The organism is Microbacterium azadirachtae (assembly GCF_000956545.1).
Taxonomy (GTDB): Bacteria; Actinomycetota; Actinomycetes; order Actinomycetales; family Microbacteriaceae; genus Microbacterium; species Microbacterium azadirachtae.
Genome location: NZ_JYIT01000081.1, coordinates 57,672 through 172,213, shown reverse-complemented (window position 1 = coordinate 172,213; position 114,542 = coordinate 57,672). Strand labels below are relative to the sequence as shown.

Annotated in this window: 101 protein-coding genes and 1 tRNA gene (2 of these 102 cut by a window edge); 64 read left to right on the top strand and 38 right to left on the bottom strand. The window is 71.7% G+C overall.

Annotated elements, in window-relative coordinates:
- From RL72_RS13005 to RL72_RS12980, 6 genes are all read left to right on the top strand, one after another.
- Nucleotides 1-586, top strand: partial view of an ABC transporter ATP-binding protein gene (locus RL72_RS13005; RefSeq protein WP_045251254.1) — the 3' portion only. The gene continues 575 nt to the left of window position 1, outside the view; 586 of the gene's 1,161 nt are visible here — the last part of the coding sequence; its start codon lies beyond the left edge, outside the window; the stop codon is at nt 584-586.
- Nucleotides 586-1,779, top strand: a complete 1,194-nt coding sequence (locus tag RL72_RS13000) for a polyamine ABC transporter substrate-binding protein (protein ID WP_045251253.1) — start codon at nt 586-588, stop codon at nt 1,777-1,779. The genes RL72_RS13005 and RL72_RS13000 overlap by 1 nt, the downstream gene beginning before the upstream one ends.
- Entirely contained in the window at nt 1,772-2,662 is an 891-nt protein-coding gene (locus RL72_RS12995) for an ABC transporter permease (RefSeq protein ID WP_045251252.1), read from the top strand. The genes RL72_RS13000 and RL72_RS12995 overlap by 8 nt, the downstream gene beginning before the upstream one ends.
- Complete coding sequence (locus tag RL72_RS12990; RefSeq protein ID WP_082072378.1) at nt 2,659-3,579, top strand: ABC transporter permease; 921 nt, start codon at nt 2,659-2,661, stop codon at nt 3,577-3,579. Before RL72_RS12995 ends, RL72_RS12990 begins: the two co-directional genes overlap by 4 nt.
- Before the next feature lie 22 nt (nt 3,580-3,601).
- Nucleotides 3,602-4,534, top strand: coding sequence for an RNA polymerase subunit sigma-70 (locus RL72_RS12985; RefSeq protein ID WP_248700469.1), 933 nt, complete (start codon nt 3,602-3,604; stop codon nt 4,532-4,534).
- Nucleotides 4,535-4,641: 107 nt separating this feature from the next.
- Nucleotides 4,642-5,214, top strand: coding sequence for a dihydrofolate reductase family protein (locus RL72_RS12980; RefSeq protein ID WP_045251251.1), 573 nt, complete (start codon nt 4,642-4,644; stop codon nt 5,212-5,214).
- A gap of 74 nt (nt 5,215-5,288) precedes the next feature.
- Here RL72_RS12980 and RL72_RS12975 read toward each other — a convergent pair whose 3' ends face one another.
- Both RL72_RS12975 and RL72_RS12970 read right to left on the bottom strand, forming a co-directional pair.
- The gene (locus RL72_RS12975; RefSeq protein WP_045251250.1) at nt 5,289-6,656 is read right to left on the bottom strand and encodes an aspartate aminotransferase family protein; all 1,368 of its coding nucleotides are present in this window, start codon (nt 6,654-6,656) and stop codon (nt 5,289-5,291) included.
- Nucleotides 6,657-6,773: 117 nt separating this feature from the next.
- Nucleotides 6,774-7,937, bottom strand: a complete 1,164-nt coding sequence (locus RL72_RS12970; protein WP_045251300.1) for an MFS transporter — start codon at nt 7,935-7,937, stop codon at nt 6,774-6,776.
- A gap of 460 nt (nt 7,938-8,397) precedes the next feature.
- On the opposite strand from RL72_RS12970, the gene nrdH reads away from it, so the two are divergent.
- The 5 genes from nrdH (at nt 8,398) to RL72_RS12945 (ending at nt 13,141) form a co-directional block, all read left to right on the top strand.
- Nucleotides 8,398-8,631, top strand: coding sequence for a glutaredoxin-like protein NrdH (gene nrdH, locus RL72_RS12965; RefSeq protein ID WP_045251249.1), 234 nt, complete (start codon nt 8,398-8,400; stop codon nt 8,629-8,631).
- 34 nt (nt 8,632-8,665) lie between these two features.
- Nucleotides 8,666-9,103 (top strand): class Ib ribonucleoside-diphosphate reductase assembly flavoprotein NrdI, encoded by a 438-nt coding sequence (nrdI, locus tag RL72_RS12960; protein WP_045251248.1) that lies wholly within the window; start codon nt 8,666-8,668, stop codon nt 9,101-9,103.
- Entirely contained in the window at nt 9,085-11,244 is a 2,160-nt protein-coding gene (nrdE, locus tag RL72_RS12955; protein WP_045251247.1) for a class 1b ribonucleoside-diphosphate reductase subunit alpha, read from the top strand. The genes nrdI and nrdE overlap by 19 nt, the downstream gene beginning before the upstream one ends.
- A gap of 43 nt (nt 11,245-11,287) precedes the next feature.
- The gene (nrdF, locus tag RL72_RS12950) at nt 11,288-12,265 is read left to right on the top strand and encodes a class 1b ribonucleoside-diphosphate reductase subunit beta (protein WP_045251246.1); all 978 of its coding nucleotides are present in this window, start codon (nt 11,288-11,290) and stop codon (nt 12,263-12,265) included.
- 117 nt (nt 12,266-12,382) lie between these two features.
- The gene (locus tag RL72_RS12945) at nt 12,383-13,141 is read left to right on the top strand and encodes a patatin-like phospholipase family protein (protein WP_052674401.1); all 759 of its coding nucleotides are present in this window, start codon (nt 12,383-12,385) and stop codon (nt 13,139-13,141) included.
- 9 nt (nt 13,142-13,150) lie between these two features.
- Here the strand turns inward: RL72_RS12945 and RL72_RS12940 are convergent, their stop codons facing one another.
- Nucleotides 13,151-14,251: a serine hydrolase domain-containing protein gene (locus tag RL72_RS12940; protein WP_045251245.1), complete on the bottom strand. Its 1,101-nt coding sequence runs from the start codon at nt 14,249-14,251 to the stop codon at nt 13,151-13,153.
- 178 nt (nt 14,252-14,429) lie between these two features.
- Here RL72_RS12940 and RL72_RS12935 point away from each other — a divergent pair, with 178 nt between their 5' ends.
- On the top strand, nt 14,430-14,636 hold the full coding sequence (locus tag RL72_RS12935) for a DUF6458 family protein (protein ID WP_045251244.1): 207 nt from the start codon (nt 14,430-14,432) through the stop codon (nt 14,634-14,636).
- Nucleotides 14,637-14,690: 54 nt separating this feature from the next.
- Here RL72_RS12935 and RL72_RS12930 read toward each other — a convergent pair whose 3' ends face one another.
- From RL72_RS12930 to RL72_RS12915, 4 genes are all read right to left on the bottom strand, one after another.
- Entirely contained in the window at nt 14,691-14,975 is a 285-nt protein-coding gene (locus tag RL72_RS12930) for a hypothetical protein (RefSeq protein ID WP_045251243.1), read from the bottom strand.
- Nucleotides 14,976-14,985: 10 nt separating this feature from the next.
- Nucleotides 14,986-16,665, bottom strand: coding sequence for a glucose-6-phosphate isomerase (gene pgi / locus RL72_RS12925; protein ID WP_045251242.1), 1,680 nt, complete (start codon nt 16,663-16,665; stop codon nt 14,986-14,988).
- Between the two features lie 94 nt (nt 16,666-16,759).
- On the bottom strand, nt 16,760-17,140 hold the full coding sequence (locus tag RL72_RS12920) for a VOC family protein (protein ID WP_045251241.1): 381 nt from the start codon (nt 17,138-17,140) through the stop codon (nt 16,760-16,762).
- Between the two features lie 105 nt (nt 17,141-17,245).
- Nucleotides 17,246-18,736, bottom strand: coding sequence for an amino acid permease (locus RL72_RS12915; protein ID WP_248700474.1), 1,491 nt, complete (start codon nt 18,734-18,736; stop codon nt 17,246-17,248).
- A gap of 227 nt (nt 18,737-18,963) precedes the next feature.
- On the opposite strand from RL72_RS12915, the gene RL72_RS12910 reads away from it, so the two are divergent.
- The 4 genes from RL72_RS12910 to RL72_RS12895 are packed head-to-tail and all read left to right on the top strand — an operon-like array spanning nt 18,964 to nt 22,709.
- Nucleotides 18,964-20,382 carry a DUF2252 domain-containing protein gene (locus tag RL72_RS12910; RefSeq protein WP_082072376.1) on the top strand — a complete coding sequence of 473 codons (1,419 nt, stop codon included), beginning with the start codon at nt 18,964-18,966 and terminating at the stop codon, nt 20,380-20,382.
- Nucleotides 20,379-21,308, top strand: coding sequence for an aldo/keto reductase (locus tag RL72_RS12905; RefSeq protein ID WP_045251239.1), 930 nt, complete (start codon nt 20,379-20,381; stop codon nt 21,306-21,308). Before RL72_RS12910 ends, RL72_RS12905 begins: the two co-directional genes overlap by 4 nt.
- Before the next feature lie 43 nt (nt 21,309-21,351).
- Complete coding sequence (locus RL72_RS12900) at nt 21,352-21,723, top strand: PLD nuclease N-terminal domain-containing protein (protein ID WP_045251238.1); 372 nt, start codon at nt 21,352-21,354, stop codon at nt 21,721-21,723.
- Nucleotides 21,720-22,709, top strand: coding sequence for an epimerase (locus RL72_RS12895; RefSeq protein ID WP_045251237.1), 990 nt, complete (start codon nt 21,720-21,722; stop codon nt 22,707-22,709). The genes RL72_RS12900 and RL72_RS12895 overlap by 4 nt, the downstream gene beginning before the upstream one ends.
- A 4-nt stretch (nt 22,710-22,713) precedes the next feature.
- On the opposite strand, the gene RL72_RS12890 is transcribed toward RL72_RS12895, so the two are convergent.
- From RL72_RS12890 to RL72_RS12880, 3 genes are all read right to left on the bottom strand, one after another.
- Nucleotides 22,714-23,691 (bottom strand): epimerase, encoded by a 978-nt coding sequence (locus tag RL72_RS12890; RefSeq protein ID WP_045251236.1) that lies wholly within the window; start codon nt 23,689-23,691, stop codon nt 22,714-22,716.
- Nucleotides 23,692-23,812: 121 nt separating this feature from the next.
- The gene (locus RL72_RS12885; RefSeq protein ID WP_045251235.1) at nt 23,813-24,727 is read right to left on the bottom strand and encodes an NYN domain-containing protein; all 915 of its coding nucleotides are present in this window, start codon (nt 24,725-24,727) and stop codon (nt 23,813-23,815) included.
- 20 nt (nt 24,728-24,747) lie between these two features.
- The gene (locus RL72_RS12880; RefSeq protein ID WP_045251234.1) at nt 24,748-25,770 is read right to left on the bottom strand and encodes a Gfo/Idh/MocA family protein; all 1,023 of its coding nucleotides are present in this window, start codon (nt 25,768-25,770) and stop codon (nt 24,748-24,750) included.
- Nucleotides 25,771-25,849: 79 nt separating this feature from the next.
- Between RL72_RS12880 and RL72_RS12875 the strand changes: the two genes are divergently transcribed.
- Nucleotides 25,850-26,707, top strand: a complete 858-nt coding sequence (locus tag RL72_RS12875; RefSeq protein WP_045251233.1) for a sulfurtransferase — start codon at nt 25,850-25,852, stop codon at nt 26,705-26,707.
- Between the two features lie 193 nt (nt 26,708-26,900).
- Here the strand turns inward: RL72_RS12875 and RL72_RS12870 are convergent, their stop codons facing one another.
- The 10 genes from RL72_RS12870 to RL72_RS12825 form a co-directional block, all read right to left on the bottom strand.
- Entirely contained in the window at nt 26,901-29,369 is a 2,469-nt protein-coding gene (locus tag RL72_RS12870; RefSeq protein WP_045251297.1) for a CHAT domain-containing protein, read from the bottom strand.
- A 42-nt stretch (nt 29,370-29,411) separates the two neighbouring features.
- Complete coding sequence (locus RL72_RS12865; protein ID WP_052674400.1) at nt 29,412-31,112, bottom strand: S8 family peptidase; 1,701 nt, start codon at nt 31,110-31,112, stop codon at nt 29,412-29,414.
- Nucleotides 31,113-31,143: 31 nt separating this feature from the next.
- A complete protein-coding gene (locus RL72_RS12860; protein ID WP_045251232.1) occupies nt 31,144-31,614 on the bottom strand; it encodes a hypothetical protein in 471 nt (156 codons plus the stop codon).
- Nucleotides 31,604-32,239 carry an RNA polymerase sigma factor gene (locus RL72_RS12855; RefSeq protein WP_156156797.1) on the bottom strand — a complete coding sequence of 212 codons (636 nt, stop codon included), beginning with the start codon at nt 32,237-32,239 and terminating at the stop codon, nt 31,604-31,606. Before RL72_RS12855 ends, RL72_RS12860 begins: the two co-directional genes overlap by 11 nt.
- Nucleotides 32,240-32,329: 90 nt before the next feature.
- Nucleotides 32,330-33,853: a Mur ligase family protein gene (locus RL72_RS12850; protein ID WP_052674398.1), complete on the bottom strand. Its 1,524-nt coding sequence runs from the start codon at nt 33,851-33,853 to the stop codon at nt 32,330-32,332.
- A gap of 142 nt (nt 33,854-33,995) precedes the next feature.
- Nucleotides 33,996-34,814 (bottom strand): shikimate 5-dehydrogenase, encoded by an 819-nt coding sequence (locus RL72_RS12845; RefSeq protein WP_258955412.1) that lies wholly within the window; start codon nt 34,812-34,814, stop codon nt 33,996-33,998.
- Between the two features lie 43 nt (nt 34,815-34,857).
- Nucleotides 34,858-36,219, bottom strand: a complete 1,362-nt coding sequence (locus RL72_RS12840) for an O-acetylhomoserine aminocarboxypropyltransferase/cysteine synthase family protein (RefSeq protein ID WP_045251229.1) — start codon at nt 36,217-36,219, stop codon at nt 34,858-34,860.
- An 82-nt stretch (nt 36,220-36,301) separates the two neighbouring features.
- Nucleotides 36,302-37,249 (bottom strand): quinone oxidoreductase family protein, encoded by a 948-nt coding sequence (locus RL72_RS12835; RefSeq protein WP_052674396.1) that lies wholly within the window; start codon nt 37,247-37,249, stop codon nt 36,302-36,304.
- A 79-nt stretch (nt 37,250-37,328) separates the two neighbouring features.
- Nucleotides 37,329-41,342 carry an ATP-dependent RNA helicase HrpA gene (hrpA, locus tag RL72_RS12830; RefSeq protein ID WP_045251228.1) on the bottom strand — a complete coding sequence of 1,338 codons (4,014 nt, stop codon included), beginning with the start codon at nt 41,340-41,342 and terminating at the stop codon, nt 37,329-37,331.
- Nucleotides 41,343-41,469: 127 nt separating this feature from the next.
- The gene (locus tag RL72_RS12825; protein WP_045251227.1) at nt 41,470-42,255 is read right to left on the bottom strand and encodes an SDR family NAD(P)-dependent oxidoreductase; all 786 of its coding nucleotides are present in this window, start codon (nt 42,253-42,255) and stop codon (nt 41,470-41,472) included.
- A gap of 104 nt (nt 42,256-42,359) precedes the next feature.
- Here RL72_RS12825 and RL72_RS12820 point away from each other — a divergent pair, with 104 nt between their 5' ends.
- The 6 genes from RL72_RS12820 (at nt 42,360) to RL72_RS12795 (ending at nt 49,021) form a co-directional block, all read left to right on the top strand.
- A complete protein-coding gene (locus tag RL72_RS12820; RefSeq protein ID WP_045251226.1) occupies nt 42,360-42,989 on the top strand; it encodes a TetR/AcrR family transcriptional regulator in 630 nt (209 codons plus the stop codon).
- 83 nt (nt 42,990-43,072) lie between these two features.
- On the top strand, nt 43,073-43,912 hold the full coding sequence (locus tag RL72_RS12815) for an aldo/keto reductase (protein ID WP_045251225.1): 840 nt from the start codon (nt 43,073-43,075) through the stop codon (nt 43,910-43,912).
- A 74-nt stretch (nt 43,913-43,986) separates the two neighbouring features.
- The gene (locus RL72_RS12810; protein ID WP_045251224.1) at nt 43,987-45,756 is read left to right on the top strand and encodes a thioredoxin domain-containing protein; all 1,770 of its coding nucleotides are present in this window, start codon (nt 43,987-43,989) and stop codon (nt 45,754-45,756) included.
- A 214-nt stretch (nt 45,757-45,970) separates the two neighbouring features.
- Nucleotides 45,971-47,134, top strand: coding sequence for a histidinol-phosphate transaminase (locus tag RL72_RS12805; RefSeq protein WP_045251293.1), 1,164 nt, complete (start codon nt 45,971-45,973; stop codon nt 47,132-47,134).
- Nucleotides 47,131-48,546: an amino acid permease gene (locus RL72_RS12800; protein ID WP_045251223.1), complete on the top strand. Its 1,416-nt coding sequence runs from the start codon at nt 47,131-47,133 to the stop codon at nt 48,544-48,546. The genes RL72_RS12805 and RL72_RS12800 overlap by 4 nt, the downstream gene beginning before the upstream one ends.
- A gap of 1 nt (nt 48,547) precedes the next feature.
- Nucleotides 48,548-49,021, top strand: coding sequence for an Lrp/AsnC family transcriptional regulator (locus RL72_RS12795; protein WP_045251222.1), 474 nt, complete (start codon nt 48,548-48,550; stop codon nt 49,019-49,021).
- A gap of 24 nt (nt 49,022-49,045) precedes the next feature.
- Here the strand turns inward: RL72_RS12795 and RL72_RS12790 are convergent, their stop codons facing one another.
- Genes RL72_RS12790 through RL72_RS12780 form a run of 3 tightly spaced genes read right to left on the bottom strand, consistent with a single transcriptional unit; the run spans nt 49,046 to nt 51,807 of the window.
- Entirely contained in the window at nt 49,046-49,264 is a 219-nt protein-coding gene (locus RL72_RS12790) for a hypothetical protein (RefSeq protein WP_045251221.1), read from the bottom strand.
- A gap of 4 nt (nt 49,265-49,268) precedes the next feature.
- Complete coding sequence (gene corA, locus RL72_RS12785; protein WP_045251220.1) at nt 49,269-50,231, bottom strand: magnesium/cobalt transporter CorA; 963 nt, start codon at nt 50,229-50,231, stop codon at nt 49,269-49,271.
- Nucleotide 50,232: 1 nt separating this feature from the next.
- Nucleotides 50,233-51,807, bottom strand: a complete 1,575-nt coding sequence (locus RL72_RS12780; protein ID WP_052674394.1) for a dolichyl-phosphate-mannose--protein mannosyltransferase — start codon at nt 51,805-51,807, stop codon at nt 50,233-50,235.
- A 23-nt stretch (nt 51,808-51,830) separates the two neighbouring features.
- Between RL72_RS12780 and rsmI the strand changes: the two genes are divergently transcribed.
- From rsmI to RL72_RS12760, 4 genes are all read left to right on the top strand, one after another.
- Entirely contained in the window at nt 51,831-52,646 is an 816-nt protein-coding gene (gene rsmI / locus RL72_RS12775; RefSeq protein ID WP_045251291.1) for a 16S rRNA (cytidine(1402)-2'-O)-methyltransferase, read from the top strand.
- 141 nt (nt 52,647-52,787) lie between these two features.
- The gene (locus RL72_RS12770) at nt 52,788-53,411 is read left to right on the top strand and encodes a class I SAM-dependent methyltransferase (protein WP_045251219.1); all 624 of its coding nucleotides are present in this window, start codon (nt 52,788-52,790) and stop codon (nt 53,409-53,411) included.
- 78 nt (nt 53,412-53,489) lie between these two features.
- Nucleotides 53,490-55,067: a methionine--tRNA ligase gene (gene metG / locus RL72_RS12765; RefSeq protein WP_045251218.1), complete on the top strand. Its 1,578-nt coding sequence runs from the start codon at nt 53,490-53,492 to the stop codon at nt 55,065-55,067.
- Between the two features lie 10 nt (nt 55,068-55,077).
- Nucleotides 55,078-55,965: a TatD family hydrolase gene (locus tag RL72_RS12760; RefSeq protein WP_045251217.1), complete on the top strand. Its 888-nt coding sequence runs from the start codon at nt 55,078-55,080 to the stop codon at nt 55,963-55,965.
- Here RL72_RS12760 and RL72_RS12755 read toward each other — a convergent pair.
- A complete protein-coding gene (locus RL72_RS12755; protein WP_045251216.1) occupies nt 55,947-57,275 on the bottom strand; it encodes an MFS transporter in 1,329 nt (442 codons plus the stop codon). The genes RL72_RS12760 and RL72_RS12755 overlap by 19 nt on opposite strands.
- Before the next feature lie 36 nt (nt 57,276-57,311).
- Here RL72_RS12755 and rsmA point away from each other — a divergent pair, with 36 nt between their 5' ends.
- The gene (gene rsmA, locus RL72_RS12750; RefSeq protein ID WP_045251215.1) at nt 57,312-58,160 is read left to right on the top strand and encodes a 16S rRNA (adenine(1518)-N(6)/adenine(1519)-N(6))-dimethyltransferase RsmA; all 849 of its coding nucleotides are present in this window, start codon (nt 57,312-57,314) and stop codon (nt 58,158-58,160) included.
- Nucleotides 58,161-58,313: 153 nt separating this feature from the next.
- On the opposite strand, the gene RL72_RS12745 is transcribed toward rsmA, so the two are convergent.
- Complete coding sequence (locus RL72_RS12745; RefSeq protein WP_045251214.1) at nt 58,314-58,979, bottom strand: hypothetical protein; 666 nt, start codon at nt 58,977-58,979, stop codon at nt 58,314-58,316.
- A 228-nt stretch (nt 58,980-59,207) separates the two neighbouring features.
- Here RL72_RS12745 and mgrA point away from each other — a divergent pair, with 228 nt between their 5' ends.
- The 12 genes from mgrA (at nt 59,208) to RL72_RS12685 (ending at nt 72,335) form a co-directional block, all read left to right on the top strand.
- Nucleotides 59,208-60,275, top strand: coding sequence for an L-glyceraldehyde 3-phosphate reductase (gene mgrA, locus RL72_RS12740; protein ID WP_045251213.1), 1,068 nt, complete (start codon nt 59,208-59,210; stop codon nt 60,273-60,275).
- Nucleotides 60,276-60,279: 4 nt separating this feature from the next.
- Nucleotides 60,280-61,260: a 4-(cytidine 5'-diphospho)-2-C-methyl-D-erythritol kinase gene (locus RL72_RS12735; protein WP_045251212.1), complete on the top strand. Its 981-nt coding sequence runs from the start codon at nt 60,280-60,282 to the stop codon at nt 61,258-61,260.
- Nucleotides 61,261-61,338: 78 nt separating this feature from the next.
- Nucleotides 61,339-62,352 carry a LacI family DNA-binding transcriptional regulator gene (locus RL72_RS12730; RefSeq protein ID WP_045251211.1) on the top strand — a complete coding sequence of 338 codons (1,014 nt, stop codon included), beginning with the start codon at nt 61,339-61,341 and terminating at the stop codon, nt 62,350-62,352.
- Between the two features lie 164 nt (nt 62,353-62,516).
- On the top strand, nt 62,517-64,037 hold the full coding sequence (gene mmsA, locus RL72_RS12725; protein WP_045251290.1) for a multiple monosaccharide ABC transporter ATP-binding protein: 1,521 nt from the start codon (nt 62,517-62,519) through the stop codon (nt 64,035-64,037).
- A 5-nt stretch (nt 64,038-64,042) separates the two neighbouring features.
- Nucleotides 64,043-65,359 (top strand): multiple monosaccharide ABC transporter permease, encoded by a 1,317-nt coding sequence (gene mmsB, locus RL72_RS12720; protein WP_045251289.1) that lies wholly within the window; start codon nt 64,043-64,045, stop codon nt 65,357-65,359.
- Nucleotides 65,360-65,434: 75 nt separating this feature from the next.
- Complete coding sequence (locus RL72_RS12715; protein ID WP_045251210.1) at nt 65,435-66,550, top strand: substrate-binding domain-containing protein; 1,116 nt, start codon at nt 65,435-65,437, stop codon at nt 66,548-66,550.
- Nucleotides 66,551-66,712: 162 nt separating this feature from the next.
- Nucleotides 66,713-67,993 (top strand): phosphopyruvate hydratase, encoded by a 1,281-nt coding sequence (eno, locus tag RL72_RS12710; protein ID WP_045251209.1) that lies wholly within the window; start codon nt 66,713-66,715, stop codon nt 67,991-67,993.
- A 127-nt stretch (nt 67,994-68,120) separates the two neighbouring features.
- Entirely contained in the window at nt 68,121-68,555 is a 435-nt protein-coding gene (locus RL72_RS12705) for an FtsB family cell division protein (RefSeq protein WP_045251208.1), read from the top strand.
- Nucleotides 68,556-68,589: 34 nt separating this feature from the next.
- Entirely contained in the window at nt 68,590-69,111 is a 522-nt protein-coding gene (locus RL72_RS12700) for a DUF501 domain-containing protein (RefSeq protein WP_045251207.1), read from the top strand.
- A gap of 10 nt (nt 69,112-69,121) precedes the next feature.
- Nucleotides 69,122-70,429, top strand: coding sequence for a S8 family serine peptidase (locus RL72_RS12695; RefSeq protein ID WP_045251206.1), 1,308 nt, complete (start codon nt 69,122-69,124; stop codon nt 70,427-70,429).
- 13 nt (nt 70,430-70,442) lie between these two features.
- Entirely contained in the window at nt 70,443-71,915 is a 1,473-nt protein-coding gene (locus RL72_RS12690; RefSeq protein ID WP_248700468.1) for an NAD(P)/FAD-dependent oxidoreductase, read from the top strand.
- Nucleotides 71,916-72,041: 126 nt separating this feature from the next.
- Entirely contained in the window at nt 72,042-72,335 is a 294-nt protein-coding gene (locus tag RL72_RS12685; RefSeq protein ID WP_045251205.1) for a YciI family protein, read from the top strand.
- Between the two features lie 5 nt (nt 72,336-72,340).
- On the opposite strand, the gene RL72_RS12680 is transcribed toward RL72_RS12685, so the two are convergent.
- Nucleotides 72,341-72,413: transfer RNA gene (locus tag RL72_RS12680), tRNA-Leu, on the bottom strand.
- Between the two features lie 65 nt (nt 72,414-72,478).
- On the opposite strand from RL72_RS12680, the gene RL72_RS12675 reads away from it, so the two are divergent.
- From RL72_RS12675 to RL72_RS12665, 3 genes are all read left to right on the top strand, one after another.
- Nucleotides 72,479-73,729, top strand: a complete 1,251-nt coding sequence (locus RL72_RS12675; RefSeq protein ID WP_045251204.1) for an alanine racemase — start codon at nt 72,479-72,481, stop codon at nt 73,727-73,729.
- Nucleotides 73,726-75,039: a D-arabinono-1,4-lactone oxidase gene (locus RL72_RS12670; protein ID WP_045251203.1), complete on the top strand. Its 1,314-nt coding sequence runs from the start codon at nt 73,726-73,728 to the stop codon at nt 75,037-75,039. Before RL72_RS12675 ends, RL72_RS12670 begins: the two co-directional genes overlap by 4 nt.
- Before the next feature lie 80 nt (nt 75,040-75,119).
- The gene (locus RL72_RS12665; protein ID WP_045251202.1) at nt 75,120-75,698 is read left to right on the top strand and encodes a LemA family protein; all 579 of its coding nucleotides are present in this window, start codon (nt 75,120-75,122) and stop codon (nt 75,696-75,698) included.
- A 13-nt stretch (nt 75,699-75,711) separates the two neighbouring features.
- On the opposite strand, the gene RL72_RS12660 is transcribed toward RL72_RS12665, so the two are convergent.
- Complete coding sequence (locus RL72_RS12660; RefSeq protein ID WP_045251287.1) at nt 75,712-77,028, bottom strand: winged helix-turn-helix domain-containing protein; 1,317 nt, start codon at nt 77,026-77,028, stop codon at nt 75,712-75,714.
- A 70-nt stretch (nt 77,029-77,098) separates the two neighbouring features.
- Here RL72_RS12660 and RL72_RS12655 point away from each other — a divergent pair, with 70 nt between their 5' ends.
- From RL72_RS12655 to RL72_RS12640, 4 genes are all read left to right on the top strand, one after another.
- Nucleotides 77,099-78,295 carry an AI-2E family transporter gene (locus RL72_RS12655; RefSeq protein ID WP_045251201.1) on the top strand — a complete coding sequence of 399 codons (1,197 nt, stop codon included), beginning with the start codon at nt 77,099-77,101 and terminating at the stop codon, nt 78,293-78,295.
- On the top strand, nt 78,292-79,545 hold the full coding sequence (gene ilvA / locus RL72_RS12650) for a threonine ammonia-lyase (RefSeq protein WP_045251200.1): 1,254 nt from the start codon (nt 78,292-78,294) through the stop codon (nt 79,543-79,545). Before RL72_RS12655 ends, ilvA begins: the two co-directional genes overlap by 4 nt.
- A gap of 96 nt (nt 79,546-79,641) precedes the next feature.
- Complete coding sequence (gene mfd / locus RL72_RS12645) at nt 79,642-83,220, top strand: transcription-repair coupling factor (RefSeq protein WP_045251199.1); 3,579 nt, start codon at nt 79,642-79,644, stop codon at nt 83,218-83,220.
- Nucleotides 83,217-83,942 (top strand): NUDIX hydrolase, encoded by a 726-nt coding sequence (locus tag RL72_RS12640; RefSeq protein WP_248700467.1) that lies wholly within the window; start codon nt 83,217-83,219, stop codon nt 83,940-83,942. Before mfd ends, RL72_RS12640 begins: the two co-directional genes overlap by 4 nt.
- Before the next feature lie 68 nt (nt 83,943-84,010).
- On the opposite strand, the gene RL72_RS12635 is transcribed toward RL72_RS12640, so the two are convergent.
- Nucleotides 84,011-84,922: an SDR family oxidoreductase gene (locus RL72_RS12635; RefSeq protein ID WP_045251198.1), complete on the bottom strand. Its 912-nt coding sequence runs from the start codon at nt 84,920-84,922 to the stop codon at nt 84,011-84,013.
- Between the two features lie 209 nt (nt 84,923-85,131).
- Here RL72_RS12635 and RL72_RS20125 point away from each other — a divergent pair, with 209 nt between their 5' ends.
- Genes RL72_RS20125 through RL72_RS12620 form a run of 3 tightly spaced genes read left to right on the top strand, consistent with a single transcriptional unit; the run spans nt 85,132 to nt 88,927 of the window.
- Nucleotides 85,132-85,290, top strand: a complete 159-nt coding sequence (locus tag RL72_RS20125) for a hypothetical protein (protein WP_045251285.1) — start codon at nt 85,132-85,134, stop codon at nt 85,288-85,290.
- 23 nt (nt 85,291-85,313) lie between these two features.
- The gene (locus RL72_RS12625) at nt 85,314-85,910 is read left to right on the top strand and encodes a gamma carbonic anhydrase family protein (protein ID WP_045251197.1); all 597 of its coding nucleotides are present in this window, start codon (nt 85,314-85,316) and stop codon (nt 85,908-85,910) included.
- A 41-nt stretch (nt 85,911-85,951) separates the two neighbouring features.
- Nucleotides 85,952-88,927, top strand: coding sequence for an aminotransferase (locus RL72_RS12620; RefSeq protein ID WP_052674391.1), 2,976 nt, complete (start codon nt 85,952-85,954; stop codon nt 88,925-88,927).
- A gap of 44 nt (nt 88,928-88,971) precedes the next feature.
- Here the strand turns inward: RL72_RS12620 and RL72_RS12615 are convergent, their stop codons facing one another.
- Nucleotides 88,972-89,733, bottom strand: coding sequence for an SDR family oxidoreductase (locus RL72_RS12615; RefSeq protein WP_045251195.1), 762 nt, complete (start codon nt 89,731-89,733; stop codon nt 88,972-88,974).
- A gap of 100 nt (nt 89,734-89,833) precedes the next feature.
- On the opposite strand from RL72_RS12615, the gene RL72_RS12610 reads away from it, so the two are divergent.
- A complete protein-coding gene (locus RL72_RS12610) occupies nt 89,834-90,688 on the top strand; it encodes a helix-turn-helix transcriptional regulator (RefSeq protein ID WP_045251194.1) in 855 nt (284 codons plus the stop codon).
- 19 nt (nt 90,689-90,707) lie between these two features.
- Here RL72_RS12610 and gdhA read toward each other — a convergent pair whose 3' ends face one another.
- Both gdhA and RL72_RS12600 read right to left on the bottom strand, forming a co-directional pair.
- Nucleotides 90,708-92,090 (bottom strand): NADP-specific glutamate dehydrogenase, encoded by a 1,383-nt coding sequence (gene gdhA / locus RL72_RS12605; protein WP_045251193.1) that lies wholly within the window; start codon nt 92,088-92,090, stop codon nt 90,708-90,710.
- Nucleotides 92,091-92,246: 156 nt separating this feature from the next.
- Nucleotides 92,247-94,976 (bottom strand): phosphoenolpyruvate carboxylase, encoded by a 2,730-nt coding sequence (locus RL72_RS12600; protein ID WP_045251284.1) that lies wholly within the window; start codon nt 94,974-94,976, stop codon nt 92,247-92,249.
- Nucleotides 94,977-95,098: 122 nt separating this feature from the next.
- Between RL72_RS12600 and nhaA the strand changes: the two genes are divergently transcribed.
- From nhaA to RL72_RS12580, 4 genes are all read left to right on the top strand, one after another.
- Nucleotides 95,099-96,322, top strand: a complete 1,224-nt coding sequence (nhaA, locus tag RL72_RS12595; protein WP_045251192.1) for a Na+/H+ antiporter NhaA — start codon at nt 95,099-95,101, stop codon at nt 96,320-96,322.
- 49 nt (nt 96,323-96,371) lie between these two features.
- Entirely contained in the window at nt 96,372-97,046 is a 675-nt protein-coding gene (locus RL72_RS12590; RefSeq protein WP_248700471.1) for a MazG family protein, read from the top strand.
- Between the two features lie 118 nt (nt 97,047-97,164).
- Entirely contained in the window at nt 97,165-98,448 is a 1,284-nt protein-coding gene (locus tag RL72_RS12585) for a histidine--tRNA ligase (protein WP_045251190.1), read from the top strand.
- A gap of 70 nt (nt 98,449-98,518) precedes the next feature.
- A complete protein-coding gene (locus RL72_RS12580; protein ID WP_082072370.1) occupies nt 98,519-99,499 on the top strand; it encodes an SGNH/GDSL hydrolase family protein in 981 nt (326 codons plus the stop codon).
- Between the two features lie 2 nt (nt 99,500-99,501).
- Here RL72_RS12580 and RL72_RS12575 read toward each other — a convergent pair whose 3' ends face one another.
- Nucleotides 99,502-100,026, bottom strand: coding sequence for a VOC family protein (locus RL72_RS12575; protein ID WP_045251189.1), 525 nt, complete (start codon nt 100,024-100,026; stop codon nt 99,502-99,504).
- A gap of 110 nt (nt 100,027-100,136) precedes the next feature.
- Between RL72_RS12575 and RL72_RS12570 the strand changes: the two genes are divergently transcribed.
- Complete coding sequence (locus RL72_RS12570; RefSeq protein WP_045251188.1) at nt 100,137-100,925, top strand: helix-turn-helix domain-containing protein; 789 nt, start codon at nt 100,137-100,139, stop codon at nt 100,923-100,925.
- Here the strand turns inward: RL72_RS12570 and RL72_RS12565 are convergent.
- From RL72_RS12565 to RL72_RS12545, 5 genes are read right to left on the bottom strand one after another with little or no spacing between them, the layout of a single operon-like run.
- On the bottom strand, nt 100,879-102,144 hold the full coding sequence (locus tag RL72_RS12565; RefSeq protein WP_045251187.1) for an APC family permease: 1,266 nt from the start codon (nt 102,142-102,144) through the stop codon (nt 100,879-100,881). The genes RL72_RS12570 and RL72_RS12565 overlap by 47 nt on opposite strands.
- Before the next feature lie 4 nt (nt 102,145-102,148).
- A complete protein-coding gene (locus RL72_RS12560; protein ID WP_052674389.1) occupies nt 102,149-103,813 on the bottom strand; it encodes a CocE/NonD family hydrolase in 1,665 nt (554 codons plus the stop codon).
- Nucleotides 103,810-105,102, bottom strand: a complete 1,293-nt coding sequence (locus tag RL72_RS12555) for an MFS transporter (protein WP_045251186.1) — start codon at nt 105,100-105,102, stop codon at nt 103,810-103,812. The genes RL72_RS12560 and RL72_RS12555 overlap by 4 nt, the downstream gene beginning before the upstream one ends.
- Nucleotides 105,102-106,106 carry an alpha/beta hydrolase fold domain-containing protein gene (locus tag RL72_RS12550; RefSeq protein WP_052674388.1) on the bottom strand — a complete coding sequence of 335 codons (1,005 nt, stop codon included), beginning with the start codon at nt 106,104-106,106 and terminating at the stop codon, nt 105,102-105,104. The genes RL72_RS12555 and RL72_RS12550 overlap by 1 nt, the downstream gene beginning before the upstream one ends.
- Nucleotides 106,103-107,104: an alpha/beta hydrolase gene (locus RL72_RS12545; protein ID WP_045251185.1), complete on the bottom strand. Its 1,002-nt coding sequence runs from the start codon at nt 107,102-107,104 to the stop codon at nt 106,103-106,105. Before RL72_RS12545 ends, RL72_RS12550 begins: the two co-directional genes overlap by 4 nt.
- Before the next feature lie 73 nt (nt 107,105-107,177).
- Here RL72_RS12545 and RL72_RS12540 point away from each other — a divergent pair, with 73 nt between their 5' ends.
- Nucleotides 107,178-108,179, top strand: coding sequence for a LacI family DNA-binding transcriptional regulator (locus tag RL72_RS12540; protein ID WP_045251184.1), 1,002 nt, complete (start codon nt 107,178-107,180; stop codon nt 108,177-108,179).
- On the opposite strand, the gene RL72_RS12535 is transcribed toward RL72_RS12540, so the two are convergent.
- Nucleotides 108,160-108,630: a DUF4442 domain-containing protein gene (locus RL72_RS12535; RefSeq protein WP_045251183.1), complete on the bottom strand. Its 471-nt coding sequence runs from the start codon at nt 108,628-108,630 to the stop codon at nt 108,160-108,162. The two genes, RL72_RS12540 and RL72_RS12535, sit on opposite strands and share 20 nt — an antisense overlap.
- Before the next feature lie 155 nt (nt 108,631-108,785).
- Here RL72_RS12535 and RL72_RS12530 point away from each other — a divergent pair, with 155 nt between their 5' ends.
- The 7 genes from RL72_RS12530 to purE form a co-directional block, all read left to right on the top strand.
- Complete coding sequence (locus tag RL72_RS12530; protein ID WP_045251182.1) at nt 108,786-109,196, top strand: GntR family transcriptional regulator; 411 nt, start codon at nt 108,786-108,788, stop codon at nt 109,194-109,196.
- A gap of 4 nt (nt 109,197-109,200) precedes the next feature.
- Nucleotides 109,201-110,265, top strand: coding sequence for a DUF1648 domain-containing protein (locus tag RL72_RS12525; protein ID WP_045251181.1), 1,065 nt, complete (start codon nt 109,201-109,203; stop codon nt 110,263-110,265).
- On the top strand, nt 110,262-111,332 hold the full coding sequence (locus RL72_RS12520; protein WP_082072369.1) for a CPBP family intramembrane glutamic endopeptidase: 1,071 nt from the start codon (nt 110,262-110,264) through the stop codon (nt 111,330-111,332). Before RL72_RS12525 ends, RL72_RS12520 begins: the two co-directional genes overlap by 4 nt.
- 31 nt (nt 111,333-111,363) lie before the next feature.
- Nucleotides 111,364-112,032, top strand: a complete 669-nt coding sequence (locus RL72_RS12515) for an O-methyltransferase (RefSeq protein ID WP_045251180.1) — start codon at nt 111,364-111,366, stop codon at nt 112,030-112,032.
- A 95-nt stretch (nt 112,033-112,127) separates the two neighbouring features.
- Nucleotides 112,128-112,685, top strand: coding sequence for a PH domain-containing protein (locus tag RL72_RS12510; protein WP_052674386.1), 558 nt, complete (start codon nt 112,128-112,130; stop codon nt 112,683-112,685).
- A gap of 176 nt (nt 112,686-112,861) precedes the next feature.
- Nucleotides 112,862-113,986 carry a 5-(carboxyamino)imidazole ribonucleotide synthase gene (locus tag RL72_RS12505; RefSeq protein ID WP_045251179.1) on the top strand — a complete coding sequence of 375 codons (1,125 nt, stop codon included), beginning with the start codon at nt 112,862-112,864 and terminating at the stop codon, nt 113,984-113,986.
- A 166-nt stretch (nt 113,987-114,152) separates the two neighbouring features.
- Nucleotides 114,153-114,542 carry the 5' portion of a 5-(carboxyamino)imidazole ribonucleotide mutase gene (gene purE / locus RL72_RS12500; protein WP_045251178.1) on the top strand. 78 nt of this gene lie beyond the right edge of the window, so 390 of the gene's 468 nt are visible here — the first part of the coding sequence; the start codon lies at nt 114,153-114,155; its stop codon lies beyond the right edge, outside the window.

The following is a 114,542-nucleotide window of genomic DNA, read 5'->3' as shown; positions in this document are numbered from 1 at the left end:
GAAGCTGCTGCAGTCCCGGCTCGGCACCACGTTCGTCTTCGTCACGCACGATCAGGCCGAGGCGCTCTCGATGAGCGACCGGATCGCGGTCATGCGGGCGGGGCGGATCGAGCAGCTCGCCGCTCCCGCCGACATCTACGCCGAGCCGGCGTCGGCCTATGTGGCGTCCTTCATCGGCCAGCAGAACTTCCTGCACGGCACCGCGCTGGGCGGCGACGCCGTCGACACGTTCGCGGGCGCGCTGCGGGGACGATGGGGCGGCGAGCAGGGGCTGCCCGGATCGACCGCGGTCGCGGCCATCCGTCCGGAGTTCGTGCGGCTCGCGCCCGCCGGCACCGCCGAGGGCCCCGGCGTCGACGGCACGGTCCTGGGGGTGTCGCACCTGGGGGAGACCCTGCAGGTGGCCGTCGACGTGGGCCGCGAGCAGGCGTTCCTGGTGCGCATCCCGGCGCCCGGCGCCCCGTCCGTCGCGGTCGGCGACGCCGTGCGCTGCACCTGGGATCCCGCCGACGTGCGCATCTTCGCCGACGACGGCATCCCCGAGACCGCGACGCACGTGATCGCGCTGCCCAAGGAAGCCGCCTGATGGCGCACGGCCGCGCCCCCGAGCAGTCGCCGGTGCGCGTGCTCGCCCACGCGCCGTCCGCACGCAAGATCGGGGCGGAGCTCACCCGTCGCGGCTTCCTCGCCACGACCCTCGCCGCCTCGGGGGCGGTGCTGTTCACCGCCTGCGCCCCGCAGAAGGCGTCGGCCGCCTCCGAGGCGCACGGCGGAGCACTCGAGGACAAGCTCTCGATCTACACGTGGAGCGACTACGACAACCCGGACCTGCTCAGCGCCTTCACGAAGAAGAAGGGGCCGAGAGTCGTCGTCGACGCGTTCAACTCGAACGAGGAGCTCGTCGCGAAGCTCGTAGCCGCGCGCGGCACGTCGGGCTACGACATCGTCGTCCCGACCGGACCCTTCATCCTCCCCATGGCGGAGAACGGCCTGCTGGAGCGGCTCAACCTCGACCTGATCCCGAACTTCGCGACGATGAACCCGCACTTCGTGCACCGCGCGTTCGACCCGAAGAACGAGTACTCGATCTGCAAGGCGTGGGGCACCACGGGCTTCGCATACGACAAGACGGTGATCACCCGAGAGCTGACGGGGTGGGCGGATTTCATCGACGCGGCGCAGAACGAGGCGTCGGGCAAGACCTCCCTCCTGGACGATCCCGCGCCGCTGTGCGGCATCTACTTCTGGTCGCACGGGATCGACTGGAACACGACGGATGAGAAGCATCTCGCAGCCTGCGAGGAATTCATGACGAAGGAGATGGCCCCGCACGTGGTCTCCTTCGACTCCGCGCCAGGCGGGCAGATCATCCCGCAGGCGACGGCCGCGCTCGTGCAGGTCTACAACGGCGATGCGCGCACGGGGATCGCAGCCTCCAAGCACCCGGAGCGCTGGCAGTGGGTGCTCGGCGCGCCGGCGACGGAGATCTGGATGGACAACTGGGCGATCGCCAAGGGAGCACCGCATCCGGAGGCGGCGCACGCCTTCATCAACTACATCATCGGACCCGACGTGCAGGTCGACCAGATGGACTACATCGGCTACGACACCGGCGTCGACGGCAACCAGCAGCGGGCCGAGGAGGCGGGATTGGAGAACCTCGACATGGTCTTCTTCACGGAGGAGCAGATCGCCACGATGCACGAGGGCAAGTTCACCAAGGCCCAGGAGCGGATCGTGGCGATCTGGAACGCGACGAAGGCGGCCGCCGGTGCGTAAGGGGGGCATCCGCTTCGGTCTGGCGCTGCCCGCCTGGGTGTGGCTCCTCGTCTTCTTCGTCGTCCCGATCGGGGTCGTCGTCTGGTACAGCTTCGGCTACAAGCCGAGCATCTTCGCGACCAACGCCAACGACAAGCTCTCGTTCGACCGCTACATCGAGGCGCTCTCGCCGACGTTCTTCGCGACGTTCCAGAACACGCTCTGGGTGGGCATCGCGGGAACGGTCCTGTGTCTGCTGATCGGCGCGCCCGTGGCGTACTGGATCGCGGTGAAGTGCGCGCCGAGCCGGCGCGGGATGTTCCTCGCGCTCGTGATGGTGCCGTTCTGGACGAACTTCCTGGTGCGCACGATCGGCTGGCAAATCATCCTGGCGCCCGAGGGGTGGCTGTCGCACGCGCTGCAGTTCCTCGGCGTGATCCCGGGACCGCTGGGCATCCTCAACACCCGCGGCGCCGTGCTGCTCGGCGTCGTCTACAACTACCTGCCGCTGATGATCCTGCCCCTGTTCGTCGCCTTCGACCGGGTGAGCGGGCCGTTGCGCGAGGCCAGCAAGGATCTGGGCGCGGGCAGCTGGAAGACGTTCTTCCGGGTCACCGTGCCGCTCGCGCAGCCCGGCATCATCGCCGGCGTGCTGCTGGTGTACATCCCGCTCATGGGCGACTACATCACGGCCACGGTCCTCGGCGGGGCGAAGGGCAACATGGTGGGCCAGATCGTCGCCAGCCAGTTCCAGACCGCGCAGAACTGGGCCCTGGGTTCGGCGATGGCGGTGCTCCTCATCCTCACCATCGCACTGTCGATCGGGGTCGCGGCCCTGATCGGCTGGCTGGTCACGATCCCGATCCGCCGCAGCTACCGCCTGACCCTCGAGGAGGCACGATGACCGTCGTCGCAGAACGACCCGCCGAACAGGCGGATCCGGCTCCGGCCACGGCCGGCGGCCCCGCCGCACGCCGCAGGGCTCCGCGCAACGTCAGCCGCTGGCTCCTGCCGCTGTGGGCGACCCTTGTGTTCGTCTTCCTGTTCCTGCCGATCGCGGTCGTGATCGTCTACTCGTTCAACGTCGGACGCCTGCTCATCTCGTGGGACCACTTCGGCTTCGACTCGTTCGCGGCGATCGTCACCAAGCCCGCGGTGCGCGACGCCGTCCTCGTGTCGCTGCGCACCGGCCTGATCGCGGCCCTGCTGGCGACGGCACTGGGCACGCTCGCCGGCATCGCGATGGCGCGCACGCCCGGCAAGTGGGTGCCCTGGTTCCTCGTGCTGCTGCTGCTCATCTCGGTCACCCCCGAGATCGTGGATGCGGTGGCGCTGCTGCCGTGGGTCGTGTTCCTCGGTCAGGACCTGGGGCTCTCGATCTTCAACGATGGCACCGTGCGCCTGGTGATCGGCCAATCGCTGTTCTCGATCGCGATCGTCTCGTACATCGTGCGGGCTCGTCTGGTCGGGCTCGACGCGAAGCTCGAGGAGGCCTCGGCGGATCTGTACGCGAAGCCGCTCACGACGTTCTTCAAGGTCACCCTGCCGCTCGCGATGCTCGCGGTGCTCGCCGGCTTCCTGCTCTCCTTCACGCTCGGGCTCGACAACACGATCGTCTCCGCGTTCGTGCAGGTCTCCGGCACCACGCCGTGGCCGGTCTACGTGCTGAGCGCGCTGCGCAGCGGTCTTCGCCCGGAGATCGCGGCGGTGTCGACGATCATGCTCGTGCTCACGCTCGGTGCGCTCGCTCTCGTCGCGCTCGTGCTCAAGCGGGCCGGCGACTCCGCCGCGGACATCGCGCGGACGATGGCCGGAGGCTGAGCGGGGACGTACGCTGACGTCCGTGGACGCCACCGACCTCGCCGCCCTCCGCGGCGGCCTGCTCGCCTTCTGCTACCAGATGCTGGGCTCGCCGTTCGATGCGGAAGACGCCGTGCAGGATGCGCTCGAGCGTGCGTGGCGCAGCCGGGACGCGTACGACCCCGCCCGGGGCGCGCTGTCGACCTGGGTCTACCGGATCGCCCGCAACGTCTGCGTGGACCGGATCCGGGAGAGCCCACGGCGGCCGCTGCCGCGAGACCTGTCGGATCCCGGCATCGACGTCGGCGCGCCCCTGGTGCCTGCGCTGGACGTGCCGTGGCTGGTGCCGGCCCCGACGAGCTGGTGGGCCGACTCCGTACCGGAGCGCGCGGTCGCCGAGGCGTCGGGGGTGCGTCTCGCCGTGACGCTCGTCCTGCAGGCGCTCCCGCCCCGGCAGCGCGGGGTGTTCATCCTGCGGGAGGTGCTGGGGCACTCGGCGGCCGAGACCGCGCAGATCCTGGAGACGAGCGTGCCGTCGGTGAACTCGGCCCTGCAGCGCGCCAAGGCGGCCGTGGCCGAGAGGTCCACGCGCCCGGCACCCCTGCGTCGCGACACCGTCGAGAGGTACGCCCGCGCGATCGAGCGCGCCGACGTCGCAGCCCTCGCCGCCCTCGTGGCCGACGACGTGCTGTTCGAGATGCCGCCGGTGCCGCGCTGGTCGATCGGGCGCGAGACCTATGCGGCGTTCATGGCGCACCTGTTCGCGTGGCAGGGATCGTGGTGGCTGACCCGGCCGATCTCCGCGAACGGGCAGCACGGGATCCTGCTGCTGATCGTCACCGACGAGGGGCCGCGTCCGCACACCGTGCAACTGTTCGAGGCCGACGCGACCGGCACGAGGATCGGCCACGTGCTGGTCTACCGGGACGAGGCGCTGTTCGCCCTCTTCGAGCGCGACGGCGTCGTGGCGGTCTGAACGGCGGACGTGGATTCCGTCGGGACCGATGAGTTCCGTTCCGCGCGCACGTAGACCTTGGTGAAGCCCGACGCTCGCCGAGCACGGGACACGACAAGGAGCACGACATGGCACGCATCATCGTGGCGCAGTTCATCACCCTCGACGGAGTCGTGGAGGATCCGGACGGATCCGGCGGCACGCCGTTCGGCGGCTGGTGCTTCCGGCACGGCCCCGAGGCCATCGCGGGGGACAAGTTCCACTACGGCCCGATCCTGGAGACCGGCGTCTTCCTGTTCGGACGCCGCACCTGGGAGGCGTTCGCGGCGATGTGGCCGGCGCGGGATGAGACCGATCCCTTCGCGCATGCGCTGAACAGGGCGGACAAGGCGGTCGTGACCGCAGGAGAGGTCGATCTCGCGCGCTGGCAGAACACGCGTCAGGTCGCGACGGATCCGATCGGCTGGGCGCGGGATGCCGCCGCGGAGCGCGACGTGGTCGTGATCGGCAGCGGCTCGGTCGTCGACGCGTTCGTCCGGGCCGGAGCCGTGGACGAGTACCGGCTGCGCGTGTTCCCGACCGCCACCGGGACCGGGCGACGGCTGTTCCCCGACGGTGCCGACCTCGACCTCGTCAGCGTCGAGCAGGTCGGCCCGACGAGCCTGGTGATCGCAACGCCGTCCGTCGTCCGGGGTCGTTGAGCGAGCACCCGGAGGGAGCGAGACGAGACGCGGCGCCCTCACGGACACCGCGTCTCATCTCGCGTCCCCGGCGACTACAGGACGTTCTCCGCCTCGGTGAGCACCCCGCGCAGGATCCCGCTGATCTCCCGGAACTCGGCCGGACCGATCGTGAGCGGCGGCGCGAGCTGGATCACGGGGTCGCCGCGGTCGTCGGCGCGGCAGTACAGGCCGGACTCGAACAGCGCCCCCGAGAGGAAGCCGCGCAGCAGACGCTCCGATTCGTCGTCGTCGAAGGTCTCGCGCGTCGTCTTGTCCTTCACGAGCTCGATGCCGAAGAAGTAGCCGTCGCCGCGCACGTCTCCGACGAGGGGGAGGTCGAGCAGGGTCTCCAGCTCTGCCCGGAACAGCGGCGAGTTCTCCCGCACGCGCTCGTTGAGCTTCTCCTCCTCGAAGATGTCGAGGTTCTCCAGCGCCACGGCGGCGGAGACCGGGTGCCCGCCGAACGTGTAGCCGTGCGGGAACGACATGTCGCCGTGGGCGTACGGCTCGTAGATGCGGTCGCTCACGATCGCGGCGCCCAGGGGGGAGTATCCGCTCGTGATGCCCTTGGCGCAGGTGATGATGTCGGGCACGTAGCCGTAGGCGTCGCAGGCGAACATGTGACCGATCCGGCCGAAGGCGCAGATCACCTCGTCTGAGACGAGCAGCACGTCGTAGCGGTCGCAGATCTCCCGCACGCGCTGGAAGTATCCGGGGGGCGGGGGGAAGCAGCCGCCCGAGTTCTGCACCGGCTCGAGGAAGACCGCCGCGACCGTGTCGGGGCCCTCGAACTGGATCATCTCCTCGATGCGGTCGGCCGCCCAGACGCCGAACGCCTCCGGATCCGTCGGCGCCCCCATCTCGGCGGCGCGGTAGATGTTCGTGTTCGGCACGCGGAAACCGCCGGGGGTGACCGGCTCGAACATCGCCTTCATCGCGGGGATGCCGGTGATCGCCAGCGCACCCTGCGTCGTACCGTGATAGGCGATCGAGCGGGAGAGCACCTTGTGCTTGGTGGGCTTGCCGCGCAGCTTCCAGTAGTGCTTGGCGAGCTTGAACGCCGTCTCCACGGCTTCGCCGCCGCCCGAGGTGAAGAACACCCGGTTGAGATCGCCGGGAGCGTATCCCGCGAGGCGATCGGCGAGCTCGACGGCCGCCGGATGGGCGTACGACCACAGCGGGAAGAACGCGAGCTGCTCCGCCTGCTTCGCCGCGGCCTCGGCGAGGCGCGTGCGTCCGTGGCCCGCGTTGACGACGAACAGCCCGGAGAGGCCGTCGATGTACTTCTTGCCCGTGTCGTCCCAGATGTGGTGTCCCTCACCCCGGACGATGATCGGCACACCGCTGCGGTCCATCGTGGACTGCCGGGTGAAGTGCATCCAGAGGTGATCATGTGCTTTCTGTTGCAGATCGGCGCTCATGCCCCGATCTTGTCACTCGAAATCAAAAATGACAACAGAAATCGAAGGTTGAACTCCCCGGATCCTGCGGATTCCGAGGTTGGGCTGTGAGGGGTCAGAAGCTCGGGTGCGACCGGCTCAGGGGAGCGGGACGGCCTCCGTGTCCGGCATCGGCGCGGCGTCCCGCCCGCGCAGATCCGGGAAGTACCGCACGAAGACGGCCGAGACCACGAGGGCCGCCGCGGCGAAGCAGGTGGCTGCGAGGTAGGCGCCGGTGGGGCTGTGCATGCTGTCGATGAGGAAGCCCGCGATCGCGGATCCCGCCGCCGCACCGATCAGCTGCCCGGTGCCCGCCCAGCCGAACGCCTCCGCGGTCTCCGAGAACTTCACGCTCGCCGAGGTGATCGCGAACAGCACGGCGAGCGCGGGAGCGATGCCGATCCCGGCGGCGAGCAGCGTGCCGCCCAGCCAGAACACGTTGAGGGAGAGCATCGTGAGGGCCAGCCCGACCGTCACGATGGTCAGCCGTCGCGCCATCGACCACGGACCCATCGGCACCCGGCCCGATGCGAGCCCGCCGACGAGGCTCCCCACGGAGAACACCGCGAGGACGAGGCCCGCCTCCAGGCCTCCGTGGTCGAAGGTCTTCACCACGCCGGCCTCCACGGCCGAGCAGGCGCCGATGAGGAGGAAGCCGATGACGGTGGCCAGCAGCACCGGCGGCTTCAGCACCACCGCGCCGAAGCCGCGGCGGCTGCGCGGGATCCGCACCCGGCCGACCTCGGGGGAGAGGATGAACCACGCCCCGCCGCCGATGAGCACCGCCGCGACCAGCAGGAGGCCCTGGACGGTCCCGACCTGGGTGGACACGATCGTGATGACCACCGGCGCGACGATCCAGATGATCTCCTGCAGCGACGCGTCGAGCGAGAACAGGGGGGTCAGCTGGGAGGAGTTGACGAGCTTGGGGTAGATGGTCCGCGCCGCCGACTGGATCGGCGGGGTGGACAGGCCGGCGATCAGGCCCAGCACCACGAGGCCGGCGAGGGGGAGCGCGGAGCCGAAGGCGAGTCCGAGGATCGCGAGCACGCAGATCGACAGGGTCAGGGTGATCACCGGACGCATCCCCCAGCGCCCCATCCAGCGGCTCGTGACCGGGCCGGACACGGCCTGCCCGATCGATGACGCGGCGAGCACCAGGCCGGCCGCGCCGTACGAGCCGGTGGCGTGCTGCACGTGCAGCAGGATCGCGAGGCTCGCCATGCCGTTGGGGAACCGCGCCGTCAACTGCGCGGCGATGATGCGTCCGACTCCCGGTACGCGCAGAAGCTCCTTGTATCCCGATCCGGCCACGGATCAACGCTACAGGTCGCGCGAGGCCGGATGCAGGTCGAGGAGGGCGCTCCCGCCGCCGCGGGTGAGAGGCCGGCGACGACACGCCGACGACACGCCGAAGGGCGAATTCCACAGCCTGGGGAATGTCCGAGGCCCGAGGAAGCATCGCATCTGTGGATGGATCCGAGCGGGGCCTTCCGGACCCGCGGGAAATCGCGGCTCGCGGGTCGGCCTGCGCCCTCTCGGGCTGTGGAGACAGGCGTGGAGAACCTGTGGCCAAACGGTGGAATACGGTGGAAAACTACACAGTTGTAACTACTAGCCCTTGTGGTCGACCCGAATGTCCGCACCTATATGTAGTATTGAACTCCCGGCGGGGCCACCTGTCCGACGGCCGGGTTCTGAGGGGAAAGAAGAGGCGCAACACATGTCCATCACGGTCTACACCAAGCCCTCCTGCGTCCAGTGCAACGCGACCTACCGCGCGCTCGACGCGAAGGGCATCGAATACGAAGTCCACGACGTCTCCGAGGACGCTGCGGCGCTCGAGCACGTGAAGTCGCTCGGCTACCTGCAGGCGCCCGTCGTCGTCACCGACGAGGACCACTGGTCGGGCTTCCGTCCCGACAAGATCGACGAGCTCGCCGCTCGTCTGGCGTAACTCCGGCTCCGAGCCCGTCGAAGGGGGCGATCTCATGAACGCCGCCACTGCGACCGTCGCGCCGCTGCTGGTCTACTTCTCGAGCATCTCGGGCAACACGGCCCGGTTCATTGAGAAGCTCGGCCTTCCGGCGCGGCGGATTCCGCTGCACAGCACGGACGAGCCGCTCGTCGTCGACGAGCCGTTCGTGCTCGTCACGCCGACCTACGGCGGGGGACAGGGCCGCGGCGTCGAGAAGGGCGCCGTGCCGAAGCAGGTCATCCGGTTCCTCAACGACGAGCGAAACCGGCGACACATCCGCGGAGTGATCTCCGCAGGCAACACCAACTTCGGCGACGCGTTCTGCGCCGCCGGTGACATCATCAGCCGCAAGTGCCACGTGCCCCACTTGTACCGGCTTGAGATCTACGGCACACAGGACGACGTCGATCGCGTGAGCGACGGATTGGAACGATGGTGGACGCAGCAGTGAAGGAAGAGGCGGCCTACAAGGTCAACCAGGCGTACGAGGGGCTGGACTACCACGCCCTGAATGCGATGCTGAACCTGTACGACGCGAACGGGAAGATCCAGTTCGACGCCGACAAGCGGGCCGCGCGGGAGTACTTCCTGCAGCACGTGAACCAGAACACGGTGTTCTTCCACTCGCTCAAGGAGCGCCTGGACTACCTCGTCGAGAAGGAGTACTACGAGGGCGCCGTCCTGGAGAAGTACTCGTTCGACTTCATCCAGCAGCTCAACGAGTTCGCCTACTCGAAGAAGTTCCGCTTCGAGACGTTCCTCGGCGCGTTCAAGTACTACACCAGCTACACGCTGAAGACCTTCGACGGCAAGCGCTACCTGGAGCGCTTCGAGGACCGCGTCGTGATGACCGCCCTCGCCCTCGCCGACGGTGACGAGGCCGTCGCGAAGAACCTCGTCGAGGAGATCATCTCCGGCCGGTTCCAGCCGGCGACCCCGACCTTCCTCAACGCGGGCAAGGCCCAGCGCGGCGAGCTCGTCAGCTGCTTCCTGCTGCGCATCGAGGACAACATGGAGTCGATCGCCCGCGGCATCAACTCCGCCCTGCAGCTCTCGAAGCGCGGCGGTGGCGTGGCGCTCCTGCTGAGCAACATCCGCGAGTCCGGTGCACCGATCAAGCAGATCGAGAACCAGTCCTCCGGCATCATCCCCGTCATGAAGCTGCTCGAAGACAGCTTCAGCTACGCCAACCAGCTCGGTGCGCGTCAGGGCGCCGGTGCGGTGTACCTGAACGCCCACCACCCCGACATCATGCGGTTCCTCGACACCAAGCGCGAGAACGCCGACGAGAAGATCCGCATCAAGACGCTGTCGCTCGGCGTCGTCGTGCCGGACATCACGTTCGAGCTCGCCAAGAACGGCGAGGACATGTACCTGTTCTCCCCGTACGACGTGGAGCGCGTCTACGGCGTGCCGTTCGGCGACATCTCGGTCACCGAGAAGTACCGCGAGATGGTCGACGACCCGCGGATCAAGAAGACCAAGATCAATGCGCGCGAGTTCTTCCAGACGATCGCCGAGATCCAGTTCGAGTCGGGCTACCCGTACATCATGTTCGAGGACACGGTGAACAAGGCCAACCCGATCAAGGGCCGCATCAACATGTCCAACCTCTGCAGCGAGATCCTGCAGGTGAACACGCCGACGACGTACAACGAGGACCTCTCGTACGCCCAGATCGGCAAGGACATCTCCTGCAACCTCGGCTCGATGAACATCGCGCTCGCGATGGACGGCGGCGACCTGGGCGCGACCGTGGAGACCGCGATCCGCGGCCTCACCGCGGTGAGCAACCAGAGCCACATCGCCTCGGTGCGCTCGATCGAGGACGGCAACGACCGTTCGCACGCGATCGGCCTCGGCCAGATGAACCTGCACGGCTACCTCGCCCGCGAGCACGTCTACTACGGGTCCGAAGAGGGCGTCGACTTCACGAACATCTACTTCTACACGGTGCTGTTCCACGCTCTGCGGGCGTCGAACAAGCTCGCGATCGAGCGCGGCACCGCCTTCGACGGGTTCGAGGACTCGACCTACGCATCCGGCACGTTCTTCGACAAGTACATCGATCAGGAGTGGGTGCCGGCCACCGCGAAGGTCGCCGAGCTGTTCGCCGGCCACCACATCCCCACGCAGGCCGACTGGGTCGAGCTGAAGGAGTCCATCCAGAAGCACGGCATCTACAACCAGAACCTGCAGGCCGTGCCGCCGACCGGATCCATCTCCTACATCAACAACTCGACGAGCTCGATCCACCCGATCGCGTCGAAGATCGAGATCCGCAAGGAAGGCAAGCTCGGTCGCGTCTACTACCCGGCGGCGTTCATGACGAACGACAACCTGGAGTACTACCAGGACGCGTACGAGATCGGCTACGAGAAGGTCATCGACACGTACGCCGCGGCCACGCAGCACGTGGACCAGGGCCTGTCGCTCACGCTGTTCTTCAAGGACACCGCGACCACCCGCGACATCAACAAGGCTCAGATCTACGCCTGGCGCAAGGGCATCAAGACGATCTACTACATCCGGCTGCGTCAGCTCGCCCTCGAGGGCACCGACATGACCGAGTGCGTCAGCTGCATGCTGTGATGCTCTGGGCTCCGCATCGTTCCACGACCGACTTAGGAAAGAAATGACCCCCGAACCGCTCAAGCTGGTCGACCGCGTGCAGGCGATCAACTGGAACCGCATCCAGGACGACAAGGACCTCGAGGTCTGGAACCGTCTGGTGAACAACTTCTGGCTGCCCGAGAAGGTGCCGCTGTCCAACGACATCCAGTCGTGGAACACGCTCACCCCCGAGGAGCAGACCCTCACCATGCGCGTGTTCACCGGCCTGACGCTGCTGGACACGATCCAGGGCACGGTCGGTGCCGTCTCCCTCATCCCCGATGCGATCACCCCGCACGAGGAGGCCGTCTACACGAACATCGCGTTCATGGAGTCGGTGCACGCGAAGAGCTACTCCTCGATCTTCTCGACGCTGTGCTCGACGAAGGAGATCGACGAGGCCTTCCGCTGGTCCGTGGAGAACCCGAACCTTCAGAAGAAGGCTCAGATCGTCATGGACTACTACCGCGGGGACGAGCCGCTCAAGCGCAAGGTCGCCTCGACCCTGCTGGAGAGCTTCCTGTTCTACTCGGGGTTCTACCTTCCGATGCACTGGTCGTCGCGGGCGAAGCTCACCAACACGGCCGACCTCATCCGCCTCATCATCCGTGACGAGGCCGTGCACGGGTACTACATCGGCTACAAGTTCCAGCGCGGTCTCGAGACGCTCGATCAGGCCAAGAAGGACGAGCTGAAGGACTACACCTTCTCGCTGCTCTACGAGCTCTACGACAACGAGGTGCAGTACACGCAGGATCTGTACGACGAGGTCGGTCTCACCGAGGACGTCAAGCGCTTCCTGCACTACAACGCGAACAAGGCGCTGATGAACCTCGGCTACGAGGCGATGTTCCCGGCCGCCGTCACCAACGTGAACCCGGCGATCCTGTCGGCGCTCTCGCCCAACGCGGACGAGAACCACGACTTCTTCTCGGGATCCGGATCCTCCTACGTCATCGGCAAGGCCGAGGCCACCGAGGACGAGGACTGGGACTTCTGAGTCGCATTTCGTGAGAGGGCCCGGATCCGCCTGCGCGCGGATCCGGGCCCTTCCTGTCCCAGCGTGCACGAAGGCGCCTGCTGATAGCGTCGCGGCAACACCCACGACGGGAGAACCGTGACCGACGACCCGACCCTCGGCCTCACGCTCAGCGGCGGCGGCGCCTACGGCGCTGCGCAGGCCGGAGTGCTGCAGGTGCTCGCCGAGCGCGGCATCCGCCCCGGCATCGTCGCGGGCACGAGCGCCGGAGCGCTGCTCGGCGCCGCCTACGCCGCCGGGATCGGCGCCGACGCGATCGAGCACGCGGTGCGCCGGTTCCGCTGGAGCGCGATCGCCCGGTGGTCGCTCCGGCCGCGCTGGGGACTGCTCGACACCCACGCGGTGACCGACGCGATCCACCGCATCCTCGGCCACGATCCTCTGATCGAGGAGCTGCCGCGGCGCTTCGGCGCGTATGCGACCGATCTGCGCACCCGGCGCGGCGTGATCCTCGACCGCGGACCGCTCAGCACGGCGCTGCGCTCGACCATCGCCGTGCCCGGCGTGCTGCCCCCGGTCCGGCGCGACGGCGCCGTGCTCGCCGACGGCGGGATGATCGACAACGTGCCGGAGAGGGTGACGCGCGCTCTCGGCGCGGAGCGCACGATCGTGGTGCGGCTCCATGCGAAGTGGGAGAACGTCCGCATGATGCGCACGGTCACTGCCACCGCGGACCTCGTCGCCGATCCCACGGTGATCCTCATCCAGCCCGAGATGGAGCGGATGGCGCAGTGGGTGACGAAGGACGTGCCGCGGCTCATCGCGGAGGGCCGCCGCGCGGCCGAGTCGGCGCTCGACGCCGCGGATCGCGACGGGCGACTGCTCGCGATCGGATAGTCGCGGTGGTCAGGCGAGGTCGGTGAAGAGCCGCATCGCCTGCGGACCCATCTCGATCTGGGTCAGGATCACCCGGAACGATCCGTCCGGATCGATGTACACGTCGGTGCCGAGGCCGCCCGACCATCCGTAGCGCCCCCGGTGCGGGCCCTCCGTCTGCACGGCGACGCCGTATCCCCACCCCATGCCGTCCCAGAAACCCGGGAAGAAGCTGTCCGGCGTCTTGAGGCGCGGAGGGATGCGGTCGGTCCGCATCTCGTCGAGGAGGCGTGGCTCGACGACGAGGCGATCCCCGAAGCGACCGCCCGCAGCCAGCATGCGGGCGAACGCGGCGTAGTCGGACGCCGTCGAGACCAGCTCCGCGTGGCTCAGGTCGAACGGTGCCGGCGCCATGTAGAAGCCGTCCCCGGCGGGCTCGATCGGGCTCAGGGGGCCGTCTTCGCCGTGGCGGAACGCGGCAGGGAGGCGGTGCGCCTGCGGTCGGGGGACCGTGTATCCCGTGTCCACCATGCCGAGGGGCTCGAAGAGGTCCTCGGCGAGGTGCTCCTCCAGCGACCGCCCCACCACGCGGCCGAGGAGGATCCCCAGGACGCCGAAGGAGTGATGGTACCGCCAGCCCTCGCCCGGCGAGAACATGAGCGGGAGCGCGGCCAGGGCGTCGAGCCAGTCCTGCGCGCCCAGGGCGACGGCCTCCTGGCTCGCCTGCGTGCGATTGGCGACCATCGCGTCGCGCAGAGGGCCCGGCGTCGTGGTCATGCCGTACCCGGAGGTGTTCGTCAGCAGGTGCCGCACGGTGATCGGCGATGTCGCGGGAACGACATCGTCCAGCGCCGAGTCGGGTGTGCGCAGCACCCTCCGATCCGCCAGCTCGGGCATCCAGCGCTCGACCGGCGCGTCGAGGTCGAGTCGTCCGTCCTGCACGAGACGCAGCGTCGCCACCGCGAGCACCGGCTTCGTCATCGACTGGATGCGCACGATGGCGTCGTCGCCGAAGTCTCCGGCGGAGACCACGTCGAGGCGCCCTGAGGCGTCGCCGTCGGCGACCACGATCCCGGGCGCCGTGCCCTGCGCGACGTGCCGCTCGATGATCTCCTGCACCTGTGACGTCATCTTCGTCCTCCCTCGCTCCGGCCTGCCGCCCACCCTATGACGCCGCGGATCGCAGGCTCTTGCGGAGGGGGCGGATCCAGACCTGTCGTGCCGTTGTCAAGCCCCTGCCGTGCGCATCGGGTCGCGCCTAGCGTGAGGGGTCGACGGCACCCGGCCGCGGAACGGAGGCTAGAACCTCATGGGTATGGGAGTGGGCATCGTCCTCTTCGTCATCGGCGCGATCCTGGAGTTCGCGCTGCGCATCGACGTCACCTGGATCGACGTGCATCTGGTCGGCTACATCCTGATGATCGCCGGTGCGGTCGTCTTCCTGCTGAGCCTCATCCTGCTGCTCGTGCGACGCGGTCGTCGCACCGGGCCGGTGAACGACGAGGAACTGCTCTGAGGAGCGGCGGAGCGGGCGGGGCGACGCAGCGGCGAGGGATGCGATCCCGCGTCGTCACAGGCCGCGGTGCGCGGCCCAGCGCCGACCCGCCTCGGTCGCCGCGCTCGTGATGAGGGCGTCGATCTCGGGGGAGCGCCGCACCGGGAACGACACGTAGGCGCCGCGTCCGCCGGCGACGGGGCGACCGTACGCCTTCGCCGCCAGCGTCCCGTCGGGGAGCAGCCTCACGGTCAGGGACTGCAGCTCGAAGCGCTCACCACGCCGCTCGTCCTCCCACCGCAGCGCCGGCGGGATCGCGACGTTCAGTGCGAGCGCGCCGATCTCGACGTCGTCGCCCACCGCCGCGCCCTCAGGCCTTCCGGTGCTCGTGGTAGTAGGCGAGCAGGGCGCGAGTGGAGGGATCCTGTGCCGCGATCGCATCCTGGTCGCCCTCGATGGCGGGCGCGATCTGCAGGGCGAGCTGCTTGCCCAGCTCGACGCCCCACTGGTCGAAGGAGTTGATGCCCCAGACCGCCCCCTGCGTGAAGGTGATGTGCTCGTACAGTGCGATCAGCTGACCCAGCACGGCCGGCGTGAGCGCGTCCGCGAAGATCGAGGTCGTCGGCCGGTTTCCCGGGAAGGTCCGGGCGGCCACCAGCGCGCCCGTAGTGCCCTCGGCCTCCACCTCGGCCGCGGTCTTGCCGAAGGCGAGCGCCTTGGTCTGCGCGAGGAAGTTGGCGAGGAACAGCCCGTGCACGTCGCGACCGTCATCGGAGAGCGGATAGGCGGGGTTCGCGAAGGCGATGAAATCGGCCGGGATCAGCCGCGTGCCCTGGTGGATGAGCTGGTAGAACGCGTGCTGCCCGTTCGTGCCCGGTTCGCCCCAGAACACCTCTCCGGTGTCGGTCGTGACCGGCGAGCCGTCCCAGCGCACCGACTTTCCGTTCGACTCCATCGTGAGCTGCTGCAGGTAGGCGGGGAAACGGCTCAGCTGCTGCGCATACGGCAGCACCGCGTGCGACTGCGCGCCGAGGAAGTTCGTGTACCAGACGTTCAGCAGGCCCATGAGCACCGGCACGTTGCGCTCCAGGGGAGTGGTCCGCACGTGCTCGTCGACGGCGTGGAAGCCCGCGAGGAGGTCGCGGAACACCTCGGGGCCGAACGCGATCGCGAGCGACAGCCCGATCGCGCTGTCCACGGAGTAGCGGCCTCCGACCCAGTCCCAGAAGCCGAACGCGTTGGCGGGATCGATGCCGAAGGCGGCGACCCGGTCGAGCGCCGTGGAGACCGCGACGAAGTGATGCGCGACCGCGGTGCTGCGGGCCTCGTCGGTGCTCACGTCCACGCCCGCGGCGCCGAGCCGCTCCCAGAGCCAGTCGCGCGCCAGTCGCGCATTGGTCAGCGTCTCGAGGGTGGTGAACGTCTTCGACGCGACGATGAACAGCGTCGTCTCCGGATCCAGGTCCGCCGTCTTCTCCGCCATGTCCGTCGGGTCGATGTTCGACACGAACCGTGCCTGGATCCCGCTGCCGTAGGGCTTGAGCGCCTCGTAGACCATGACCGGCCCGAGGTCGGATCCGCCGATGCCGATGTTCACGACGTGGGTGACCTTCTTGCCGGTCACGCCGCGCCATTCGCCCGAGCGCACCCGGTCGGCGAAGGCGCCGAGCGCGTCGAGCACCTCGTGCACGTCGTGGTCCACGTGCTGGCCGTCGACGACCAGCTCCGGAGACGCTCCTGCGGGACGGCGAAGGGCGGTGTGCAGCACCGCGCGGTCCTCGGTCGTGTTGATGTGCACGCCCTCGAGCATCGCGGCGAAGCGCTCGGCGACACCCGTCTGCTCCGCGAGCCGCACCAGGGCGGCGCGCACCTCAGGCGTGATGAGGTTCTTGGACAGATCGACGCGCAGATCGGCCAGATCGAACGTCAGGCTCTCCACGCGCTGCGCATCGTCGGCGAACCAGCCGCGCAGATCAGGGGAGAACGCATCCCGCAGCGCGGTGAGCTCGGTCCAGGCGGAGGTCGAAGAGGCGTCGATCGGGGAGGTCATGTCCTAACGCTAGCGCCGACCGCCGCCTCTGTGCGCGGTGCCGTGCGGAGGGTTCCGAGGCGGACCCGCGCGCGTGCCCGGCCCGCCTCGGAACTCAGGCCTGTTGGCTGCGATCCGGCAGCTGCTGAAGCGTCCAGCGGTTGCCGTCGGGATCCGCGAAGGTGACAAAGCGACCCCACGCGAGCTCGTCCACGCCTTCCGCCTCCACCCCGAGTCCGCGCAGGTGCGCGAGCGCCTCATCCGCGTCGGGCACGACGACCTGGATCGTGTTCTGCTTGCCCGGCTCGAGGTCGATCCCGAGGTTGGTGCCGAACGCGATCGAGCAGGCCGAGCCGGGAGGCGTCATCTGCACGAACCGCAGCCCGTCGAAAGGCGTCTGGTCGTGATCCGGGTTGAAGCCGATCCGCTCGTAGAACTCCTTCGAACGGTCGACGTCGGTGACCGGCACGAAGATGAGCTCGATCTTCCAGTCCATGCTGCACGCTCCTTCGAGTGGGGAAATCGTGGCGGCGGATCCGCCGTCGGGGTCGACGCTACGCCGGGCCTCCGACATCGCGGCGGGAGCAGGACGGTGAAAGCCTCAGTCCCCGTCGCGCAGGGCCTCGGTCGCCTGGCGATGCGGCAGGACGGGGTGCATGCCGGTGTAGCCCTCGCGCTCGCCGGCGGCGGCGAGAATGCGCTTGCGCGCGGCGATCCAGCCCACGATGAGCGCGGGGATGATCGCCACGAGCGAGAGCAGCACCCAGCGCCCGGTCTCGGTGAATCCCATCGTGACGAGCACGAAGACCAGGAACGCGAGCGTGAGGTAGCCGGTGTACGGGGCGCCGAACATCCGGAACGACGGACGCTCCAGCACGCCCTTCTTCGCCAGAGCGTGCAGGCGGAGCTGGCAGAGGATGATCGTCGCCCAGCCTCCGATGATGCCGAGCGCGGAGACCTCGAGGACGATCTCGAACGCCTGCGACGGGACGACCGCGTTGAGCACCACACCGGCGAGCGTGATGACCGAGGTGAGCAGGATCCCGCCGTACGGCACGCCGTTGCGGCTCATCCGGGCGGTGAAGCGGGGCGCCGAGCCGTTGACCGACATCGAGCGCAGGATCCGTCCCGTCGAGTACAGGCCCGCGTTGAGGCTGGACAGTGCGGCCGTGAGCACGACGAAGTTCATCACGGAGCCGGCGACCGCGCCGGTCTCGGCGCCGCCCAGGTGCGAGAAGAACGTGACGAACGGCGACTCGCCGGCCTTGTAGGTGCTGAAGGGCAGCAGCAGCGACAGCAGCAGGATGGAGCCGACGTAGAAGATCGCGATCCGGATGACGACCGTGTTGATCGCGCGGGGCATGACCTTCGCGGGTTCGGCCGTCTCGCCCGCGGCCGTGCCGATGAGCTCGATCGAGGCATACGCGAACACCACGCCGGAGATGGCGATGAGGGGCGCGAACAGACCCATCGGGAAGAGCCCTCCGTGCTCGGCGAGGATCGAGAAGCCGGTCGGGCCCACGTCGGTCGGCGCCCGCAGGATGAGGATGACCGTGCCGACGACGAGGAACGCCACGAGCGCCACGACCTTGATCATCGCGAACCAGAACTCCATCTCGCCGAACACCTTCACGCTGACGAGGTTGAGCGAGAGCACCACGACCAGTGCGATGAGGGCGATGAGCCACTGCGGCACGGCCTGCAGCGGAGGCCAGTAGTGCGCCCAGAACTTCACGTACAGGGCGGCGGCGGTCACGTCGACGATCGAGGTCATCGCCCAGTTCAGGAAGTACAGCCAGCCGCTCACGAAGGCGACCTTCTCGCCGTAGAACTCGCGGGCGTAGGAGACGAAGGATCCGGAGGAGGGGCGGTGCAGCACCAGCTCGCCGAGCGCGCGCAGGATGAGGAAGGCGAAGAACCCGCACAGCGCGTAGACGAGGATCAGGGCCGGCCCGCTCGAGGCGAGGCGGCCGCCCGCCCCCATGAACAGGCCCGTGCCGATGGCGCCGCCGATCGCGATCATCTGGATCTGCCGGGGCTTGAGCGCCTTGTGGTAGCCGGCCTCCTCGCTGGAGAAGTCCTCGACGGCCATGAGGCGGTCGCCCGTCAGTTCGCGCTCGTTCTCGAGGGCGTCCTCGGGATCGCGGGGTCGACCCGGGATCTGATCGCTCATTGCGATGCCTTTCGTCGTGGCCGCCCCGGGGACGACAGCCGTTCACTGGTGCATCCGCGATCTTCCCCCCGATCCCGTGCGCAGGGCAACGAACGAACCGGCGCGGCGCCGTTCCGACGACCGAGGCGTCCGCGCGACAATGAGCCATGACCGAAACCAGCGTCGTCGGCGACAGCATGCTCACCCGGGCCGAAGGGCTCGCCGCGGGGCGCGTGGCGCGCACGCGCGTCCCGCGTGCGGAGCTGGCGGCCCTGACCACGGACGGACGAGATCCGCTCGCGATCCTCGACCATCAGAACCGCACGCGCGTGCCGGAGCTGATCCCGCTGCGCACCGAGCGCATGGCGGCCAGCCCGTTCGCCTTCTTCCGCGGCACGGCGGCGATCATGGCCGCGGACTTCGCCCGGGAGCCGCACACCGGGATCCTCGTGCCGTCCTGCGGTGACGCGCACATCGGCAACTTCGGATTCTTCGCATCGCCGCAACGCACGCTGCTGTTCGACCTGAACGACTTCGACGAGGCGGCATGGGCGCCGTGGGAGTGGGATCTGAAGCGACTCGTCGCCAGCGTCGTGATCGGAGCGCGCGAGACCCGGGGGCAGGAGCTCGCCGATACGGCGGCCCGGCAGAGTGTCCTGGCCTACGTGCGGGCGCTGACCGCGGCGGTGCGGGCGGATCCGCTGCAGCGCTACTTCGCGCACTTCGACGCGGAGGCCAGCAGGACGGGGCTCGACGTCGATTCGCAGCGCACCCTGCAGAAGGCGATCTCCGCGGCGGAGAAGCGTACCGGGGCGCGCGCGGCGCGCAAGCTCACGGTGCGGGGCGACGACGGCCATCTGCGGTTCATCGAGCAGCCGCCGGTCATGACGCACGCCGACCCGGAGATCCGCGAGGTGAGCGACACCGCCTTCGCGGAGTACGCGGCGACGGCGAACGTCGACATCCAGCTCCTGCTGCGTCAGTACCGGGTGCGGGATGTGGCCCGCCGTGTGGTCGGAGTCGGCAGCGTCGGCACGCGCTGCTATCTGGCGGTGCTCGGCACGGCCGACGCGGAGCCGCTGCTGCTCCAGGTGAAGGAGGCCGGGCGCAGCGTGCTCGTGGAGTACGGCGGGATCGCTCAGCCGGACGACCTGCAGCAGCGGATCGCCGACGGCGGCGAGGGGGCCAGGGTCGTGGGCGTGCAGCGAGTGTTGCAGGCGTTCTCGGATCCGTTCCTCGGGCACATCAAGGGCGCCGCCGACGACTACTACGTGCGCCAGTTCCACGACATGAAGGGGTCGATCGACACCGACGAGATCGAGGACGAGGGGTACCGCGAGTATGCGGTCGCCTGCGCGATCACACTCGCCCGCGCGCACGCGCAGGCCCCCGCCGCGGCGCAGATCGCCGGTTATGCGGGCAAGGGCGCACGGCTCGCCGATACGCTGGTGGGCTGGGCCAACGCCTACGCCGACCTGGCCGCCGCGGACTACCGCGCGTTCACGGCGCGAGCGGGCGTCCACGCCGCGGCGGAGGCCGCACCGAGCACCGCGCAGGAGGCTGCGCAGAAGGAGAGCAGATCATGAAGCAGGTGCGATTCGGATCCGGATCCGCCCCCGCCGTCGTCGCCGGGATGATGCGCATCGACGGCCGCACGGACGCCCAGATCCGCGAGCTGTACGACACCGCGCGCGCGAGCGGCATCGACTTCTTCGACCACGCCGACATCTACGGCGGCGCGATGCACGTGTGCGAGGACCGGTTCGGCGCGGCGCTGGGCCTGTCGGCCGCGGAGCGCGACGAGATCACGCTGCAGACCAAGTGCGGGATCGTCCCGGCGGAGGGCATGTTCGACTTCTCGTACGCGCACATCATGCGCCAGGTCGAGGGATCCCTGAAGGCGCTGCGCACCGACCGGATCGACGTGCTGCTGCTGCACCGGCCCGACGCCCTCGTCGAGCCGGAGGAGGTCGCCCGAGCCTTCGACGAGCTGCACGCCTCCGGCAAGGTGCGCTCCTTCGGCGTCTCCAACCACACCCCGGGACAGATCGACCTGCTGAAGACCGCCGTCACGCAGCCGCTCGTCGCGAACCAGCTGCAGCTGTCGATCACGCACGCGCCGATCATCGCTCAGCCGATCGCGGCGAACATGGCCGCGCTGGAGCAGAGCGTCGTGCGCGACGGCGGCGGGATCGTGGACTACTGCCGGATCAACGGCATCACGATCCAGGCATGGTCGCCCTACCAGGCGGGCTTCTTCACGGGCGTCTTCCTGGACAACCCCGCCTACCCGGAGCTCAACGCGGCGATCGAACGGATCGCCGCCGTGCACGGGGTCACCCCGATCGGCATCGCGACCGCCTGGATCACCCGGCATCCCGCAGGGATGCAGGTGGTGCTCGGCACGACCACGCCCGCGCGCGTCCAGGAGGCCGCCGACGGTGCGGACGTCGAGCTCAGCCGCGCGGAGTGGTACGAGCTGTTCCGGGCCGCGGGGCACACCCTGCCCTAGCGCGGCGGGCCCGGGATCCGCTCCGGTCTGGCAGGCTGTCGTCATGGGCCTGGTGTTCTCGATCCTCGTGCTGGTGCTGATGATCGGCGCGCTCATCGACATCATCACGCGCCGTGACGACCAGGTGAAGCACCTGCCCAAGGTGTTCTGGGTCATCCTCGTGATCATCCTGCCGCTGGCCGGATCCCTGATCTGGTTCCTCGTCGGCCGCGAGTACGACGGGGAGGGGATCCGGCTGCCGCGACCGCGCGAGCGCCGTGCCGATCCGCCCGCCGCGGCGACGCCTCCGCCGCCGTCCGACACGCGCAGCACCGAGCAGCAGATCGCCGACCTCGACCGCGAGATCGAGGAGTGGCGGCTGCGCGCGGAGATCGAGAAGCGCAAGAAGCAGCAGGGCGAGGAGGGGGCCCGATGAGCGCGGCACCGCGTCTGCGTCGCGCCGTGATCGGCGGCGGCAGCGGCTATCTCGGCACCGCGCTGCGCGACGCCCTGCGCATCGACGGCTTCGACGTGCGCACGATCGGCCGCAGCGGCGCCGACGCCCGATGGGACGATCCCGCCGGGATCCTGCGCCTCGTCGACGGGGCGGATCTCCTGATCGGTCTTGCGGGCCGGCGCATCGACTGCCGCTACACCGATCGCAACCGCGAGGAGATCCTGCGCTCCAGGGTGCGCACCACTGCGGCCCTGCACCGCGCGGTCACCGCCGCGGCGACACCGCCGGCGGTGTGGATGAACGGAAGCTCCGCGACGGCCTACCGCTACTCCCTCGACACGCCGCGCACCGAAGCGGATCCGCTCGAGGAGAAGGGCTTCTCGCCCGATGTGACCCGGGAGTGGGAGGCGGCGCTCTTCACCGGCGAGACCCCGGGAACGCGGCGGATCGCCCTGCGCACCTCGCTCGTGCTCGGGCGCGGCGCGCCCGTGATGGAGATGCTGCTGCGCCTGGCCCGGCTCGGGCTCGGCGGGCCGCAGTACGACGGCTGGTGGTTCCCGCACCGGCGCTACCGGGGGATCGGCGCGCACCCGACCGACCCCGACCGGCCCGACTACGAGCACTCGCGCGGTCGTCAGCGCCTGAGCTGGATGCACGAGCAGGACTTCGTGCAGGCGGTGCGATTCCTCCGCGATCACGACGAGGTCGCGGGTCCGGTGAACATGGCCTCGCCGCACGCCGTCACCAACATCGACCTCATGCGCACCCTGCGGCGCGCCGTGCATGCGCCCTTCGGTCTGCCGGCGCCGCGGTTCGTGCTCGAGCCCGGGATGGCGGTGCTGCGCACGGAGTCGGAGCTCATCCTGAAGAGTCGTTGGGTGCTGCCGCAGGTGCTCGAGGACGCCGGCTACCTTTTCCGGTTCCCTGAGCTGGACGGCGCGGTGCGGGCGATCGTCGGCCGCTGACGCGTCAGTGCGCGGCGGGAGCGGCGAACGACGTGCGGACGGCCTCGTCGAGGTCGGGGTGCGCGAATGCGTAGCCCGCGTCGAGGAGCTTCTCGGGCTCGACCCACCGGCTCTTCAGGATGAGCTCGGTCTCCGTGCCGAGTGCGATCGCGCCGAGTTCGAGCATCCAGCGGGCCGACGGCAGCCCGAACGGGACGCCGAGCGCGCGCCGCACCGTCGCCATGAGGGTGCGATTGTCGCTCGCCCGTGGCGCCACCGCGTTCACCGGGCCGTCCACTTCCGGGTGCCGCTCCAGGAAGGCGATGATCCCCGCCAGGTCGTCCACGTGCACCCAGCTGAACCGCTGCCGTCCTCCGCGGGCCCGGAACCCGTGCGCCGTGCCCGCGGCGCGACGGGCGCGCCCGAGGGGCCAATGCCCGTCGTGCTGGGTTCCGCCGAGGCCGAGGCGGGAGAGCGTGCGCAGCGTGCCGAGCACGCCGCCGTCGCCGAGCACGATCGCCGTGCGCAGTGCCACGCGCCGCGTGCCGGGGAGGTCGCCGGCGAACAGCTCCCGCTCCCAGGCCTTCGCCACGTTGACCGAGAAGCCGGTGCCGAGCTCTCCCCGGGTCTCCGTCTGCGGCCCGTCCTCGGCATGTCGGTAGATCGTGGCCGTGGAGGAGTTGATCCAGAGAGGAGGCGGCGTCGCGGCGCGCGCGACCGCCGTGCGCAGCGCGGTGGTGGTCGTCGTGCGCGAGCGGAGGATCTCGGCCCGGTTCGCGGGCGTGTAGCGGCAGTTCACGCTCTTGCCGGCGAAGCCGACCACCAGCCCGGCTCCGTCGACGGCGGCGTCGATGCCGGCCTGGTCGTCCCAGCGCAGGTCGGCGTCGTGCCGGGAGACGGTGATGACCTCCCGTCCGGCGGCCCGCCATCGTCGCGCGAGATCCTGCCCGATGAAGCCCGTGGATCCGCCCAGCACCACCCGGCCGTCGACTCCCTGCGTCATGGCTCCTCCTCGATCCCGTAGCGGAACGTTCCCGACAGTATCGAACATGTTCAAAAAAAGCGAACACGTGACTATGGCGAAACGCAACGCTCCGCTTCCGCGAACGGTCAGCCGACCGCGGTCAGCTCTCGATCAGGCGCACGAGACGCTCGTGGCCGGACTCCTCCAGCTCGGCGATGTCGGAGCGCGACTTCAGGAACGCGTTGAAGGACCGGTAGCCGAGGGCCTTCTCGCTGAACGAGGGGTCCATGCGGCGCATCTGCGTCTTCACCGCGGAGCTGTGCAGCCACTCGTCGCCGTCGCTCTTGTCGTGGCCGAGCCGCAGCGCGCGCGCCAACGTCGCCGTGGCCTGCTCCTGGTCGGTGGTGGTGGGCTCTTCCTTCTCCACGGTCGCGCGGGACTGCTTGCGCGCGCTCTGGGTCTGCTTGGCGGCGGGCTTCTTCGGCACGGCCTCGACGGGCGCGGGGGCGCGCTCGACGCCGGGCAGCGAGTCGTACGCCTCGAACTCGTCGCAGGCGGCCGCCAGCGACTTCGCGGTGGATCCGGCGACGCCCACGCCGATCACGTAGCGGCCGAGCCGCTTGCAGCGCTGGGCCAGCGGGACGTAGTCGCTGTCACCCGCGACGATGACCACGTGGGTGAGGTCGGGGAGGCGGAACATGTCCTCGACGGCGTCCACGGCGAGGCGGATGTCGGCTCCGTTCTTCGCGTACGCCGCGGCGGGGAAGAGCTGGACGAGGTCGACCGCGCGCGCCACGAGCTGCGAGCGGTACTCGGCGTTCACCGGCGAGGACCAGTCGGCGTACGCCCGCGTGAGCACCAGGGTGCCGAACGACGACGCGTAGTCGATGATCGCGCCTACGTCGATCATCGCGGCCTTGAGACGCTCCGCCACCTCGGCGTCGGACGGGTCGTCCTGGATGCGCTGGCGGTCCTTGCTGTACGCGTTGCGTCCGTGCACCCGGTCGTACCAGGAGATGACGATGTTGTCGAAGTCGAGATAGACGGCGACGCGGGTGTCCTGCGGTTCGGCCATGGGTTGTCCTCCGGAATCGGTCAGGCGGCTTCGCCGGGGTAGCGGACGCCGATCTGAGCACGGATGTTGTCGAGAAGGCCCATGATCGCGACCGACTCGGCGACCGGGAGCAGATCGCTGTCGAGCGTGCCGTCGGCGACGTACCGTTCGGCGGCGAGGGCCTGGTACTGCATCCCGCGGCCACCGCCGCGCCCGTCGGCGGTGGTGCGGCCGTCGAACTCCTCCTGCACGGTGCCGTCGGTCGCGACCACGCGGAACGTCGTCGGCGAGTACCAGACGCGGTCGATCTCGATGCGCGCCCGCGTTCCGAGCACCACGGCGGTGTTGGGGCCGGCCGCGCGCGACGAGGACAGCGTGGTGGAGACCGCGCCGCCGGTGTGCGTCATGATCGTCGCGACCTCGGCGTCGGCTCCGGTCTCGGCGAGACGACCGGTCGCCTGCACGGTGAGGGGCGCGCCGAGCACGTCGTAGACGAACGAGATCGGGTAGATGCCGAGGTCCAGCAGGGCCCCTCCGCCGAGCTCGAGGGCGTTGAGGCGGTGCGCCGGATCGGTCGGCAGCGACTGGGTGTGGTCGGCGGACACGGCCCGGATCTCGCCCAGGACTCCCGCGGCGATGATCTCGCGCAGGCGGACCATGTGCGGCAGATAGCGCGTCCACATCGCCTCCATGACCAGCAGGCCCTTCTCGCGCCCCAGATCCGCGAGATCCTGCGCCTCGGACCGGTTCAGAGTGAACGCCTTCTCGACGAGCACGTGCTTGCCGTGCTCGAGCGCGAGGCGCGCGTCGGCGTGATGCATCGGATGCGGCGTCGCCACGTAGACGATGTCGACCTCGGGATCCGCCGCGAGGGCCTCGTAGGAGCCGTGCGCCCGGGCGATCCCGTAGCGGGCGGCGAAGGCGTCGGCCGACTCCTGCGACCGGGAGCCGACGGCGACCAGGTCGAGGCCCGCGGTACGCAGGTCGGCGGCGAAGGCGGCGGCGATGCCACCCGTGGCGAGGATGCCCCAGCGCAGCGCTGAGGGGCGAGAGGGGGCGGTCATGCCTCCAGCGTACGGGCAACCGCTCGGACGGCGGGCGATCCGGGGCGCCCCTGTCGGTGCGGGTTGGCATGATGGGGCCATGGCCGATCTGATCACCGCCGCCGAGCTCCGCGCCCTGATCGAGGAGGGCGGCGATCCGCGCATCCTGGACGTGAGATACCGCCTCGGCTTCACGGACGGACGTGACAGGTATCTCGACGGGCACCTTCCGGGCGCGGTGTTCGCCGACCTCGAGGAGGAACTGGCGGCGCACGGCGCGCCCTCGGACGGACGCCATCCGCTGCCCGCCGACGATGACCTCGAACGGGCCGCGCGCCGCTGGGGCATCCGCCGGGATCAGACCGTCGTGGTCTACGACGACGCGCGCTCGCTGCCCGCATCGCGGGCGTGGTGGGCGCTGCGCCGTGCCGGGGTCGCCGACGTGCGCGTCCTGGACGGCGGACTCGCCGCCTGGCGGGACGCCGGAGGCGCGGTCGAGCGGGGCGAGGTCGTGCCCCCGCCGGGCGACGTCGTGCTGACCCGTCCTGGATCGACCGGCGTGCTGGACGCGGACGCGGTGGCGGCGTGGACCGGAGTGCTCCTGGACGCCCGTGCGCCGGAGCGGTTCCGCGGCGAGACCGAGCCGATCGACCCTGTCGCGGGGCACATCCCCGGCGCTCGCAACCTGCCGATCGCGGAGGTCCTGACGGCGGACGGACGCTTCCGCAGCCCGTCCGAGATCGAGGCCGCGTTCGAGGCCGTCGGCGCAGGGGAGGAGGTCCCGATCGCGGCCTACTGCGGATCCGGCGTCACCGCCGCGCAGCTCGCGCTCGCCGGGGCCCTCATCGGACGCGAGGTCACGGTGTATCCCGGATCCTGGAGTGCCTGGTCGAACACGCCGGGGCTCCCCGTCGAGACCGGAGCGGTCCCCGCGGAGGAGGATCCCCTGGAGGACTGAGCACCGCGTCGGACCGCGAGGAGGGGGTGCCGCCGGTCCCCTCGACGACACCCCCTGTACCCGGATCGCTGTGCGTCAACCCGACTGCGCACATCCCCAGCACCACGGCGCCCCAGCGGCCGGCGCTCGCGTCGGCCACACCATGTCGATCCGGAGAAGAAGAGCGCGCAGCGGCCGCGCTGATACATCGGTCTCAGAATCCGCGCCCGTGCACCTGGAACGAGGAGCGCAGCCCGGTGCGCTCCTCGGCGCGCGCCAGCGCGAGCGCCGGCGGGAGCCCCGCGGCGAGGCCGGTGTGGACGGTTCCGAGCAGCTCGCACGCGTCGTCGTCGGCGACGATCACCGGCGTCGCGATCACGGTTCCTGTGCCGGCGTGCAGCCAGACCCGCGTCATGCCGATCGCCTCCCACCCCCAGCGCACCGAGGAGCGGCCGACCTCGCAGGCCGACAGCACCACGGTGTCGGGGACGGGCGTCACCCGGTCCACGTCGTATCCGAACAGCGCCCCGTCCGCGAGCTCCAGGCCGGAGAACATCGGGTTCCCATCGGCATGCCTGCCGTGCGCGGCGAGGTGCAGCACGCTCACCCGCGCTGTCAACTCCGTCACCGCGCCGACGGTCGCCTCGTCGCCCTCCAGGACCCTCGCTCCGGGCCAGGCGGAGGCACCCCGCGCCGCCTCCTCCGGGCCGCGGGGCACGCGCGGCCCGACGGCGAAGCCCACGCCGCGGAAGGGGGCGGGCTCGCGCGGCTCCCGCCATTGCGTCGCGGAGTCGGTCACGGTGAAGACCCGCCCGCGCATCGCGGGCAGCATCGCCCAGGGCACGCCGTTGAGGATCGCCGCGGCGGCGAGGGCGAGCCGTCGATCCCCGACGATCGGGAGCACCGGGGCGAGGAGAGCCTCCGAGAGGGCGTCGAGGCGCTCGTCGAGGGACCGGCGCACGACATCGCCCATCGGGCCGCTGCGCACCGTCGCGGCGACGTCGAGGTCGGCCCGCAGACCCTCCAGCGCGCGACGTACCACCGGCCAGCGCGGGATGTCGACGATCCGGGCGTCGTCGGCCGTGACGGCGACCGCGACGAGGCCGTCTCGCTGGAACGCGTACGCGACGAACGCGGTGTCTCCGTCCAGGTCGGCCTGCAGCTCGGCGAGCGTGAGGCGCCGACGGCCGCCCGCGCGGCCGATCGACGACCACTCGCGCTCCCGCACCTGCTCGCTCAGCGCCGCGGCGCGCGGCTCGGCGAGCCAGTCGCCGGAGACCGCCTCGGCACGCAGCATCCGCAGCTCCGTGAGATCGGCGGCGAGGGCCGGATCCGGGGGAGGACGCAGCGGCACGGTCTGCTGGCTGAGGTGGCGGGCTCGCTCCGACCAGTCGAACACGACCTCCGGCCGTCCCGAACGCACCGCGGCGCCGAGCCCGGCGTACAACAGCCCCGCGCCGTGCATCACGAGAGCGGTGGCGAGGTCGAGGCTCCCGAACGATGCCTGCCACCCCGCGAGCTCGTCGAGCCCGGCGGCGGCGATCCGCCGGGCCCTCGCGTCATCCCCGGATGCGGCAGCGCGCGCGGCGCGCACCTCCTGCGCGAGGAGCCGGACCGGCAGCGGCGCGTCGGCGGGAACGCGGATGCGGGACTCCCGTTCCGGGTCCGCGGGGCCGGTCTGCGCGCGGCGGCGCTGCCAGGTGAGCCGCAGCGACGCCGCCTCGGCGCGCAGCCGGTGCGCCCGCAGCTGCGTCTCGACCCGGTCCACGGCGCCGTCGGACGGCGGGGTCACCGAGGTGGCCCGGCCGTCGGCCTCCACGGTCAGCAGCGCCCGCAGCCGCACGGCTTCCGCCCGCACGCTCCAGGACTCGCTGCCGACGGCGCGGAACCGTCGCGCGGCGGCCGCGGCGATCGGCGCCGCGCGCTCGGGGTCGTGGCTCAGCAGCGACCGCGCGAGCTGGAACTCCGCCTCGGCGCGCGCCTGCCGCATCCGATGCGCGCCGAACACCCGGATCGCGCGTTCCAGGGCGTGCTCGGCATCGCGCGTGAGACCGGCATCCCGCAGCACTTCCGCGCGATCCCGGTCGCAGATCGCGGCGTTCACCGCCGACGCCGTGCTGAGGACGGTGCGCGCTTCCCCCATGCTCTCCAGAGCGGGCACGAGATCGCCGGCGAGCAGCGCCGCGTAGCCGCGGTTGTGCACGGCCATCGCCCGGGAGACCTCGTCACCGGTCGCGGCGTAGTCGGGCACGGCGCGGTCCAGATCGGCGATCGCCGCCGCCAGGCGCCCTGCCTGCATGTGCACGACGCTGCGGTTGAGCAGCATCGGCGCGCGGTGCTCCACCTCGTCGCCGATGCCCGCGATGCCGCGGTCCAGCAGCGACATCGCCTTGTCGAGGTCCCCGCGCTCCAGCGCCACGAGCCCCAGCTGGCCGCACAGCATCGCCGTGGTCGCGGGGGAGAGCCCGGTCCACGCCAGCGCCTCGAGGCAGATCGCCTCCGCCGAGGCGCGGTCGCCCTGGCGGATCGTGATCGCCGCGAGGGATCCGGCGATCCGCGCGCGGAGGTTGGGATCCTCGGTGCGGGTCCGAGCGCGGAGCAGCGCCTGCCGGGCCGCCGCGTTGCGGCCGGCGTTCAGCTGCGCGCGTCCGCGCCGGTACAGCTCCTCCGCTGTCAGCGTCACCCTCACAGCATGGCGCGCGGGCGCGCGCCGCGGGAGTGCTTTCTACGTGCGCGACGCATCCTCCCTGGCGCAGCGGTCGAGCACGGTGCGCACGGCGTCCGCGATCGTCGACGGGGTGCGGACGGCGGGAGCGCCGGATCCCAGCTCCCGCGCGATGCGTCCGGCCACGACGGGGGCGGCGAAGGAGGTGCCGCTCCACACGGCGAACCCTCCGGCGAAGTCGTCGAGGTCGAGCGTCTCGCGCCGCCGGTCCTCCGCGTCCTCGCGCGTGCCGGCCTGCGTCCCGCCGTCGAACGCCACCGGCAGGGTGGAGAGCACGGAGACGCCCACGGCGTACGTGCGCACCCAGGGCCCGATGTTCGAGAACAGCGCCACCGAGCGCCCGGACGGGTTCAGCGCCCCGACCGAGACATGCGGGGCGAGACCCTTCTCGTCCTCCGGATCGATGCCCGACTCCGCACCCCAGGCGAACAGTGCCGCGGGGGACGACGGCCGGTCGGTGGCGTCGTTGCCGGCCGAGCACACGACCACGCATCCCGCGCCGCGCACGCGCCGGAGCAGGCCGTACAGCTCGCTCAGCGTCTCCTCGGCGCCGGGGGACTCGTGGAAGAACCCGAACGACAGGGTCATGACGTCGAGGTGCAGCGCCCCGCTCTCGAGCAGCTCGACGATGCGGCCGAGCGCCCCGAGCAGGTCGTTCTCCATGATCGTGCCGTTGCCGTCCGACACGCGGACCGGAAGGATCTGCGCCTCGGGACACGCCTGCAGGACGAGCCCTGCGATGAAGGTGCCGTGCCCGGCGACGGGATCCAGCCGTCCGTCGAGCGGGTCGGTCAGCGAGGGGTGCGTCTCGGGATCGGTCGCGGGATCGTCCAGCCCGAGCGGCTCGCCGCTGTGGGTGGTGCGGTGGATCAGCACGGGGTCCGCGCCCGGCGCCGCTCCGGGCAGGTTCCCGAACCACGGATGCGCACCGCAGCCGGTGTCCAGCACGGCGATCACCGGTCGCCGTGCTCCGGCGGGGAGCGGCGTACGCAGGGGAGCGGGTCCGGTCCACGCCACCGGGGTGCGTCCGCCGAAGCCGGGGTAGGCGTAGCTGGCGAGCCCTGCGGGGTTGCCGGTGAAGGGGTTGCCGGTGAAAGGGTTCCCGGTGAAAGGGTTCCCGGTGAAGGGGTTTCCCGTGAAGGGGTTTCCGGTGAAGGGGTTTCCCGTGAACGGATGGATCCCGAGCACGTGGTTCAGCGCGAGGCCGCGGATCCCGTCGTCGCGGGCCGCCACGAGCAGCCGCCAGGCGTCCGGAGCGTGCACAGGTCGCCCGTCGCGCGCGGCGCCGGCGGCGACGGTGATGCGCATGCGGGACGAGTCCGCGATCCCCGCGCGCGCGGGACCCCGGGGCGCTTCCGGGCGCTCGCCCTGTGCTTGTTGGGGCGGAGCAGGACGCGCGCCCGGCCGCGCGCCCACCGCATCCTCCAGCCGCTCCGGGGAGACGCTCCAGCCGAGAGCCTGGGCGAGCTCGGCGAGGCGCTCGTCGCCGCGCCGCCCGGTCTCGTCCACTGCGAAGAAGTCGGGGCGCACCAGCAGCACATCCGGCTCGTACACGGTGGTGTGCGCGCGGGGCCCCTGAGCGGGCTGCAGGCTCACGTCCAGCACCGCCCCCCGCACGCGCGCCGCGCGCTCCCGCTCGCGCCAATCGGGTCGGCCGGTCCGACCGCCGCCCCCTCGTCGCTCGTCGCCGTCGCGTGCCATCTGCGCCTCCTGATCGAACCGTCAGCCTGCATCACACCTCGAACCGCGGGGTGCGGAACTCGGTCGGCTCGCCGTCCGGCCCGCGGAGCACCAGCCGCAGCGCGGAGAGCCCGGCCGGGATCCCCTCGAACGCGAACCGTCCCGGCGCGGCGACCTCGGCGCCCCACTCACGATCTCCCTGTGCCAGCCGGATCGCGAGAGCCTCGCCGTCGACCCAGCCGTCGACCCGCCGCAGCCCCGCATCGCTCGCGGAGATGTGGAGCACGATCCCCGTGCGCCCGTCGCTGAACTGCAGCGTCGCCGTGTCGGCCTCGCCCCGCACGGCGGCGAGCCCCTCCTGCTCCACGAGCGTCAGCAGGGCGTACTCGCGGCCGAGGTCCTCCACGGCGACGGCCGCGACCATCCGGTCCTCGAGCCCCGCGGGCACCTGGTCCTGTGTCTCCCACATCGCGCGCAGCCGTGCGAGCAGCGCCGCGTCGGCGGCGTCGTCCTCAACGGTCATCCTCGTCCTCCTCCCATCCGTCCTGCTGCAGCAGGGCCCGGAGCTTGCCCAGGCACCGCTGCCGGGTCGGCCCGATCGAGCCGATCGGCATCGCCAGATCCTGGGCGATGCGGGCGTAGTCGGGTCTCTCGTCGAACGCGACGACCCGCAGCAGCCTCTGGCAGCGCGGGTTCAGCGCGCCGACCGCCAGCCACAGCGCCCCCGACTCCGTGCCGCGCTGCGCCTGGCGCTCCGCCGACTCCCCGCGCGGCAGGAGCGGCTCGAGAAGCTCGGCGTCGATGGGATCCGCCCTGCGCTGCAGCCGGCTCACGCGCCACGCCTCGCGCCGGGCGCACAGCGTCAGCCAGCCGGAGATCGCCCGCGGCTCCTCGATGGCCGCGTGCCGGCGCACGAGCGCCATCCACGTCGACTGGACGACGTCCTCGGCGAGCGCTCGGTCCAGTCCGTAGGCACGCGCGACATGCCACAGCACCGGCGTCATCAGGCGGACGAGGTCGTCCATGGCGCGCGTCTCTCCGCCGCGCCAGCGCACGAAGAGCGCCGCTGCGCGCTCCCAGCGCGGCGACTCCGTGCCCGCCGCGTCGTCGCGCTCCCCGAACGGCTGCGTTCGGTCGATGGCCGTCATGGCGCCCATTGTCTCCACACGGGGCAGGAGAGCGATAGTGGCTTCCTGATACAAGATCCGTGCACGGATCCTGAGATCGCCGCCAGCGGGTCAGAGAGCGGCGATGACCTCGCGGAGCACGTCGGGGTCGTACCAGGGGATCTCGCCGTCCGCGAGGGCGTGATAGCGCTCGTGGCCCTTGCCGAGGACCACGACCGTGTCCTCCGGGCGGGCCATCCGCACGGCCGCCGCCATCGCCTCCCGGCGGTCGGCGATCTCGACGATCTCGACGACGCTGGAGCGGGCTCCGTCGATCAACGAGGCGCGGATCTCGGCGGGATCGTCGTCGTAGGGGTTGTCGTCGGTGATGACGAGAACGTCGGCGAACATCGCCGCGAAACGGCCCATCATGCGGCGCTTGGCCGTGTCGCGGTGGCCGTTCGCGCCGAGCACGGCGATGAGCCGCCCCTCCGGAGTCGTGGTGCGGATCGCGCGGAGGGCGGCGTTGATCGCCTCGGGCTTGTGCGCCGAGTCGACGATCGCGGTGAACGGCTGTCCGAAGTCGAACCGCTGCAGCCGGCCCTCGACGCTGGGCAGCGCGGCGATGCCGGGGGCGAGCTCCGCGAGATCCCTGCCCGTCTCCGCGAGGGCGGCGACTGCGGCGAGGATGTTGTTCACGTTGAAGGCGCCGGTGAGCTGCGTCGTGAAGCGCACGCGCTCGCCGTCGGGGGCGCGCACGGTGAACGAGGATCCGTGCGCACGCAGCTCGACGTCCTCCGCGCGCCAGTCGGCCGCCTCGGATCCGCTCGCCGACGTCGTGCGCACGGGCACCGTCGCCTGCGCCGCGAGCACGCGGCCCCAGTGCGAGTCGATGTCGACGATGCCGATCCTGGCGTGCTCCGGCGTGAGCAGCAGGGCCTTGGCGGCGAAGTAGTCGGCCTGCGTGGGGTGGTAGTCGCGGTGGTCGTGCCCGAGGTTGAGGAAGACGCCCGCGTCGAAGGCGAAGCCGTCCACGCGGCCCAGCGTGAGCGCGTGGCTGGACGCCTCGACGGCGACCGTCTCGAGCCTCTGCTCGCGCATCACGGCGAACAGGGCCTGCAGCTCGGGCGCCTCGGGGGTGGTCAGCACCGGCGGGAAGAAGTCGTCGCCGACGGTCGTGCCGATGGATCCGATCGTGCCCGAGCGGGACATCCCGGCGGCCGCGGCCACGTAGAAGGCGGTGGTGGTCTTGCCCTGGGTGCCCGTGATGCCGATCGACGTCATCGACGACGCGGGGTCCCGGTAGAGGAACGCCGACGCGGGTCCGGCGGCGAGGCGCGGGCTCTCCACCATCAGGGTCGGGACGCCGTCGGGGACGAGTGCGGCGCCGTCGGCATCGGTGAGCACCGCGGTCGCGCCGGCCTCGACCGCCTTGGCGGCGAACCGGGCTCCGTGCGCGTTCGCCCCGGGGATGCCGAGGAACAGGTCGCCGGGACGGACGTGATCCGTCGACAGCGCAGCGCCCGTGAACACCGTGTCGGCCCGCTCCGGCGCCGGCGCGGAGAGGTGCGCGGCGAGGTCGCCGAGAGTCGCGCGGAACGTCTCGACAGGGCGGGAATCCAGGCGCGGGGCGGGATAGTTCGACACGGAGGGCATGACCGTCCGAGTCTACCGGGGCGCCGGTGCGCACAACGCAGGAGATCCCGGCTGGTGGGCCACGGAGGAGCCCAGAAGCGGCGGATTCTCCTGCGTCGTGTTCGGAGAAGGCCGGGTTCGGAACAGGAGGCGCCGCGGCGCGTCACGGGGCGCGCATGAACTCCTCGGCGGCGCGCACCTGCTCGTCGGTCGGACGGATGCCGGTGTACAGCACGAACTGCTCGAGCGCCTGCAGCGTGGCGACCGAGGCGCCGTTGATGACGGTCTTGCCGGCGGCGAGCCCTGCTCGCACGAGCGGGGTCTCCGCAGGGAGGGCGACGACGTCGAACACCGCGGTCGCGGCCTGGATCGCCATCTCCGGGAACGACAGCGCGTCCGCCTCCGCGCCGCCGGCCATGCCGATCGGCGTGACGTTGACGAGGATGTCCGCGGTGCGGCCGTCGACGTCGGCCGTCCAGCCGAAGCCGTAGAGGCCGGCGAGGGCGCGCCCCGCCTCCTCATTGCGCGCGACGACCGTGACGTCGGCGAAGCCCGCGTCGCGGAAGGCTGCGGCGGTGGCCTTCGCCATCCCGCCGGACCCCCGCAGCAGCACCGACGACGCCGGATCCAGGGCGTTGCGTGCGATGAGCTGCGCGATCGCCGAATAGTCCGTGTTGTACGCCGTGAGCACGCCGTCGTCGTTCACGATCGTGTTGACCGAGTCGATGGCCGTGGCGGACGGATCCATCCGGTCCACGAGCGCGATCACGTCCTCCTTGTACGGCATGGAGATCGCGCAGCCGCGGATCCCGAGGCCCCGGACGCCCGCGATCGCCTGTGCGAGGTCGGTCGGCGCGAACGCCTTGTAGATCCAGTTCAGCCCGAGCGCCTCGTAGAGGTGGTTGTGGAACCGGGTGCCGTTGTTGCTCGGTCGCGCGGACAGCGAGATGCACAGGGTCATGTCTTTGTTCAGGATCGGCACCGACCCAGAGTACCGAGCGCGCGCGGGCCGCGGCGGGGGGAGGTCAGGCCGACGCGAGGGCCGGCTCGGCGACCGTCTCGCCGACGGCGCGCACGAGCGCCTGATCGAGGTCGGCGAGGATGTCGGCCGGATCCTCGATGCCGATCGACAGGCGCACGGTCGTCGCGCTGATGCCGGCGGCGGCCCGCTGCGCGGCGTTCAGGTGCGAGTGGGTCATCGACGCCGGGTGCGCGACCAGGGAGCGCGCGTCGCCGATGTTCGCCACGAGCCGGACGACGCGCAGCCCGTCCACGAAGCGCTCCACCCGCTCCTGGTCGCGCTCCTCGTCGCCGGTGGAGACCAGGTCGATCGAGAAGACCGCGGGCGCGCCGTGCGGAAGGTAGCGCGCGACCAGAGGATGCCACGGGTTCCCCGCGAGCCCCGGGTGATGCACCCGGGCGACGGCGGGGTGGTCGGCGAGCGCCTCGGCGATCGCCAGCGCGGACGAGCTCTGCCGGGCGACGCGCAGGTCGAGCGTCTCGATGCCCTGCAGGATCTGGTGGGCGTTGAAGGGGGACAACGACGGCCCCAGGTCGTGCACGTACTTCGCCTTGACGAGCGCGCCGAAGGCGAAGCCCTGGCCGAATCGCTCCCACAGCGAGACGGGCCCGAACCGGTCGTGCTGAGCCGTGAGCTGCGGCCAGCGGGAGGGGTCCGCGCCGAAGTCGAAGGATCCGAGGTCGACCGCGACGCCGCCGAGAGATCCGCCGTGGCCGCTCAGGTACTTCGTCGCCGAGTGGACGACGAAGTCGGCGCCGTGCTCGCCGGGACGCTGCAGGTACGGCGTGGTCACGGTGCTGTCGATCACGAGGGGGACTCCCGCGGCATGCGCGATGTCGGCGACCTGGCGCACGTCGAGCACCTGGGCCACCGGGTTCGCGACCGACTCCGCGAAGAACAGGCGCGTCCGCGCGGTCACGGCCGAGCGCCACGCCTGCGGATCGTCCTGGTCGACGAAGGTGACCGCGATACCGAAGTCGTCGAGCGTGTCCTGGAGCAGGTCCACTGTGCCGCCGTACAGACGGTCGGCGGCGACCACGTGGCCGCCGCGTCCGGCGAGCGCCAGGATCGTGACCGCCACCGCGGCCTGGCCGCTCGCCACCGCGATCGCGGAGACGCCGCCCTCGAGCGCGGCCACGCGCTCCTCGAGCACCTGCTGCGTGGGGCTGGCGTTGCGGCTGTAGATGTTGCCCGCCCGGCGCAGGGCGAACAAGTCCCGCGCCTCGGCGAGATTCGCGAACTGGTACGCCGCGGACTGGTACAGCGGCGGCACCGCGGTGTTCTGCGGTGTGCCGGGGACGTAGGCCGCCTGCACCTGCTTCGTCGCGAAACGGGTGTCGGGGGCGGAGGCGGCGGGATCGGTCACGGACCCATCCTGCGGCGCACCGCCGTGCTGCGCAGGCATGTTTCCGACTGTTGCGCGGCGATCGTCCCAGACGTTCCGCGCGTCAGGGACGCAGGATGATCTTGCCGTGCGCGGTGTGGTCCTCGATGAGACGATGCGCCTCGGCGGCGTCCGCGAGCGGCAGTTCCGGGCCGAACTCGATCGAGAACCGTCCTTCCGCGATCAGCGCGACGGCGACGGGGACGGCCTCCGCGCGCCAGGCGAGCTCCTGCGCGCTCAGCGGGACGGGGCTGCCGCCGCTGAACGCGCGGATGCCCAGGTCCGCGGCGTCGGGGCCGCGCACGATCGTCGCGATCCGCTGCCGGTCGCCGACGAGCGCGAGCGACGCGGCGACGGCCTCGTCGGTGCCCGCGCCGTCGAGCGACACGGTGATCTCCCGCCCGTCGGCCGCCGCGCGGATCCGGTCCTCCAGACCGGGGCCGTACTCGACCGGGATCGCGCCGAGCCCCCGCAGGCGCTCCTGCGACGCCCGGCCGCCCGTCGCGATGACCGACGCGCCCCAGGCCACCGCGAACTGGATCGCGGCCTGGCCCACGGCGCCGGATCCCGCGTGCAGGAGCAGCAGGTCGCCGGCACCGACGTCGAGGGAGCGCAGCGACTGGTAGGCGGTGCCCGCGGGGATGCCCAGCGAGGCGCCCTGGGCGGCGGTCACCGCGTCCGGCAGCGCGGTGAGGTGCGCGGCGGGCACGGCGAGCGCCGTCGCGTAGGTGCCGCGGGTGTCGCGGACGGCGACCCTCGCGCCGACCGCGACGTCGGTCACGTCGGCGCCGACCGCGGTCACCACGCCCGCTCCGTCGAACCCGAGATGGCGCGGCTCGGTGATCGGCGGCAGCGGTCGCAGCCCGCTGCGCTGCTTGACGTCGATGGGGTTGACGCCCGCCGCCTCGATGCGCACCACGACTCCGTCGGGCGCGGGGACCGGATCCGGCACCTCCACCAGGGTGAGGACCTCGGGTCCGCCGATCTCGGTCTGCACGATCGCCTGAGCCATGGATCCAGGCTACGACGGGCCCGATGCGGCGGGGCCGTGTCCGTCATCGGGCGCAACGGTCGCGGCGGGGACGGCGGGGTCAGCGCTCGGCGAGCGCCTTCACGATCCGCTGCGGTGAGACGGGCTGCGCGGTGCCGAGGCGCTGCGCGAACAGGCTGACCCGATACTCCTCGAGAAGCCAGCGCACCTCGGTCAGCCGGGGCTCCGCGTCCGCCGGGAGCGGGAACGTGCCGCCGGCGTCCGCGAACTGCTGCGCCATGCGCTCGTACTCGGTGAGCCGGGTGCGGTCCTTGCCCGGCGCGTCGGCCAGCGTGCGCAGGCGATCGAGGATCCCGTCCAGATAGCGCGGGTAGTGGGCGAGGCGCTCGGCTCCCGCGCTCGAGATGAAGCCGTTCGGGAGGAGGCCGGCGAGCTGGCCGCGGATGTCGTTCAGCGTTCCGAGCAGGGCGAGGGAGTTCTGCCCCTTCATCGCCCGCTCGACCTCGCGCGCCTTCGTCAGGATCCGGGCGACGAGCGACACGAGCGCGAAAAGCTCGTCCACGACGATCGCGGAGACGCCGTCGCGCACCCGGGTGAACTCCGCCTCGGTGCGCACGATCCCGGATCCGCCGGTGAGCCGGTCGATCGCCGCCCGGGCGACCGCGGCGCGCGCATCCTCGACGAGGGCGGCGACGTTCGGATAGGGCGAAGCGGCGAGCGCGAGCTTCTCCGGACTGGTCAGGTGATCCTGGACGTAGGAGGCGGGGGAGGGGATGCCGAGCAGCACCAGGCGCAGCACGCCGCCGCGGGTCGCGGCCCGGGCTGCCTCGGCGGTCGCCTCGACGCGCAGCGACACGGTCTTCCCCTGATCGACGAGGGCCGGGTAGCCGCGCACCACGCCGCCGGCCACCCGGGTGTCGAGCACCTCCGGGAGGTCTCCGACGTCCCAGGCGGTGAGGCCGTCGCGCGCCGCGGGGGCGGGAGGATCGGCGGCACGGCCGGCGTCCGGGCCGCGCTCGATCGTGCGGGCGACGCTCGCCCGGGAGCGATCGGCGAGGTCGCGCTGGAGCGCGACCAGCTCCCGGCCGGATCCCACGACGCGGCCGCGTTCGTCGACGGCGCGGAAGTTCATCCGCAGGTGCGCGGGCACGCGCTCCAGATCGAAGTCGGCGGCCGACATCGGCTGGTTCGCGAGAGGCTGGATGAGCCGCGCGAGCGCCTCGCGCAGGCTCCGCGGCGGCAGGCCGGAATGCGCCTCGGGGGCGTCGGGGGCGAGCTCCGCGCCGAATCTCTCGGCCCAGTCCGCAGCGGGGACGACGTGCCGACGGATCGCCTTGGGAAGGGCGCGGAGCAGGGCGGTCACGAGCTCGGCGCGCAGTCCCGGCACCTGCCAGTCGAAACCCGCGTCCTTCACCTGCTGCAGCAGGGCGAGGGGGACGACCACGCTGACGCCGTCATCGGGCGCGCCCGGCTCGAAACGGTAGGCGAGCCCCAGGACCTGGTCCGCCTGCGTCCAGCGGGTGGGGAAGTCGCGCTGGTCGGCGCGCTCGTCGTCGTCGAGCAGATCGCTCTCGCGCATCACGAGCAGCTTCGGGGTGGTGGCGAGCGCCTCGCGCCACCAGGCCTCGAAGGAACGCACGTCGAAGACCTCGGCCGGGATCCGCTCGTCGTAGAAGCGGAACACCGCCTCGTCGCCGACGAGGATGTCACGCCGCCGCTCGCGCTCCTCGAGCTTCTCCAGGCGGCGGCGCAGCTCGGCGTTGCTGCGCCAGAACGCCGAGACGCGCTTGTCGATCCGGCTCGGATCCCATTCGCCCTCGACGAGCGCGTGGCGCACGAACAGCTCGCGGGCGGCCGGCCGGTCGATCCGGGCGAACTGCACCCGGCGGCGGGCGACAAGCTCCACGCCGAACAGGGTCACCTTCTCGAACGCGACGGCGGCGCCCGCCTCCTTCGACCAGTGCGGCTCTGAGATCTGCCGCTTGGCGAGATCGCCGGCGAGGGCCTCGGCCCAGGCCGGGTCGATCGCGGCCGCGGTGCGCGCGAACGTGCGCGACGTCTCCACGATCTCGGCCGCCATGACCGCGCGCGGCGCCCCGGTCCCCGAGGCTTGGTCCTTGAGGCGTCCCGAACGGCGCAGGGCCGACCCGGGGAACAGCGAGAACCGGATCCCGCGCGCGCCGCGGTACTCGGCGACCCGACGCTTCTGGTCCTTCTGCCCGCCCTTGGCCGGCGGCCCCTTGGTGAGGGTGCGCTCGTCCAGGATCCCGATGTGGCTGAGCAGTCCGGCGAGCAGCGCGCGATGCACCGCCTCGGGAGCGGCGGCGCCGGTGTCGGCCTCGCGTCCGGCCTTCACGAGGGTGCGCAGCTGGCGGTGCACGTCGAACCACTCGCGCACCCGGACGTAGTTCAGGTGCTCGGCGCGGCAGAGTCGGCGGAACGCACTGGATCCGAGCTCGCGCTGCTGCTCGCGCAGGTGGTTCCACAGGTTCAGGATCGAGAGGAAGTCGCTGGTCGGATCCGCGAACCGGGCGTGCATCCGCTCCGCCTCGTCGCGCACCCCCTGTGGTGCGTCGGCGGAGGGGCGCTCGCGCACGTCCTGGATCGACAGCCCGGCGACGATCGCGAGCACGGCTGCGGTCACGTCCGTCCGCACCGCTTCGACGAGCATGCGCGCGAAACGGGGATCGATCGGCATGCGGGCGATGTCGCGCCCGATCCGGGTGAGCCGCGGCGGCTCGTCGGAGCCGCGTCCGACGCGCACGGCTCCGAGCTCGACGAGCAGGTCGAACGCGGAGCGCACGTCGCGGGACTCCGGGGGTGTGAGGAACGGGAAATCCGCGATGTCGCCGAAGCCGAGGCTCAGCATCTGCAGCACGACGGCGGCGAGCGAGGTGCGCAGGATCTCCGGCTCGGTGAACTCGGGGCGCCTGTCGAAGTCGTCCTCGCCGTACAGGCGGATCGCGATGCCGGGGCTGGTGCGTCCGGCGCGGCCGGAGCGCTGGTTCGCGGACGCCTGCGACACGGCCTCGATCGGCAGCTGCTGCACCTTGGAACGGCTGCTGTACCGCGAGATGCGGGCCGTGCCGGTGTCGATCACGTACTTGATCCCCGGCACGGTGAGACTCGTCTCGGCCACGTTCGTGGCGAGCACGACGCGGCGTCTCAGGCCGGCCACCGTGGACGGCTCGAACACCCGGTGCTGCTCCGCGGCCGAGAGGCGCCCGTACAGGGGCAGCACCTCGACCGGCGCCGTCTGCGAGCGGTAGGCCCCGCGGATCGCGTCGGCGGCGTCGCGGATCTCCGCCTCGCCGGGGAGGAACACGAGCACGTCGCCGCGCTCCTCGCGGTCGAGCTCCTGCAGGGCGCGCACGATCGCGGTGACCTCGTCCTCGGGCTCGGCCTCCCGCTTCCCCCGCGCAGAACGCAGGAGAGCCGGGCTGTTTCGCCCGGTCGAGGGGGATCCGGACCCGGAATCTCCTGCGTCGTGTTCCGAGGCGGGGGCGTCGTCGACCAGCGGACGGTAGCGGATCTCGACCGGATAGGTGCGGCCGGAGACCTCGATCACCGGCGCGGGCTCGCCCTCGGCGTCCGCGAAGTGCTTCGCGAAGCTGTGCGGGTCGATCGTCGCCGAGGTGATGATCACCTTGAGGTCGGGGCGCTCGGGCAGGATCCGGTGCAGGTAGCCGAGCAGGAAGTCGACGTTGAGGGAGCGCTCGTGCGCCTCGTCGATGATGATCGTGTCGTAGCGGCGCAGCAGCCGGTCGCGGTGGATCTCGTTGAGCAGGATCCCGTCCGTCATGAGCGCGATCCGGGTCTCGTCCGACACCTGGTCGGTGAAGCGCACCTTGTATCCGACGAGTCCGCCGAGGGGCACCCGCAGCTCCTCCGCGATCCGCTCGGCGATCGTCCGCGCGGCGAGACGGCGCGGCTGCGTGTGCGCGATGCGCTCGCGGCCCAGCTCGAGCAGGATCTTCGGCAGCTGGGTGGTCTTGCCGGATCCGGTCGCGCCCGCGACGACGACGACCTGGTGGTCGCGGACGGCCGCGGCGATCTCGTCGCGCGCCGCACTGACCGGAAGTTCCGGCGGATAGGAGATGACGGGCGCGGACATAGCCCTCCAGCCTAACGCGCCGCACGGGTGAGAGCCGGATCCGGTCTCGCGAGCGCCCCTCGTCTCGCTGCACCCGCCCGGGGCACCGAGGGGGATCCGTCCCCCGAGCGGGCGGCGAGAGCCCGGGTCAGAAGTGAGTGCCGCCGTCGATGCGCACCTCGGTGCCGGTGATGAAGGCGCCGTCGGCGCTGGCGAGCATCGCGACCACGCCGGCGACCGACTCGGGGCCCGCGAACCCCTGACCGATGGCCGGGGCGAGCTTCATGAACAGGCTCATGTCGGCGTCCTCGGGCAGGCCGGGACCCTGGCTCTGCTTGCTCTGGCCGGATCCGTCGGTCATGCCGGAGGAGATCGACCCGGGCTGCACGGCGGTGAAGCGGATGCCCTGCTTCGCGTACTCCGCCGCCAGGGCGTGCGTCATCGACTGGACTCCGCCCTTGCTCGCCGCGTAGGCGGCCATGTACGGATGCGCGAACATCGCCGAGGTCGAGCTGAAGTTCACGACGGCGGCGTCCGTGCCCTCCAGGAGCGCGGGGATGGCTTCGCGGATCATCAGGAACGTGCCGACCAGGTTGACCTGGATCACCTGCTGGAACTGCTCGAGCGTCGTCTCCGCAGTGTGCGAGGAGCGCAGGATGCCCGCGGCGTTCACGAGCACGTCGAGCCCGCCGAGCGCCTCGACCGCGGCGGCCACCCCGGCGCGCACGGACGCCTCGTCGCCGATGTTCACCTCGACGGTCGTCAGGCGATCCGCGGCATCCCCGGCCTTGGCGACGGTGTCCGCGAGTCCGGCGGCGCTGACGTCGGCGGCGACCACACGCCCGCCCTCGGCGAGCATACGCAGCACCGTGGCCTGTCCGATGCCGGATCCGCCGCCGGTGACCAGTGCGCGGCGTCCCTCGTAGCGGTTCATGTCGAATCCTTCTTCCTTTGGAGTCTCGTCGTGCCTAAATGGCACAACGTGTCATATTGACACACAACACCATGAAACGGAAGGTATTCCCGTACGCTCGGACCATGCAGACGCCTCCCGGGCTCATGTCCCGCCGCAAGGCCGAGACCGCGAACGAGATCGCGGCCGAGGCCGCCCGGCTGTTCGCCGACCGGGGCGTGGCCGGCGTCACGGCGGCGGAGATCGCCGAGGCCGCCGGCGTGTCGCTGCGCACGTTCTACCGCTACTTCGCGACGAAGGAGGACGCGGTCGCCCCGTTCCTCGAGATCGGCGCGGCGCGCTGGCAGGCGGCCCTCCGCGCGGCGGAGGAGGATCCGGCGACGGCGATCCCGGGCGTGCTCGCTGCGCAGCTGACACCCGGCTCGCCGGAGGACTCCGACGCCCTCGCCCGCATGCGCCCGCTGCTGCGCGCGCTCGACGACGACCGCGAGCTCCGCGCGGTGTGGCACCGGGTGAACCACGAGTCCGAGGAGCGGCTCGTCGCTCTCATCTCCGAGCGCGGCGGCCACGACCGGCTCGAGGCGCGGATCCTCGCCGCGGCGGCGACCGAGGCGATCCGCATCGGCCTCGAGGAATGGGCGCGATCCACCGCCGGCGTGCACGGCGCGGGATCGCCCGCGGCCCTCGCCACGCGTGCCTATGCGGCGCTCGCTCCGTCGCTCGGAGAGGCGACCGAGACGCACGCCGCCCACTGAGGCCGCCCTGCAAGGAGGCGGTCGGCACGGCGACGTCCGGCGACCCGGCCCTTCGCGCCGCGGAGGGATCCTAGGCTGGGGGCATGACGACGATTCCCGGAATCCTGCTCAACGACGGCAACACCATCCCTCAGCTCGGCTACGGCGTCTTCAAGGTCGACCCGGCCGACACCGAGCGCACAGTGAGCGAGGCGCTCGAGATCGGCTACCGGCACATCGACACCGCCGCCATCTACGGCAACGAGGAGGGCGTCGGCACCGCCATCGCGAAGAGCGGCATCCCGCGCGACGAGCTGTTCGTGACGACCAAGCTCTGGAACGACCGCCACGACGGCGACGAGCCCGACGCCGCGATCCAGGAGAGCCTGGACCGTCTCGGCCTCGACCACGTCGACCTCTACCTCGTGCACTGGCCCACCCCGGCGCGCGACAACTACGTGCACGCCTGGGAGAAGGTCGTCGGGATCCGCGACCGGGGCCTTGCCCGTTCCGCCGGCGTCTCGAACTTCCTCGTGCCCCACCTCGAGCGCATCGTCGCCGAGACCGGCGTGGTTCCCGCGGTGGACCAGATCGAGCTCCACCCGGCGTACCAGCAGCGCGACGTCGCCTCCTGGGCCCGAGACCACGACGTGAAGATCGAGGCCTGGGGACCGCTCGGCCAGGGCAAGTACGACCTGTTCGGCGCGCCCGCCGTGGCGGACGCGGCGGCGGCGCACGGCAAGTCCCCGGCGCAGGTCGTGCTGCGCTGGCACCTGCAGAAGGGGAACATCGTGTTCCCGAAGTCGGTGCGCGCCGAGCGCCTGCGCGAGAACCTGGACGTGTTCGACTTCGCGCTGAGCGACGTCGAGTTCGCCGCGATCTCCGCGCTCGATCCCGGTGACGGATCCGGTCGCGTCGCGTCCCACCCGGACGAGGTCAACTGACGGCCGCGCCTCGTCCCGTCGATGCGCCCCTCGCTGGACGGGCCTCAGGGATCCGCGCGGCGTAGCGTGGAGGCATGAGCAACCGCCTCGCGGACACAGGGAGCCCCTATCTGCGTGCGCATGCCGACAACCCCGTGGACTGGTATCCCTGGGGCGAGGAGGCGTTCGCGCAGGCGCGGCGTCGCGACGTGCCGGTGCTGATCTCCATCGGCTACAGCACCTGCCACTGGTGCCACGTCATGGCGCGGGAGTCGTTCCAGGATCCGGCGACGGCGGAGGAGCTCAACCGAGCGTTCGTGGCGATCAAGGTAGACCGCGAGGAGCACCCGGACGTCGACGCCGCGTACCTGGCGGCCGCGTCGGCCTTCACCCGGGACCTGGGCTGGCCCCTCACCGTCTTCACGACACCGACCGGGCGCGCGTTCCACGCGGGCACCTACTTCCCGCCCGTCCCACGGGGCCCGATCCCGGCGTTCCGCACCGTGCTGGCCGCCGTCCGCGAGGCGTGGACCGATCGCCGTGAGGAGGTGGAGGCGCAGGCCGGCGCGGTCGCCGACGCGCTCGCGTCGCTCGTGCATGCGGAGCCGACCGCGCTGCCCGGCGAGGCCGAGCTGTCCGCGGCCGCCGCGGCGATCGCCGCGCGCGAGGACCGGCGCCACGGCGGCTTCGGCACGGCGCCGAAGTTCCCCGTCGCCACCACGCTGCGCTTCCTGCAGGCGGTCGGACGCGGCGACGTCGTGGATCGCGCGCTCGACGCCATGGCGGCGTCCGAGCTGCGCGACGAGGACGGCGGCTTCTTCCGCTACGCGACGCAGCAGGACTGGTCGGTGCCGCACTACGAGCGCATGCTCGCCGACAACGCCCAGCTGCTCGACACCGCTCTCGACGCGGGCCGCGAAGACGTCGCCCGCGGTGCGGCGCAGTTCCTGCTCACCGTGCTGCAGCGCCCCGAGGGCGGCTTCGGCGCCGCACAGGACTCGGAGTCCTGGATCGACGGCGAGCGCAGCGAGGGCGGCTACTACCGGCGCCCCGTCGCCGAGCGCGCCGGGCTGCAGCCCCCGGCGGTCGACGGCAAGGTGATCACCGGCTGGAACGGACTCGCGATCGCGGCGCTCGCGCGCGCCGGCGACGCCCTCGGCGAACCGTCCTGGGTCGCGGCGGCCGCGCGCGCCGCCGACGTCGTCCTCGCCGTCAACCGCGACGCCGCGGGGCGCCTGGTGCGCACGTCCCTCGACGGGACCGCCTCTGCGGCCGTCGCCACCGAGGCCGACCTCGGGCTCCTCGCCCAGGGGCTGTTCGCGCTCGCGCTGGCCACGGGCGACGCCGGATGGGCCGTGCAGGCCCTCGACGTGCTCGCGGCACCGGCGCAGGCCGATCCCGTGCTCGCCGGTCACGCCATCCCGGTCTCCGCCGAGGACGGCGACGGCGATCTGCCGTCCGGTGCGGCCGCGCTCGCCGCGGCCGAGCTCACCGCCTGGCGGCTGGGCGCGGGGGAGCGGCACCGGGAGCGGGCCGTCGCGCTCGTCGAGGCGAGGGCGCAGCGCGCCCTCCAGCAGCCGTTCGGGTATGGAGCGCTGCTGCGCGTAACGGCCGGCCTCGCCCGGCAGCCGCGTCAGGTCGTCGCGGTCACCGCCGATGGCCGTGGCGCGCTCGCCGCCGCCGCACGGCGCGCCGACGCCGACGTCGTGGCGGTGCTCGCCCCGGCCCAGGTGCGGGCTTTCGCCGCGGCCGGCTTCACCCTGTTCGAGCAGCGAGACGAGGTCGCCGAGGTGGTGCACGACTGCCGAGGCTTCGTATGCCGGCTGCCTGTCTCGGATCCGGCGCTGGTGCCTGTGGAGCGCTGAGGTTCGCACGCGCGGGCTGGACAGTCTGCTCAGATGATCCCGATATGTGGCGGACAGACTGTGCGCACTGCGCAGATCCGGCTGCACCGTTTGTCCAGCACGTCGGACTGTGGATACAGTGGCCCGACCCCCGGCGACGTCGCCGCTCGGCCCTGCCGCCCGACGTGCGCCCTCCGCAGGCACGACCGAACGCAGCAAGGACGCACTCTCGACGATGACCTCTCCCGTGTCCCCGACCTCGACCACGCCGTCGCCGCATCCGCGTCTCGACGCGGTGCCCGCCTACAAGCAGGGCCGCTCCGCTCCGGCCGGAGCCTCGAAGCTCTCCTCCAACGAGTCGCCGCACCCGCCGCTGCCGTCGGTCGTCGCGGCGATCGCCGACCGCCTCGGATCCCTCCACCGCTATCCGCAGATGACCGCCCCCGAGATCATCGGCCGCCTCGCCGAGCGCTACGGCGTCGCCCCGGATCTGGTGACGGTGGGGGCGGGCTCGGTCGAGCTCGCCGCCCAGCTCATCCACGCCACGGCCGGCGAGGGCGACGAGGTCATGTTCGCCTGGCGCTCGTTCGAGGCGTATCCCTCGCTCGTGCGCGTGGCCGGCGCGACCCCCGTGATGGTGCCGCTCGACCGTGAGCACCGCCACGACCTCGACGCCATGCTCGCGGCGATCACCGACCGCACGCGGCTGATCTTCGTGTGCAACCCGAACAACCCCACCGGCACGGTCGTGGGACCCGAGGAGCTGGAGCGCTTCGTGGACGCCGTGCCGCGGGACGTGCTCGTGGTGATCGACGAGGCGTACGTGCACTTCGACGACTCGGCGTACTTCGGGCCCGCGACGACGGCGACGGATCCCGGGCGCGGTGCCGGGCTGGAGCTGTTCCGCCGCTACCCGCACGTGGCCGTGCTGCACACCTTCTCCAAGGCCTACGGGCTCGCCGGCCTCCGCATCGGCTACGCGATCGCGCCGGCGGCGATCGCCGCCGCGCAGCGCAAGGTCGCGGTGCCGTTCGGGGTCACCGACCTCGCCCAGGCCGCCGCGGTCGCATCCCTCGATGCGCAGCACGAGCTCGCGCTGCGTATCGCGGAGGTCACCGCGCAGCGCGACCGCCTGCAGCGGATCCTCGTCGACGCGGGCTGGCCCGCCGTCGCCTCCCGGGCGAACTTCGTCTGGGTGCCGGCGGGGGAGCGCTCGGTCGAGCTCGACGAGCTCCTGCACACCGGCGGCGTCGTCGCCCGCACCTTCCCCGGCGAGGGCGTCCGCATCTCGGCCGGCTCCGCGGAGGACGTGGACCGCGTCGCGGCCGCACTCCGCGCCGTCCCCGTCACCGACCAGATCCCCGACACCGCAGCCGTTCGCGAGGAGGCGACCGCATGACCACCGAAGTGCCCCTGACCACCACCACGACCAAGGGCCTGCATCCCGGGCTCACCCGCCGCCAGATCTCGATGATGGGCCTCGGCGGCGCGATCGGGGCCGGTCTGTTCGTCGGCTCGGGGCAGGCCATCGGCATCGCCGGCCCCGCCGTCATCGTCTCGTACCTCGTCGCCGGCACCATCGTCGTGCTCGTCATGGCGATGCTCGCCGAGATGGTCGCGGCCAACCCGTCCTCCGGCGCCTTCAGCTCGTACGCGCAGAAGGCCATGGGACGCAGCGTCGGCAGCGCGGTGGGCTGGCTGTACTGGATCCAGCTCGTCGTCGTGATCGCGGCCGAGGCGACCGGCGCCGCGGGCATCGTCGCCCACCGCTTCCCCGGGCTGCCGGAGTGGGCGTGGGTGCTGCTGTTCGTGCTCGCGCTCACCGTCGTGAACCTGCTCGGCGTGCGCAACTACGGGCGGTTCGAGTTCTGGTTCGCCGCGATCAAGGTCGCCGCGATCATCGCGTTCCTCGTCGTCGGCGTGCTCGCGATCGTCGGGCTCATCCCCGGGACGCCGGCCACCGGCATCGGCAACCTCACCGACCACGGCGGCTTCGCGCCCACCGGGATCGCCGGCATCGCGGGCGCCCTGCTGATCGTGGTGTTCGCGTTCGGCGGCACCGAGGTCGTCGCGATCGCCGCCGCCGAGTCGGACGACCCGTCGCGCAACATCAGCCGGATCGTCCGCCAGGTGATGGTGCGGATCCTGGTCTTCTACGTCGGATCCATCTTCGTGATCGTCGCGGTGCTGCCGTGGAACTCGAAGGACGTGCTGGCGGGGCCCTTCTCGGCCGTGCTGGACACGCTGAAGGTTCCCGGCGTCGGGCTCGTGATGGACCTCATCGTGATCATCGCGCTGCTCTCGGCGATGAACGCGAACATCTACGGCGCCTCCCGCATGGCGTTCTCGCTCGGCGAGCGCGGTCTGGCCCCGCTCGCCCTCACCCGCACGAGCGTCGCCGGCGTGCCGCGCGTCGCCGTGCTGAGCTCGGTCGCGTTCGGATTCGTCACGGTGATCCTCAACTGGATCTGGCCCGAGCAGGTGCTCCCGGCGCTGCTGAACGTGGTCGGATCCACGCTGCTGATCATGTGGACCGCGACGGCGCTCGCGCAGTTCATCCTGCGTCGGCGTGCGGATGCCGCAGGCATCGTCCTGCCGATGCGGATGTGGGGCTTCCCCGGCCTGTCGATCGTGACGCTCGTGCTGCTCGGCGCGGTGATCGTGCTGACGATGTTCGATGCGGGCGCGCGCACCCAGCTGCTCCTCACGATCGCTCTCACGGTCGTGCTGCTCGTGGTGGCGCGGCTCACCCGCGGGCTGTCGCGGCCCGGCGTGCTCAAGGACTCCGCCGACGACGGGTTCCGGAGCTGACATGCGCATCGATGCCCTCGACGCGGCCCTGATCCGGCTGCTCACCGATGAGCCGCAGCTGCCCGTGCTGGAGTGCGCCCGTCGGCTCGGCGTGGCGCGCGGCACGGTCACCAGCCGGCTCGCGCGTCTGCACGAGAACGGCGTGATCGAGGGCATCGTGCCGCGCATCGACCCGCGCGGCTTCGGCTACGCGCTGACCGCCTTCTGCCAGGTGGAGATCGATCAGAAAGTCGGCCACGACGACGTCGCGGAAGCGCTCGCCTCGGCGATCCCGGAGGTGGTCGACATGTACACGGTGACCGGGGCGAGCGACATGCAGCTGCGCCTCGTCGCCCACAGCGCGGAGCAGCTGCAGGAGGTGCTGGACCGGATCGCGCTCGTGCCCGGCGTCGCGCGCACGGCGAGCTCGATCGCGATGCGCACGCACCTCAGCGGGCGCGTGCTGCCCCTCGTCGAGCACGCGGCGCGGGGGTGACGGCGGGGCGCCGCCCGGACGGGCTCAGCCCGCGTTGCGCGGATGCCGCCGGGCGGCGCGTTCGTTGCCGCGCCGGTAGTTTCCGGTGATGCGGGCCATGAGCAACTGAGGCTCCTCCGTCTGCACCTGATCCAGGAACTCGACGGCGCGGCGTCCGCGCAGGACCGCCGCGGTGACGCCGCGATGCGCGATCACGACGTCGTCGCCGCGGAGGGAGTACGAGAATCCGGACGGTGCCGCCATCGGGCTACTCGTCGTTCCCGGTCCAGCCCTTGCGGCGGAACCACCACCACATCAGGCCGGCCGACAGCGCCATCGATCCGAGGCCGAGCAGGAAGAACGACCACGGCCCGCTCAGCACGTGTGCGATCGCCCAGTCGAAGTTCATGCCGAAGAAACCGGTGAGGAAGCTCAGGGGCAGGAAGATCGAGGCGACGATCGCCAGCTGCTTGGACGTCTCGCCCTGACGGTTCGCGACCGTGGACAGATACAGGTCGGTGCATCCGGCGACCATCTCGTGGTAGCCGTCGAGCTCGTCGGTGATCCGGATGAGGTGGTCGTAGATGTCGCGGAAGTAGTCGTGGCTGTCGGCCTCGAGCCCCGCCAGATCCGTGATGACCTCGGCCTGCCGAGCGAACAGGTCGCGCATCGGCACGACGGCGCGGCGCAGCTTGAGCAGCAGCCGCTTCAGGCGGAAGGTCTCCTCGAGCTCGTGCCGGCCGGCTCCGGCGACGATCGCGTCCTCGAGGTCGTTGATCTCCTCGTCGAGGTCGGCGAGCACGGGGAAGTAGCTGTCCACGATCACGTCGATGATCTTGTAGACGTAGTAGCGCTCGGTCTTCGGCGCCGTCGAGCGCTCCAGGAGGGTGCGCACCTGACGCAGATCCTGGAAGCGCTCGCCGTGCACCGTCACGATGAACTCGCCGCTGAGGTGGCAGTGCACCTCTTCGAGCGGGTGGTCGTTCTCGTCCTCCGGATGCACCTCGACGGCGGCCTGAAGCACGAGCAGTGCGCCCTCGCCGTAGACGTCGAGCTTGGGCCGCTGGCCCATCCGCTGGGTGTCCTCGATCGAGAGCGGATGCCAGCCGAGCAGCTGACCGAGCTGCTGCACCTCCGCGGCGGAGGGTGAGACGAGGTCGAGCCAGAAGAACTCGCCCTGCGCGCGCAGCTGGGCGATCAGGGTCTCGTCGACGGTGTCGAGGATGCGCATGTCAGATCCAGGTGATCATCCAGTTGTGGGCCTGCCAGAACCACCAGGGCACGGGCAGACCGATCCAGAGCGGGTAGTAGAACGCGCTGAGCAGCACGATCAGCACCACGATCACGACGACCGTGCGCTGGCCGGCCTGCCGGCGATGGCGCGGCGCGCTCCGGATCCCGGCGATGTCGCGCAGCGCCAGCACGAGTGCGAGGATCAGGAAAGGCGCCATCACCACCGTGTAGAACTGGAAGATCGTGCGCTCGGGGAAGGCCAGCCACGGCAGGTACGTCGCGGCGAGACCCACGAGCGGGATCGCGTAGCTCCACGGCATGGGCGATCGCCGCACGAGCCCGCGCACGAACCGCACCAGCAGGTACACCGCGGCCGCGACGCCGAGGTACCAGATGAGCGGATTCGGGATCGAGGTGATCGTGCCGATGCAGTGGTCGGTGCCGAAGCACGGGGCGTCCTGCCCGCCCACCCAGAACGCGGTCGGACGGATCAGCAGCGGCCACTGCCAGGCGGGGCTCGCATAGGGATGCGACGACGTGAGCCCGACATGGAACGCCAGGATGTCGGAGTGGTACTTGGCCCAGGAGGCGAGCGCGTTGCCGGCCACCGCGTTGCGATCGTAGCCGCCTCCGGTGAGGAACCATCCGCTCCAGGACGCGAGGTACACGGCCGCGGCGGCCGGCACGAGAAGCAGGAAGCTCGCCGGTCCCTGGCGCAGCACCGCGTCGGTCGGCCAGAGGGCGACACCGGCGCGGCGACGCGCGAGGGCGTCCGTGATCACGAGGTAGATGCCGGCGGCGGCCAGCACATAGGCGCCCGACCACTTCACGCTGGTCGCGGCACCGAGCGCGATGCCCGCCATCACGACCCAGGGACGGCGCCAGAACACCCTGCCCCACAGCGTCGGGGCGTCGCCGCGCTCATGCGAGGCGCGCTCCTCGAGCCGTGGCATCACCCGCTGCCTGTCGTAGACGAGGAAGAGGATCCCGAGCACGACGAAGAAGGTGAGGATCCCGTCGAGCAGGCCGATCCGGCTGAGCACGATGCCCAGCCCGTCGACGGCGAGGAGGAGACCCGCGAGCGTGGCCGCCGCGACCGACCGGGTCAGCGCCTTGGCCAGCAGGTAGACCACCAGCACCGTGAGCGTGCCGATGACCGCCGTGGAGATGCGCCAGCCGAAGCTGGAACCGGGACCGAACGCCGCGATGCCGAGGGCGATCAGCCACTTGCCGAGCGGAGGGTGCACCACGAAGGCGCCGGCGGTCTGCAGGGCACCGGTGTCGCCGGTCGCGAACAGCTCGTTCGCCTTGTCGCCCCAGGTGGCCTCGTAGCCGTGCACCCACAGCGACCAGGCGTCCTTGACGTAGTAGGTCTCGTCGAAGACGATCGTGTGCGGATGCGCGATCCCCGCGATCCGCAGCACGGCCGCGAGCAGCGTGACGAGGACGGGCGCGAGCCAGCTGATCAGGCGGAGCCGCGCCGGATCCTCCAGCCACGCGTCGCGCAGCCGTTCCCAGGCGGTCGGGCGGTCGTCGTGCCGGCCGTCGAGGGCCGGCAGCAGGGGCGCGGTCACCCGCTCAGCCTATGCTGGGGCGGGTGATCATCCTCGCGGCCACTCCGATCGGAAATCTGGGCGACGCGTCCCGCCGCCTCGTCGAGGTGCTGGAGAACGCGACGGTCATCGCCGCGGAGGACACCCGCACCACGCAGCGGCTGCTCCAGGCCCTCGGCATCGCGAACCGGCCGCGTCTGATCGCCCTGCACGACCACAACGAGAAGGCCAAGGCCGGCGAGCTCGCCGAGCTCGCCGAGTCGCAGGATCTCGTCGTGCTCAGCGACGCCGGCATGCCCACCGTGAGCGATCCCGGCTACGGGCTGGTCGCCGCGGCGGCCGAGCGCGGGGTGACGGTGACGGCGATCCCCGGGCCCAGCGCCGTCGTCACCGCGCTCGCCGTGTCCGGGCTGCCGACCGACCGGTTCACCTTCGAGGGCTTCCTGCCGCGCAAGCCGGGCGAGCGGCGCTCGGCCCTGACCGCACTGGCGACGGAACCCCGCACGATGGTCTTCTTCGAGTCGCCGTCGCGTCTGGCGGCGACCCTGGGCGACATGGCCGCGGTGTTCGGCGACGACCGGCGCGCGGCGGTGTGCCGCGAGCTCACCAAGCTCTACGAGGAGGTGCGCCGCGGCGGCGCCGCCGAGCTCGCCGCGTGGGCGGAGCACGGCGTGAAGGGCGAGATCGTCGTGGTCGTGGAAGGAGCCGCTCCGCGGGAGGTGTCGGCGGAGGACGCCCTGGCCCAGGTGCAGGCGCTGGTCGCCTCGGGCGTGCGCCTCAAGGAGGCGTGCGCGGAGGTCGCCGCCGCCACCGGGCTCGGCTCCCGGGACCTGTACCAGGCGGCGCTCGCCGCCCGCTGAAGCGCGGTGCGTCCGCTCGCGCTGCTCACTCCTGTCGGCGCTGCGCCGTATTGCGACGCGTCAGCAGGTTTCGACCGCGCGAACGCCGTGTTGACGGCGGGGCGCAGGCCGAGCGTCCGGGGCGCGGGGCACGCTGTGGGGATGCGGGACGAGCAGGTGGCGGCCGCGTACGACGCGCGTGCGGCCGAGTACATCGCGCTGATCGGGAGCCTCGACCAGATGGAGCGCGCCGACGTGGCGCTCATCGCGCGCTGGCGGGACGAGACCCCGGGCTCGCTGCTGGATGCCGGCTGCGGGCCAGGGCTGTGGACCGCGTTCCTCGCCGGGACCGGGCGGGACGTCATCGGCGTCGACCTCTCCGCGGAGTTCCTCGCCGCGGCCCGGGAGCGCCATCCGGCTCTCCGGTTCGAGGCTGCCTCGGTCCGCGACCTGCCGTTCGCGGACGAGGCCTTCGGCGGGGTCCTCGCCTGGTACTCGCTGATCCATCTGCCTCCGGACGAGCTCCCCGCGGTGATCGCCGAGCTCGGGCGCGTGCTCGCCCCCGGCGGACGGATGCTGATCGGATTCTTCGACGGCCCGCCGGGCGAGCCCTTCGCGCACGCGGTCACGACGGCGCACTACTGGTCGGCCGACGCGCTCACCGTCCTGCTCGGCGACGCGGGGCTCGCGGTCGTGCACGCCGAGCGTCGCGAGCGCGAGCCCGGTGCCGCGGGGAGCGTCCGTCCGCACGGCGCCGTGATCGCCGAACGAAGGGCGAGCGTCTGAGCCGGAGGCGTGGGGGCTGCAGGCCTGCCCGTCGTCATCGTCCGAACCGGCCCGCGCATCCCGCCTAGAATCGAACGCATGCCCGCAGGCGAGTCCTTCTACATCACCACGCCGATCTACTACCCGTCGGACGTGCCCCACATCGGGCACGGCTACACCAGCGTCGCCGTGGACACCCTCGCGCGCTGGCACCGCCAGTCGGGCGATGACACCTGGATGCTCACCGGCACCGACGAGCACGGCCAGAAGATGCTGCGCGCCGCGGCCGCGAACGGCGTCACGCCGCAGGAGTGGGTGGACAAGCTCGTCAGCGAGAGCTGGTTCCCGCTGCTCACGACGCTCGACGTCGCCAACGACGACTTCATCCGCACCACGCAGGAGCGGCACGAGCGCAACGTGCAGGTGTTCTTTCAGAAGCTCTACGACGCGGGCTACATCTACGCCGGCGAGTACGAGGCGCTGTACTGCGTGGGCTGTGAGGAGTTCAAGCCCGAGTCGGAGATCGTCGACGGCACCGGTCCGTTCGAGGGCCTCAAGGTGTGCGCGATCCACTCGAAGCCGCTCGAGCTGCTGCAGGAGAAGAACTACTTCTTCAAGCTCAGCGAGTTCCAGGACCGCCTGCTCGAGCTGTACAAGACGGAGCCCGACTTCGTGCGTCCCGACTCGGCGCGCAACGAGGTCGTCTCGTTCGTCTCGCAGGGGCTGAAGGATCTGTCGATCTCGCGCTCGACGTTCGACTGGGGCATCCCGCTGCCGTGGGACACGTCGCACGTCATCTACGTGTGGGTGGACGCGCTGCTCAACTACGCGACCGCCGTCGGCTACGGCTCCGACGAGGAGCTCTTCGCCCGCCGCTGGCCGGCCTACCACGTGGTCGGCAAGGACATCCTGCGCTTCCACGCGGTCATCTGGCCGGCCATGCTGATGGCGGCGGGCCTGGAGGTCCCCAAGGGCGTGTTCGCGCACGGCTGGCTTCTCGTGGGCGGCGAGAAGATGTCGAAGTCGAAGCTCACCGGTATCGCGCCGACCGAGATCACCGACGTGTTCGGATCCGACGCCTACCGGTTCTACTTCCTCTCCGCGATCGCCTTCGGGCAGGACGGATCCTTCTCCTGGGAGGACTTGTCGGCGCGCTATCAGGCCGAGCTGGCGAACGGGTTCGGCAACCTGGCGTCGCGCACGATCGCCATGATCGAGCGCTACTTCGGCGGGGTCGTGCCGGCAGCCGGCGAGTACGCCGCGCAGGATCTCGCCGTGCAGCAGATCGTGGCCAAGGCCGCCGCCGACGCCGATGCCGCCGTCGAGCGGTTCCGGATCGACGAGGCCATCGCCGACGTGTGGACCATCGTGGACGCGCTCAACGGGTACATCACGGAGAACGAGCCGTGGTCGCTCGCCAAGGACGAGGAGCAGAAGGAGCGCCTCGGCACGGTCCTGTACACGTGCGCCGAGGGGCTGCGCGCGCTCGCCGTGCTGCTCTCCCCGGTCATGCCGCAGTCGACCGCGAAGCTGTGGGACGCCCTGGGCGCCTCCGCGGGCCTCGGCGCGCTCACGGCGCAGCCGCTGCGCGACGCGGGGCGCTGGGGGCAGCTGCCCGCGGGCACGCAGGTGCAGGCCCTCGCCCCGCTGTTCCCGCGCATCGAGGCGACGGCCTGAGCCGATCCGCATGAGCGACGCCATTCCCGAGACGTACGTGCGCGAACGCGCCGCGGACGGGCGGAAGGACCTGCGGTATCCGCCGCTGCCCGAGCCTCTCACGGTGCCGGTGTACGACAATCACTGCCACCTCGAGATCGCGGACGGCGACGAGTCGCTCACGCTCACCGAGCAGCTCGACCGCGCGCAGGCGGTCGGCATCCTCGGTGTCGTGCAGGCCTCGGGCGACATCGACTCGTCGCGATGGGCGGTGGCGGCGGCCGAGGCGGATCCGCGGGTGCTGGCGGCCGTCGCGATCCATCCCAACGACGCGCCGGCCTACGCCGAGGCGGGGCGGCTCGACGAGGCGCTCTCCGTGATCGACGAGCTCGCCGCGCACCCGCGCACCCGCGCGATCGGGGAGACCGGGCTCGACTACTTCCGCACCGAGGAGCCGGGACGCGCCGCCCAGCACGCGTCCTTCGAAGCGCACATCGCCCTCGCGAAGAAGCACCGCATCGCGATGCAGATCCACGACCGCGATGCGCACGACGACGTGCTGGAGACGCTGCAGCGCGTCGGCGCGCCCGAGCGGACGGTGTTCCACTGCTTCTCCGGCGACGCTGCGATGGCACGGATCTGCGCCGACGCCGGTTACTACCTGTCGTTCGCCGGCAACGTCACGTTCAAGAACGCGCAGAACCTCCGCGATGCGCTCGAGGTCACGCCGAGGGAGCGGATCCTCGTCGAGACGGACGCGCCGTTCCTCACGCCGGTGCCTCTGCGCGGGCGTCCCAACGCGCCGTACCTCGTTCCGCTCACGGTGCGGTTCATGGCCGCGGAGCTCGGTGTCGAGCCGGACGAGCTCGGCGCGCAGATCGCCGCGAACACGCTCGAGGTCTACGGCTCGTTCGCCTGAACCTCGTCGACCACGGGCCGGGCGGAGACGATCTGCGAGATCGGCCGCCAGACGAAGAGCAGGGTGACGGCCGCGCCGGCGAAGGCGAACCACCATGGCGCGGTGAGCCCCCACGTCTGCGCGATCACGCCGCCGAGCGCCTGCCCGATCACCATGCCGCCGAACACTCCGACCGAGTTCACGGAGGACACGCGTCCCTGCAGCTCGTGCGGGACGAGCCGCTGTCGCACGGTCGTCGAGATCGTGCCCCAGATGAACGCGTAGAAGCCGAACACGAACATGATGGTCAGGGCGATCCAGCCCTGCGTGGTCAGGGCGAACGCGAGGTGCATGACGACCTCGAGGGAGAGGCAGACCCGCATCATGGTCGCGAACGACACGTGGCGCTCCAGCCAGCCGAAGCTCAGGGTGGCCAGCAGGCCGCCCGCGGCGGACGCCGTGGTGAGCATGCCGTAGCCGACGGCGCCCATGTGGAGGTGCTCGGTCGCGTACAGCACCAGCACGCCCCACGGCGCCGCCCAGGTCACGTTGAACAGCAGGATGATGAGCACGAGCGTCCGCACCGGCGGGTTGCGCCACAGCCAGCGCAGCCCCTCGGCGATGCGATGCACTGAGCCTGTCGAAGTGTCGGTGTGCACCTTCGCGCCGGACCCGGGCGTGCCCGCCTCCGCGCCGCCGAGGTCGTCGCCGGACCCGGCCGTGGAGCGCGGAGGTACCGGCGTCCGCGCGATCCGGGAGATGAGCACGACCGCCAGGCTCACGCAGACCGCCTCGAGCAGGAACGGCCAGGCGTGCCCCGCGGCGAACAGGAACGCGCCGAGCGGAGGGCCGGCGAACTGGTTCGCGACCAGGAAGCCCGCCTGCAGCCGGGCGTTGCCGAGACCGAGATCCGCGGGCTTCAGGAGCATGGGAAGCAGCGTGGATCCGGCGGTGTCGACGAACACCTCGGCGGTGCCGTAGAGGAACGCGGAGGCCAGCACGATCCAGATGTTCGCCGTGCCGGTCACGAGGAAGGCGCACAGGGCGAGCAGCACGACGGCGCGCGCGGCGTTGGCCGCCATCACGAGCCGGCGGCGGTCGAAGCGGTCGGCGATCGCCCCGGCATGGAGGCCGAACACGAGCCAGGGCAGGAACTGCAGGATGGCGCCTGCGGCGACGAGGATCGGCGACGACGTCATCGACGCGATGAGCAGGGGAGCGGCGGCGAGGGCGACGCCGTCGCCGACGTTGCTGGTCCAGCTGGAGGCGAGGAGCCAGCGGAAGTCCCTGCCCATGCGCCGTGGCGCGACGAGTTCACCGATCGAGGGCATCCGAGAAGACTATCGAGCGTGGGGGACAATGGTCAGATGACCGTCTCCCTGCTCGGCGCCGCCGACATCCGCCGGCTCGCGTCCGAACTCGACGTGACGCCCACCAAGAAGCTCGGCCAGAACTTCGTCGTCGACGCCAACACGGTGCGCAAGATCGTGCAGGCGGCGGAGGTGCAGCCCTCGGAGCGCGTCGTCGAGGTCGGCCCGGGCCTCGGATCCCTCACCCTCGCGATCCTGGAGACCGGGGCGAGCGTGACGGCGGTCGAGATCGATCACCGCCTGGCCGCGCGGCTCCCGCAGACCGTCGTGGACCGGGGGGTGCCGGAGGGCGCGCTGACCGTGGTGGACGCCGATGCGATGCGCGTGACATCGCTGCCGGGGGAGCCGACGGTGCTCGTCGCGAACCTCCCGTACAACGTCTCGGTGCCCGTGCTGCTGCACTTCCTGGAGACCTTCCCGTACCTCGCCCGGGGCGTGGTGATGGTGCAGGCCGAGGTCGCGGAGCGTCTGGCGGCGAAGCCCGGATCGAAGATCTACGGCGCACCGAGCGTGAAGGCCGCCTGGTACGGCCCGTGGCGCCTGTGCGGCACGGTCTCCCGGCAGGTGTTCTGGCCGGTGCCGAACGTGGACAGCCTGCTGGTGGGCTTCCGGCGGGATCCGGAGCCGCGGGGCACCGAGGAGGAGCGGATCCGCACCTTCGAGATCGTGGACGCCGCGTTCAACCAGCGTCGCAAGATGCTGCGTCAGGCGCTGTCCGGTCTGTTCGGCAGCTCGGCGGAGGCATCGGCCGTGCTCGAGGCCGCCGGAGTCGCGCCGACCGCGCGCGGAGAGGATCTCACGGTCGACGACTACCAGCGCATCGCGCGGGCCGCGCGACAGGACTGAGCGGACCGGATCCGCGTCTCCACGAAGTTGTGCCCCCTCGGGTTTCGGGTTCCCGAGAGGGCACAGTCACTTCGACTGGAGGTACCTTCACGTCGACCGAGTCCCCAGATCTCGATCGACATCCTCAGCTGAGATCTTGACAATAACACCGGATCACCTTGTCCCCCAAATGGGGGACAAGGTCAAATGCTGAGAGTTTGCCGAGAAAGGGCGCGAGGCGACGGGACGGAGGTGCTCCACGCGGCTCTGGAGCGTCTGCAGCCACGCGATCACCGACCCGAAGGCGAGCGCCTCGAACACGGTGAGCGTGATCAGTCCGGCGATCAGCGCCGTCATCCCCACGACGAGGACGACGATCGCCCCGAGGGACAGGCGGTCGAGGGTTCGCGACAGGCCGCGCAGGTGCAGCCGGTGCATGAGCAGGAGCCCGGCCGACGATGCGAGCGCCCCGTTCGCCGCGCGCTCGTGGGCGAACACGTTGAACGACAGGGGCAGCACGCCGACCAGGGCCAGGCTCAGTCCGAGGCCGACGATGAGCAGGGGGACGACGACGGGGACGGCGCCGTTCGCCGGTAATCCCGCGGCGGAAGCGGCCTTGAGGCCCCGGCGGACGGGCCACGCGCTCAGGGCGATGACGGCGCCGGCGAGCATCATCCCGCCGTTGAAGAGCGCACTCGATCCGTCCTGCATCGCGCCGAGCCGGCTGAAGCAGGACAGCCACCATCGCGGGTCGGAGGTGGTCAGCGCTGCAGCGGAGATGCAGACGCAGAGCACGCCCGCCGCGAGGAGGACGAGAGGGGTACGCCGGGGCCAGTGCATGACAGTTCCTGTCGCCGCACGCTCGGGCGAATGCACTGTTCGGGTGGTGATCCGCACTGGGGTGAGCGTGATCGGACGCGGATCGGGCTCGGTCCGCGGTTGGCCGATCATCCTAGCGAGTTCCCGAGATATCGGCGAGCGCCCCGGTGTCTGCGACAGGTGCGGACCGCCCCCGGAAACCGCCGAAGAGGGGGAGGCGATGTCGCGCTGCGCCGCTAACCTGGGACGGTGACCGAGCCGCGCTTCCGCCCAGACGTCCTCGACATCCACCGCCCCTACACCGCCGCGGCGGACCGGTACGAGGGGGCCCATTTCCGGCAGGTGGGCTCCTCGGGCCTCTACCTGCCGGCGATCTCGCTGGGGCTGTGGTGGAACTTCGGCGACAACATCCCGCTCGACCAGCAGCGCGCGCTGCTGCGGCACGCCTTCGACCGGGGGATCACGCACTTCGACCTGGCCAACAACTACGGCCCGCCCTACGGCTCGGCCGAGAAGAACTTCGGACGCATCTTCGCCGAGGATCTCCGGCCCTACCGGGACGAGCTGATCATCTCGTCCAAGGCCGGCTGGGACATGTGGCCCGGGCCGTACGGAGACCTCGGCAGCCGCAAGTACATCCTGGCCAGTGCGGAGCAGTCGCTGACGCGGATGGGGCTGGACTACGTCGACATCTTCTACTCGCACCGGGTGGATCCGGAGACGCCCGTCGAGGAGACCGTCGGGGCGCTCGACACGCTGGTCCGCCAGGGCAAGGCGCTGTACGTCGGGATCTCGTCGTACAGCGCGGAGCGCACGGAGGCGGCGGCGGACGTGGCCCGGGAGCTCGGCACGCCCCTCGTCATCCACCAGCCGTCCTACTCCATCCTGAACCGCTGGGTGGAGGACGGCCTCACCGAGACGCTCCGCGAGGAGGGCATGGGGGCGATCGCCTTCACGCCGCTCGCGCAGGGACTCCTCACCGACAAGTACCTCGGCGACGGCACCGCGCAGCGCGCCCAGAAGCGCGGATCCCTGCCGGACAAGCCGCTCAGCGACGAGGGCCTCGCGATCCTCCGGGCGCTGAACGACCTCGCCCGCGAGCGCGGGCAGAGCCTCGCCCAGCTCGCGCTGCAGTGGGTGCTCCGCGACGGCGTGGTCGCCTCGGCGCTCATCGGCGCCTCCCGGCCGGCGCAGCTCGACGAGAACCTCGCAGCGCTCGACGCCCCCGCGCTCACCGCGGAGGAGATCGCGCGCATCGATCGCATCGCCGGCGCCGGACTCGATGTGGACCTGTGGTCGGTCTCCTCGGAGCTGTGACCGGATGAGCATCGCGGAGGAGCGGCCGGGCGACGAGCACGTGCGGCGCGTGCACGTGCGCGCACCGGGCAAGATCAACCTCTTCCTCGGTGTCGGCGACCTCGACGAGGACGGCTATCACGAGTTGTCGACCGTGTTCCAGGCCGTCTCGCTGTACGAGGACGTGATCGCCACCCCGGCCGACGACTTCACGATCGCCGTCTCCGGCGTGGCCGATCCCGACGCGGTGCCTCTCGACGACCGCAACCTCGCGATGCGCGCGGCCAAGGTGCTCGCCGCGGCCACCGGATACGACGGCGGCGTGCATCTCGACGTGCGCAAGAGCGTGCCGGTCGCGGGGGGCATGGGCGGAGGCTCCGCTGACGCCGCAGCCGCGCTCGTGGCGTGCAACGAGCTGTGGCGCACGGGTGTCGACCACGGACGGCTGCACGAGCTCGCCGCGCGACTCGGCGCCGACGTGCCCTTCGCCCTCATGGGCGGCACCGCGGTCGGCTCGGGGCGGGGCGATGTGCTCACTCCCGCGCTGTCCCGCGGCCGGTACGAATGGGTGCTGGTGCTCGACGACGAGGGGCTCTCCACGCCGTCCGTGTACCGCGCGTTCGACCTGGTGATGGCCGAGGATCTGCAGGCCGATCCCGCCCGGCATGCGCAGCGGCGCAGCGCGGATCCGGTGCAGGTGCCGCCCTCGTTCTTCGAGGCGCTGCTGTCGGGCGACCCGTTCGCACTCGGCCAGAGCCTGCGCAATCAGCTGCAGGCGGGGTCGTTCCGGCTGAGGCCGCAGCTCGAGGAGCTCATCGACCGGGTGCGCGACTCGACGGCCGTGGTGGGCGGCATCGTCTCGGGATCCGGTCCGACCGTGGCGTTCCTCTGCGAGAGCGCGACGGGGGCGGACGCCGTCGCCGAGCGCCTGCGCGAGCAGGGGCGCACGGCGCTGCGTGCGCACGGACCGGTGCGCGGCGCGCACGTGGTGTCGACCGAATCCTGACGCCCGACGTGCGCGGCCCGGACTCGGCCCGCATAATGGGGTAGATCCATGTGACCGTGCACATCGAGGAGGCTCTGCATGTCCACCTCCTCCGATCGCGCCCGCATGCCGAGCATCCGCGACGTCGCGCGACTGGCCGGGGTCTCGCACCAGACCGTCTCGCGCGTGCTCAACGATCACCCCAGCATCCGCCCGGAGACCAAGGAGCGCGTGCTCGACGCGATCCGCGTGCTCGACTACCGGCCGAACGTCGCGGCGCGCGCGCTCGCCACGAGCCGGTCGAACATGCTGGGCATCCTGTCGGCGACCACGGGGGAGTTCGGGCCGACCTCCTCGATCGCCGCGATCGAGGATGCGGCGCGCGCCGAGGGCTACTCCGTGAGCACGCTGAACCTGCCCGACACGACGCCCGAGGTGATCGGCGCGGCGGTGCGGCAGCTGGTGCGGGAGGCCGTCGACGGCATCGTCGTGCTCGCCCCGCAGGTGCGCGTCTTCAACGTGCTGCGGGGGATGGCGGTGTCCGTGCCTTTCGTCAGCCTGCAGACCGCCTCCGGCTCCGACGGGTTCAGCCACTCCGCCGACCAGCTGGCCGGCGCGCGGATGATCACCGAGTACCTGATCCGGCTGGGGCACAGCGACATCCTGCATCTGGCGGGACCGCAGGACTGGATCGAGGCGGAGTCGCGCATGCGCGGTTACCTCGACGCGATGCGTGACGCCGATCTGCCGACCATTCCGCCGATCCGCGGCGACTGGACGGCGGACTTCGGCTGGTTCGCGGGGCAGGAGCTGGCCCGCCGCCGCGACTTCACGGCCGTGTTCGCGGCGAACGACCTGATGGCGATCGGCCTGATGCACGGTTTCCGCGATGCGGGGCTGCGGGTGCCGATCGATGTCAGCGTGGTCGGCTTCGATGACATCCCGGTCGCCGCGCACGTCGCCCCGCCCCTGACGACCGTGCACCAGGACTTCGCCGAGCTGGGCCGGCGCGCCGTGCGCATCCTGCTCGCGCAGCTGCGCGGCGAGGCCGTGCCGGAGTTCGGGCCCGTCGTCCCGGTGCTGTGCGGGAGAGAGTCCGCCGCGTCACGGTAGGGACACGAAATGGTCGGTGCGACTTGACACTGTCCGTTCGGGCGTTGCACCATGTAACCCGATGTGAACGGTAACATTGACCGGAACATCACCGGACCTGGTATCGAAGGAGATCCGTGAGCGAGACGACGACGTTGCCCACCGTGGCCGGACCGATCCTCGAGATGCGCAGCATCACGAAGGAGTTCCCGGGCGTGAAGGCCCTCTCGGATGTGTCGATCACCGTGCGCACCGGCGAGGTGCACGCGATCTGCGGTGAGAACGGCGCGGGGAAGTCGACCCTGATGAAGGTGCTGTCGGGCGTGTACCCGTACGGCAGCTACGACGGCGAGATCCTGCTCTACGGGCAGGAGCAGCGCTTCCGGGACATCGCGGCCAGCGAGCATGCCGGCATCGCGATCATTCACCAGGAGCTCGCGCTCATCCCGGAGCTCTCGATCACCGAGAACATCTTCCTCGGCAACGAGATCCGCCGCGGCGCGCGCATCGACTGGACCGCGCAGAAGCAGCGCACCGTCGAGCTGCTCGCCCGCGTCGGCCTCCGGGAGGATCCCGACGTCGCGGTCAAGCACCTCGGCGTGGGCAAGCAGCAGCTCATCGAGATCGCGAAGGCGCTCAACAAGGACGTCAAGCTGCTCATCCTCGACGAGCCGACCGCCGCGCTGAACGAGAACGACTCCCAGCATCTGCTCGACCTGATCCTCGGCCTCAAGGCCAAGGGGATCACGTCGATCATCATCAGCCACAAGCTCAACGAGATCGAGCAGATCGCGGACGAGATCACGATCATCCGCGACGGCCGCACGGTCGAGACGCTCGACGTGGGCCGCGGCGAGATCAACGAGGACCGCATCATCCGCGGCATGGTCGGGCGCTCGCTCGAGAGCCGCTACCCCGACCGCACGCCGGAGATCGGGGAGGTGTTCTTCCAGGTCAAGGACTGGTGGGTGCGTCACCCCAGCGTGTCCGAGCGCATGGTCGTGAAGGGCTCCAGCATCGAGGTGCGCCGCGGCGAGGTCGTCGGCATCGCGGGCCTCATGGGCGCCGGCCGCACCGAGTTCGCGATGAGCATCTTCGGCCGCTCCTACGGTCAGTACCTGTCCGGCACGATCATCAAGGACGGCCAGGAGATCGCGCTGCCCGACGTGCGCAGCGCGATCCGGCACGGACTCGCGTACGTGAGCGAGGACCGCAAGGTGCTCGGGCTCAACCTGCTCGACACGATCAAGCGGTCGATCGTGTCGGCCAAGCTGTCCAAGATCTCCCGCAACGGCGTCGTGAACGACGTCGAGGAGGCGCAGGTCGCGGAGCGCTACCGCAAGTCGCTGCGCATCAAGACGCCGACCGTCGAGCAGGGCGTGGGCACGCTCTCCGGCGGCAACCAGCAGAAGGTCGTGCTGGCGAAGTGGATGTTCACGGATCCGGATCTGCTGATCCTGGACGAGCCCACCCGCGGCATCGACGTCGGCGCGAAGTACGAGATCTACGGCATCATCAACGAGCTCGCAGCCCAGGGCAAGGGCGTGATCGTGATCTCCAGCGAGCTCCCGGAGCTCCTGGGCATGTCCGACCGTATCTACACCGTTTTCGAGGGGCGCGTCACCGACTGCCTCCCTGCATCCGAAGCCACCCCGGAGGCGCTCATGCGCAGCATGACCTCCCTGACTCAGAAGGCGTCCGCATGAGCACCATGACCACTCAGACCCCGCCGTCGACGACGCCGGCGCCCGAGGAGGGCTTCCGCTTCCGCGACCTCGGCAAGATGATGGGCGGCGGCCAGTCCACCAGCCGTCAGTTCGGCATCCTCGGATCCCTCGTCGTGATCATCATCATCTTCCAGATCTGGACGGGCGGGCTGACGCTCTCGCCCGGCAACCTGATCAACGTCGTCAGCCAGTACTCCTACATCCTGATCCTCGCGATCGGCATGGTGATGGTCATCATCATGGGCCACATCGACCTGTCGGTCGGCTCGGTCGCCGCGTTCGTCGGCATCATCGTGGCGCAGTCGATGGCGAACTGGCACTTCCCGTGGTGGGCGGCGATCCTCCTCGGCCTGGCGCTCGGCGCTCTCGTCGGCGCCTGGCAGGGCTTCTGGGTCGCGTTCGTGCGCGTGCCCGCGTTCATCGTGACGCTGGCGGGCATGCTGTTCTTCCGCGGTGCCAACCAGTGGTTCGGTCAGTCGACCTCCGTCGCCGTGCCCGCGGACTTCCAGTGGATCGGCGCCGGCTACCTGCCCGAGCTCGCCGTGCCCCTCGCCTTCAACGTGCTCACGATGGTGCTCGCCGTGCTCGCGGTGGTCTGGGTCGTCGTCTTCGAGGTGTTCCTGCGCCGCTCGCAGCGCAAGGCCGGCACCGAGGTCGCACCGGTCTGGGTGAGCGTCGTCAAGGTCGTCATCCTGTCCGCGCTGATCCTCGTCGCGGGCTGGCTGTTCGCCACCGGTCGTCCGGGCACGAGCTTCCCGATCTCCGGCGTGATCCTGCTGCTGCTCGTGATCGTCTACACGTTCGTCACCCGCAACACCGTGTTCGGCCGCCACCTCTACGCGGTCGGCGGCAACCGTCAGGCCGCGCGCCTGAGCGGCGTGAAGGACCGCTGGACCGACTTCTTCGTGATGATGAACATGTCGGTGCTCGCCTCGGTCGCGGCCATGATCTACGTGGCCCGCGCCACGGCCTCCGGTCCGCAGGACGGCAACGGCTGGGAGCTCGACGCGATCGCCGCGGTGTTCATCGGCGGCGCGGCGGTCTCGGGCGGCATCGGCACCGTGATCGGCTCGATCATCGGTGGTCTGGTCATGGCGTTCCTCAACAACGGTATGGCGCTGCTCGGCTTCGGCGCCGACGTCGTCTCGATGGTCAAGGGCCTCGTGCTCCTGCTCGCGGTCGCGGTCGACGTCTGGAACAAGCAGCAGGGCCGTCCGTCCCTCACCGGTTTCATCACGCGCCGGTTCTCCCGTTCGGAAGAGCCGTTCCCCACCGCCGCCGGCAGCGCGAGCGGCAAGTAAAAGAGGTCCGGGCCGCGCGTGCGGCACGATCCTGCATTCACCTGAGATGCAACACCAAGAGAGAAAGAGATCCCAATGAAGAAGATCCTCCTTTCGGCGACAGCGATCGTCGTCGCGGGTGCCTTCGCCCTGACCGGGTGCTCGTCCGAGCGCGGCGGCACGCCCGCTGCGAGCGGCGGCAGCGCCAAGGGCTTCGCGGCCGATGCGAAGATCGGTGTCGCCCTGCCGGACAAGACCAGTGAGAACTGGGTGCTGGCGGGCAAGCTGTTCACCGACGGGCTGACCAAGGCGGGCTTCAAGCCCGACGTGCAGTACGCGCCGGCCAGCAACACGGTCGCCGAGCAGCAGAACCAGATCCAGGCGATGGTCACCGGCGGTGCGAAGGTCATCATCATCGGTGCGAAGGACGGCAAGCAGCTGTCGACCCAGGTCAAGGCGGCGCACGACGCCGGCGCGACCGTCATCGCCTACGACCGTCTGATCGAGAACACCGACGCGGTCGACTACTACGTCGCGTTCGACAACTTCAAGGTCGGCCAGCTGCAGGGCCAGGCCCTGCTCGACGGTCTCGCCAAGCGCGCCGGCCACCCGGCGCCGTACAACATCGAGCTGTTCTCCGGCTCGGCGGACGACGCGAACTCGGCGGTCTTCTTCAAGGGCGCGATGGACGTGCTCGAGCCGAAGATCAAGGACGGCACGCTCAAGGTCGTCTCGGGCCAGACCGAGATCACCCAGACCGCGACCGACGGCTGGAAGGCGGAGAACGCGCAGCGCCGCATGGACGCCCTGCTCACCGCCAACTACAGCTCCGCCACGATCGACGGCGTGCTGAGCCCGAACGACACCCTCGCCCGCGCCATCATCACCTCGGTGCAGCAGGCCGGCAAGCCTGTCCCGGTGGTCACCGGTCAGGACTCCGAGGTCGAGTCGGTGAAGTCGATCATGGAGGGCGTGCAGTACTCCACGATCAACAAGGACACCACGCTGCTGGTCGCCCAGGCGATCAAGATGGCGCAGGAGCTGCAGAAGGGCGACAAGGTCGACGTCAACGACACCAAGTCCTACAACAACGGTGTGAAGGTCGTGCCGTCGTTCCTGCTCGCGCCGGTCATCGTGACCAAGGAGAACGCCGCCGAGGCGTACGCCAACGTCCCGAACCTGCTCGACGTCGTGAAGTCGTACAACAAGTAACACCCGCACCACGAGGGGCCGCGCGGACAGCATCGCGCGGCCCCTCGCCGTCCCCGGGAGCGGTGCGTCATCCTCAGCGGGCCGAGGGCGGCTCCGACTAGACTGGGCGGCGGATCGACGTCGCTCCACCAACCCACTTCCCTCTTGAACAAGGAGCACCCTGTGGCACTGATCGAGGCTGTAGGCGCACGCGAGATTCTCGACTCTCGCGGCAACCCGACCGTCGAGGTGGAGGTGCTCCTCGACGACGGCATCGTGCAGCGCGCCGCCGTCCCCTCCGGTGCGTCCACCGGCGCCTTCGAGGCGTACGAGCTGCGTGACGGCGACAAGAGCCGTTACGGGGGCAAGGGCGTCCTGAAGGCCGTCGAGGCGGTCATCGACGAGCTCGGGCCCGCGATCGAGGGCGTCGAGGCCAGCGAGCAGCGCATCATCGACGAGATCCTGATCGAGGTCGACGGCACCGACAACAAGAGCCGCGTCGGCGCGAACGCGATCCTCGGCGTGAGCCTCGCCGTCGCGAAGGCCGCCGCGGACTCGGCCGACCTGCCGCTGTTCCGCTACCTCGGCGGACCGAACGCGCACCTGCTCCCCGTTCCGCTGTTCAACGTCATCAACGGCGGCTCGCACGCCGACAACGGCATCGACATGCAGGAGTTCTTCCTGGCCCCGATCGGCGCCGACAGCTTCTCCGAGGCGCTGCGCTGGGGCACGGAGGTCTACCACGTGCTCAAGGGCGAGCTGAAGGCCGCGGGCTTCGCGACCGGCCTCGGCGACGAGGGCGGCTTCGCCCCCGACCTGCCCAGCAACCGCGAGGGGCTGGAGTTCCTGGTCAAGGCGATCGAGAAGGCCGGCTTCACGCCGGGCACCGACATCGCGCTCGGCCTGGACGCCGCCGCGACCGAGTTCTACAACGACGGCGTGTACCGCCTCGACGACAAGGACTGGGACGCCGCCTCGCTCACCGACTACTACGTGGGCCTGGTCAAGGACTTCCCGATCGTCACGATCGAGGACGCGCTGGCCGAGGACGACTGGGACGGCTGGAAGGCCCTCACCGAGAAGCTGGGATCCTCGATCCAGCTCGTCGGCGACGACCTGTTCGTCACCAACCCGGAGCGCCTGCAGAAGGGCATCGACCTCGGCGTCGCCAACTCGCTGCTGGTCAAGGTGAACCAGATCGGCACGCTGTCCGAGACCCTCGACGCGATCAGCCTGGCGCACCGCTCCGGCTACACCACGATGCTCTCGCACCGCTCGGGCGAGACCGAGGACACCACCATCGCCGACCTCGTCGTCGCCGTGAACTCGGGCCAGATCAAGAGCGGCGCGCCCGCTCGGTCGGAGCGCGTCGCCAAGTACAATCAGCTTCTGCGCATCGAGGAGGAGCTGGGTGATGCCGCGGTCTTCGCCGGGCGCTCCGCCTTCCCGCGTTTCAAGGGCTGATCAGCGCATCCGCTGAATCGAAGGAGGAGTCATGACCGAACGGCGGACTCCTCCTTCGTCGTCTCGGCGAGCGAGCACGGACGCTCGCGCCGAGACGCGAGCCGCGCGGCCCGGGTCGGCTCGCGCGGTGGACGTGCGGGGCTGGGTCGGCGGGATCCGGCTCAGCGGGTTCATGGTCATCATGCTGTCGCTCGTCGTGCTCGGCGCCTGGGTGCTCGTGCCCACGCTCGGCACCTATCTGGATCAGCGCCAGCGCATCGCCGCACTCGAGCAGTCGGTCGCGGTCACCCAGAAGCAGATCGACGGCCTCAAGGCCGAGCGCGAGCGCTGGAACGACCCCGCCTACATCACGGCCCAGGCCAGGCAGCGGCTGTTCTACGTGAAGCCGGGGGAGGTCGTCTACCTCATCGACAACGACATCGATCCCGCGGCCCGTCCCCTCGAGCAGGCGAAGATCAGCGACACGGTCCAGGAGAAGTCCTCGGACTGGGCCGGCCAGCTGCTGCGCAGCGTGACCGAGGCGGGACTCGCCAAGACGGCGGCCGGCTCGGCCGGGCGCTGAGGATCCCCGCGGCTCGACCCCGTACCCTGGAGGGGTGACCACGCCGCCCTTCGCCCCGCCCACCGACGCCGAGCTCGCGGTCGTCTCCGCACAGCTCGGCCGCGAGGCACGCGGAGTCGTCGGCATCGCCGCGCGCTGCGTCTGCGGCAACCCCACGGTCGTGGCGACCCTGCCGCGGCTGTCCGACGGCTCGCCGTTCCCCACGTTCTACTACCTCACGCACCCCGCCGCGGCGGCCGCGATGTCGACCCTCGAGGCCGACCACGTGATGCCGGAGCTCGCGCTGCTGCTCGACGACGAGGACGTCGCCGCCGCGTATCTGCGCGCGCACCAGGCGTACCTCGCCGACCGTGCGCAATTCGGCGACGTCCCCGAGATCGCCGGGGTCTCCGCCGGCGGCATGCCCACCAGGGTGAAGTGCCTGCACGCCCTGGCCGGCCACGCGCTGGCCGCGGGCGAGGGCGTCAACCCCATCGGAGACGAGGCCCTGCGTCGCTCGCGGTGGTCGGCCGAGCGCTGCGAGTGCGTCGAGCCGGGAGCCGCACTGGGACGGTGAACCGAGTCCGATGACCGCGCCTCGCGCCCTTTCCCCCCGCGCCCGGCGGCTCCGCGCCGCCGTCGCGCTGCTGGCCCTCGCGCTCGTCGCTCCGCTGGCGATCGGGGCGACCCCGACCCCGACGCCCGATCCCGTGCGCGCCGCCGAATACTGGATCGAGGGCGCGCACATCGACGCCGCCTGGAAGACCACGCGCGGCGCGGGCGTGACGATCGCCGTGATCGACACCGGCATCGCGAACGGACCGAACGCCTTCCAGGGCGCGGTCTCCGACGGCACCGACGTGTCCGGAATCGGATCCGAGGACGGCCGCACCCCGCTGGGTCCGCTGGACAGCGACCACGGCTCCCGGGTCGCGTCGCTCGCCGCGGGGCGGCCGAACGCCGATGGCACGGGCATGATCGGGGTCGCTCCGGAGGCCAAGCTGCTCTCGATCTCGCTGGGCTTCGGCACCACGGCGCCTGTGCCGTTCACGAAGCAGGTCGCGGACGCGATGCGGTGGGCGGTGGACCACGGCGCGAACGTCATCAACCTGTCCTTCACGACGAACACACTGGACTGGGACCGCAGCTGGGACGACGCGTTCCTCTACGCCTTCGAGCACGACGTCGTGGTGGTCGTGGCCGCCGGGAACCGCGGCAGCGGCACCGCGATGGTCGGCGCGCCGGCCACCATCCCCGGCGTGCTCGCCGTCGGGGGAGTGGATCAGCGGGGCGTCGCGAGCAAGGCGGCGTCGACGCAGGGGATCTCGATCGCCGTGTCCGCGCCGAGCGAGTCGCTGCTCGGGGTCGACGCCGACGGCACGGTCGAGACCTGGAACGGCACGAGCGGTGCGGCGCCGATCGTCGCGGGCGTCGTCGCGCTGGTGCGCGCCGCGCATCCGGACATGGACGCGAACAACGTGATCAACCAGATCATCCAGACCGCCCGTCGCGCGCCGCAGGCGACCGCGCATCCCGACCCGCTGTACGGGTACGGGCTGGTCGACGCGGCCGCCGCCGTCAGCACCGTGCAGCCCCCGGTCGACCAGAACCCCTTGGGCGACCTCGCTGACTGGGTGCGTCTGCACCGCCGCGCCCAGGCTCCCGCGCCGACCCCGGCGACGTCCACGCCGGTCCCGATCCCCCCTCTGCCGAAGGCCGATGCGCCGGCGAAAGCGGTCTCGCCGCTGATCCCCAGCCCCGATTCACTGCTGTACGGTACCCTGCCGCTCGTCGCGCTCACGCTGCCTGGTATCCTGATAGCGCTTGGCGTCACTGCTGCTGCCCGGCGCATCCGTTCGGCGCGCGCATCTGCACGCCAAAATCCCGATGACTGAGGAGTAAGCCTCCGTGACTGAGAGCACCGTGGCAAAGAGCGCCGTCGCGCCCAAGATCCTGATCGTGGGCGGTGGCTATGCCGGCTTCTACACCGCATGGAAGCTCGAGAAGCACCTCCGCAAGGGCGAGGCAGAGGTGACCATGGTCGACCCGCTGCCGTACATGACGTACCAGCCGTTCCTCCCCGAGGTCGCCGCCGGATCGATCGAGGCGCGCCACGCGGTGGTCGCGCACCGTCGCCACCTCTCGCGCACCAACGTGGTCACCGCGAAGGTCACCGGCATCAACCACGCCGAGAAGGTCGCGACCATCACGCCCTCGGTGGGCGAGCCGTACGAGTTCGCGTACGACCAGATCGTGGTCACCGCCGGTGCCGTCTCTCGCACGTTCCCGATCCCGGGCATCGCCGACAACGCGATCGGACTGAAGACCATCGAAGAGGCCGTCGCCGTGCGCGACAAGCTGCTGTCGAACTTCGACAAGGCGGCGTCGATCCCGGCCGGCCCCGAGCGCGACCGCCTGCTCACGGTCGTCGTGGTCGGCGGCGGATTCGCCGGCATCGAGGCGTTCGCCGAGCTGCGCTCCTTCGCGTCGGCGCTGATTGCCAAGTACCCGCAGCTGTCCTTCGACGACACCCACTTCCACCTCATCGAGGCGATGGGCCGGATCATGCCCGAGGTCTCGCTCAAGACGAGCGAGTGGGTGCTGAAGGACCTGGCCAAGCGCGGCGCGAACGTGCACCTCGACACGCAGGTCAAGGGCGCCGTCGACGGCAACGTCGAGCTCTCCACGGGCGAGGTCATCCCGTCCGACCTGATCGTGTGGACCGCCGGTGTCATGGCCAACCCGACCGTCGTGCGCGGCGGCGACCTGCCGGTCGAGGAGCGCGGTCGCATCCAGACCCGCGCCGACCTGCGCGTGGGCACGGCCGACGCCTTCGTCGAGGGCGCCTGGGCTGCCGGTGACGTCTCGGCCGTTCCCGACCTCTCGGGCGGCGGCGTGGGCGGCATGTGCGTGCCGAACGCGCAGCACGCGGTGCGTCAGGCGAAGCTGCTCGCGAAGAACCTGGTCGCGGTGCTGCGCGGCGAGACGCCGAAGGACTACATCCACAAGAACCTGGGCGCCGTGGCCGGTCTCGGCCTCTACAACGGCGTGTTCCAGTCGGGCAAGATCGCGCTGAAGGGCTTCATCGCCTGGCTCGCGCACCGCGGCTACCACGGCCTGGCCATGCCGTCGTGGGAGCGCAAGTGGCGCGTGCTGTGGGGCTGGTGGAACAACCTGTGGCTCGGTCGCGACATCGTCGGCCTCGAGGCCGTGCAGACGCCGCGCGCCGTCTTCGAGGAGTTCGCCGCGCGCCCGCGTCCGGCGGTCGAGGCGGCTCCGGCGGCGCCGGCCGCCGCGGCTCCGGCGGCCAAGGCCGACACGGCCAAGCCTGCCGCTGAGCGCCCCGCCGCCAAGAAGCCCGCAGAGGCCGCGGCCAAGTAACGCCCTCGGAACGCCCCCGATCCCGCTCGACGGAGCCGATCGGGGGCGTTCCGCATTCCCGGATCCGATCGCCTCCGGATGTGCCGGAGGGGCCGCGGATCCTGTGCCGGACGCTACGATCCGTCTGTGGACTTCGTCGTGCTCTACCGTCTGCGCGAGGGCGTGGACCGCGCCCGCGTGGGCGAGGTGTTCCCGCGTCATCAGGCCTACTACCGGGCCTTCCACGAGGCCGGGGGAGAGCTGATCGCGCTCGGTCCTTTCGCGACGGCCGACGCGGCCGCCGGATCCATGGGGGTCTTCGCGACGCGGGAGGCCGCAGAGCGCTTCATCGCGGACGACCCGTTCGTGACCGAGGGGCTCGCGGACGCGCGGATCCTGGACTGGAACGCGGTGTGGCTCGACGGCCGCCCCGGCGCGTGACCGGGTGCCCCCGCTGGGATTCGAACCCAGACTGAAGCGATTTTAAGTCGCCTGCCTCTGCCGTTGGGCTACGGGGGCCTGCTCCGAGCCTAGCGAGCGCGGCACCCTGCGCGATGTTGACTCAGAGCCAATAGGGTGGACTCGTGCTCGAGCTCATCGCCGATCAGGGCCGTGTCGCCGCCCCGACCCGTCACCGCGCCCAGCCCTGGCAGGATCCCGCCCGATGGTGGCCGCGGCTGACCGAGGCGACCGCGCACCTTCCCGCGCCCGTCGCCGTGATCGACCTCGAGGCGCTGCGCTACAACGCGATGGACATGGTGGTGCGGGCCGGGGGGCTGCCGATCCGGATCGCGACGAAGTCGGTACGCGTGCGGGAGGTCATCGACGCGGCGCTGCGGGTGCCCGGCTACCGGGGCCTGCTCGCCTTCACGCTGGCGGAGGCGCTCTGGCTCGCCGAGGACCACGACGACATCGTGCTCGCGTACCCCACGGCCGATCGAGCGTCGCTGCAGCGCCTGCTCGGCGACGAGCAGGCGTGTGCGCGGATCACCCTGATGGTCGACGACGAATCGCAGCTGGACTTCATCGACGCGATCACCGCGCCCGGGAAGCGTCCGCGCGTGCGCATCGCGATCGATGCCGACGCCTCGTGGCGTGCTCCGGGACTCGGCCACATCGGGGTGTTCCGCTCGCCGCTGCACGCCCCCGAGGAGGTCGCGCGCTTCGCCCGGCGCGCCGCGGAGCGCGGCGGCTTCCGCCTCGTCGGCCTGCAGATGTACGAGGCGCAGATCGCCGGCCAGGGCGACGACACCGGCAGCGGCGACACCCTGATCCGCACGGTGCAGGCGCAGTCGCGTCTGGAGCTGCGGGAGCGCCGGGCGCGCATCGCCGAAGCCGTGCGCGCGCTCGTGCCGCTGGACTTCGTCACCGGCGGCGGCACCGGCTCTCTCGAGTACACCGGATCCGATCCGGCCCTCACCGAGATCACCGCGGGCAGCGGCCTGCTCGCGGGACACCTGTTCGACGGCTACCGCTCCTTCGACCTCGCGCCGGCCAGCGCGTTCGCCTTCGACGTCGTGCGCCGTCCCGCCGCCGACATCGCGACGATCCTGGGCGGCGGGTGGATCGCGTCCGGGCCGCCCGTCTCGTCGCGGCAGCCGCGGCCGGTGTGGCCGCAGGGTCTGCAGACGGCGCCGCGCGAAGCCGCCGGAGAGGTGCAGACACCGCTGCGCGGGGAAGCCGCCCGCACCCTGCGGATCGGGGACCGCGTCTGGCTGCGCCATGCGAAGAGCGGCGAGCCGGCGGAGCGGATCCTGAGCTACCACCTCGTCGACGGCGATCGCGTCGTCGGCGAACTGCCCACGTACCGCGGCGAGGGGAAGGCCTTCCTGTGACACGACCCGGAGGAACCTGGCAGAACTGGGGCCGCTCCGCCGCGATCCGGCCGATCCGCGTGGAGCGGCCGCGCTCGCCCGAAGGCGTGCAGCGGGCCGTGCGCGCCGCTGCCGCCCAGAACCTGCGGGTCAAGGCGGTCGGCGCCGGCCACAGCTTCACCGGCGTGGCCGTGGCTCCCGATGTGCTGCTCGAGCTCGACGATCTGCAGGGGCTGGTGTCCGCCGACGAGGCGCGCGGGCGGGTCACGCTGCTCGCGGGCACCCGGCTGCACCGCATCCCGGCGCTCCTCGCGCCCTACGGACTCGCGATGGAGAACCTGGGCGACATCGACCGGCAGTCGATCTCCGGCGCCATCTCGACCGGCACCCACGGCACCGGCGCCGGATTCCGCGGCATCGCCGCGCAGGTCGTCGGCGTCACCCTGATCACCGCCGCGGGGGAGTTCCTGCGGGTGGACGAGACGCAGAACGCCGAGCTGCTGCCCGCGCTCGCGCTCGGACTCGGCGCCCTCGGGATCCTCGTCGAGGTCACCCTGCAGTGCGTGCCCGCCTTCGTGATGCACGCGGTCGACGCGCCTGCCCCGCTGGACGAGGTGCTGGACTCCGTGCACGAGCGCGTCGGCGCCGCGGACCACTTCGAGTTCTACTGGTTCCCCCACACCGACGTCGCCCTGACCAAGACCACCGAGCGGCTGCCGGAGTCGGCGGTGCGGCGCCCCCTGCCGAAGGTGGGGAAGTGGATCGACGAGACGCTCCTCTCCAACGGCGTCTACCGCGCGGTGTGCGCGGCCGGCGTCGTCGTGCCCGCGATCACGCCGTCCTTCAGCAGGCTCGCCGTGAAGCTCACGGGTGACCGCGAGTACACCGACCTCTCCCACCGCGTGCTGACGCAGAGCCGCACGGTGCGGTTCCGGGAGATGGAGTACGCCGTGCCGCAGGATCAGGTGGTGCCCGTGTTCCGCGCCGTGCAGGCGCTCATCGCCCAGCGCGGATGGCGGATCGAGTTCCCGATCGAGGTGCGGTTCGCCGCGGCCGACGACCGCTGGCTGTCCACGGCGCACGGCCGGGAGTCGGCGTACATCGCCGTGCACCGCTACTGGCGGCACGATCCGCGCGAGTACTTCGACGCGGTCGAGGCGATCTGCCTCGCCCACGGCGGGCGCCCGCACTGGGGCAAGCTGCACTCGCTCGACGCGGAGCAGCTGCGGGAGCGCTATCCCCGCTTCGACGACTTCCTCGCCCTGCGGGACAGGCTGGATCCGGAGCGCCGCTTCTCCAACCGCTATCTGGAGCGCGTGCTCGGCGCCTGACCGTTCCCTGGCAGCCCGGCGAACACGGAGCATGCCGGGATAGGATGGGCGCAATCGCGTCTGCAAGGGGGTCGTCGTCCGTGGATGTTCTTGTTCCAGTGCTCGTCGTCGTCGGAGTGATCGTCGTTCTGATCGCTGCCGTCGGCATCTATCTGTGGGCCACGTACAACTCGCTCGTGCAGCTGGGGGTCCGCGTCGACGAGGCGTGGAGCGACATCACGGTCCAGCTCAAGCGACGAGCGGATCTGATCCCGAATCTCATCGACACGGTCAAGGGCTATGCGGCCCACGAGAAGGCCGTGTTCGAGAACGTCACGCGCGCCCGGGCGGAGACGCTGTCCGCCTCCACTCCGGGTGAGGCGGGCGCGGCCGAGGGACATCTGCAGCAGGCCCTGAAGAGCCTGTTCGCGGTGGCCGAGGCCTATCCGCAGCTGCAGGCGAGCCAGAACTTCCTGCAGCTGCAGTCCGCGCTCGTCGACACGGAGGACAAGATCCAGGCGTCGCGCCGGTTCTACAACGGCGGCGTGCGCGAGCTCAACACCAAGATCAAGGTGTTCCCGAACAACCTGTTCGCCCGCAACCTCGGCTTCACCGAGCGCGAGTTCTTCGAGGTCGCCGACGGCGCGGCCATCGCCGAACCTCCCCGCGTCCAGTTCTGACACGGGATCCCGCTCAGCCGCCCGTCCCCAGCGGAATCTGATCCATCCGGCCGGCGTCGTGACGCCTGGCCCGCTCGGGGTGGGCGTCGAGCGCGGCGGCGAGATCGTCGGATGCATCGCCCCATGAGGACACGGAGACGTGCTCCAGTCCTTGCCAGGCCGCGGCGGTGCGAAGCTCTGCCGCGATGCGCTCCACATCGGCGGCGGGCCTGGCCTGCGGCTCCCACCAGGCCGACTGCACGCGCAGGGTTCCCGTCGCGCGATCCGCCTTCAGGTCCACGCGCGCGGAGATGCGGTCGCCGACGAGCACCGGCAGCGAGTAGTAGCCGTATCGCCGCTTCGCAGCCGGCGTGTAGATCTCGATCCGGTAGTCCAGCGCGAACGTCCGCAGTGCGCGGTCGCGGAACCAGACCACCGGATCGAAGGGGGTGAGGATCGCGGTCGCGTCGATGCGCCGGGGCAGGACCGCCTCGGTGTGCCGCCACGCGGGCACGGGACGCCCGCCGCGCTCCCACCCGCGCACGCGCACCGGCGCCAGCTCGCCCTGGTCGACGAGATCCGCGATCGCCGACAGCACCAGCGCCCGGTCCTTGATGCGGTAGTAGTCCGCGATGTCGGCGGCCGTCGCCACGCCGTGCGCCCGGGCTGCCCGGCGCACGAGCTCGCCGATCGCGGCCGCGCGGTCCCGGTCGCGGCCGAGCAGGTCCCCGGGCACGACATCCTCGGCCAGGGCGTAGCGGCGCTCGAAGCCGTCACGTCCGGCGATCGCGACATCGCCGATCCGCCACAGGTACTCGAGGGCGTGCTTGACCTCGTCCCACTCCCACCAGCCGCCCCGGCCGCCCGGCGCGTCGCCGCGGATGTCGGCCGGGCGGGAGGGACCGCGGTCGCGCAGCTCGGCGCGCACCCAGTCCAGCGTGCGCGCCGACGAGCTCTGCCCCCAGAACGCGCCGCGCTTGGCGCGGAAGGCCTCGCGACGGAAGCCCCACAGCGGCCAGTCCTCGACCGGCAGGAAGGTGGCCTCGTGCGCGAGGTACTCGGTGTAGCGGCCGGTGCGCGCCGCGCTGGGCCGGGACAGGAACGCGCGCTCGAGCACCGCAGGATCGTAGGCGCCCAGCCGGGAGAACAGCGGCAGGTAGTGCGAGCGCGCGAAGACGTTCACCGAGTCGATCTGCAGCACGCCCATGCGCGCCATGGCCGCGTGCAGGTGCCGCACGCCCGGCGACGCGGGACGGCGGCGGGAGAACCCCTGCGCCGCGAGCGCGACCCGCCGCGCCTCACTGGCGCTCAGCGTGTCGACGGGGGAGGGGGCGGGCGGAGATCCTGTCACGTCCGTCAGCGTAACGACCGCCGCCGACACCGGCGCCGGGGGCGCTCCGGCGCCCCCGTAGACTGGATCGATGAGCGAGGACAGCACACCCCGGCTGCGCGATCTCCTCCGGCAGCGATCCGTCACCGGCCGCGTCGACGTGCGCGACGACGTGCAGCGCGCACTGCCGTCCGGCTTGCGCATCGCCACCGCGTACTCCTGGCGGCTGCTCGTGATCGCGGCCGCCCTGGGCGTCGTGATCTGGCTGGTGATGCTGTTCAAGATCCTGGTCATCCCGCTGATGATCGCGATCCTGCTCACGGCTCTGCTCTGGCCCGCGTTCAGCGTCATGCTGCGCGCCCGCTGGCCGCGCTGGCTCGCGATCGTCGTCGCCCTCCTCGGCACCGTCGCGATCGTCGGGGGCCTGCTGTGGCTTGCGATCTGGCAGATCACCCAGCAGTGGGGCGGAGTCCAGGCGCGCACCGTGGCGGTGTGGGGGGAGCTGCAGCAGTTCCTCATCGAGGGGCCCCTGCACCTCACCCCGACGCAGATCACGGATCTGCTCGACCAGGCCGGCACCTTCCTCAGCGAGCAGGGCGAGCTGCTGAAGTCGGGCGCGATCGCCGTCGGCTCCACCTTCGGCCACGTCGCCACCGGCGCCGTGCTGACGCTCTTCATCCTGCTCTGCCTGCTCGCCGACGGCGGCGGCATCTGGGCCTGGACCCTCAAGCTCTTCCCGAAGGCCTCGCGCCCCGCGGTGGACGCCGCGGCGCAGAACGGCTGGGCGACCGTGATCAACTACGCCCGCACGCAGATGCTCGTCGCGTTCATCGACGCGCTGGGTATCGGCCTCGGCGCCTTCCTGCTGGGCGTGCCCCTGGCCGTCCCCGTCGCCGTGCTGGTGTTCCTGGGCTCGTTCATCCCGATCGTCGGGGCGGTGGTGACCGGAACCCTCGCGGTGTTCCTCGCGCTCGTGTACAACGGCCCCTGGATCGCGCTGTGGATGCTGGTCGTCGTGCTCGCCGTCCAGCAGATCGAGGGGCACATCCTGCAGCCGATCCTGATGGGGTCGGCGGTCAAGGTGCACCCGCTCGCGGTCGTCCTCGTGGTGGCCGGCGGCGCACTCATCGCGGGCATCCCCGGGGCGCTGTTCGCCGTGCCGCTCGCCGCATTCGTGAACGTGGCGGCCGTGACCATCAACTCCGGTGCCTGGCGCACCGGCGCCGACCCCGACGGCGACTACATCTGGCGGACCGTGCCGCGGGCGCGGAGAAGGAGCAGGCGATGACGAACGAGACGACGACCACCCTCGCCGGGATCCCCACGCTGGCCGAGATCCAGCGGGTGGCGGACAGCCTGGACGGCGTCATCGTGCGCACCCCGACGCTGCCCTCGGTCGCGCTGACCAAGGTGCTGGGGTCGCCCGTGTCGCTCAAGCTGGAGAATCTGCAGCGCACCGGCTCGTTCAAGATCCGCGGCGCGGTGCACCGCCTCTCCAAGCTCACCGCCGAGGAGCGCGCGCGGGGCGTCGTGGCCGCCTCCGCCGGGAACCACGCGCAGGGCGTCGCGCTCGCGGCGCAGGCGCTGGGCATCCCCGCGACGATCTTCATGCCCATGGGCGTGCCGGTGCCGAAGCTGCTCGCCACGCGCGGGTACGGTGCCGAGGTCGTGCTCGAGGGCGAGACGGTCGCGACCTCGCTGCGTCTCGCGGCGGAGTTCGCCGAGCGCACCGGCGCGGTCTTCATCCCGCCGTTCGATCATCGCGACATCGTCACCGGTCAGGCCACGCTGGGCCTCGAGCTCATGGAGGACGTGCCCGACGTCGACACGATCCTGGTCGGCATCGGCGGCGGCGGTCTCATCGCGGGAGTCGCCGCAGCGGTGAAGGCGCGGGCCGCGGAGCAGGGGCGCACGGTGCGCGTCATCGGCGTGCAGGCGGAGAACGCGGCCGCGATGGGGCCGTCGCTCGACGCGGGGCACCCGGTCGAGATCGTCACGCAGCCGACGATCGCCGACGGCATCCTGGTGGCGCGTCCCGGCGACGTGCCGTTCGCCATGATCCAGGAGCTCGTCGACGAGGTCGTGACGGTGAGCGACGACGACATCGCACGCGCACTGCTGCTGCTGCTCGAGCAGGCCAAGGTCGTGGTGGAACCGGCCGGCGCGGTCGGCGTCGCGGCGATCCTCGCGGGGAAGGTGCACGACACGGGCAACACGCTCGCGGTGCTCTCGGGCGGCAACATCGACCCTCTGCTGCTGCAGCGCGTGGTCTCGCACGGGCTCGCGGCGTCGGGCCGCTACCTCACTCTGCGCATCCCCCTCCCGGACCGCCCCGGCCAGCTGGCCCGGGTGTCGGAGCTCATCGCGCACGCCGGTGCGAACGTCATCGAGGCGATGCACACACGGCACGGGCACGGCCTGCAGATCAACGACGTCATCCTCGAGCTCAGCGTGGAGACGCGCGGTCCGGAGCACTCGCAGCTCACGCTGGACACGCTGCGCGCCGCGGGCTTCGAGCCGGTGGTCGTGCAGGACTGAGGCGCGTCCGCCGCGATCCGGACGGGACCGGGGCCGGGGAGCGCGAGGACGGAGGCCGAGCCCCGCAGTGTCCGAGACTCCACGTAGACTCTTCCGGTGACTGTGCAGGGGATCATCCGCGCTCTGGAAGAGGAGGCGTCCGGATTCCGCGACGCCCTGACCTGGGCGCAGACCGATGCCGACCTGCTCGCGAGCGCCGGCATGGACGCGCCGATGCTGGCCGGGCTCCTCGAGCGCCGTGCCGCCGCGGGCCGGCCGGCCGCCCTGCTCGTGGTCGCCCCGACCGGCCGGCGGGCGGAGTCCCTGGCGGCAGCGCTGGGATCGTACCTGCCGGAGGCCGAGATCCTCTCGTTCCCCGCCTGGGAGACCCTCCCTCATGAGCGCCTGAGCCCGAGCCCCGACACGGTCGGTCGGCGCCTCGAGGTGCTGCGCCGGATGCGGATCTGGTCGGGCGAGCGCCCGCTCGTGGTCGTCGCGTCGGTGCGGGCGGCCCTGCAGCCGGTCGCCGCCGGACTGGGCGATGTGGAGCCGCTCGAGCTCGCCGTCGGCGGGCGCGGCTACGACCTCGACGGCGTGGCGGCCTCCCTGGTCGAGCGCGCGTACTCGCGGGTGGACATGGTGTCGCGGCGCGGCGAGTTCGCGGTGCGCGGCGGCATCCTCGACGTCTTCCCTCCGACCGCGGAGCACCCCTCGCGCGTCGAGTTCTTCGGCGACGAGGTCGACCAGATCCGTCTGTTCTCGGTGGCCGACCAGCGCTCCTTGCCTGTGGCACCCACCGCGGTCGCGTTGCCCGCGAGCCGCGAGCTGCTGCTGACCGCCGAGGTCCGCGAGCGCGCGGGGTCCCTCGTCGAGGCCTTCCCCGGCATCGCCGGCATGCTCCAGAAGATGGCGGAGGGTATCCCGGTCGAGGGCATGGAGTCGCTGCTGCCCGTGGTGGCCGGTCCGGTGGTGCCTCTCGTCGACTACCTCCCGAACGGCGCAGCCGTCGCCCTCGTCGATCCCGAGCGCAGCGGAGCCCGGGCCGCGAGCCTCGGCGAGACGAACCGCGAGTTCCTCGACGCGGCCTGGAGCGCCGCGACCGCGGGCGCCTCCGCGCCGATCGACCTGCAGACCGGCGACTTCCTCTCGATCGGGGAGCTGCGCACCGCCGTGCACGATCGTGACGGCGTGTGGTGGCGGCTCAGCGCCTTCGACGCGGGCGCCGACGATGCGGCCTTCGACCACGGCGCCGACGGGGTGCGCGCCGCGCCCATCCCGTCGTTCCACGGCAACGTCGACGGCGCGATCGAGTTCACCGCGGGCCGCGTCTCGGACGGGTGGCGGGTGGTGCTGGTCTCTTCCGGGGCGGGCCTGGTCGACCGCGCCCGCGACGTGCTCGCCGATCGCGGCATCGCGGCGCGCGTGGTCGCGTCTCTGCCGGAGAGCCCGGATCCGGGGATCGCGACGCTCGTGACCGGCGCGATCGAGTCCGGCTTCCAGATCGCGGACGCGAAGATCGCGGTCATCACCGAGAACGAGTTCTACGGACGCACGATCGGCGGGGACACCCGGGTCGTGAAGAAGCTTGCGTCGCGACGGAAGAACGTCGTGGATCCGATGCAGCTCAAGGCCGGGGACTTCGTCGTGCACCAGACGCACGGCATCGCGCGCTTCGTGGAGATGACCCAGCGCGAGGTGTCCTCGGGCGGCCGCCATGCCGTCAAGACCACGCGCGACTACCTCGTGCTCGAGTACGCGCCGACCAAGCGGGGCTACCCGGGCGACAAGCTCTACGTGCCGACCGATCAGCTCGACCTGCTCTCCAAGTACGTCGGCGGCGAGGCTCCCACGCTGTCGAAGATGGGCGGCAGCGACTGGGCCGCCGCCAAGGGCAAGGCGCGCAAGGCGGTGCGCGACATCGCCGTCGAGCTCGTCAAGCTGTACTCCGCGCGCATGGCGGCGAAGGGATACGCCTTCGGCAAGGACACGCCGTGGCAGCGCGAGCTGGAGGAGGCGTTCCCGTTCGCGGAGACGCCCGATCAGCTGCAGACCATCGACGAGATCAAGTCCGACATGGAGCGGCCGATCCCGATGGACCGCCTGCTCAGCGGCGACGTCGGCTTCGGCAAGACCGAGGTCGCCGTGCGCGCCGCGTTCAAGGCCATCCAGGACGGCAAGCAGGTCGCGATGCTCGTTCCGACGACGTTGCTCGTCAAGCAGCACCTGGAGACCTTCACCGAGCGCTTCGCCGGCTTCCCGGTCAAGGTGCGGCCGCTGTCGCGGTTCCAGACCGACAAGGAGGCGCGACTCACGCTGGACGGCCTGCTCGAAGGATCCGTCGACATGGTGATCGGCACGCACCGGATCCTCACCGACCAGGTGATGTTCAAGGACCTGGGTCTCATGATCATCGACGAGGAGCAGCGCTTCGGCGTCGAGCACAAGGACGCGCTGAAGAAGATGAAGACGAACGTCGACATCCTCGCGATGAGTGCGACGCCGATCCCGCGCACGCTGGAGATGGCGGTGACGGGCATCCGCGAGATGTCGACCCTGCAGACGCCGCCCGAGGACCGGCACCCGATCCTCTCGTTCGTGGGCCCGAAGAGCGACAAGCAGGTGGCCGCCGCGATCCGTCGGGAGATCCTCCGCGAAGGACAGGTCTTCTACGTGCACAACCGGGTGCAGTCGATCCAGCGCGTGGCCGCCGAGCTCGCGGAGCTGGTGCCCGAAGCGCGGATCGCGGTCGCGCACGGCAAGATGGGCGAGCACCAGCTGGAGCAGGTCGTCGACGACTTCTGGGAGCGCAAGTACGACGTGCTCGTCTCGACGACGATCATCGAGACCGGCCTCGACATCTCGAACGCGAACACGATCATCATCGACCGCGCCGACCGCTACGGCCTGAGTCAGCTGCATCAGCTCCGCGGACGCGTGGGCCGCGGCCGCGAGCGCGCCTACGCCTACTTCCTCTACGACGACAGCAAGCCGCTGAGCGAGACCGCCGCCGACCGGCTGCAGACCATCGCGGTGAACAACGACCTGGGATCCGGGATGCAGGTCGCGCTCAAGGATCTGGAGCTGCGCGGCGCCGGCAACCTGCTGGGCGCGGAGCAGGCCGGTCACATCGCCGGCGTGGGCTTCGACCTGTACCTGCGCATGATCGGCGAGGCCGTCGCGACGTTCCGCGGCGAGGAGACCGAGACCGGGGCGGAGCTGCGGCTCGAGCTGCCGGTCGACGCGCGGATCCCCGAGGCGTACATCGACAGCGAGCGACTGCGCCTGGAGGCGTATCAGAAGCTGTCCAGCGCGGCGACCGCGACCGCGCCCGACGAGGCCATCGACCACGTCGTCGAGGAGCTGACGGACCGCTACGGCACGCCTCCCGCCGAGGTGGAGGGACTGATCGCGATCGCGCGGCTGCGCCGTCGCGCCGCCCGGGCCGGGCTCACCGACGTCGTCGCGATGGGGTCGAACCTGCGGGTGGCGCCGGCGCGCCTGGAGGACTCGATGAAGGTGCGCCTGCAGCGGCTGTATCCGCAGGCGAAGCTCGTCGCCGGGGGAGAGGCGCTCGTCGTGCCGATGCCCGGGGCGGACAGGGCGGATCCGGTCGAGTGGACCGGCCAGCTCCTCACCGCGCTCTTCCCCGAGCCGGCGCCGGCCGAGGCGCCCGTCGCCGCGGGAGCGGCGTCGTGAGCGCCGAGCTCGCCGCGGCACGGCGGCGCGGCCGCGCGCTGTCCGCGGCCGAGGGACGCGCGTTCGTGGCGGAGCAGCTGTCGCAGAGCCGTCGCGCGGCGCTGCACCCGGAGAGTCGCTCCGCGGCGCCCGATCCGTCGCGGCGCTCGCGGGTGCGCCCGGAGCCGGCGGCGGATCCCCGGTGGCGCTGGATCTCGACCCGCGAGACGCATCGCGGGCGGGTGCGCATCGATGTGGACGAGGTGCAGCTCCCGACCGGCGAGCGCACCACGTTCGAGGTCGACCGCAGCGTGCCGTTCACGGTCGCGGTGCTGGTGCAGGACGGCGCCGATCTGCTGCTCGCCCGGCAGTACCGCTATCCGATCGATCGCTGGATCCTGGATCTTCCGGGCGGTGCCGCGGAATTCGGCGAGGTTCCGGAGCAGGCGGCGCGTCGCGAGCTCGAGGAGGAGCTCGGCCTCGTCGCGACCGAGCTCATCCCGCTGCACCGATTCTTCGCCAACCCGGGCCGCAGCGTCTGGGCCACTCACCTGTTCTTCGCGACCGGGGTGCGCCCGGGCCGCGCCCCGATCGACGATCCGAGCGAGAGGGTCGAACTGGCGCGGATCCCGCGCGTCGACTTCGATCAGCTGCTCGTCGAGGGCGAGATCACGGATCCCACCCTGCTCATCGCCCGCACGATGGCGGCGGTGAAGGGGCTGCTCCCGCCCATCGGCGCCTGATCGCGGCGGTCAGCACCAGGAGGCGCGCACTGTGCTCGGGGCCCCGGGGCGCGTCGCGTCGCGTCCGGTCATCCCAGCGAGAAGCCGCCATCGGTCGTGAGCACCTGGCCCACGACCCAGGATCCGGCATCGCTGCAGAGCCAGGCGATCAGCCGGGCGGGATCCTCGATACGGCCCACGCGGCCGAACGGCGTGGTCGGCAGCCAGGCGAGGTGCTCCGAGAGGTCGCGATCGGTCGTCTCGGGATCGAGGTATCCGGTGTTCACCGGACCGGGATCGACCGTGTTCAGGACGAGGCCCACCTCGAGCAGCTCGGCGGCGACCGTGCGGGTGATGCCCGCGAGCGCGGCCTTGCTCGTCGCGTAGGCGACCTCGCCGCGCATCGCACCGTGCGCCTGACCCGAGGTCATCCAGATCACGTGACCGGTCGGCGCCGAGAAGGGTCCGAGGCTTCCGCCGCGGTCCCCGGGCCGGGCTGCGACGGCATCGTCGCCTCCGAGCTCCCGTCTGCGGCGCCGCGCGAATCCCGCGGTGAGCAGCAGGGAAGCGCGCGCGTTGGCCTGCCAGTGCGCGTCCAGCCGGTCCGGCGTCATGTCGTAGATGCTCCCGTCCGTGCCGCTCATCGCCTGGTTGCAGACGAGGATGTCCAGGTGTCCGGTGAGGGCGGTGGCCGCGTCGAGCAGGGGCTCGATCGTGTCGGGGGCGCGAAGATCCGCCGACCGGTCTCCGAGCCGGGCGCCCGGCGCCTGCACGGCGCGGACGCCCGCGCGCACCTCATCCAGATCATCGGCCCCTGTCGGCTGGGCGAGGTCGTGCGGACGGTAGTGGTGAAGGAACACGTCGGCGCCGAGCGCTGCGAGAGCGGTCGCGACGCCGTAGCCGATTCCGCGCCTTCGGGAGACGCCCGTGATCAGCGCGGTCCGGCCGGTGAGCGGGCGCGTCTCCGCGGCGGACGAGGGGGCAGAGGCAGAAGAGGGCATGGCGATGACTTTCCGATCGGAGGGAGGCCGCGTCACGGTCGCGCATGTCAGCGGCGGCGGCGGCGGGGAGAGGATCCGGGTCATCGGCATTGCATGTGGCCCACCCTGCCAGAGCGGATCGGGAACGGCAAGCGCCGGGCGCCGTACCGCACCCGATGCCGTGCGTCAATGGGGTGGCCGCCCTGCGCCGCGCGCGCGAGGCTGATCGCATGTGGACACTGCTGATCATCCTGCTCATCGTCTGGCTCGGGCTCTCGATCCTCGGCTTCGTCGTCAAGGGCCTGGTCTGGCTCGCCGTGCTCGGGATCGTGCTCTTCCTCGCGACCCTCGTGATCGGGCTGATCCGCGGCGCCCGCAACCGCACCTGAGCAAGCGCCGCTAGTCTGGCGGCATGATCTACGAGCACCTCGGGGCTCGGCCCCGCATCCACGACACGGCCGTCGTGGCACCGTCCGCCGTGATCTCGGGCGACGTCACGGTCGGACCGAACTGCCAGGTGCTGCACGGTGCGGTGATCACGGCCGAGGGCGGTCCGATCACCCTCGGGGAGCACGTGATCGTCATGGAGAACGCGCTCATCCGCGCCACCGCCGCGAACCCCGTGCACATCTCCGACCACGTGCTGGTCGGACCCATGGCGAGCATCTCCGGAGCGACGATCGCCGAGGAGGTCTTCCTCGCCACCGGCACCAGGATCTTCAACGGCGCCGTGATCGGCGAGCGCAGCGAGGTGCGGATCAACGCGGTCGTGCATCTGCGCACCACGCTCCCTCCGGAGTCCGTCGTGCCGATCGGCTGGGTGGCGGTCGGCGATCCGGTGCGGATCCTCTCGCCCGAGAGGCACGAGGAGATCTGGGAGGCCCAGCACGAGCTCGATTTCCCCGGCTACGTGTTCGGCGTGGACCGCTCGACGCCCGACCTCATGGTGCAGCTGACCGAGCGCTACGCGCGCTCGCTCGCCCGCCACAGCGACGACCGCGCGCTCTGAGCGCCGACGCCGCACCTTACGCTCCGAACGAAGGGATCGCTGTGCCCGAACAGCCGACCGGGGGTCTCGTGCGCCCCGACGTCTCCGTGTCCGACGCCGTCGCCATCGCCCGCGAGCACTGGGGCATCACGGCCACCGCGTCCGAGCTGGGCAGCAACCAGGACCGCAACTTCCTGCTGACCGAGGCAGACGGCACCCGCAGCGTGCTCCGCGTGGACAATCCCGTCTTCCCCGACAGCGCGCGCGATGCACAGCACGCCGCGCTCGACGCCTACCGCCGCGCCGGAGTCGCGGTGCCGGCCGCCTTCCCGGGCCGGGACGGGTCCCTCACCCAGCGCTGGCGGGGGCTCTCCGTGCGGCGCAGCGCCTTCGCCGAGGGCGAGCCCATGGTCGACGCCGGCTACTTCGCGCCGGTCGTGCTGAGGGAGTTCGGGACGCTGGCCGCCGCCTCGGTGAACGCGCTGTCGGCGCTCGCGCATCCCGGACTCGACCGCGCCCACATGTGGGACATGCGGGTCGCGGCGGACGAGGCGCGCGGGCTGCTGCCGTCGATCGAGGACTCCGCGCTGCGCCGGCGGGTGGAAGGGACGATCGTGCAGGCGGAGCGGCTGCTCGCCGCCGTCGCCGCGCAGCTTCCCGTGCAGGCCGTCCACGGCGATCTCACCGACGACAACGTCATGGGCGAGCACGGCGACGACGCCCGCCTGCACCCGCGCACGGTCCTGGACCTCGGTGATCTCGCGCTCGGCTGGCGGGTGGCGGAGCTCGCGGTGTGCGCGTCGTCGATGCTCCATCACGAACCGGAGCGCCCGCTGCGGGTGCTCGAGACGATCGTCGCCTTCCACGCCGACGCACCGCTCAGCGAGTCCGAGGCGCGCGCGGTCTGGGCGCTGATCGTGCTGCGCGCGGCCCTGCTCGTGGCGAGCGGCTGGCGCCAGCTCGAGATCGACGGCGGCAACGACTACGCCCGGGAGCGGATCGCGGGCGAGCAGGCGATCTTCGACGCGGCCACGGCGGTGCCGCTCGCCGAGGCGACCGAGCTCGTCCTGGACCGGCTGGGCTTCGCGGCCGCCGCACCGCCCGCGCCGACGTCCGCAGGTGCCCCTCTGGCCGCGCTGCTTCCCGGGTTGGAGGGCGAGGTCGCGATCCTCGACCCCGGCGTGGAGTCCGAGGACCTGGCGGCGGGGGCCTGGCTCGAGCCCGATGCCGAGCGGGCGCTCGTGCGCGCGGCGTTCGCCGGGGGAGCGGCCGCCGCGGTCATGCCGTACGGCGTCTACCGGCTCACCCGCACGCGCGTGGACAGTGCGGACGCGGTGCCGACCTGGCCGCTCGCGACCGCGATCCACCTCCCCGCGGGCGGGCGCCTGCTGATCACCGCCCCGGTCGCCGGGCGGATCGAGGGATCCGGGTACGGCATGGTACGGATCTCGTTCGGCGACGGCTGGGTGTGCGAGATCCACGGCGCCGAGTCCGCCCCCGACCTCGGCACGGAGGTCGAGACGGGCGACGGCGTCAGCTGGCTCCCGGAGAGCGAGACCGAACGGACCCTCGTGGTCTCGATCCTCCGCCGCGACGCCCCGGGGAAGGTGCCGACGGTCGACGACGCGCCGCTCGTGCTGCCCGAGGTCGTCCCCGCGTGGCGCCGGTTCAGTGCCGACCCGGCGCCCTGGCTCGGACTCCCGGCGCTTGCCCAGGCCGACGAGGCTCCCGCCGAGCTCGCCCGCAGAGAGCGCATCTTCGCGAGCGCGCAGGAGCGGTACTACGAGCGTCCGCCGCAGATCGAGCGCGGCTGGCGGCACCACCTCGTCGACACGACGGGGCGCGCCTACGTCGACATGGTCAACAACGTCACGGGGCTCGGGCACGGGCATCCGGGCGTCGCGGATGCGGTGAACCGGCAGATCCGGATCCTGAACACCAACTCCCGGTTCCTGTACCGCGAGCTCGCCGAGTACAGCGAGCGCCTGCTCGCCCTGCTGCCGGACGACGCCCGCGAGGGCAGCGCCGATCGCGACGCCCTGGACACGGTCCTGCTCGTGAACAGCGGATCCGAGGCCGTGGATCTGGCCCTGCGGGTGGCGCAGGCCGCCACCGGACGGAAGACCGTGGTGTCGCTGCGCGAGGCCTACCACGGCTGGACGATGGCCAGCGACGCGGTGACCACCAGCGCCTACGACAACCCCGATGCGCTCGCCACGCGCCCGGACTGGGTGCACGTCGCGGACGTGCCCAACCTGTTCCGCGGCACCTACCGCGGCGAGGGCGCCGGCGCGAGGTACGCCGCCGATCTCGGCGCGGACCTCGACCGGCTCGCCGAGGAGGGGCGGCCCATCGCGGCGTTCATCTGCGAGTCGGTGCTGGGCAACGCGGGCGGCGTGCTGCTGCCCGACGGCTATCTCGCCGACGCGTACGCCCGCGTGCGCGCGGCGGGAGGCCTCTGCATCGCCGACGAGGTGCAGGTCGGGTTCGGTCGGATGGGATCCTCGTTCTGGGGCTTCGAGCAGTCCGGGGTCGTTCCCGACCTGATCACGATCGCGAAGCCGATGGGCAACGGCTTCCCGATCGGCGGCGTCATCACCTCGCAGCGGATCGCCGACGCTCTGGCCGGCCAGGGGCAGTTCTTCTCCTCGGCCGGGGGCAACCCGCTCAGCTGCCGCGTCGGCATCGCGGTGCTCGACGCGATGGCGGCCGAGGGGCTGCAGGAGAACGCCCGTGTCGTCGGCGGACGTCTGGCGGAAGGCTTCCGCGCTCTCGCCGAGCGCCATCCGCTGATCGGACCGGTGCACGGCGAGGGGCTCTACCTCGGGGTCGAGCTCGTCCGCGACCGGGAGAGCATGGAGCCGGCCGCGAGCGAGGCGGCGGCGATCTGCGAGCGGCTCCGGGAGCTGGGCGTCATCGTGCTCACCACCTCCGAGCGCTCGAACGTGCTGAAGATCAAGCCGCCGCTGTGCCTCACGGCCGCGAGCGCGGACTTCGTCGTCGCTGCCCTGGACCGGGTGCTCTCCGAGGGCTGGTGAACGCCTGTCCGGGCTCCGCAGCACGGAGCCCGGACAGGGCGGTCTCACGCCTGCTGGGTCGGCAGGATCACGACCTGTCGCAGGTTGACGTGCGCGGGGCGCGTCACGACGAAATCGACCAGGTCGGCGATGTCGTCGGCGGAGACGGCCTCGATCGCGGCGAACATCGCGGCGAGCTCGGCGGCGAGGCGCTCGTTCCCGATGTGCGTGCCCAGCTCGGTCGCGGTCAGACCCGGTTCGACGTTGGTGACGCGCACGCCGCGCCGCGCGAGCTCGGTGCGCTGCATGGCCGACAGCGCCGTGACGGCGGCCTTCGTCGCCGCGTAGACGGCGTAGTCGGGGAACACCGCGTGGGCGGCGATCGAGGAGACGTTGACGATGTCGCGGACGCCCGTGCCGTCCAGGAGATCCGGAAGCACCGCGCGGGTGACGCGGAGCAGCCCGGTGAGGTTGGTGTCGATCATGCGCTCCCATTCGTCGGCGCGGCCGTCGGCGAGAGGGTTCGGCAGCATCACGCCGGCGGCGTTGACGAGGAGGTCGACGCGGCCGAGCTCCGCGTGGACGCGGTCGAGCGCTGCGGAGACATCGGCGTCGGAGGTGACGTCGGCGGGCACGGGCAGGATCCGCCCGGCGGACGCGACAGCGGACTCGGCGACGGCCTGGAGGCGGTCCTCGCGCCGGCCGACGACGGCGACGGAGGCGCCGAGGGCCGCGAGGTGGGCGGCGATCGCCGCGCCCATGCCGCTGCCGGCACCGGTGACCAGGGCGATGCGTCCGGAGAGGGGAAGGGAGGATTCGGTGTTCATGGGGCCAGCCTCCCGGCGCCCTCGGGCTCGCGGAACGCCCCGGTGAACCTGGGTCCGGCAGGACCACCCTCGTGCGACGGTGCCCGGTGATACTGGGAGCATGACATCCGAGATCGGCGACTTCCTCCGCGCCAAGCGGGAGCGCATCGCGCCCGAGGAGCGGGGCCTGCCGGCCGGCGGCCAGCGCCGTGTGCCGGGGCTGCGCCGCGAGGAGGTCGCCCTGCTGGCCGGGATCAGTCCCGACTACTACGTGCGCCTGGAGCAGGGCAGGGCGCGCGCCGCATCCGACCAGGTGCTCGATGCGATCGCGCGCGTGCTCGCCCTGGACGACGTCGAGCGCGGTCATCTGCGGCTGCTCGCCCGCCCGGCGCCGGCGACCGCCGCGCCGGACCCGGCCGCCCCGCGTTCGGGGCTGATCGCCCTGCTGGAAGCGATGCCGCAGGTCCCCGCCTTCGTGCTCGGGGCGGGGATGGACGTGCTCGCGACGAACCTGCTCGGCGAGGCGTTGATCGCCCTGCCCGCGGGTCCGCGCAACATGGCCCGTCACGTCTTCCTGGATCCGACCTCGGCCGACTACTACCCGGAATGGGAGAAGGTCGCCAGGGAGACGGCGGCGCACCTGCGCCGGATGGTGGCGCTGCTGCCCGGCGATCGGGCGATCACCGCGCTCATCGGCGAGCTCACGATCTCCAGCGCCGACTTCGTCCGGATCTGGGCGCGGCAGGAGGTCGTCGTGAAGACGCACGGGCACAAGCTCGTCCACCACCCGGAGGTGGGTCGGCTCTCGCTCGACTACGAGACGCTCACGCTGCCCGACGAGCCCGCACAGATGCTGGTCACGTACACGGCCGCCGACGAGCGCACCGGGGACGCGCTGCGCACGCTCGGCTCGTGGGCGGCCACCGGCCCCGCGCACACCGAGGCGCCGGCCCTCGACGGGAGGACCGGCGCCTGAGCCCGGCGTGCGGAGCGCCTCAGATCACGCCCTGCGCGAGCATGGCGTTCGCGACCCGCTCGAAGCCGGCGATGTTGGCGCCCGCCACGTAGTCGCCCGGCACGCCGTAGCGCTCGGCGGCGTCGAACGCGGCCCGATGGATGTCGGCCATGATGTCGCGCAGCTTCTGCTCGCTGTCGTCGAAGCCCCAGCGCTGGCGGGCGGCGTTCTGGCTCATCTCCAGAGCGGACGTGGCCACGCCGCCGGCGTTGGCGGCCTTGCCCGGGGCGAACAGCACGCCCGCGTGCTGGAACGCCGCCACGGCCTCGGGGGTGCTGGGCATGTTGGCGCCCTCGGAGACGGCGCGCACGCCGTTCGCGATGAGCGCCGCCGCGCTGTCCCGGTCCAGCTCGTTCTGCGTGGCCGAGGGCACGGCGATGTCCACCGGCACCTCCCAGACCGAGCCGCCTTCGACGAAGCGCGCGCCGGGCCGGCGCCGCGCGTACTCGACGATGCGGCCGCGCTCGACCTCCTTGATCCGGCGGAGCAGATCCACGTCGATGCCGGCGTCGTCCACGACGTAGCCGGAGGAGTCGGACGCGGTCACCGCGGAGGCGCCGAGCTGCGCGGCCTTCTGGATCGCGTAGATCGCCACGTTGCCGGATCCGGAGACGCCCACCCGCTTGCCGTCGAGCGAGTCGCCGTGCACTGCGAGCATCTCCTGGGCGAAGAACACCGCGCCGTAGCCGGTCGCCTCTGTGCGCACCTGGGCGCCGCCCCAGCCGACGCCCTTGCCGGTGAACATGCCGGACTCGTGGCGGTTGGTGATCTTGCGGTACTGGCCGAACAGGTAGCCGATCTCGCGGCCGCCCACGCCGATATCGCCCGCGGGGACGTCGGTGTGCTCGCCGAGATGCCGGTACAGCTCGTTCATGAACGACTGGCAGAAGCGCATGATCTCGCCGTCGCTGCGGCCGTGCGGGTCGAAGTCCGATCCGCCCTTGCCGCCGCCGATGCCCTGGCCGGTGAGCGCGTTCTTGAAGATCTGCTCGAAGCCGAGGAACTTGACGATCGAGATGTTCACCGAGGGGTGGAAGCGCAGGCCGCCCTTGTACGGTCCGAGCACCGAGGAGTACTGCACGCGGTAGCCGCGGTTCACCTGGAGCCTGCCCTGGTCGTCGACCCACGGCACGCGGAAGATCACCTGCCGTTCGGGCTCGACGATGCGCTCCAGCACTCCGGCCTCGACGTATTCGGGATGGCGCTCGAGCACGGGACCGATCGAGTGCAGCACTTCGTGCACGGCCTGGTGGAATTCGGGCTCGTACGGATCCCGTGCGAGGACGCGGTCGAAGACCGGCTGGGCGAGCGGGGAGAGCGGATGGAAGTCGGTGAGGGAGGGGTCGCTGAGGGTGTCGGTCACGCGGGGATGCCTTCGGGAGGGGGATGCGGAGTGGGGCGCGGGTGATCGTGTCGTGCGCAGACGGCCGGGTACGGCGGAAACCTCACTCTAATACAGCGGATTCCTCACCCCCGTGGTCATGACGGGAATGAGGAATCCGCAAAAAAAGGCTTCTGATCAGCCCGTGTTCTGAAGGCCTGCGGCCACGCCGCTCACCGACAGCAGCAGCAGCCGCTGCAGATCGGGATCGGGTGCCGGTCCTTCCAGAGCCGCTGAGGACCCTTCCGGAGCTGCCGCATCCGAATCACGGAGACCGCGCAGCGCGCGCAGCTGCAGGAGCGAGAGCGCATCCACGTAGGGGCTGCGCATCGCCACCGCGCGCTGCAGGATCGGCTTGTTCTCCAGCAGGCGCTCGCCGCCGGTGAGGCGGATCACCCACGAGCGCGTGAGCTCCATCTCCTCGAGCACCAGGGCGGCGAGATCGTCGCGGTCGCCCAGCTCGAGGTACCGGCGCGCGATGCGCGGATCCGTCTTCGCGAGGCTCATCGCGACGTTGTCGACCATGGTGCGCAGCAGCGGCCACTCCTGGTAGGCGGTGCGCAGCAGCTGCTCGTCGCCCACGGCCTCCAGGGCGCTGCCGAGACCGAACCAGCCGGCGAGGTTGATGCGCGCCTGCGTCCAGGCGAAGACCCACGGGATGGCCCTGAGGTCCTCGAGCGACTCCACGGAGAGACCGCGGCGCGCGGGGCGCGAGCCCAGGGCGAGCAGGCCGATCTCCTCCATCGGGGTGACGGTCGCGAACCACGGCGCGAAGCCCGGAGCCTTCACGAGGGCGAAGAAGCGCTCCCGGGAGGCGCGGTCCATGGTCGAGGCCACCTCGGCGAAGCGGGCGGCCGCGGCGCTGTTGCGCTGCTCGACGCCGGGGGAGGAGGCGAGCAGCGTCGCGGCGGTCACCTGGTCGATGTGCCGCATCGCGATCGCGGGCTCGCCGTAGCGGGCGAAGATGACCTCGCCCTGCTCGGTGAGCTTGAACCGGCCGTCGACCGAGTGCGGTGGCTGGGCGAGGATGGCCGAGTTCGCCGGCCCGCCCCCGCGTCCCAGCGCTCCGCCGCGACCGTGGAAGAGGGTGAGCTCGATGCCCTCCCGCTGCGCCCAGGCGGCGATCTTCGCCTGCGCCTCGTAGAGCGCCAGGTTCGCGGCGACCGGGCCGACGTCCTTCGACGAGTCGGAGTAGCCGAGCATGACCTCCAGGCGCCGGCCGGTCGCGGCCAGCCGCGCGGCGAACGCGGGGTGCTCCACGATCTCGGCGAGGATGCCGGGGGCCGCCTGCAGGTCGGCGAACGTCTCGAACAGCGGCACCACGTCGAGCACCGGCAGGTCGTCGCCGCAGGCGTGCGCGGCCAGGGCGTGCACGTTCGCGAGATCCTGCGCCGACTGGGTGAACGACACGACGTAGCGGCCGGCGGCACGCGGCCCGTAGGTGCGCTGGATCTCCCGGATGGTGCGGAAGACCGCCAGCACCTCCTCGGTCTGCGCGCTCACCGTCCCGCCGTCGCCGGATCCGTCCGGGCGGGCCCCGAGCTCGGCCAGGGCCTTGGCGTGCACCTGGGAGTGCTGGCGCACTTCGAGCTCGGCGAGGTGGAAGCCGTACGTCTCCACCTGCCAGATGAGGTGCTGCACGCCGCCGAAGGCATGACGGTGCGCGCCCGCCGCATCGAGCGAGGACTGCACCACGCGCAGATCGGCGAGCAGCTGCTCCGGATCCGTGTAGCCGCCCTCGTCGCCGCGGCGGGTGGCGTCCACGCGGTGGGCGAGCAGCAGCAGGATACGGCGATGCGGCTCTCCCGGGGAGCGCTTGGCGACCTCGCCCGCCACCTCGGGGTGCGCGGCCTGCAGCGACTCCCACAGCCGCGTCGCCTCCGCCGACGGGGGCGTGCCCTCGGCGTCGAGCGTGAGCGTGCGGCCGATGCGCTCCAGGGCGCGCTCGAGCCCGCGCAGCACGTGGTCTGCGGCGATCGAGGCCGCCTCCCGCGTCACCGCGGCCGTCACGAAGGGGTTGCCGTCGCGGTCGCCGCCGACCCAGGTGCCGATGCGCACGAAGGCGGGCACGATGGGTGCCGAGGATCCCGACTCCTCGCCGCGGAGGACGTCGTCGATGCGGCGGTACACGTGCGGCACGGTGGTGAAGAGCGTCTCGTCGAACACGCTCATCACGGTGCGCACCTCGTCGGTGGGCTCGGGCTTCTGCGCGCGCAGCGGCGCGGTGCGCCAGAGGGTGTCGACCTCTTCGAGCATGCGACGTCGGGCGCGGTGCGCCTCGGCGCCGCCCGGGGTCGCCTCGTCGTGAGCGCTGAGCAGCTCGGCGAGGCGCCGGATGCTCGAGGACACGGCACGGCGGCGCGCCTCGGTCGGGTGCGCGGTGAAGACGGGGTGGAAGCGCAGGCCGCTCAGCCGGCGACGGGCCTCCTCCTCGCCGACCTCGGCGATCAGCTGCGCGTAGGCGCCGGCGACGGTGTCCGTCCTGCTCTCGCTCCCGGTGCCGGTCGAAGGCTCCGGACGCTCGCGCAGCACGCGCACGCGCTGGTGCTCCTCCGCGAGGTTCACGAGGTGGAAGTAGGCGGTGAATGCGCGGGCCACCTCGTCCGCCCGCTGCACGGAGAACTCCTCGGCGATGCGGGTGGCGCGATCGAACGCCTCCGAGGACTCGTCGGTGTAGGCCTCGATCGTGGCCTGGCGCAGGCGCTCGACGTCGTCGAACAGATCGTCGCCGCCGGATTCGCGCAGAACCTGGCCGAGCAGTGCGCCGAGCATGCGCACGTCCGCGCGCATCGCCTCGGGCAGCTCGCGCCCTGCCTCGAACCGGCCGACGATGCGGATGGCTTCGGTATGGGTCGTGTCGGGGGTCACGGTTCGAGCGTAAACCGACGCCGCGCGCCCGATGACCAGCGTGACGGCGTGCGCGCCACGGTATGCCATTCGTGCCCGCCCGCCCTCGTGGCCGCGTGCGACCGCGCGATACGGTGGAGGGGATGAGTCGTCCGAGCCGCCTTCTGAGATCCGCCCAGTTCCCCGCGATCCTGCTGCTCGCGGCCGCAGGGCTCGGTCTGCTGCTGGCCAACCTGCCTGCGCACGACGCCGTCGCCGGGATCCTCGACGCGCACCTGGCCGTGCCCGGCACGGGCCTGGATCTCTCGATCGCGCACTGGGTCTCCGACGGCGTGCTCGCGATCTTCTTCTTCGTCGTCGCGCTCGAACTGCAGTACGAGCTCACGCGCGGCGAGCTGAACAGCGTCCGCGCCGCGATCCAGCCCGCGATCGCCGCGGCCGGCGGGATCCTCGTCCCGATCGCGCTCTACCTGCTCATCGCGGGGAGCGGTCCGAGTGCGACGGGCTGGCCGATCCCGACCGCCACCGACATCGCCTTCGCCCTGGGCGTGCTGGCGGTCTTCGGGCGGGGGCTGCCGTCGGCCGTGCGGGCGTTCCTGCTCGCGCTCGCCATCCTCGACGACATCGTGGGGATCGTGTTCATCGCGGTGCTGTTCGCGCACGGGCTGGATCTGGTGCTGCTCGCCCTCGGCCTGGTGGCCGTGGTCGTGTTCGCGGTGCTGAGCCGTCTGGTGCGGCGCGACGGCTGGTCGCGCCCGGTGCTGATCGTGCTCATGGTGATCGTCGGGGTCGTGGCCTGGGGGCTGTTCGCCGCCTCCGGCGTGCACGCGACGATCGCCGGCGTGATGCTGGGGCTCGTGATGGCGCCGCGGGCCGCCGATCGCACGCGCCACGTGCTCGAGCCCTGGGTCAACGGGCTGGTGCTGCCGCTGTTCGCGTTCGTCGCCGCCTTCGTGGTGATCCCGCAGGTGCCGGTCTCGGCGCTCTCCCCGGCGTTCTTCGCGATCCTGGTGTCCCTGCCCGTGGGCAAGCTGCTCGGCATCTCGCTGTTCGGCCTGGTCGCGCAGCGGATCCGCCCGGCCGGGACGCCGCCCGCGATCCGCTTCCCGGACCTGCTCGCGGCAGGCGCGCTCGGCGGCATCGGCTTCACGGTGTCGCTGCTGCTGGCGAACCTCGCGTTCGCCGCCCACCCCGACGTGCGCGACGAGGCCATCCTCGCGGTGCTGCTCGGATCCGTCATCGCGCTCGTGGTCGCCGCGATCCTGGTCTCCTGGCGCGCCAGGGCGCACCGCGCCGCCGGCGATGCCGAGGGAGAGACCGAGCCGGACGAGGACGACGAGGAAGAGGAGCCCTGGAGTGAGCGCTGAACCCGAGCCTCCGTCGCGGCCGGATCCGCTCCGCGCGGCCGCCGAGGTCATGCGGCAGGTGCGTGAGAAGTGCGTGTGGTCGCAGGCCATGACGCACCGGGAGCTCGTGCCGTACCTGGTGGAGGAGTCGGCCGAGCTCATCGACGCCGTGGAGCGCGAGGACCGTGCGGAGCTGCGCGAAGAGCTCGGAGACCTGCTCTGGCAGGTGCTCTTCCACGCGGCCATCGCGGCGCAGGATCCGGACGACCCGTTCGACATCGACGACGTCGCCCGCACGCTCACCGAGAAGATGACCCGGCGCCACCCGCACGTCTTCGGCGATGCGGTCGCCCGCACGCCCGAGGAGGTGCTCGTGCACTGGAACGCCGCGAAGGCGGCGGAGAAGCGCGAGCGCCGCAGCGTGCTGGACGGGATCCCGCCGGGGATGCCCGCGCTCGCCCGCGCGCAGAAGATCCTGGGCCGGGCCGCCAAGGTCGGTGCCGGGATCAGCGGATCCCCGGCCGCGGACGCCTCCGCGTCGGAGGAGGAGCCGCCGCCCGCGATCGTCGGACCGACGCCGGCGCCCGCGCTCGATGACGCGCCGGTCGACGAGTCCGCGCTGGGCGAGCGCCTGCTCGAGCTGGTCGCGACGGCCCGCGCGCACGGCTGGGACGCCGAGCGCGCGCTGCGTGAGCGGGTGCGGATCCTGGAGGACGAGGTGCGCGCTGCCGAGGCGGGGAACTGACGTCGAGGCGCGATGTTCGCTGCGGATCGGAGCGGACACCGCTCCTCGAACGCCGCACAGGCGGGCGTGACGGACCTGGAACAATGGTCACGTGGCAACGGTCAATCCTCCGCGCGGGATGCGCGACTTCCTCCCCGCCGACAAGGCGCGTCGTGAGCGCGTGCTCTCCGTCATCCGCGAGCGCTACCGCGCGCACGGGTTCGACGAGATCGAGACGCCCGTGGTGGAGGAGTACGACCGGCTGCACGCCGGGATCGGCGGCGACAACGAGAAGCTGTCGTTCAACATCCTGCGCCGCGGACTCGACGCCGAGGCGATCAGCGCCGCCGCCGAGGATCCCGCCGCCCTCAGCGACCTCGGGCTCCGCTACGACCTGACCGTGCCGCTGGCCCGGTTCTACGCGACGAACCGCGGTCAGCTCCCCGGGGTGTTCCGCTCCATCCAGATCGGCCCGGTCTGGCGCGCCGAGCGGCCGCAGAAGGGCCGCTACCGCCAGTTCGTGCAGTGCGACATCGACATCATCGGCGACGACTCGGCGCGCGCCGAGGCCGAGCTGATCGTCGCCTCGCTCGACACGATCGATGCGCTCGGCCTCACCGGCGGCATGGTGCGCGTGAACGACCGCCGTGCGCTGGACTGGATGCTCGACTCCTTCGGATTCGCGGAGGGCGAGCGCCCCGGCGTGCTCATCACGATCGACAAGCTCGACAAGATCGGGTCCGACGGCATCGTCGCAGAGCTCCGCGAGCGCGGCGCCACGGCCTCCGCCGTCGACGCGTTCGCGGCCTTCCTCCACCGCCCGCAGACCCTCGAGTACAACCCGTACGGCGAGAAGCAGATCCGGAAGGCGCTGCCCGAGAACGCGCCCGACGAGCTCGTCGCCCACCTCGTCGGCCTCGGCGAGGCGGTCGCCGCGGCCCGCCCGTCGACAGGCGCAGAGACCGAGCATGTCATCGACCCGATCCCGCTGCAGTTCGACCCGTTCCTCGTGCGCGGCATGGGCTACTACACGGGCACGATCATGGAGCTCGCGCACCCCTCGGTCGCCTACTCGCTGGGCGGGGGCGGGCGCTACGACGGCATGATCGGGCGCTTCCTCGGGCAGCAGGTGCCGGCGGTCGGGTTCTCGATCGGCTTCGAGCGGATCGTGGATCTGCTCGAGTCGGCCGACGACGCGGCCGGGCAGGCCGTCGTGCTCGTGCACGATGCCGACGTTCCCGTCGCCGAGCTCGTGGCGCACAAGGCCGCGCTCATCGCCGACGGGGCGCGCGTGCGACTGGAACGCCGCACCAAGAACCTGAAGGCGCTGCTGGAGCGTGCCGCGGCCGACGGCTACACGGCTTTCGCGGCCGTGCGCGCGGGCGACGCGTCGGACGCCCTCGAGGTCAAGCCGCTCGCCTGACGACACGCACGTCGCCGGTCGGTCCGCTGCCGGACACGCGCCGTTCATGTCGATGCGGTCTGATCGGCGTATGGACGCTGCCGACCGCGGTCAGACCCGATCCTCGAGCCTTCCTGCTGCCGTCCGTCGGCCGCCGGGCCGTCCCGGCGACCGGGGTCCGCGGGACGCCGGCGAGTGGCCGGGTGTCCCGTGGGCCGGCGTGCTGGGCGCCACCGGGATCGCGATTGCGGGCACCGCGCTGGCGGTGCGTCTCGCCCTCGGACGTCAGGCGCGCATCGCCCGCCGCCGGATCGGGAAGCCGCTCGGCGAGGACGCGGTCCCCGCGGATCGGGTGTGGCGGCCGCGCCTGGACGGCGACCCCGTGGAGCTGCTGCTCCTCGGCGACTCGCTGGCGGCGGGTCTGGGCGCCCAGCGGCGCAAGGACACCCTGGGCGGACGGCTCGCGAAGGGGCTCGCCCGCCGTCTGCACCGCCCGGTGCGCCTGCGGACCGTGGCGATCGTCGGATCCGAGTCCACGGATCTGGACACTCAGCTGGCCTCCCTCGAGACGGACTATCTGCCCCACGTCGCGGTGATCGTGGTCGGCGGCAACGACGTGACGCACCGGATCCCGGTGTCCCTCTCGGTGCAGCACCTGGAGGACGCGATCGGGTGGCTGCATGCGCTCGGCGCCGGTGTCGTGGTCGGCACGTGTCCCGACCTCGGGGCGCTGCGGCCCGTGCCGCAGCCGCTGCGCGCGATCGCCTCGCGGATGTCGCGGCGGCTGGCTGCGGCGCAGGCGCAGGCGGCGATCGAGCACGGCGCGACGGCGGTGGATCTGCGCCGGGCGGTCGGGACGATGTTCTTCGACGAGCCGGAGGAGATGTTCAGCCTCGACCGGTTCCACCCGAGCGCCCTCGGCTACCGCCGCACCGCCGAGGCGCTGCTGCCCGCGGTCTCCGCGGCAGCCGAGGAGTCTCTGTCGGAGGACGCGCTGGCCGAGGGTTCGGCGGCCGCGACGGATCGCCGAACCTCCGTGACCGCCGAACCGCTCGGCGCGCCGACGCGCTGAGCTCAGCTCTCCGAGCCGCCGAAGGACGCCGCCCACTCCGCGACGCGCGCCGCGCTCTCGGACTCCGAGAGGTCCTCGACGCGCGTCATGATCGACCAGCGCACGCCGAACGGATCCCGGATGCTCGCGTAGCGGTCGCCGGACACGAAGGTGGACGGGGCCTCGCGCACGGTCGCCCCGGCGGCGACCGCGTGCTCGACGACGGCGTCGACATCGGGGACGTAGAGACCCATCGAATAGCAGTCCGCGTCGCCGCCCGGCGCGGCGATCAGCCCGTACTCCGGGTTGGGGTCGCCGAGCTGCAGCACGCCCAGACCGAAGTCGAGGTCGGCGTGCGCGACGACCCCGCCGAACTCCGTGATGTCGACCACGCGGGCGCCGAAGACGTCGCGGTAGAACTCGATCGCACGGCGGGAGTCGGGGATCGCGAGGAACGGGGTGAGGGAGGTGGCCGAGTTGGGGCGGCCGTTCGTGGTGTACCGGCCGGTGACGCCGGTGGTGCCTGTCGTGGGGGTTTCTTCGTTCATGTCTCGAGGCTAGGTCGCGCTCGCGCGGCGGCGCTTGGAGATTCGCGCCACATGTGCGCGGTCGTTCCGGCGGCTGCCCGGATGTCGGCGCCGTCTCCTACGCTCGAGGCATGGTCGAGCCGACGCGGGGTGTGCTCTATCCGGCGCGCCTGCCGCAGTTCCATCGGCTGCCGCCGCCGGCCGATGCTGCGGAGCTCGTGGAGTGGTGCTGGATCCCGGAGTGGGACATCGAGCCTGGTCGCTCCTCCCGGCAGGAGCTCGTCTCGTTCCCGGCGCTCAACGTCGTGGTCGAGGGGAGCGGCACGGTGCTGTCCGGCGCCACGACGCGGGCGAGCTCCCGGGATCTGACCGGGCGCGGGTGGGCCGTCGGCGCGCTGCTGCGGCCGGCCGCCGTCGCGGCGCTGACGGAGACGACGATCGCGCTGCTCGACCGCGTCGAGCCGTTCGACGCGCCGGGTCTGCCGGAGGCGGTCGCCCACGCGATGGCGCCGGGGGAGGGGCATCGCGAGCGGGCCGTCGCGGTGCTGTGCGCCTGGCTGCGCGACCGCGTGGGCGAGGTGACGGCGCCGCAGCGCCACGCGAACGCGATGGCGCGGCTGCTCATGTCGGATCCCTCCGTGCGCACCCCCGAGCAGGCGGCGGCCCGGCTGGCCGTGTCGGTGCGCACCCTGCAGCGGATGGCCCATCGGCACGTCGGGCTCTCGCCGGCTGCCATCATCCGCCGTCGCCGGCTGCAGGAGGCCGCCGAGCGGATCCGCACCGATCCGGACACGGATCTGGCCACCGTCGCGGCTGAGCTCGGCTACGCCGACCAGGCCCACCTGGCGAACGACTTCCGCGCGGTGCTGGGCATCACGGCGTCGTCGTATCGCGCGGGCGCCGATCCCGGGCGATCCTGAGCGCGCGGAGGGCGACCCCGACCGCGACCACGGCGGCGCCGATCAGGACGGAGAGCGGCGGGAGCGTCGCCGCGAGGACGACGCAGCCGATCGCGCCCGCGACCGGGACGAGCCACGGCACGCGCCGACGCGTCTCACGGAGCGCGTTGCGCGAGCGCGCGAACGCGCTGAGGTTCGCGACCAGGTAGTACAGCAGCACGCCGAAGGAGGAGAAGCCGATCGCGCCGCGCAGATCGGACACGGCGACCACCGCCACGACGACGATCCCCGCCGCCAGCTGCGCGCGGCGCGGGACGTGGTGGCGGCGGTCGATCTCGGCCAGGGCCGGGGGAAGATCGCGCTCCCTCGCCATCGCGAGCGAGGTGCGCCCGATCCCCGACAGCAGGGCCAGCAGCGCGCCGGTCGCTGCGGCCGCTGCGGCGACCCGGATCGCGGGCGCTGCGGGGGACCATCCGGCGGCCTCGACGACGCCGACGAGCGGTGCGGTCGTGGTCGTCGCCGCGCCGCCCAGGGTCAGCACGACGGCCGCACCGACGACGATGTACACGATCAGCACGGCCGAGAGCGCGATCCCGATGGCGCGCGGGATCGTGCGCGCCGGATCCCGCACCTCCTCGCCCATGGTCGCGATGCGCGCGTAGCCGGCGAACGCGAAGAAGAGCAGGCCCGCGGCCTGCAGGACGCCGTATGCGGTGCCGTCCGGGAGCGGAACGGGTGAGGAGGACGACAGCGCCGTGCCCGCCGCGGCGAGCACGACGGCGAGGCCCAGCAGCGTCACCGCCACGAGCGCCTGGGTGAGGCGCGCGGTGCGCGTGACGCCGAAGCAGGTGACCGCGGTGAGCAGAGCGACCACGCCGATCGCGACCGGCCTCTGCCACGCGGGCGGTGCGACGTAGGCGGCGACCGTCATGGCCATCGCCGCGCAGCTGGCGAGCTTGCCGATCACGAAGCACCACCCGGCGATGAAGCCCCACCACGGCCCCAGCTCGGCACGACCGTAGGCGTAGGCGCCTCCCGAGACGGGGTGCGCGGCGGCGAGGCGCGCCGAGGAGGTCGCGTTGCAGAACGCCACGATCCCGGCCAGCAGCAGCGCGACGAACACGCCGGATCCGGCGGCTCCGAGCGCCGGGCCCCAGACGGTGAAGACGCCGGCGCCGATCATGGATCCGAGGCCGATCGCGACGGCGTCGGCGAGGGTCAGTCGGCGGGCGAGGGGCATCCCGTCATCGTGGCACGCCCGGGTGAGCGGCGGGTGCCGCGTCCGTCGGAACGGGCAGCGAGAGCACCGCGGGCGTCGCACCGCCGAGGAGGAGCGTCTGCGTGCTGGCCACCAGGCGCGAGTGGTCGCGCACCGGATCCGCCGTGCCCGGATTGCGCAGGTGCAGGGGGTGCGCGCCCCACGACACCTGCACGCGGAGGCGGCTGCCCGGGGCGAAGCGGTGCGCGATCGGTGCGAGCACGACCCGGACCGAGCGCGGCTCGCCGGGCGCGGCCTCCGGGGAGAGCCGCAGATAGCCGTCGGTGACGGTGCGGGAGATCCCCCGCGCGTCCACTTCGCACAGGCGCACGAAGACATCGACCCGGGGATTCGTGGAGGCGAGCGTGAGTCCGATCTCCGCCGAGCCCATGACCAGCAGCGGATCCGGGAGCGGCTCGCCCGTGAACAGCAGCACGTCCTCGCGGCTCTCGCGACGGCGCTGATCGCGGCGCCCGGCGCTGAACGGGTTGAGCGTTCGGCCGCCGGCATCGGGAGTGGGATCGGCGGGGTCGTAGCGCGACGTGAGCGCGCCCTCCGCGTGGGCGGTCCCCGGCGCGACGAGACGGCCGTCCGCGGTCAGCTCCCACGGATGCGGAGTGCTCGGCGGCGGCCAGGCGGCCAGATCCCGCCAGCCGCCGCCCCCGCTGATCTCGACGCGCACCGGGGCGGCCTCGGGCTCGCCCTCGAGGGCCTGCAGCGCCTCCCGCACGCCGATCACCGTGATCTCGGGAGCCCCGTGGATCCAGTCGCCCACGATCAGGCGCGTCCGCACCCCGGCGCCCTGCAGCGCGGCGTGGTCCTGCAGCTGGCCGACGAGGAAGAGGTCCTGCCACCCCGCCATCAGCGTGACAGGCGGCACCGCTGCGGGATCGGAGGCGAAGTGCAGCGGATCCCACCAGGGATCGCCGGGATCGCTGTGCTCGACCCAGTCGCGGAAGAACTGCGGGTCGTCGCCCAGCGCCGCGGGCACGGCCTCGGACGGCGGCACCGTCCGCGCTCCCCGTGCGAGGGCCCCGCGTGCGCGCAGCAGCCTCCACAGACGCGCCGGCAGCCGGCGCTCCTGCACGCCGAGCGCGTACGCCCACGCGAGCGGCGTGTCGATCGAGAAGCCGCGTCCGAGGTAGAGGATCGCCTCGTCGAAGCGCCGCGCCGACACCGCGATGCCCATCGCGTCGGGCCGGAGCGCGCCGTCGCAGTACGCCCACTGCGTCACCCCGAAGTAGCTGCCGCCCCAGGAATGCACGAGACCCGTCGCCCACGGCTGTGCGCGCAGCCACCGCAGCGTCGCCTGCCCGTCGGCGGCCTCGTCGTGCAGAGGCCGGAAGTCGCCGCCGGAGCCGAAGGTGCCCCGGCAGCTCTGCACCACCACATGATGCCCGCGTTCGGCGAGGAAGCGCGCCACGGCGGCGACGCCGTTCCGGTCGTAGGGCGTGCGGATGAGCACCGTGTGCGGGCCCGCGTCCTCGGCCGCCCAGTGGTCGGTGAGCAGCGCGACGCCGTCGTCCGCGGGCACCGCGATGCCGGAGGTCCGGCGCACGCCCCTGTGGGTCTGCGGCGGCATGCCGGGAGCGGAGCGCAGCCGGCGGTATTCGGCGCGCGCCGTCCAGGGGAGCCGATCGTCCCTGCTCATCGCACGGCCTTGACCCGGGTGACGGCGAAGGCCGCGAACAGCGCCATCACGACCGCACCCGCGTAGAGCGCCACGAAGTTCTCCCCCGTGGGCGAGCCGATGCGCGTCACGAAGAAGGCGAACACCGGCACCAGGATGCCCGGGAGCAGGTAGGCGAGCGCCACGATGCCGAGGTCCTTGCCGGCGTCCTCGGTCGAGGGCAGGCACTCGGTCATGAGCGCGACGTCGGCGGCGATGTAGGCGCCCTGCCCGGCGCCGACGATGCCGATCCCGATCAGGAAGAAGGTGATGTCGCCGACCGCGACGGCGACGACGAGTCCGACCGCGCTCGTGAGCGCTCCGATCACCACGGTCGGCTTGCGCCGCCCGGTGCGGTCGGAGATGACGCCGAAGACGAACGCCAGCACGAGGTTCATGATCGTGAACGCCGCGGTGGCCTGGGTCTGGATGCCGGCGATCCGCGCCGGGTCATCGATGCCGAAGCGGCTGGAGATCGTGAGGTAGAGGTAGCTCGTCACGGACACGATCGAGGCGGTCATGAAGAAGCGGCAGATCCAGGCCCACGCGAAGTCGGGGTAGCGGCGCGGACTCAGCCAGAACGTCTCGAGCACCCCGCGCCAGTCGAGCGGAGGAGCGGGGACCGTGCGGTGCAGGTCGCGCAGGGCGAAGAAGAGCGTGAGTGCGAGCACGACGGCGATTCCGCCCGGGATGAGGAACATTCCGACCTGTCCCGTGCCCGCGACCGCGCCGGCCAGCGCGACGCCGCCGAAGATGCCGATGGTCGACGCGGCGCCTGTGACGGCGGACATGATCGCGCGGATGCGGCGGCGGATCTGATCCGCGAAGAGGGTGTGGATCGTCATCGACACCGCTCCCCATCCGATCAGCACGAGCACGACGCCCGCTCCGAGTACGAGGAGGGAGGGGGCGAACGCCTGCAGGAGATAGCCGATCGCGGCGATGAGCACGCCCGCCGCGATCCACGGGCGGCGGATGCCGAGACGCGAGAGCGACCGGTCGCTGAGACGCCCGAAGATCGGCGTGGTGACGAGGATCGCCGCGCCGCCCGCCGTGAGCACGATGCTGAGGTTGCCCGTCGCCTGGTCGGGATCCCACTCCTTGAGGAGCTGCGGCACGGCGACGCCCGCCACGCCCTGGGCGATGCCGGTCGCGAGCCAGGTGAGGACGAACGCGATCCAGAACCACCGGGTCTGGCGCTCGCCGGGCACGCCGTCGTCGCCGGGTGCGGACGGCAGGGGGATCACGGGATCTGCGGCATGGGTGGACATCATCGTCTCCCTCTCGGGTCGGTGGCTGGGTGCGGGTGCGGGGGTCCGGATGCGTAGGCGGCGGCGAGCTCGCCGACGAACACGTCGCGCCAGTCGCGGGCGCCCTGCCAGGCGGTGAGTCCCGGGGAGCCGTGCACGTGACCCGCGCCGATGCGGAGGATCACGGGCACGTCCGCGTCCTGCAGGGCGCGGGCGTAGGCGACGGCGCCGTCGCGCAGCGGATCGAACTCGGCGGCGAGGATGAGCGCCGGAGCGAGGCCTCGATGATCGGCGGCGTCGAGCGGTGAGCACTCCGCGAGCGGGGCGCCCGCGCGGTAGAGGCCGGCGAGCAGTTCGGCGCCGTCCATGCCGGAGGTGCGGCGTCGCTGCTCGGACAGGCCGTCGAGAGGGCGCAGGGTGGCGGGCAGCACCTCGAGCGCCTGATGGTGCAGCAGGCGGCCGGCATCCCTCTCCCGGAGGGCGGCGGAGGCCGCGATCGTGGCTCCGGCGGAGTTGCCTCCGATGCCGAGGCGGTCCGGGTCGATGCCCAGCTCGCCCGCCCGCGCGCGCAGGTCGGCGAGGGCCGCGACGGCGTCGTCGACGGGGGCGGGGAAGGGGTGCTCCGGCGCGAGGCGGTACTCGAGCGACACGATCTGCACCGCGGAGCGCAGGGCGCGGTCCGCCGTGGTGCTCTCGTTGAGGACCTCGTCGATCGTGCCCGCGATCCAGCCTCCGCCGTGCAGCCACAGCATGGTCGGGAGAGGGCCGGACGAGCCCGCAGGGCGGAACCGCCGGGCGCGGAGAGATCCGGCGGCGCCGGTGAGCCGCAGCTCCTCGGCCTCCACGCCCGGGGGAGTCGGATCCGTGAACTCGACGGCCAGCCGATCGCTCAGGATCCTGGCCGCCCGACGATGCGCGGCGGGATCGGGCGAGTCGTAGTCCGGCAGATCGACGACGATCTCCCCGATCCGGCGGAGCCAGGCCCGCACCGGCGCGTCGAGTGCGAGCGTGTCGGCGGTGCTCATGAGTCCGCCCGCAGCCGGCGCAGCTCGGTCACGATCAGGCGGTGGGCGACGTCGGCGGCCGTGACGAAGCCGGTCGCACCGAGGGACCCGTGCGTCTGACCGATGAACCGCACGGCCGTGACATCGACTCCGGCGTCGGAGAGCGCCCTGGCGTACGCCTCGCCGTCGCCGCGGAGGGGATCCAGCTCGGAGGTGATGATGAGCGCCGGAGGGAGGCCGGCGTGGGAGTCGGCGAGCAGCGGCGAGGCGTACGGGTTTCGGGCCGCCTTCGTGTCGTCGCCGACGTACTGCCGCACCAGCATCCGGCCGGCCTTGCGCACGATGACGCCGGGCATCCTCGCGCTGACGCCGCGCGCGTCGGCGTGCCCGATGGTGAGGTCGAGCGCCGGGTTCTCCAGCAGCTGCAGGGCGATCGGATGCGCGGCGCGGTCGCGGTTCATGAGCGTCACCGCCGCGGCCAGGTCGCCCCCGGAGGACGCGCCGCCCACGGCGAGCCGGTCGCGGGATCCGCCCAGCTCCTCCGCGCGGGCATGCGTCCATTCCCAGGCGCTCCAGCACTGCTCCGGCTGGGTGGGGAAGCGCTGCTCGGGCGCGTGTGCGTAGTCCGCGGCGACGATGATGATCCCGGCGTCCCGCGCGCGCTCGCGGAACCGCGCATCCCACGAGACCCAGTCGATGCCGGCGATCGTGAAGCCTCCGCCGTAGAAGTACACGAGGATCGGGAGTCCCGCGTCCCGCGGGGCCGGTTCGGGGCCGGGCCAGTAGACGCGCACCCGCACGTCCGGATGGCCGGCGACGGGCACGGTGTGCTCGGCGGTGGCGGTGTGAAGGGGCGAGACTCCCAGGGCCGCGCTGACCGCGGTGTCGTTCTCGCCGGCGACGCGGCGCCGCCCCGCAGGATCCTTCGGCTCGGGCGCGAGAAGGGCGGCGGTCTGCGCCTCATGCGCCGCGACGGCGCGGTCGAGCATCGGGCGGCGGTAGCGGGAGCCTCTCGGCATCGGTCATCTCCTTCGACGGGCTGCGGACTAGTCTGGGCAATCGAAGAACTTCGATGAAGAGGGGATCCGAGCGATGCGCGCACGTCCAGGAAGGGTCACGATCTACGACGTCGCCGCGCGTGCCGGGGTGAGCATCTCGACGGTCTCGCTGGCGGTGAGCGCGCCGCACCGGGTGCGCCCGGAGACGCGCGAGCGGATCGTCGCGGCCGCCACCGCTCTCGGCTACCGGATGACGCAGGGGCGCCGTATCGGCGCATCCCGGATCGCGGTCGCCGCCCCCTTCACGAGCTACCCCTCCTACCTGCGCCGGCTCTCGGGGATGCTGCGGCGGGCGCGCGACGTCGCGGTGGACATCATCCCCTACGACCTGGATTCGGCGGCCGCGGCCGACGAGCCGCTGCTGGACGTGCTGCCGGCGCGCACCGACGCGTCGGGGCTCATCGTCATGGGCGTGCCTCTCGGAGGCGCCGCCCGTCGCGCGAGCAGGGCGGCGAGGATCCCTGTCGTCTACGTGGACGTCGTGCCGGCGAAGGGCGCCGTCGGCGGCCCCGTCGTCCTGGTCGACGATCGGGACGGAGGCGAGCAGATCGGCCGCCACCTCGTCGAGCTCGGGCACCGCACGGCGCTGTTCGTGCACGAGCCGCAGCGCTCGCCGGCCTATGTGTCAGCCGGGATGCTGCGCATCGAGGGGCTGCAGCGGCACGTCTCGGTGGTGCCGACGGCGGTGGACGGGCCGGCCGAGATCGACCAGCGGGTGCTGCAGGCCGCGCGCGATGCCGGGGCCACCGCCGTCGTCGCGAATCACGACCGGTTCGCGGCCGCCGTCCTCGAGCTGCAGCGCTCCCGACCGGAGAGCGAGAGACTGCCCGTGATCGGCTACGACGACGGCGAGCTGGCCGAGGGGCTCGGCCTGACCACCGTGCGGCAGCCGTTCGAGGAGAGCGGTCGCACGGCGCTGGAGCTCGCGCTCGGCCTGGTCGCGGGCACGTCGGGCTCACGGGACACTGTGCGCCTCGCGCCGACGTTGGTCGAGCGGGCCTCGAGCCTGCGCGGGGTCACACCCGGGCGGCGGTGACCCGCTTCTTCTCCCGGACGTAGACCTCGCGGCGCACGCGCGCCACGACGTCGCCCGAGCGATCGGTGATCTCGGTCTCGAACCACTCGAGCACCTTCGCGCCGCCTTCGGCACGGGCGCGGATGTCGTCGACCCGGTGCGTCGGCACGTCGAACTGCGCGGTGAGCACGCCGCGGCCGGGCTTGAGGAACTCGATCTCGCCGCGGGTGTCCCACACGACGTAGTCGCGGCCGAGCTGGTGCATGACGAGCATGAAGAAGTACGGATCCGTCATGGCCTGCATGGATCCGCCGAAGGCGGTCTTCACGTAGTTGCGGGTGAAGACGTTCACGTGCAGCTCGACGGTGGCGTGCGTCCAGTCGGCGCTGAACCGGCGGACGCGGATGCCGCTGAAGAGGTTGGGGATCCACAGACTCATGCCGACGGCGAGGCGGCGGGGAGTGATGCGCATGCGCCCAGTGTCGCCGCTGTCGCGCCCGGATCGGCAATCGACGGGATCCCTTCCACAATTGCTCCCGCCGATGCGGGAATCGACGGGATCCCTTCCACAATTGATCTAGTTGTCCTAGAATAATCGTGCAGGTGAATCACGACGGGAGGTGCGCGATGCTGATCCGGATCGACACCGACAGCGCACGTCCGCTGTTCGAGCAGATCGCGGCCTCGGTGCGCGCGGAGGTGCTGGCGGGACGTCTGCGCCCCGGAGACCGGCTGCCCGCCGCGCGCGAGCTGGCCTCGGCGATCGACGTGAACGTGCACACCGTGCTGCGGGCCTATCAGGACCTGCGCGACGAGGGGCTGGTGGATCTGCGCCGGGGCAGGGGGGCCGTGCTCGCGGCTGCGGCCGCCCCGCTCGCGGAGATCGGAGAGGACATCGCGGTCCTCGTCCGCCGCGGCGCCGCCCTCGGCGTCACACCGGCGACGCTCGCCGCCCTGATCGCCGCGCACGAGTCCGCGACAGGGGATCGACGAGGTCCCGGGGCTGTCGACGGCCCGGATGCCGGGCAGGAAAGGTGACATCATGAACGACCGCACGGATTCCACGGCGCAGCACGTGACGGCCATCCCGCCGCAGGAGCTGCGTCGCGCCCGGCTGATCGCGCTGATCGTCGGGGTGGCGGTGCCGCTCGTCCTCTCCGCAGTGGTGCTCGGGCTCGTCCTGTCGTGGCTGCCCGAACTGCCGTCTCCCGCGGTCACGCACTGGGGGCCGTCCGGTGCCGACGGCTTCGGGCCTCCCGAGACGTTCGCGTGGATGGCGGTCCTGCTCGGCTTCGTGCTGCCCGCGGTGATGACGGTCGGCACGCTGCTGGGCGTGCGCGACCACTGGGGCGGCGCCGCGCGGCTCCTCGCGGCGATGGCTCTCGGGATCTCGGGGCTCAGCGCCGTCGTGGCCCTCAGCGGGGTGAGCCTGCAGCGAGGCGTCGCCGACGCCTCTCACGTCTCCGACATCGGCGGGCAGATGGTCGCCGCTTTCGCCGTGTTCGTCGCCCTGATCGGCCTCGGCTGGTTGGTGCAGCCGCACGTCCGGCCCGCGCCGGCCGCGCCCCTGCAGCCGGTGCACGTCGACGCCATCGGGCGGGGCCAGCGGGTGGTGTGGCTGGCGACGGCGAGCATGTCCCGCGCCGCCGTGATCCTCGTCTCGCTGCTCATCGTGGTCATCGTCGGCGTCACCGCCGTGATGGCGATCCGGTTCACCGATCGGATGTGGATCCCGGCGCTGACGCTGCTGCTGGTCGGCGTGGCCTTCGCGAGCTCCGCGTCCTTCCGGGTGCGCGTGGGGCCGGACGGGCTCCTGGTGCGCTCGATGATCGGGTTTCCGCGCGTGCACGTGCCGCTCGCCGACGTCGTCTCGGTGCGCGCGGTCGAGTGCAACCCGTTCGGCGAGTTCGGCGGCTTCGGCTGGCGGCTCGGCCTCGACGGGCGCACCGGCATCGTGCTGCGCAAGGGGCCTGCGATCGAGGTCGAGCGCCGCGACAGGCGTCCGCTCGTGGTCACGGTCGACGGCGCGGCCGTCGGCGCGGCGGTCCTGCAGGCCTATCTGGACAGCGCGCAGGCGCCGGCCGATCCCGAGGGAGGCGCCGCATGACCGAGAACAGGAACCCGGATGCCGGCACGGCCGCTCCGGCGGCGGAAGCACCGCGGATCGGCGCGGGCGCGGTCCTCACCTACCTGGTGCTGGCCTTCGGCCTCGCCTGGCTGGTGGTGCTGCCCCTGTGGCTCGGCGCCGGGCTGCGCGAGCCGTACGCCGTGCCGCTGATGTCGGTGATGATGTACACCCCGGCGATCGCCGTGCTCCTGGTGCTCGTCGTGCTGCGGCCGATCCCGCGCGGCGCACGGCTGCGGTTCCTCGGACTGTGGCCGCTGCGCCCGGTGCGGCGCGTGGTGGGGATGTCGGTGATCGGACTGCTGGTGCCGCCGCTGCTGGTGCTGGCCTCGACGGCGGTGGCGGTCCTGTGGGGGTGGCTGAGGGTGGATCTCGTCGGCTTCTCCGGATTCGCCGAGCTGCTCGCGGCGAAGGTGCCCGCGGGCACGCCGCTGCCGCCGGCCGGCGTGCTCATCGCCGCGCAGGCGGCGAGCATCCCCGTCGCCGGCGCGACGGTCAACGCCGTCGCCGCCTTCGGGGAGGAGCTCGGCTGGCGAGGATTCCTCGTCCCCGCCCTGCGCCGCTGGGGCACCTGGCCCGCCCTGCTCGTCAGCGGTGCGATCTGGGGGCTGTGGCACGCGCCGATCATCCTGCTGGGCTACAACTTCGGCCGCGCCGACCTGGGCGGAGTGCTGCTGATGACCGGTGGCTGCGTCGTGCTGGGGGTGCTCTTCGGCTGGCTGCGGCTGCGCTCCGCGTCGATCTGGCCCGCGGTGTTCGCGCACGGCGCCTTCAACGCCTCGGCGGCGATGTACCTCTGGTTCTACGCGGCGGGATCGGATCCGGATCCGGCCCTCGTCCTTCCTCTCGGCGTGGCCGGCTGGATCGTCGGCGCGGTCGTGATCGTCGTGCTGATCGCCACCGGCCAGTTCCGCCGGCAGCCGGCGCTCGCCGCGGACCGTCCGCGCACGCTGCCGTCGACCCTGCCGCCGGTCGGAGCAGATCCCTCCGCGCCGGCTCCTCCGACCCGGGGCGGATCCGGGGAGCCGTCGACGCCGACGGGCACTTGATCCCGGCGTCCGAAGCCGTGAAGCTGGGCCCATGGCTGAACCGACTCCCGCCCACTGGCGCGCCGCTGACGACTTCCTCGCCGAGACGCTGGTCGGGCACGACCCGGCCCTCGAGGCGGCGCTGACGGCGCAGCGGGCCGCGGGGATGCCCGCGATCGAGGTCGCGCCGGTGAGCGGCAAGCTGCTGAGCCTGCTGGTTCGGATCTCCGGTGCGCGGCGGGTGCTGGAGATCGGCACGCTCGGCGGCTACTCCACGATCTGGATGGCGGGCGCCGTGGGCGACGGCGGCCGCGTCGTCACGATCGAGGCGGAGCCGGCGAACGCGGCCGTCGCGCGGGCGAGCATCGACGCCGCGGGCGTGGGGGACCGCGTGGAGATCCTCGTCGGACGGGCGGCGGACGTGCTGCCGACGCTCGCCGATCCGGGACCGTTCGACCTCGTCTTCATCGACGCGGACAAGGAGTCCAACACGATCTACCTCGACTGGGCCGCGCGCCTCGGGCGGCCCGGCACCGTGGTCGTCCTGGACAACATCGGCCGTGACGGCGACATCGTCGATCCGGCCTCCACGGATCCGAAGGTCGCCGGGACGCGTGCCGGCCTCGAGATGCTCGGACGGGACCCGCGCTTCGATGCGACGGCCCTGCAGACCGTCGGCGTCAAGGGCTGGGACGGCGTCGCGATCGCACTCGTCGTCTGAGCGGACCCGCCCGGATCCGCCCGCCGGGCCGACCGCATCCGGACACACCCGCGCCGGGCCGTGCGGTTGTCCACGGCACGGGTCACAATGGACGCGTGACGCAACCGGTGAGTCTGAGCGGGCGGCCCCTGACGCCGCCGCCCGGTGTGCCGGCGGAGGAGCGCCTCGTCGCCCGGTTCCATCCGCACGCCCGCCACCTGGTCTGGTCGGCGCTCGTGCTCATCGCGGTCGCCGGCGCGACCGGGTACTTCACCGGCAACCTCCCTGCGCCGATCGCGGGATGGGCGAAGGACTGGATGCTGTGGGCCGCGGCGGGAGCGGTGGTGCTCCTGCTCGTGGTGGTGCCGTTCGTGACCTGGATCTCCCGCCGGTTCACGATCACGACGCGCCGTGTGATCGTGCGCGACGGCATCGGATCCCGCAGCAGCACCGAGATGTCGCACGCCCGGGGCTACACGATCACGGTGCGCCGCGGGCCGCTGCAGCGCATGGTGGGCGCCGGGACGATCCTGCTCTCCAACGGCGTGGACGCGCCGCTGCGGCTGCGCGACGTCCCGAATGTGGTGCTCGTGCAGGAGACCCTGGCCGATCAGGTCGAGGTCGGGCAGATCCTCGCGCACCGCGACGCGCAGGCCGCGAGCTTCGGCGCCTGAGCCGCAGACGGGGCACGGAGGCACGTTTCCCTCCCCTCGCCGTGTGTCCCTCCCCGTGCTTGTGCGTGCGCGGGGAGGGAAACGCAGCCGGGGGAGGGAAAGGAACGCCGGATCCGGGCGGCGCAGGATCCGACTCCTCGCGTACGGAAGAATGGACGCTGAGGAACGGAGATCCGATGGCGTTGCGTGTGGGTGTGATCGGCGGCGGACAGCTGGCGCGGATGATGATCGCTCCGGCGGTCGAGCTGGGGCTGGACATCCGCGTGCTCGCGGAGGACGAGGGGATGTCCGCGCAGCTCGCCGCGACCGCGGTGGGGGACTACCGCGACCTCGACACGGTGCGCCGGTTCGCGGCCGACGTCGACGTGATCACGTTCGACCACGAGCATGTGCCGCAGGAGGTGCTGCGCGCGCTCGTGGCGGACGGCGTGGCCGTGCACCCCGGACCCGACGCGCTGCAGTTCGCGCAGGACAAGCTCGACATGCGCGCCCGCCTCGCCGAGCTCGGCGCCCCGCAGCCCGACTGGGCCCGTGTCGCCGACGTCGCCGAGCTTCAGGCGTTCCTCGATGCGCACGGCGGGCGCGGCGTGGTCAAGACCCCCCGCGGCGGCTACGACGGCAAGGGCGTGCGCGTGGTCGCGGGCGCGGAGGAGGCGGCCGACTGGTTCGCCGCGCTCGGCGCCGGCGACGCGCTGCTCGTCGAGGAGCTGGTGCCGTTCGTGCGCGAGCTCGCCCAGCAGGTCGCCCGGCGCCCCGGCGGCGAATCGGTCTCGTATCCCGTCGTGGAGACGGTGCAGAAGGACGGCGTGTGCGCCGAGGTGATCGCTCCCGCCCCGGGGGTCGACGCCGCACACCTCGAGGAGGCGGCGCGCATCGGCCGCGCGATCGCCGAGGGGCTCGACGTCACCGGCATGCTCGCCGTGGAGATGTTCCAGACCGAGGACGGGCGGATCCTGGTCAACGAGCTCGCGATGCGCCCGCACAACAGCGGGCACTGGAGCCAGGACGGCGCCGTGACCGGCCAGTTCGAGCAGCACCTGCGCGCGGTGGCAGACCTGCCGCTCGGCGACACCTCCCCGCATGCCGAGTGGTCGGTGATGATCAACATCCTCGGCGGCCCCGCCGACGCCGGGATGCTGGATCGCGTGCCCGCCGCTCTCGCCGCGAGCCCGAACGCGAAGGTGCACACCTACGGCAAGGCACCGCGCCCCGGGCGCAAGGTCGGGCACGTGAACGCGAGTGGAACCGACCTCGAGGCCGTGCTCGCCGAGGCGCGCGCCGCTGCGGCGGCGTTCGCCTGACGCCGCCTCGACGGACGCCCGGCGCGAGCCCCGCGAAGCGGGCGGCCGGATGGTCGTTCTCGGCTCCGGGGGCGCGCCGCAGCGGGGTTCTCCCAGGCGTCGCCCGTAGCCTGTACGGGTGACTGGGACACTGCACGCATCCGCCGCGCCCCTCGTCGGCGTCGTGATGGGATCCGACTCCGACTGGCGCGTGATGAGCGCCGCCTCCGAGGCGCTGACCGAGTTCGGCATCCCGCACGAGGTCGAGGTGGTCTCCGCCCATCGCACGCCCGAGAAGCTGCACCGCTACGGCACCGAGGCGCGCGAGCGCGGCCTGAAGGCGATCATCGCCGGCGCCGGCGGAGCCGCCCATCTGCCGGGAATGCTGGCCTCCGTCACCGCGCTGCCGGTGATCGGCGTTCCGGTTCCGCTCGCCTACCTGGACGGCATGGACTCGCTGCTCTCGATCGTGCAGATGCCGGCGGGGATCCCGGTCGCCACAGTGTCGATCGGCGGAGCACGCAACGCGGGCATCCTCGCGGCGCGGATCCTCGGCACGGCGGATCCCGCCCTGGCC

Coding starts and splice junctions, on each gene's coding strand:
- RL72_RS13000 (WP_045251253.1), top strand. CDS start 586: ATGGCGCACGGCCGCGCCCCCGAGCAGTCGCCGGTGCGCGTGCTCGCC.
- RL72_RS12990 (WP_082072378.1), top strand. CDS start 2,659: ATGACCGTCGTCGCAGAACGACCCGCCGAACAGGCGGATCCGGCTCCG.
- RL72_RS12980 (WP_045251251.1), top strand. CDS start 4,642: ATGGCACGCATCATCGTGGCGCAGTTCATCACCCTCGACGGAGTCGTG.
- RL72_RS12975 (WP_045251250.1), bottom strand. CDS start 6,656: ATGAGCGCCGATCTGCAACAGAAAGCACATGATCACCTCTGGATGCAC.
- nrdH (WP_045251249.1), top strand. CDS start 8,398: ATGTCCATCACGGTCTACACCAAGCCCTCCTGCGTCCAGTGCAACGCG.
- nrdI (WP_045251248.1), top strand. CDS start 8,666: ATGAACGCCGCCACTGCGACCGTCGCGCCGCTGCTGGTCTACTTCTCG.
- nrdE (WP_045251247.1), top strand. CDS start 9,085: ATGGTGGACGCAGCAGTGAAGGAAGAGGCGGCCTACAAGGTCAACCAG.
- nrdF (WP_045251246.1), top strand. CDS start 11,288: ATGACCCCCGAACCGCTCAAGCTGGTCGACCGCGTGCAGGCGATCAAC.
- RL72_RS12940 (WP_045251245.1), bottom strand. CDS start 14,251: ATGACGTCACAGGTGCAGGAGATCATCGAGCGGCACGTCGCGCAGGGC.
- RL72_RS12935 (WP_045251244.1), top strand. CDS start 14,430: ATGGGTATGGGAGTGGGCATCGTCCTCTTCGTCATCGGCGCGATCCTG.
- pgi (WP_045251242.1), bottom strand. CDS start 16,665: ATGACCTCCCCGATCGACGCCTCTTCGACCTCCGCCTGGACCGAGCTC.
- RL72_RS12920 (WP_045251241.1), bottom strand. CDS start 17,140: ATGGACTGGAAGATCGAGCTCATCTTCGTGCCGGTCACCGACGTCGAC.
- RL72_RS12915 (WP_248700474.1), bottom strand. CDS start 18,736: ATGGCCGTCGAGGACTTCTCCAGCGAGGAGGCCGGCTACCACAAGGCG.
- RL72_RS12910 (WP_082072376.1), top strand. CDS start 18,964: ATGACCGAAACCAGCGTCGTCGGCGACAGCATGCTCACCCGGGCCGAA.
- RL72_RS12905 (WP_045251239.1), top strand. CDS start 20,379: ATGAAGCAGGTGCGATTCGGATCCGGATCCGCCCCCGCCGTCGTCGCC.
- RL72_RS12900 (WP_045251238.1), top strand. CDS start 21,352: ATGGGCCTGGTGTTCTCGATCCTCGTGCTGGTGCTGATGATCGGCGCG.
- RL72_RS12895 (WP_045251237.1), top strand. CDS start 21,720: ATGAGCGCGGCACCGCGTCTGCGTCGCGCCGTGATCGGCGGCGGCAGC.
- RL72_RS12890 (WP_045251236.1), bottom strand. CDS start 23,691: ATGACGCAGGGAGTCGACGGCCGGGTGGTGCTGGGCGGATCCACGGGC.
- RL72_RS12885 (WP_045251235.1), bottom strand. CDS start 24,727: ATGGCCGAACCGCAGGACACCCGCGTCGCCGTCTATCTCGACTTCGAC.
- RL72_RS12880 (WP_045251234.1), bottom strand. CDS start 25,770: ATGACCGCCCCCTCTCGCCCCTCAGCGCTGCGCTGGGGCATCCTCGCC.
- RL72_RS12875 (WP_045251233.1), top strand. CDS start 25,850: ATGGCCGATCTGATCACCGCCGCCGAGCTCCGCGCCCTGATCGAGGAG.
- RL72_RS12865 (WP_052674400.1), bottom strand. CDS start 31,112: ATGGCACGCGACGGCGACGAGCGACGAGGGGGCGGCGGTCGGACCGGC.
- RL72_RS12860 (WP_045251232.1), bottom strand. CDS start 31,614: ATGACCGTTGAGGACGACGCCGCCGACGCGGCGCTGCTCGCACGGCTG.
- RL72_RS12855 (WP_156156797.1), bottom strand. CDS start 32,239: ATGACGGCCATCGACCGAACGCAGCCGTTCGGGGAGCGCGACGACGCG.
- RL72_RS12850 (WP_052674398.1), bottom strand. CDS start 33,853: ATGCCCTCCGTGTCGAACTATCCCGCCCCGCGCCTGGATTCCCGCCCT.
- RL72_RS12835 (WP_052674396.1), bottom strand. CDS start 37,249: ATGGCTCAGGCGATCGTGCAGACCGAGATCGGCGGACCCGAGGTCCTC.
- hrpA (WP_045251228.1), bottom strand. CDS start 41,342: ATGTCCGCGCCCGTCATCTCCTATCCGCCGGAACTTCCGGTCAGTGCG.
- RL72_RS12825 (WP_045251227.1), bottom strand. CDS start 42,255: ATGAACCGCTACGAGGGACGCCGCGCACTGGTCACCGGCGGCGGATCC.
- RL72_RS12820 (WP_045251226.1), top strand. CDS start 42,360: ATGCAGACGCCTCCCGGGCTCATGTCCCGCCGCAAGGCCGAGACCGCG.
- RL72_RS12815 (WP_045251225.1), top strand. CDS start 43,073: ATGACGACGATTCCCGGAATCCTGCTCAACGACGGCAACACCATCCCT.
- RL72_RS12810 (WP_045251224.1), top strand. CDS start 43,987: ATGAGCAACCGCCTCGCGGACACAGGGAGCCCCTATCTGCGTGCGCAT.
- RL72_RS12805 (WP_045251293.1), top strand. CDS start 45,971: ATGACCTCTCCCGTGTCCCCGACCTCGACCACGCCGTCGCCGCATCCG.
- RL72_RS12800 (WP_045251223.1), top strand. CDS start 47,131: ATGACCACCGAAGTGCCCCTGACCACCACCACGACCAAGGGCCTGCAT.
- RL72_RS12795 (WP_045251222.1), top strand. CDS start 48,548: ATGCGCATCGATGCCCTCGACGCGGCCCTGATCCGGCTGCTCACCGAT.
- RL72_RS12790 (WP_045251221.1), bottom strand. CDS start 49,264: ATGGCGGCACCGTCCGGATTCTCGTACTCCCTCCGCGGCGACGACGTC.
- corA (WP_045251220.1), bottom strand. CDS start 50,231: ATGCGCATCCTCGACACCGTCGACGAGACCCTGATCGCCCAGCTGCGC.
- RL72_RS12770 (WP_045251219.1), top strand. CDS start 52,788: ATGCGGGACGAGCAGGTGGCGGCCGCGTACGACGCGCGTGCGGCCGAG.
- metG (WP_045251218.1), top strand. CDS start 53,490: ATGCCCGCAGGCGAGTCCTTCTACATCACCACGCCGATCTACTACCCG.
- RL72_RS12760 (WP_045251217.1), top strand. CDS start 55,078: ATGAGCGACGCCATTCCCGAGACGTACGTGCGCGAACGCGCCGCGGAC.
- RL72_RS12755 (WP_045251216.1), bottom strand. CDS start 57,275: ATGCCCTCGATCGGTGAACTCGTCGCGCCACGGCGCATGGGCAGGGAC.
- rsmA (WP_045251215.1), top strand. CDS start 57,312: ATGACCGTCTCCCTGCTCGGCGCCGCCGACATCCGCCGGCTCGCGTCC.
- RL72_RS12745 (WP_045251214.1), bottom strand. CDS start 58,979: ATGCACTGGCCCCGGCGTACCCCTCTCGTCCTCCTCGCGGCGGGCGTG.
- RL72_RS12735 (WP_045251212.1), top strand. CDS start 60,280: ATGAGCATCGCGGAGGAGCGGCCGGGCGACGAGCACGTGCGGCGCGTG.
- RL72_RS12730 (WP_045251211.1), top strand. CDS start 61,339: ATGTCCACCTCCTCCGATCGCGCCCGCATGCCGAGCATCCGCGACGTC.
- mmsA (WP_045251290.1), top strand. CDS start 62,517: ATGCGCAGCATCACGAAGGAGTTCCCGGGCGTGAAGGCCCTCTCGGAT.
- mmsB (WP_045251289.1), top strand. CDS start 64,043: ATGACCACTCAGACCCCGCCGTCGACGACGCCGGCGCCCGAGGAGGGC.
- RL72_RS12715 (WP_045251210.1), top strand. CDS start 65,435: ATGAAGAAGATCCTCCTTTCGGCGACAGCGATCGTCGTCGCGGGTGCC.
- RL72_RS12695 (WP_045251206.1), top strand. CDS start 69,122: ATGACCGCGCCTCGCGCCCTTTCCCCCCGCGCCCGGCGGCTCCGCGCC.
- RL72_RS12655 (WP_045251201.1), top strand. CDS start 77,099: ATGAGCGAGGACAGCACACCCCGGCTGCGCGATCTCCTCCGGCAGCGA.
- ilvA (WP_045251200.1), top strand. CDS start 78,292: ATGACGAACGAGACGACGACCACCCTCGCCGGGATCCCCACGCTGGCC.
- RL72_RS12635 (WP_045251198.1), bottom strand. CDS start 84,922: ATGCCCTCTTCTGCCTCTGCCCCCTCGTCCGCCGCGGAGACGCGCCCG.
- RL72_RS20125 (WP_045251285.1), top strand. CDS start 85,132: ATGTGGACACTGCTGATCATCCTGCTCATCGTCTGGCTCGGGCTCTCG.
- RL72_RS12625 (WP_045251197.1), top strand. CDS start 85,314: ATGATCTACGAGCACCTCGGGGCTCGGCCCCGCATCCACGACACGGCC.
- RL72_RS12615 (WP_045251195.1), bottom strand. CDS start 89,733: ATGAACACCGAATCCTCCCTTCCCCTCTCCGGACGCATCGCCCTGGTC.
- RL72_RS12610 (WP_045251194.1), top strand. CDS start 89,834: ATGACATCCGAGATCGGCGACTTCCTCCGCGCCAAGCGGGAGCGCATC.
- nhaA (WP_045251192.1), top strand. CDS start 95,099: ATGAGTCGTCCGAGCCGCCTTCTGAGATCCGCCCAGTTCCCCGCGATC.
- RL72_RS12590 (WP_248700471.1), top strand. CDS start 96,372: ATGCGGCAGGTGCGTGAGAAGTGCGTGTGGTCGCAGGCCATGACGCAC.
- RL72_RS12585 (WP_045251190.1), top strand. CDS start 97,165: ATGCGCGACTTCCTCCCCGCCGACAAGGCGCGTCGTGAGCGCGTGCTC.
- RL72_RS12580 (WP_082072370.1), top strand. CDS start 98,519: ATGGACGCTGCCGACCGCGGTCAGACCCGATCCTCGAGCCTTCCTGCT.
- RL72_RS12575 (WP_045251189.1), bottom strand. CDS start 100,026: ATGAACGAAGAAACCCCCACGACAGGCACCACCGGCGTCACCGGCCGG.
- RL72_RS12570 (WP_045251188.1), top strand. CDS start 100,137: ATGGTCGAGCCGACGCGGGGTGTGCTCTATCCGGCGCGCCTGCCGCAG.
- RL72_RS12565 (WP_045251187.1), bottom strand. CDS start 102,144: ATGCCCCTCGCCCGCCGACTGACCCTCGCCGACGCCGTCGCGATCGGC.
- RL72_RS12560 (WP_052674389.1), bottom strand. CDS start 103,813: ATGAGCAGGGACGATCGGCTCCCCTGGACGGCGCGCGCCGAATACCGC.
- RL72_RS12555 (WP_045251186.1), bottom strand. CDS start 105,102: ATGTCCACCCATGCCGCAGATCCCGTGATCCCCCTGCCGTCCGCACCC.
- RL72_RS12550 (WP_052674388.1), bottom strand. CDS start 106,106: ATGAGCACCGCCGACACGCTCGCACTCGACGCGCCGGTGCGGGCCTGG.
- RL72_RS12545 (WP_045251185.1), bottom strand. CDS start 107,104: ATGCCGAGAGGCTCCCGCTACCGCCGCCCGATGCTCGACCGCGCCGTC.
- RL72_RS12540 (WP_045251184.1), top strand. CDS start 107,178: ATGCGCGCACGTCCAGGAAGGGTCACGATCTACGACGTCGCCGCGCGT.
- RL72_RS12535 (WP_045251183.1), bottom strand. CDS start 108,630: ATGCGCATCACTCCCCGCCGCCTCGCCGTCGGCATGAGTCTGTGGATC.
- RL72_RS12530 (WP_045251182.1), top strand. CDS start 108,786: ATGCTGATCCGGATCGACACCGACAGCGCACGTCCGCTGTTCGAGCAG.
- RL72_RS12525 (WP_045251181.1), top strand. CDS start 109,201: ATGAACGACCGCACGGATTCCACGGCGCAGCACGTGACGGCCATCCCG.
- RL72_RS12520 (WP_082072369.1), top strand. CDS start 110,262: ATGACCGAGAACAGGAACCCGGATGCCGGCACGGCCGCTCCGGCGGCG.
- RL72_RS12515 (WP_045251180.1), top strand. CDS start 111,364: ATGGCTGAACCGACTCCCGCCCACTGGCGCGCCGCTGACGACTTCCTC.
- RL72_RS12505 (WP_045251179.1), top strand. CDS start 112,862: ATGGCGTTGCGTGTGGGTGTGATCGGCGGCGGACAGCTGGCGCGGATG.